Here is a 115,343-nt window from a genome sequence, read left to right as displayed (position 1 = left end):
CCAGCCGGGCGTCTCGTCGCCCGGACCGAACGCCGCGACGAAGGCCTGCGCGCCGAGGACGAGGCAGCCCGGTCCCACGAGGAGCGTGATGACGCGCTCGATGCGCGTCTGGGTGAACGAGCCGGGCTCCTCCGTCGTCTCGCGCGTGTGGGGGATGCGGCCCCAGGCCTCATCGAGGACGGAACGCCCGGTGTCAGACATCGGGTTCGGTCTCGGCATCTTCGTGGAGGATGCCGTCTTCCATCGCCCGACGCAGCAGGTCGACCTTGGTCGGCGCGGGACGCCCGACCTCGACGTACTTCACGCGCACACGGGTGATGTTCTCTTTCGCCGTCGAGTAGGCCACGCCGAGGCGGTCGGCGACGGCCTTCAGCGGCAGCCCCGCCGCGTACAGCCGCAGCACCTCGCGCTCGCGGGCCGACAGCTGCGCGTCCGCGAAGTCGCGGTCCGCCTCGACGGCGCTGGCCCACTCCACGTTGTCGAGCAGCTCGCCGCGGGCGACCGTGCCGATCGCGCCGAGCACCTCGTGCGTCGGCGAGGACTTGCTGACGATGCCGGCCGCCCCCGCGGCGAGCGCCTCGCGCACGGCGGCGGGACGGTCGGCGACGCTGTGGATGATGACGCTGGACCCGTCGCGCACGACGCGGTCGACGTTCTCGGACACCGTGGTGCCGTCGCCGAGCGTCAGGTCGAGCACGACGACGTCGGCGGGGTTCTGCACCGCGCCGCGGCGCCAGTCGAGGTAGGCGGCGACATTCGCTCCGGAGAAGACGACCTCGGTCGCGTCGACGCGGGCCAGTGCGGCCTCGAGCCCCAGTCGGACCGACTCGTGGTCATCGATGAGGGCGACGCGCGTCATGTCCACATCGTATCTGCGCGCTCACCGCCGAGGAGGGTGCGACTTTCCGCGGATGTCCGTCATCGGCGCAGAACGGCCACGGCCTCCACGTGGTGCGAGTTCGGGAACAGGTCGACCCCGCGGATGCCGCTGTCGGCGCGGTAGCCGTGATCGGCGAAGGTCGCCAGGTCCCGGGCCAGGGCGACCGGGTCGCACGCCACGTAGACGACCGAGGACGGGCCGAGCCCGGCGACGGCCTCGACGACCTCGCGTCCGGCTCCCGCCCGCGGCGGGTCCAGGAGCACGACCCCGCGGGCGAGGCGCTCGCGCTCGCGTGCCGAGGCGTCCGCCGCCAGGCGCGCGACGTACCGGTCGACCCGGGCGGTCTCGGCGCGGGCGCCGACCCACTCGGCGAGGTTCTCGCCCGCGTGCTCGGTGGCGCGAGCGTCCGACTCGACGCTCGTCACGCGCGTGCCGCTGCCGCCGAGGTCGGCGAGGGCGGCGGCGAAGAGGCCCACGCCGCCGTAGAGGTCGAGGTGGGATGCCTCCGGATCCAGACCCCCGGTGGCATCCCGGAGCTCCGTGGTGACGAGGTCGGTGAGGGTGCGCGCGGCGAGGCGGTGCACCTGCCAGAACCCGCCGGCGTCGACTCGGAAGACGCGATCGCCGACGCGTTCCTCGACGACCTCCGGCGCGGGGGCGCGGCGTGCGCCGTCGGGGCGCGGCAGCACGCGCACCCGACCGTCGGCGGGCTGCACGAGATCGATGCGGCCGGGCTCGGCGCCCCCGAGGTCGGCGGCGGCCCGCGCGACGGCGGGTGTGGCCAGCGGCAGGTCCGGCGTGGGGACGACGTTGTGGGAGCGGGCGGCGAACGGCCCGACGCGGCCCGCGTCGTCGACGTGGAGGCTGACGCGCGTGCGCCATCCCGTGCCGTCCGGGGTCTCGTCGGCACCGGCGGCCCGGACCTCGACGGGGAGGTCGAGGCGCCCCACGCGCTCGATGGCCTCCCGGATGACGCGCTCCTTGAGCGCCCGCTGGTGGGACAGCTCGATGTGGCCGAACTCCGCGCCGCCGGCGCGTTCCTCGGGCGCACGGTCGATCGAGGCGGCCGCCCAGACGTGCGGACGCCGTTCCGGCGCGGCCTCGAGCACCTCGAGCGCCTCGGCGCGCCAGAAGCTCTTCTTCCGCGTGTCGGTCAGGCGCGCGCGGAGGCGTTCGCCCGGGAGGGTGTCGGGGACGAAGACGACCCGGCCCTCGTGGCGCCCGACGAACACGCCCCCGTGGGCGATGCCGGTGATGTCGAGATCGATGGTGTCGCCGTCATGCATGCGTCGAGCCTGTCACACGCTCCCTCCTCCGGACCGCCGCGAGAAACGCCGTCTGCACCCGGGAACGCCGGGTGCGCGCGTTTCTCGGTGCAGGGGGCGTTTCTCGGCGCGGAGGCTCGACGCCGCGGCGGGGTGGGAGCACGGGCTCGGTAGCGTGGACGCATGCGCGTGTGCTTGGCATCCACCTCCCCCGCCCGACTCATGCTGATGCGTCAGGCGGGCATCGAGCCCGAGGCCCGGGCGCCCCAGGTGGACGAGGAGGCGGTGATCGCCGAGGTGGAGGCCGCGGAGGGACGCCGGCTCCCGGCGGAGGAGCACGTGCTGCTGCTCGCCCGGCGGAAGGCGGAGGACGTCGCCCTCCGCCTGCGCGACGAAGACCCGGACTTCGAGGGGTTCGTCGTGGGCGGCGACTCGATGTTCGCGCTCGGGGAGGAGATCCTCGGCAAGCCGTACACCCCCGAGAACGCCACCGCCCGCTGGCGCGACATGCGCGGGCGGACGGGCGTGCTGCACTCGGGGCACAGCGTCTTCCGGCTGACGCCCGGTGCGGAGCCGCGGGAGGCGTACGCCGTGGCGGAGGCGTCCGTCACCTTCGCCGCGGACGTCGACGAGGACGAGATCGCGGCGTACGTCGCGACGGGCGAGCCGCTGCAGGTGGCGGGCGCGTTCACGGTCGACAGCCTGGGCGGCGCGTTCATCGAGCGGGTCGAGGGCGATCCCTCGACGGTCGTCGGGATGTCGCTGTCGACGGTGCGTCGTCTCGTCCGCGAGCTCGGCGGGTCCTGGCCCGCGCTGTGGAACCGTTCGTAGACTTCGCCACACGTTCCCCGGACTTTCTTGTCGAGAAGGGTCAAAAAGAGGTCCCTTCGCGTCGCTAGGCTGGATGAATGCCGAAGATCGCCAAGGTACTCGTCGCCAACCGTGGCGAGATCGCCGTCCGTGTCATCCGCGCCGCACGCGATTCGGGCAAGGCCTCGGTCGCCGTGTACGCGGATCAGGATCGCGACGCCCTGCACTCCCGCCTCGCCGACGAGGCCTACGCCCTCGAGGGCGCCACCAGCGCCGAGACGTACCTCTCCATCGAGAAGATCCTCTCGATCGCCCGCCGCTCGGGTGCCGACGCCGTCCACCCCGGCTACGGATTCCTCGCCGAGAACGCGGACTTCGCCCGCGCCGTCATCGGCGCCGGCCTGGTCTGGATCGGCCCGTCGCCCGACGCCATCGAGGCCCTCGGCGACAAGGTCACCGCCCGCCACGTGGCCGAGAAGGTCGGCGCCCCGCTGGCCCCCGGGACCCCCGGCCCCGTCTCGGGTGCCGACGAGGTCGTCGCGTTCGCCGAGCAGGTGGGCCTGCCCATCGCCATCAAGGCCGCCTACGGCGGCGGCGGCCGCGGCCTCAAGGTCGCGCGCGAGCTCGACGAGGTCGCCGAGATGTTCGAGTCCGCGACCCGCGAGGCTGTGGCCGCCTTCGGCCGCGGCGAGTGCTTCGTCGAGAAGTACCTCGACAAGCCGCGTCACGTCGAGACCCAGTGCCTCGCGGACGCCGCCGGCAACGTCGTGGTCGTCTCGACCCGCGACTGCTCGCTGCAGCGCCGCCACCAGAAGCTCGTCGAGGAGGCGCCCGCGCCGTTCCTGACCGACGAGCAGAACGAGATCCTGTACTCCGCGTCGAAGGCCATCCTCCGCGAGGTGGGGTACGTCGGCGCCGGCACGTGCGAATTCCTCGTCGGCGCGGACGGGACGATCTCGTTCCTCGAGGTCAACACGCGTCTTCAGGTGGAGCACCCGGTGTCCGAGGAGGTCACCGGCATCGACCTGGTGCGCGAGCAGTTCCGCATCGCCGAGGGCGAGGAGATCGGGTACGACGACCCCCGCCCGGTCGGCCACTCCATCGAGTTCCGCATCAACGGCGAGGATCCCGGCCGCGGCTTCCTCCCCCAGCCCGGTCCCATCCACGTCTTCAAGACGTTCGGCGGTCCCGGCATCCGTCTCGACTCGGGCGTCACCGCCGGCGACAGCGTCTCGGGCGCGTTCGACTCGCTGCTGGCGAAGATCATCGTCACCGGTCGCGACCGCGCCGAGGCGCTCGAGCGTTCGCGCCGGGCGCTGGACGAGTTCGAGGTCGCCGGGATGCCGACCGTCCTGCCGTTCCACCGCAAGGTCGTCCGCGACCCGGCGTTCGTCGCCGAGGACGGCGACTTCGGCGTCTACACGCGCTGGATCGAGACCGAGTTCGTCAACGACATCCCCGCGTGGGACGGCGAGCTCGAGGCCCCCGCCGCCGCGCCCGGCCGTCACACGGTCGTCGTCGAGGTCGCCGGCAAGCGCCTCGAGGTGAGCCTGCCCGACCGCATCGTCGCCGCAGCCCCGCAGGTCGGGCGTCCGGCCGCCGTGCCCCCGTCGCGCCGCACGCACGCCGCCTCGCCCGCGGCGGGCGCCACGGGCGACGCCGTCAAGTCGCCGATGCAGGCCACCGTCGTCAAGATCGCCGTCGAGGAGGGGCAGCAGGTCGTCAAGGGCGACCTCGTCGTCGTCCTCGAGGCGATGAAGATGGAGCAGCCCATCCAGGCGCACAAGGACGGCACGATCGCCGGCATCGACGCCGCGCCCGGCACCACCGTCTCCGCGGGCCACCAGCTGCTGCTCATCAGCTGACGTCCGCCGTCGTCGCGGCGCCGCACTCCCCGGGGGTGCGGCGCCGTTGCGCGTGTCCGGGGCTGCGCGCGGGGCGCCGGGGCGCCGGGGGCGGGCGCGCAGCGCCGGGGCGCCGGGGGCGGGTCAGTCCTCGCCGGGATCGTCGCGGTCGACGATGTGCATGGCGCGGGCGGCATCCGTGATGCTCGACGTCAACGACGGGTAGACGGCGAACACGCGCGCCACCTGGTCGACGGTCAGGCGCCGCTCGACGGCGATCGCGATCGGGTAGATCAGCTCGGACGCGCGCGGCCCGACGATGACGCCGCCCATGACGGTGCCGCTGCCCTTGCGCGCGATGAGCTTCACGAAGCCGTCCGTGATGCCCTGCATCTTCGCCCGCGGGTTCGCCGACAGCGGCAGCTTGCGGACGACGCCCGCGATGCGGCCCTCGGTGACGTCCTGCTCCGAGAAGCCGACCGTCGCGATCTCGGGCGCGGTGAAGATGTTGGCCGTGATCCGGCGCGTCTCGAGCGGGATGACGATGTCGCCGAGCGCGTGGAAGATCGCCTGACGGCCCTGCATGGATGCCACCGAGGCGAGCGGGAAGAAGTTCGTGCAGTCCCCCGCGGCGTAGATGTTCGGCACCGACGTGCGGGCGACCCGGTTGACGCGGATGTGGCCGGAGGAGGTCATCTGGACGCCCGCCGCCTCGAGGCCGATGCCCGCGGTGTTCGGGATGGACCCGACCGCCATGAGGCAGTGGCTGCCCTCGATGGTGCGACCGTCGGCGAGGGTCACGACGACGCCGTCGCCGGTGTTCACGACGGACTCGGCACGGGCCTTGGCGAGCAGCGTCATGCCGCCGCGCTGGAAGACGCGCTCGAGGACGGCCGCGGCATCCTGATCCTCTCCGGGGAGCACCTGGTCGCGGCTGGACACCAGCGTCACCTTCGCGCCGAGGTTCATGTAGGCGGAGGCGAACTCCGCGCCCGTCACGCCGGAGCCGACCACGATGAGGTGCGACGGCACCGACTTCATGTTGTAGAGCTGCGTCCAGGTCAGGATGCGCTCGCCGTCGGGCTGGGCCGACGGCAGCTCGCGCGGCGACGCGCCGACCGAGACCACCAGGGTCTCGGCCTCGATGCGGTCGAAGTCCGTGCCGCCCGCCTCGGTCGAGACCACGACGGCGCCGTTGCCGTCCAGGCGGCCGTGACCGGCGATGATGCGCACGCCCGCGTCGAGCAGCGACGCGCGCATGTCGTCGGACTGCTGGCGGGCGAGCGACAGCAGCCGCTGATTCACGGCGGCGAGGTTGATGGCCACCTCGGGCGTCAGCGGCTTGCCGCGGTCGTCCTTGGCGAACAGCTGCACGCCGAGGTCGCTGGCACCGCGGATGGCGACCGCGGCGTCGGCGGTGGCGATGAGGGTCTTCGACGGGACCACATCGGTGATGACGGCCGACCCGCCCACGCCCGCGCGCTCCACGAGCGTGACGTCGGCACCGAGCTGGGCCGCCGACAGCGCCGCCTCGTAGCCCCCGGGGCCTCCGCCCACGATCGCGACGGACTGCTTGCGCTCGAAGCTCTGCACCATGGCATCCATTCTCCCCCAGCGCGACGCGCTGTCCGATCGTCTGGCCCGGCGACCCCCGCTGTTCCTAGAGTGGGGGGATGTCCAACAGCACCCCCCACCCGCTCGACGACCCCGCGGTCGACCCGTTCGAGGTCGCCGCCGCCGCGGCGGCCGACATCGCCCGCCTCTCCGGCGTCGAGCGCCACGACATCGCCGTCACCCTCGGCAGCGGCTGGGGCCGCGCCGCCGAGCTCATCGGCGAGGAGACCGCGTCGTTCCCCGCGACCGAGGTCGTCGGCTTCAGCAAGCCCGCGCTCGAGGGGCACGTCGGCACGTTGCGCAGCGTCCGGACGCCCGGCGGGAAGAACGTCCTCGTCATCGGCGCCCGCACTCACTACTACGAGGGTCACGGCGTCCGCCGGGTCGTCCACAGCGTCCGCACCGCCGCGGCCACCGGGGCGTCGACGATGATCCTGACGAACGGCGCCGGCGGCATCCGCGAGACGTGGAAGCCCGGGCAGCCCGTGCTCATCAGCGACCACATCAACCTCACCGCCGACTCGCCCCTCGAGGGCGCGACGTTCATCGACCTCACCGACCTGTACTCGGCGCGGCTCCGCGACGTCGCGCGCAGCGTCGACCCGACGCTCGACGAGGGCGTCTACACGCAGTTCCGCGGGCCGCACTACGAGACCCCCGCCGAGGTGCAGATGGCCAAGGCCATCGGCGGCCACATCGTCGGCATGTCGACCGCGCTCGAGGCGATCGCCGCGCGGCAGGCCGGCATGGAGATCCTCGGCTTCTCCCTCATCACGAACCTGGCCGCCGGCATCCAGCAGACCCCCCTCAGCCACGAGGAGGTCCTTGAGGCCGGTCGCGAGGCGGAGCCGGTCATCTCGGCGCTGCTCGCGCGCGTGATCGGCGAATTGTGAGCGCGTACGTCGACGCCGCGCGCGGCTGGCTCGCGCAGGACCCGGACGCCGTCACCCGCGACGAGCTGACCGCCCTCCTCGAGCGGGTCGAAGCCGGCGACGCCGCAGCCGCCGACGACCTCGCGGACCGCTTCTCCACCCGCCTCGCCTTCGGGACCGCCGGTCTGCGCGGAACGCTCGGCGCCGGCTCCAACCGTATGAACCGCGTCCTCGTCGCCCAGGCCGCGGCCGGGTTCGCGGCATACCTCCTCGAGCGGGGCACCTCGCGTCCCCCGGCCTCGGAGGCGGGCGCCCTCGGGGCCGGCGACGGCGAGGGCCGGGATGCCGCGGGCTCCGAGGACCGGGATGCCGCGGGCCTCGGCCACGACGACCGTCCGGTGGTGCCGGGATCCGACCGCGACGACCGTCCGGTGGTCGTCGTCGGGTACGACGGGCGCCGCAACTCCGACGTGTTCGCACGGGACTCCGTGGAGATCTTCACCGGCGCCGGGCTGCGCGCGATCCTGCTGCCCCGCATGCTGCCCACGCCCGTCCTCGCCTTCGCCGTGCGCCACCTCGGCGCCGACGCGGGCGTCATGGTGACCGCCAGCCACAACCCGCCCGACGACAACGGCTACAAGGTCTACCTCGGCGGCCCCGACGACGGCGCGCAGATCGTGTCGCCGGCCGACGCCGAGATCGCCGCGCACATCCAGCGGGTCGCCGACGCCGGCGACGTCACGACGCTGCCGCGCTCCGTCGGGTACGAGAACGCCCCCGAGTCGCTCGTCGAGGCGTACATCGCCGCCACCGCCGCGGTGGCCCCGGCCCCCGCGGGCGCCGAGGGTCTGCGCTGGGTCTACACCGCGATGCACGGCGTGGGCTGGGAGACGGTCCGGCGCGTCCTCGCCGAGGCGGGCTACCCCGCCCCGGTCCTCGTGACGGAGCAGATCGAGCCGGACGGCCGGTTCCCCACCGTCGCGTTCCCGAACCCGGAGGAGCCCGGCGCCATGGACTTGGCGTTCCGGACCGCCCGCGACGCCGGCGCCGAGCTGGTCATCGCGAACGACCCGGATGCCGACCGTCTCGCGGTCGCCATCCCCGACGCCGACGCGGCGGACGGCTGGCGCCGGCTGACCGGCAACGAGATCGGCCTGCTGCTCGGATGGCGCACCGCCCGCGCCGTCGCCGCCACGAGCGCCGGAGCCTCGGCATCCCTCGCCTGTTCGCTCGTCTCGTCACCGGGCCTGCAGGCCGTCGCCGAGTACTACGGACTCGGGTTCCACGCGACGCTCACCGGGTTCAAGTGGATCTCGCGGGCGCCCGGGATCGCCTTCGGGTTCGAGGAGGCCCTCGGGTACCTCGTGAACCCCGACGTCGTCCGGGACAAGGACGGCATCTCCGCCGCCGTCGCGCTGCTCGGCATGGCGTCGGAGGCCCGCGGCCAGGGCCGCACGGTGGCCGACCTGCTGCAGGAGTTCCGCGAGACGTTCGGCGCGTTCGCGAGCGACCAGATCTCGGTGCGCGTGAGCGACGTCGGTGAGATCGCGGGGATCATGGCGGCGCTGCGCGCGCAGCCGCCCGCGGCGATCGGCGAGGTCGCCGTCTCCCGCATCGACGACCTGCTCGACGGGGTCGACGGCCTGCCGCCCGGCGACGTCCTGCGCATCTGGCTCGAGGACGGCTCGCGCCTCATCGTGCGTCCGAGCGGCACCGAGCCGAAGCTCAAGCTGTACCTCGACGTGCGCGGCTCGTCGGCGAAGAAGGCCGTGCGGCGTCTGGCAGCGCTGCACGCCGGCGCGGAGGCGCTGCTGGCGTCGCTGCGCTGAGCCTGCCCCCGCCGGCGCGGGGCTTCGGGGCGGCGTTCGTCGTTCGGGGCCTCTGCCGATCGTTGCGGGAGCGATGGAAGTGGCCCCGGGGCACCGTAGGTGGCCCCGGGGCCACTTCCATTGCGGGTCGGTGCCGTTCGTCCCCGGCCCGGCGGTCTTCGGCTCCTCCACAACGGACGATCTCGGTCTCCTCTCCCCCGACGACGCCGGGAGCGACGCGCGCCACGAGCGTCACCGCGAAGAATGACTCCCCGTGAACAACGGATTCGCTGTCTCCGTCCTGACCCGGAGCCATCTGCGGGCGGAGGGGTACGACTCTCGGCGCATCAAGCGCGCCCTCGACGCGGAGCAGCTCACGCTTCTCCGGCGGGGCGCGTACGCGCGAACGTCGGAGTTGCAGAACCTGACGGCCGAGGAGCACGCCGCCGTCCGTGCCAGGGCCTACAAAGCGGTCGCCGTCCAGGAGCCGGTGTTCGGCTACCAGACCGCTGCAGCCCTGCACGGCCTTCCGCTTCTGCAGGACGACGGGCTCACCCACGTGATCTCGGCGGACGCTCGTCCGGGCTCGGGGTCTCGTGTCGTCCGTCACCGTGGTCCCGTCGAGTACGACGACATCGTCGCCGTCGACGGACTGCTCTGCACATCACTCGTGAGAACCGTCGCCGATGTCGCGCGGACGGCTTCGACCGAGGCCGCACTCTCGGCAGCCGACGCGGCTCTGCGCTCCGTCGCCTTCCGCCCGCCGGGAAGCTACGACCGGGATGCCGCGGAGTCGCTGCGGACATCGGCCCTCACCGCGATCGGAGTCAACTCGCCTGGTCGCGTGCGTGCCCGGAATGTCCTCGACTTCGCGGACGGCCGCGCCCAGCTGCCGGGTGAAAGCATCAGCCGACTTCGCCTGCGCCAGCTCGGATTCGCACCTCCGTCCCTCCAGGTACCGATCAGGGGACCCGGCGGGAAGATCTACTGGGTCGATTTCGGACTCGACGACGTCGACGCCTGGGGGGAGTTCGACGGGATGACGAAGTACCGGCAGCTGGCACGCGCCGAAGGTCACTCCGCGTCGGCGGTGGTCGAGAGCGAGAAACGTCGTGAGGACTGGATCCGCGGCGTGACCAATCGACCCCTGGTCCGCTGGGGGTGGTCTGACGTCCGCGATGCGGCGACACTCGGGCGGCGCCTCAACGCTTTCGGCATCCGTCCTCCACGGTAAGGTCCTGCCCCCAATCCGAGTCTTCGCGTTGCCCCGGGGCGCACAAAGTGGCCCCGGGGCCACTTCGGTGCGCGGAGCTCGAGCGGGCGGGCGGGCAGGGCGGCAGGGCGGGCGGGCGGGCGGCCGGGCGGGCAGGGCGGCAGGGCGGCAGGGCGGGCGGGCGGCCGGGCGGCCGGCGGGGCGGCGGGTCAGCCGTCGATCACGGCCACGAGCTCGTCGAGGAACGCCGCGAACGACGTCGCCCGGCGGACGATGCGCTGCACGCTGTCGCGCTCGCTGAACACCTCGACGAACTGCTCGAACACCGTCTGGAACGCCTCGCGGTCCGCCTCCGAGAACGCCACGAGCGCCACCACCTGCACGCGCCCCTCGCCCCAGGCGATGGACGGGTCGGCGATGCCGATCGCGATGCGGGTCTGCGTCGCGGTCATGCCCATCGCGTGCGGCACGGCGAGGGCGTCGGTGAACGCCGTCGACGAGATCGCCTCGCGCTCCACGGCCCGCAGCACGTAGTCGTCGTCGATGACGTCCTGGGCCACGAGCATCCCGCCGAGACGGCGGATGACCTCGGCCTCACCGCCGGCGGCATCCAGTCCCCGGACGAACGCGCCCGCCGAGAAGTACCGCTCCAGCTCCGCCCGCAGGCGCGCGAGCCGCCGCCCGCGCCGCACCCGGCTCGCCGCGGACTGCACGCGCTCCACGTCGGCCTCGGTGAGGAACGGCTGGATGCGGACGAACCGCTCCCCCGGACGGGGCGGGTCGATCGTGGTGAGGACGAGGTCGGTGTCGATGGAGTCCCAGGCGGGGTCGATGCGCGTCTCGACGCCGACGACCTCGATCGCCTGTCCGAGCGAGCGGTCCACGGACGAACGCAGCAGCTCGTGCAGCTCGTAGTAGCCGGGGCACACGATCGTCGCCGTGAGCAGCTGATCGGCGCGACGGCTGCGCTCCAGGCGCCCGCCGACGTGCATCGCGATGTACGCGATCTCGTCGTCGAGAATCGGGATGCCGAGACCGTCCTGCAGTCCCTTCGCGATGAACACCGCGACCTCGAAGATCATCGGGTAGGTCGACTTCAACGACCGCGTCAGCGGGTTGCGCGACCATGCCTGCTCCCGCGACCGGTGCAGCAGGTTCTGCACGTGCAGCGCCAGGCGGAGGATGAAGTCGTCGTGGTCGATGTCGACGAGGAACTGGGATGCCGCCCCCTCGACGACTCCGCGCACGGCGGACTCGACCGCGGGGTCGAGCCGGGCCCGCACCTCGTCGGCGGCCGGGGCACCGGGGGCGACCACGCGGGTGAGGACAAGGGTGGCCAGGTGCCGACGGTCCCCGGCCCCGAGCTGGACGCCGATGTGCTTGAGGGTCAACCGGTCCAGCAGGTCCGCGACGGTCTCCGCCGCCTCGGACGCCTCGCCGCTGGCCTGCCCGAGGCCGCGGTCACGGGCGACGCGGTCCGCCGCGATGGCGATGTGCATCACCACGTCGCCGATGCCGATCTCGTTCACGAAGTAGCCGAGGGCGCCCAGCTCGGCGACGAGCTCCGCCTTGAACGGACCGAAGGCCCGCGCGCCGACCGAGCGCTCGCCGAGCGTGCGCCGAAGGGCATCGAGGTCGAACATGCCGGCATCCATCTCGTCGTGCGCGAGCTTGGACAACAGCCGCCGCTGAGCGACCTCGGTGCCCCGCAGTCGCGCGGTCGACGCCGAACGTTCGAGGGTGAGCTCGGTGCCGCCGAGGAGCCCCCGCACACGGGCGAGGTCGGCCTCGAGGGTGGCCGCGCTGACGAACAGGTCCTCGGCGGTCGCGAACACGTCGATGCCGTCGGGCGCGTCGAGCAGTCGCCGCACCAACGTGTGCAGACGGTCGCGCGGGGTGCCCGTGTCGGTCGCCGAGGTGGAGCGCAGCGCGGCCGCGGCGGCGGACCCGGCGCGGTAGCCGAGCGGCCCCGACTCGATGGCCGCGCCCGCGGGCACGCGCGCGTTGACGGCGGTGACGTAGGACCGCACGCTCCGAGGGGTCACTCCGAGGGCGTCGGCCAGGGAGGCGGCGGTGGACCACTCCCCGTCCCGCAGCAGCAGGGCCAGCAGGCGGTCTTGGCGAGCTTTCGTCGTCACGATCCGTCCTCCGCGCCGCCATGGGTGGATGCGGCGCTGAGAACCATCCAACCATGTGCGTCGCACGCGGGCGCCGGGGGCGGCATCCATGTTCCGGGGGGTGGGAAACGAACCTGGTTGTCCGCTGGGAGTCCGCTCATGACAATCGGAGGGAAGGAGGCGGGTCGATGAGGATCCTCGTGGTGTGCGGCGCTGGTGCGTCGAGCACATTCGTCGCACAGCGTGTTCGTCACGCCGCCCACGATCGCGGCCTCCCCTACTCCGCGACAGCGGGGACCCCGAGGTCGATCCCGAACGACCTCGACGCGACCGACATCGTCCTCGTCGGCCCGCACCTGGCCCCCGACCTGGAACGGATCCAGCAGGATGCCGCGACGAGGGGGGTGCTGGTCGTGCTGCTGCCCGAGGACGTCTTCTCCGACCTGGACGGAAGCCGCACGCTGGCGCTCGTGGAAGACGCGCTCAGCACCCGGCCGACCGCGGACCGCGTCTGACCCGCCCGGAAAGGAACACCCCCATGCCCCAGCTCACCCGGACGGTCCGCATCGGCTCGTCGCACGGCCTGCACGCGCGGCCCGCGAAGCTCTTCGCGCAGGCCGCGAAAGAGGCCGGCATCCCGATCACCATCGCGAAGGACGCCGGCAAGCCGGTGAACGCCGCGAGCATCCTCGGCATCATCGCGCTCGGCCTGGACCAGGGCGACTACGTCACGCTCACGGCGGACGGCGACGGCGCCGACGCCGCCATCGAGCGGCTGTCCGAGCTGCTGACCACCGACCACGACGCCGAGTGAGGAAGAGAACAGACATGACGGAACTTCGCGGAGTCGGAATCGGCCTGGGCGTGGCCCAGGGCCCCATCGCACGCATGGCGGAGCCCCTGCCCGCCCCCCAGGACACGAAGAGCACGCTGTCGGTCGAGGACGAGACGACGCGGGTGCGCGACGCCGTCGCCGCCGTCGCGCGCGAGCTCGAGGAGCGCGGCGCGCAGGCCGGCGGCGCCGCTCGCGACGTGCTCGAGGCCCAGGCCATGATGGCCGAGGACCCCACCCTCGAGGCCGAGGTCGACACCCGCCTGCAGGCCGGCAAGACCGGCGAGTTCGCCGTCTTCGACGCCTTCGCGTCGTTCCGCGAGCAGCTCACCGCCCTCGGCGGCTACCTCGGGGAGCGCGCCGCCGACCTCGACGACGTGGCCCAGCGCGTGATCGCCCGTCTGCGCGGCGTCGCCGCCCCCGGCGTCCCCGACCCGGGCCACCCGTTCGTGCTCGTCGCGAAGGACCTCGCCCCCGCCGACACGGCGCTGCTCGACCTCGACAAGGTGCTGGCCCTGGTCACCACCGAGGGCGGCCCGACCTCGCACACCGCGATCCTCGCCCGCGAGAAGTCGATCGTCGCCATCGTCGGCGCCGCCGCCGCGAAGGACCTCGCCGACGGCCAGACGGTGATCGTGGACGCCGCCGCCGGCGTCGTCACCGTCGACCCGACCGACGAGGAGAAGGGCCGCGCGCTGACCCGCGCCGCCTCCCGCGCCGCCGCCGCCTCCGCCCCGATCACCGACGGCGCCCTGTCGGACGGGACCAAGGTGCCCCTGCTGGCGAACCTCGGCAAGCCGGGCGGCGCCGCCGAGGCGGTCGAGCTCGGCGCCGAGGGCGTCGGTCTGTTCCGCACCGAGTTCCTCTTCCTGAGCTCCAGCTCCGCGCCCACCGTCGAGGAGCAGCGCGAGGCGTACACCGAGCTGCTCAGCGCCTTCCCCGGCAAGAAGGTCGTCGTGCGCGTGCTCGACGCCGGCGCCGACAAGCCGCTGCCGTTCCTCAACGACGCGCACGAGGAGAACCCGGCCCTCGGCCTCCGCGGCCTCCGCGCCCTGCGGGCGAGCGAGGACATCCTCCGCGAGCAGCTGACGGCGCTGGCCGAGGCGGACGCCGCCACCCGCAAGACCGAGGCCGGCCCCGCCGACCTGTGGGTCATGGCGCCGATGGTCTCGACCGTCGAGGAGACCCGCTACTTCACCGAGCTCGCGAAGGACTACGGCCTGAAGACGACCGGCGTCATGGTCGAGGTCCCCTCGTCCGCGCTCCTGGCCGACCGCATCCTCCAGATCGCGGACTTCGCGTCGATCGGCACGAACGACCTGACCCAGTACACGCTCGCCGCCGACCGCCTGCTCGGCTCGGTCGCGTCGTTCCAGGACCCGTGGCATCCCGCCGTCCTCCGCCTCATCCGCGAGGTCGGCGCCGCCGGCCGTGCCCACGGCAAGCCCGTCGGCATCTGCGGCGAGGCGGCGGCCGACCCGCTGCTCGCGGTCGTGCTGGTCGGTCTCGGCGCCACCACGCTGTCGATGGCCCCCACGGCCCTCGCCGACGTGCGCGCCACCCTGCTCTCGCACTCTCTCGACGATGCACGTCGCATCGCCGAGGCAGCCCTGGCCGCGGACGACGCGGCCTCCGCCCGGGAGGCGGCCCAGTCCGCCTCCACCCCTGTCGCGGTCTGACCCGGCACATCACTGATCGCGGTACCCGCCGCGACGACGACAAGGAGACACAGCAATGACGACGACGTCTACCGCAACCGCGCCGGGAGGTGTGCGCGTCCGGATCCAGCGGTTCGGCACGTTCCTCTCCGGCATGGTCATGCCCAACATCGCGGCCTTCATCGCGTGGGGCCTCATCACGGCCCTGTTCATCCCCACCGGCTGGATCGGCTCCGAGTCGCCCGTCGAGGGCTGGCGCTGGGCCGACTCGTACATCCTCGGCGGGGGAACGGGTGCCGACGGCACCGTCTACCCCGGCCTCGTGGGCCCGATCATCACCTACCTGCTCCCGCTGCTGATCGCCTTCACCGGTGGTCGCATCGTCCACGGCCACCGCGGTGGCGTCGTCGGCGCGGTCGCGGCGATGGGTGTCATCACCGGTGCCGACGGCACCATCATGTTCCTCGGCGCGATGATCGCCGGCCCGCTCGCGGCGCTGCTGCTGAAGGTCGTCGAGAAGCCGTGGCAGGGCAAGATCAAGCCCGGCTTCGAGATGCTGGTCGACAACTTCTCGGCCGGTTTCGTGGCGTTCTTCTCGGCGCTCGCGGCGTTCTTCTTCCTCGCGCCGATCATGCGCTTCGTGACCGAGGTGCTCGGTGGCGCGGTGGGCTGGCTCGTCCAGACCGGTCTGCTCCCGCTGGCCAGCGTCATCGTCGAGCCCGCCAAGGTGCTGTTCCTGAACAACGCCATCAACCACGGCGTCTTCACCCCGCTCGGCAGCCAGCAGGTCGTCGACACCGGCCGCAGCCTGCTGTTCCTCGTCGAGGCCAACCCCGGCCCCGGCGCGGGTCTGCTGCTCGCGATCGCCGTCTTCGGTGTGGGCGCCGCGCGCGCCACGGCCCCGGGTGCGTTCATCATCCAGTTCCTCGGCGGCATCCACGAGGTGTACTTCCCGTACGTCCTCGCCAAGCCGATCCTCATCCTCGGCCTCATCGCCGGTGGTGCGACGGGCGTCCTGACGAACGTCATCTTCCAGTCGGGCCTGGTCGCCCCCGCCTCGCCGGGGTCGATCTTCGCGGTCCTCATCAACACCGCCCCGGGCAGCTACCTCGGCGTCGTCCTGTCGGTGCTCCTCTCGGCCGGTGTGACGTTCCTCGTCACCGCGCTGCTCCTGCTCGCCTCGCGCAAGCGCGACCTGCAGGCCGAGGCCGAGGGCGGCGACTCGCTGGCCGCGGCCATCGCGCAGACCGAGCTGAACAAGGGCAAGAGCTCGTCGGCCCTGTCCGGTCTGGCCGCCGGCGCCGGCGCCGCCACCGCCCCCACCGCGGGTGCGCAGGCGTCGACCGCCGCTGCCGCCGAGCAGGTCGCGGGCGTCTCGACCGCCAGCAAGCCGATCCGCAACATCGTGTTCGCGTGCGACGCGGGCATGGGGTCGTCGGCCATGGGCGCGAGCGTCCTGCGCAACAAGATCAAAAAGGCGGGCATCGAGGACGTCACGGTGGTCAACAAGGCCATCGCGAACCTCGACCCGGCCGCCTCCGACCTGGTCATCACGCAGAACCAGCTGACCGACCGCGCGAAGGCGCAGACGCCGGACGCCGTCCACGTCTCGGTCGACAACTTCATGAACTCGCCGAAGTACGACGAGGTCGTGGAGATGGTCCGCACCCAGCACGACGGACGATAAGTCCGATATCACGGAGGGGCCGGCAGCGCGAGCACCGGCCCCTCCGCTTTCCCGTCCGGCCCGCCCCTGCGAGGCTGGACAGCACGACGAGAAAGGCGAGCAACATGTCACGTGACGTCCTCAGCACCGATTCGGTGCGCATCCACCCCGGCAGCGCGACGCGCGAGGAGGCGATGAAGGAGGCGGCCGACATCCTGCAGGCCGCCGGCGCCGTCACCGGCGACTACTTCGCCGCGATGCAGCAGCGCGAGGAGACCGTCTCGACCTACATGGGCAACGAGCTGGCCATCCCCCACGGCACCAACGAGACCAAGCAGGCCATCCTCGAGTCGGGCCTGTCGGTCGTCCGCTACGACGGCGGGGTCGACTGGAACGGCGAGCCCGTCACGTTCGTCGTCGGCATCGCCGGCAAGGGCGACGAGCACCTCGAGATCCTCTCGCAGATCGCCATCCTCTTCTCGGAGGAGGACGACGTCGCGCGCCTGAAGGCCGCCGCCACGCCGGAGGAGCTCTACGACATCATCGCGGGGTCGATCAACGCATGAAGGCCGTCCACTTCGGCGCGGGCAACATCGGGCGCGGCTTCGTCGGCCTGCTCCTCCACGAGGGCGGGTACGACCTCGTCTTCTCGGACGTGGCGAAGCCCCTCGTGGATGCCATCAACGCGGTGTCCTCGTACACGGTCCACGAGGTCGGCGAGGGCGGCGTCGACAAGACGGTGACCGGGTTCCGCGCGATCGACAGCTCCACCGACGCCGACGCGCTCGTGGACGAGATCGCGACCGCGGACGTGGTGACCACGGCCGTCGGCCCGACGATCCTGAAGTTCGTCGCTCCGCACATCGTCGCCGGTCTCGCACTGCGCGACCCCGCGCTGCCGCCGCTGCAGGTCATGGCCTGCGAGAACGCGATCGGCGCCACCGACCAGCTGCGCGAGCACGTCATCGCGATCGCCGCGGAGTCGTGGGACGCGCTGGTCTCCCGCGCGGTGTTCGCCAACACCGCCGTCGACCGCATCGTCCCCGCGCAGGCCGCCGGCCAGGGCGTCGACGTCACGGTCGAGCCGTTCTACGAGTGGGCGATCGAGCGCGGCCCCTTCGGCGACACCCCGCCGAACATCCCGGGCGCGCACTTCGTCGACGACCTCGAGCCGTACATCGAGCGCAAGCTGTTCACGGTCAACACCGGCCACGCGACCACCGCGTACTTCGGCGCGCAGGCGGGGATCGACCGCATCTCCGACGCCCTCGCCGACGCCGACATCGCCGCGAAGGTCGAGGCGGCGCTCGAGGAGACGAGCGCACTGCTGGTCGAGAAGCACGAGCTGGATGCCGCGGTGCAGGGCGACTACCGGCAGACCATCCTCCGCCGGTTCCGCAACGCCGCCCTCCCCGACACGGTGTGGCGCGTGGGCCGTCAGCCCCTGCGCAAGCTGTCGCGTCACGAGCGCTTCGTCGGCCCCGCCGCCGAGGCGGTCGAGCGCGGGCTGCCCGTCGACGCGCTCGTCGCGGCGATGGCAGCGGCCTTGGAGTTCTCCGACACCGAGGACAGCCAGGCCGTGGACCTGCAGCGCCTGCTGCGCGAGCTCGACGCCGAGGCGTTCACCGCCGAGGTCACCGGGCTCGACGTCGCGCATCCGCTCTTCGCGCGCATCGTCGAGATCGTGAGCGCCCGACAGGCGGCGGTACGCTCCTGAGGTGACCGAGACCACATCCGACGCCGGCGGGGCGCGCAGTGCGCCCCGCCGGCGTCGTCGTGTTCTGCGGTGGATCCTCGGCGGTCTCGGCGCCCTCGTGGTGCTGTTGGTCGGCGGCATCCTGGTCTACAGCCAGGTCGGCGTCATGGCGGCCGAGGCCGGCCCGCTCGCGGAGGTGCGCGCCGATCCCTCGCTGAGCGCCGTGGACGAGGGGGCCGGCATCGTCCTCACCCCCGCGGACGGCGCCACCGGTGGGGGCCTGGTGTTCATCCCCGGTGCGAAGGTCGATCCCTGGGCGTACGCCGCCGTGCTCCGCGACGCCGTCGTCGACGACGGCCTCACCGTCGTCATCACCCGCCCCTGGCTGAACCTCGCGTTCTTCGATCCCCGGCCGCTGTCCACCTTCACCGATCTCGCGCCCGGCGTGGACGCCTGGGCCGTCGGCGGGCACTCCCTCGGCGGCGTCCGCGCCTGCCAGCTGGCCGCGGACGCCGACGCCCTCGTGCTCTTCGCCTCGTACTGCGCGACCGACCTGTCCGCGTCGGGCCTGCCGGTGCTGAGCCTGTCCGGATCCGAAGACCTGCTGTCCACTCCGGAGAAGATCCGGGATGCCGCTCCCCTCCTCCCCCCGGACGCGACGTTCGTCGAGATCGACGGCGCATCGCACGCCTCCTTCGGCGCGTACGGTCCGCAGCCCGGCGACGGCACTCCCTCCCTCGCACGCGAGGACGTCGCGCGCGTGATCGCCGGGGAGCTTCGCGAACTTCCGGTAGGGAACTAGGTAGTTCTGGTCGAACTGCGTAGGCCTTCCGGTAATGAAGGCCGTTGAGAGACAGACCACCGGCTCCATAGCATTTCAACGACCGGATTTCCTCGCGAGTGCGTACGGACGAGAGCCCGGGACGAGATCCCCCGCCCCCTCTCGATCGCTCCGTCGACTCGCCACGACGCCGCGTTCATCGACCCCTGAACGGTCCCCGCACCGTCCTCGAGGCCTATGTCTTCTTCGCGCAGTGAAACGTCCCGCCCGCTGCGGCGGCGTTCGGTGTTCACCGCGGTCACCGCCTCCCTCGCCCTCGTGGCCGGGCTCGCGGTGACGCCCGCCATGGCCGTCGCCGCGGCCGCGGACCCCACGGCGACGCCCACGCCGACGGCCACGGCCGCCCCGTCCCCTGCTCCGACGGAGACCCCGGCTCCGACGCCGTCCGCCTCGGCCTCGACGGGTGCGACGCCGACGCCCACGGCGACCGCCGCGAGCACGCCGGCACCGACGTCGACCTCGACGCCGACGCCCACGGCATCCCCGTCCTCCTCCGCGCCGACCGTCACGCCGACGGATCGCACCTCGAGCGCGCAGCGCCTTTCCGCCGCCAACGTCGGGATCCTCGCCGCCGGCGTGCCGGAGCAGCCGGCGGACGTGTGGATCGAGACCTTCGAGCAGGGTCTGAACACCACCACGCCCTCGTCGATCACCGCATATGCGGGCGGGCGATACACCTCGACCGGCTGGGCCACCGGGACGAACTGCACCGGCGTGCTCGTGAACTACACCGCCGGTTACCCGAACGCCCAGTTCTGCCCGAGCCAGGGCCTCGGCCAGACGACCATCTCGGCCCGCGAGGTCCGCCGGCTCGCCGACGTGCTCGGCCAGGTCGCCGCCGGCGTCGTCGGCTCGACGGCGGCGAACACCCCCGTGGCCGGTTCGACCACGACCACGCGCACGAATCACGCGCTCGTCGCCCTCCCCTATGCCACGGCCGGCGGCACGGTCGTCGCGCAGAGCGCCGCGGGCATCGGTGTCAGCGCCGGCGGTTCGCGCTACTACACGCTGCGCTTCGACGCCGCGGGCGCCCCCTGCGGCGCCAACCCGCCCGCTCTGTCGCTCTCGCTGTTCTCGGGCGCGACGACCCTGCTGAACGCCTTCCCCACCGCGGTGAACCCGTGCGCCGCGACCGGCCCGGTCTTCTACACCTCGACGCCGACGCTCGCCGCGACGGGCGGCATCGGCGGCATCCTGGACCCCGCCATCAGCACCTCCGCCCGCGCGGCCACCTACACCGGCACCGCCTCCGCCCTCCTGACGCCCGCGCAGATCTCCGCCGCGCAGGTGCGTCTCACCAACACGGTCACGGGCACCGGCAGCGGGTTCGGCGTCGACAACCTGCGCGTGCTCGACGTCACCCCCAGCCTCGACCTCGCCTTCAGCCCCGCGAGCGTCCCCGTCGGCACGCCCTCCACGCTGACGTACACGATCACGAACACCACCGAGCTCGCGGCCAAGAACGACTGGTCGTTCACCAACACCCTCCCGGCCGGCCTCGCCGTGGCATCCACCCCCGCCGTCGGCGGCACCTGCGCCCAGGTGACGGGCACCGCGTTCGCCGTGTCCGCGGTCGCCGGCGCCGCCACCGTCTCCGCGACCGGCGGCGACCTGGCCGCCGGGGCGACCTCGTGCACGATCACCGTCAACGTGGTCGCCGCGACCGAGGGCACGTACAGCAACGCCGCCGCCAACGTGGCCACCGTGCTCGTCGCCCCCGACGCCGCCACCCTCACCGTCGTTCCGGCCTCGCGCCTCACCGTGCGGAAGAACCTCCCCGCCCGTCTGGCGACCACCGACCAGTTCACGCTGTCGGTCCGCAGCGGCAGCACGGTCCTCGCGTCCGCGACGACCACCGGCACCGCGACCGGCGTGCAGGCGGCGCAGGTGTCGCGCCTCATCGTCGACGCCGGCGGCACGTACACGATCAACGAGACGCCGACCTCCGGACCCGGGCTCGGATACGCGAGCTCCTACGACTGCACCCGCGACGGCACCGTCATCGCCACGGGCACCTCGCGCTCGGGCACGATCACGATGCCCGCCGACGACGGCGCCGAGGTCGTCTGCACCTTCACCAACACGGTCCAGCAGACGCGTCTGTTCTGCGACAGCGGGCTGTACTACGGCGTCACCGCGAACGGCACGCTCGTCCAGGGCGACGGCATCGGCGGCTCGCAGGCGAACGTGGGCTCGTGGGCGAACGTCACGGGCGCGAACTCCCTCGGCGTGGCCGCGAACGGGTCCCTGGCCTACGCCCTGAACCGGTCGACGGATGCCGTGAACGTCCTGTCCGTTCTGAAGTGGACGTCCGCGGGCGGGTTCGAGACGCTCGCCAACACCGCGTACACGACCGCCGACCGCGCGGGGACCGCCATCGGCGGCAGCATCGTCGCCGGAGCCGTCGACCTCGCCACCGGCCGCTACCTCTTCGGCAAGTACAACGCCGGCTCGTTCTACCTCTGGAGCTTCTCGGAGTCCGCCCCCGCGGCATCCCGCTTCACCTACCTCGGCTCCTTCAGCGCCGGATCGGCGCCGAACGGCAACGGCGACATGGCGTTCGACAACCGCGGCAACCTCTACGTGCTGGGCGCCGCCACCGTCAACAACGCCAGCAGCGCGGCGATCTTCACCGTCAGCGCCGAGACCCTCGCGGCCGCGAACGGCGGCACCCTCCCCGTGAGCACGTCCACGACGCGCACCCTGAACGGGCTGGACGCCTCCCCCGCCTTCGGCAGCGTGAACGGCATCGCCTTCTCGCCCCGCGGGACGGTGTACCTCTCGAGCAACACGAGCACCTACGAGTTCGACCCCACCACCTGGACGCGCGTCGCCGGATCCCCCCGCGTCGACTTCGCCTCGACCGACCTCGCCAGCTGCAACAGCCCCGGCACCGTGTCCGTGCTGAAGAACGTCGTCGGTCGTGCAGCCGCGGCGGACCAGTTCCAGATCAGCCTCGCCGACGCCAACGGCGTCCTGGGCACGGCTACCACCTCGGGCGCGACGACCGGTCGCCAGGCCGCGCAGGTCGGACCGTTCCCCGCGCCGACCGGCTCGACGCTCACTGTCTCGGAGGCCATGGCCGCCGGGTCCACGTCGACCATCGCCGTCTACACCGTGCGGCTCGAGTGCTGGACCGACGGCATCCGGATCTCCACCGCCAGCGGGCCGACGGGCAGCCTCACGATGCCGGACCGCTTCGGCGCGAACGTCGTGTGCACGTTCTTCAACTCGCCGAGCCCGGTCGCCACGGTCACCGTGACCAAGCGCGTCCTCGACCCCGCGACGGGGCAGTCGACGCCCGCGGCGGGCTGGACCCTCGGCACGGCGGGCACGGCCACCGCCGGCACGGCGACGGTCCTGCCGGGCGAGGCGCCCCGCCAGGTCACCGACGCTTCCGGTAGCGCGACCTGGACCGTCCTGTTCGGATCCGCCGCCTCGCGCGCCACGCTGACCATCTCGGAGGTGCAGCAGACGCGCTTCACCTTCGTCAGCGGGTCGTGCACCGTCAACGGCACCGCCGTAGCGGTCAGCTTCACCACGACCGGCGGCGTGGTCAGCGGCTCCCTCCCGGGGGTGGCCCCGTCGGCCACGGTCGCGTGCACGCTGATCAACCAGCCCGTCACGTCGCTCACGCTCGTGAAGTCGGTGCCGTTCGGCTCGGCCGCCGCGACCGACTGGGTCCTCACCGCCACGGCCCCGACCTCGCCCGCGGGCGCCCTGCCCGGCCCGACGGGTCGTACCGGGACCGCCGCCGTGACGAACGTGCCGGTCAGCCCCGCCCGCGCCTACCGCCTCAGCGAGACGGGCGGGTCCGCGGCCTACGTGCAGGTCGGCGCCTGGCGCTGCGTGCAGTCCACCGGCGCCGAGGTCGCCGTGACCGCCACGAGCGATGTCACCCTTCCCACGGGGGCGGCGGTGACCTGCACGGTCACCAACGCCACCGCGACCATGACCGTGCTGAAGGACGTCGTCACCCCGAGCGCCGGGTTCCAACCCTCGACGTGGACCATCACCGCCACCCCGGCGGCGCTCACCGGCGGCACGCTGCCGACCCAGTCCCGCGTGGGCGCGGCCTACGACCCCGTGGCGGGGAACGCGGCCAGCACGTTCGAGGTGCGCCCGGGCCACGGGTACACCCTCTCCGAGGCGCCGACCCAGAGCGGCACCCGCCTCGCCTACCAGACCCTCCGGCTCGAACGGCTCGACGGGACGACATGGACGACGGTCGACAGCCGCGCCATCGTCGCCCCGTCCGCCGGTCAGAACGTCGTCTACCGGTTCGTTAACGCCCCGGTGACGGGCCCCGTCCTGCCCCTCACGGGCGGCGTCGGCGCCGACTCGTTCCTCCTCGCCGGAGCCCTCCTGCTCGCCCTCACCGTCGCGGGCGCGCTCATCCACCGCCGTCGCCGAGGAGGAAGCCCGACCAGATGACTTCCTCCGTCGCCCGACGACGCCGACCCCCGAAACACACCCTGCATCACCTCCCGAGAGGAAAATCCATGTCCATCCGAAAGAGAGCGGGCGCCATTCTGAGCGTCCTCGCGCTCGGGTCCCTCGCCGCCGTCGGTGCCGTCGCACCGGCTTCGGCCGTGACGCTCCCGGGCAACATCGACTCGGCGATCAACCGCACGCTGACCCTGCACAAGCACGCGCTCGGCCCGTCGACCCCCCTGAACCCGCAGTCGACCGGGCAGGAGCTGGCGAACCCGCCGGCCGACCCGCTCGCCGGCGCGCAGTTCACCGCCACCCTGGTCTCCGGCATCGACCTGACCACCGCCGCCGGCTGGACGCAGGCGGCCCAGCTGACGCCGGCGCAGGCCGCCCAGCGCCCGAACACCGTGAGCTTCACCTCCACGGTGTCGAACGCGGCCGGCGTCTCGACCTTCCCGGTCGACGCGGCGCAGTACCCGACCGGTCTGCCCATCGGCGTCTACCTCGTCACCGAGACCCAGCTGCCGCCCGGGGCGACCAACCCCGCCGCTCCGTTCCTCGTGACCCTGCCGACGCCGACCGGCGCCGCGGGCAGCCCGGCGAACCAGTGGATCTACGACGTGCACGTCTACCCGAAGAACGCGGTGACGCAGCTGACGAAGACCCGCGTCCCCGCCCCGGCGGGCTCGGTCGAGCAGCGCAACCCGGACCTCGTCCGGTGGGCGATCGCCTCCTCCATCCCGACGCTCGCCGCCGGTGACGCGATCGACGTCTTCACGCTCACGGACAACCTGCCCGCCGAGCTGACGTACCTCACCGCGGCCACCGTGCCGGCCGGGGTCACGCCGTCGAACGTCGTCGTCACGAACGCCGCCGGCACCGCTCAGACGTTCACCGAGGGCACCGACTACACGATCACCAACACGGGCGGCGCGCTGACGCTGACCTTCACCGCCGCCGGTCGCACGCGCCTCGCGGGCCTCCAGGGCGGAACGGTCACGTTCAACGTTCTGACGCGTGCGACCTCGATCCCCGCCAGCGGCGTCATCGTCAACACGGCGACCGCGAACGTCAACGGCGCGACCGAGACCGTCACCGGCAGCACGCCGATCGGCCAGCTCACCGTCTCCGCGTACACCACCTCGAACGGCCGCGTGCCGCTCGCCGGCGCGGTGTACCAGGTGTTCCTCAACGAGCAGGACGCCATCAACGGCGCCAACCCGATCGTCATCAACGGCGAGACCAACTGGACGACCGGTGCCAACGGCAACGTGGTCATCCCGATCATCACGCCCGGCAACTACTACGTGCGCGAGATCACCCCGCCGACCGGGTACCAGATCCCGTCGCCCGACCGCATCCTGACCGCGGTCGTGCCCGGACCCACCTCGACCACCGCGCCCGTGCGCAACTACGTCGAGTTCGCCCACAACCAGGTGCCCGCGTTCGCCCTGCCCATCACGGGTGGCGACGGCGGCCTGTGGTTCGGCGTCGGCGGCGCTGCGCTGCTGAGCATCATGGTCGGTTCCGCGCTGGTCGTCGCCCGTCGGCGCGCCCGCGCCGCTCAGGTCACGGCCTGAGGGACGATCGCACAGTGACAGAGGGGACGACGGGGCAGCTCACCCCTGCCTCGTCGTCCCCCTCTCCCGAGGGGAGGGCCGTTCCGCGGCCCTCCCCTTCGGCGTCTTCTTCCGCCGACGACGCGGCCGTCGCCGCGTCGTCCGCAGGACCCGCGGGGACCGACGCCGCACGTGACGCCGCGCCCGTGGCATCCCCCGGTCCCTCCCCCGCGCTGCGTCGCGACCGTCGCCGCGCCCGCTGGCGTCTGCCGCGCATCCCGCTGCTGCTGGCCGTCGGCGCCCTCGCCGGCGTCGCGCTCCTCATGTACCCGACGGTCGCCGCCTGGTTCTCGCAGTACGCCCAGTCGCAGATCATCGACGGCTACTCCGATCAGATCCGCGACCTCGGCGCCGGCACCCTGGCGGACCAGCTGGATGCCGCCCGGGAGTACAACACCCGGCTCGTCGACGGCGGGGCCGAGATCGCCGCGAACGAACGACTGCCGCTGGCGAACTCCCCCGACCAGACCAGCGACTACGCCGAGCAGCTCCGTTCCGACGGCGCGGGGCTGATGGCGCGGCTCAAGATCCCCTCCATCGCGGTGGACCTGCCGATCTACCACGGCACGAGCGAGGAGGTGCTCTACGAGGGAGTGGGCCACCTCGAGGGCACGGCCCTGCCCGTCGGCGGCGACACCACCCACTCGGTCCTCACGGCGCACCGCGGACTCGCGACCGCCGAGCTCTTCACCCACCTGGACCAGGTCGCGCTCGACGACACGTTCACGATCGAGGTGTTCGGCGAGGTGCTCACGTACCGCGTCGTCGAGACCCAGGTCGTCCGCCCCGAGGACACCGAGTCGCTCGCACCGGTCGTCGGCCGGGACCTCGTCACCCTCGTGACCTGCACCCCCCTCGGGGTCAACAGCCACCGCATCCTCGTCACGGGCGAGCGCGTCATCCCGACCCCGCAGGCCGACATCGACGGAGCCGGCGCCCGGCCCGAGATCCCCTCCTTCCCGTGGTGGATCCTCGTGCTCGCCGCGGCCGTGGTCGTGGCCGGCCTCTACGTGTGGTGGTCCGGCCGTCCGCCGCGCTCCCGCCGCCCCTCCCCCGCCGCGCCCTCCCCCGGCCCCGTGCCGGCCGCTCCCGGGCCCGCCGCTCCCGGGCCCGCGGCTTCCGGGTCGACCGCTTCATCCCCCGCCGCTCCCGGGCCGGCCGCTCCCTCCCCGGCCGCTTCCGGGCCCGCGGTGCCCGGGCCCGCCGCTCCCGGGCCCGCGGCTTCCGGGTCGCCGAACTCCTGAGAAACAGCGGGTCGCTGCCCGGCGGCCACCTCGCCCGACCCGCCGCCCCCTCACCCAACTCCTGAAAAGCACCCGGGCGCAGCCTGTTTCGGGCCGGCCTCGGTCGGAAACCCGAAAACTTCAGGAGTTGCGCGGGCACGAGCGCGCACGCACCGCCGGCGGAGCCCTCCACGCTTGCAGGAGTTGTGCGAGAGGCCGGCCGAGCCGACATCGCCGTGGCCCCGCCGGCTACGACTCCTCTACAGCACGCAATGCGCCGCATCCATCCCCAAACCGGCACGACCCCACCGTGTCCGCCGGCGTCGATCCCCCAAGCTGACCCCATGGCCCGCGGTCGGAAGGACACGAACACTCCACGACCCGTCGTGCGGACGGCCGCGGAGCTGCGCGCTGAGGGCCACACCCCCTGGACGCTCGCCCGCGCCGTCCGAGAGGGAACGCTCGTCCGTGTCCGGCGCGGCCGCTACACCCTCCCGGGCCATCCCGAGGAGATCCTCGCGGCGGCACGAATCGGCGGGCGCCTCGACTGCGTCAGCCTGCTGTCTCTGTGCGGGGTCTTCGTCCTGGAGCGGCAGGAACCGCACGTGCAGCTCGACCCGTCGGCAAGTCGTCGTCCGCGGCTCGCAGAAGGGGCGCGACGCCATTGGCGGCCGTCGGACGCCGCCCCGGAAGAACTCGTCGTCGGGATGGTCGAGGCGCTCGTCCAATCCGTCCGCTGCCAACCACCGCGGGCCGCGATCGCCACGCTCGACAGCGCCTGGAACCTGGACCTCGTCGACGAGCAGGACATCGACGAGGTGTTCTCGCGCCTCCCCGCCCGCTTCCGCGTGCTGCGTCCGCTCCTCGACCGCCGATCCGAGGCCGGGACGGAGACCCTGGTCCGCCTCATGGTCCGCGCGCTCGGATGCGACGTCCGCCTGCAGGTCCGCATCCGCGGGGTCGGCCGGGTCGATCTCCTCGTCGATGGCTGGCTCATCATCGAGTGCGACAGCCGACAGTTCCACGGCGGATGGGAAGAGCACCGGAACGACCGGCGACGCGACCTCGCCGCACTCGGACTCGGCTACGCGACCCTGCGGCTTCTGGCGGAGGACGTGCTGTTCCACCCGGAGCGGGTCCAGGCGTCCCTGGCTGCGGTCATCGCCCGCGGCGCGCCCTCCCCGAACCGCTGACGTCGGCCCGCAGGTCCGTCGACGCGCCCGGACCAGGGATGCCACGGGCCCGGCGTCCGACCCCGCCCGCGGCCCCTGCCCGCCGAACTCCTGAGATCTCGCCCGAGCGCCCCGGGACCGACCCGCGGCAGCCGCCAATCCGACCGAAAGTCAGGAGTTCGGCGACGACGGCTACGTGCAGCGGTCGCGGCGAGGCAGCGACCCCGGCGCACATCCGCCGCAGCGACCCCGGCACAGACAGCGGACGCAGCGGCCCCGACGGCAGCCCTGCTCGCCGAACTCCTGAGATCTCGCCCGAGCGCCCCGGGACGGACCCGCGGCAGCCGTCATTCCGACCGAAAGTCAGGAGTTCGGCGACGACGGACCCGCGCGACGGACCCGCGCGACGGACGGGCGATAGACCGGCCGGGCCGGGTCAGCGGGCGAAGCCCTCCGAGACGATCTCGATCAGCTCCTCGCGCTCCTCCACGGGCAGGAACGCCCCCGCCGCCGCGTTCAGCTGGAACGCTTCGAGGTCGTCGAGGTCGTAGTCGAACGCCTGCACGAGCAGACCCAGCTCGCGGGTGAGCGAGGTCCGGCTCATCAGCCGGTTGTCGACGTTCACCGTGACGGAGAACCCGAGCTGGTACAGCAAGTCGAACGGGTGGGCGTCCATGGTGTCGCCCCACGCGGTGACCGCACCGCTCTGCAGGTTGGACGTCGGCGACAGCTCGAGGGTGATCTCGCGATCGCGCACCCAGCGCGCCATGTCGCCGAAGGTCACGAGGACCTCCTCGCCCTCGCGCGAGACCACGTCGAGGTCGTTCGCGATCCGCACGCCGTGCCCCAGCCGCAGCGCGCGGCCGTCGAGAAGGGCGGAGCGAATGGATGCCAGGCCTGCACCCTCGCCGGCGTGCACCGTCGTGGGGAAGAACTGCTCGGCGAGATAGTCGAACGTCCCGCGATGGTTCGATGCGGGGAAGCCCTCCTCCGGACCGGCGAGGTCGAAGCCGACGACGCCGCGGCCGCGCCACGACACCGCCAGCTCGGCGATCTCGCGCGACCGGGAACCCTGCCGCATGGCCGTGAGCAGCTGACCGACGCGGATGTCGTGGCCGCGCGCGTCGGCGGCATCCTCGCCCTCCTCGATGCCCTCCTGGACCGCGTCGACGACGTCGTCCAGGCTGAGCCCGCGGGTGAGATGCTGCTCGGGCGCCCACCGCACCTCGCCGTAGACCACGCCGTCGGCGGCGAGGTCCTCGACGAACTCCTTCGCCGCCCGGACCAGGCCCTCGCGGGTCTGCAGGACGCCGACGGTGAGCGTGAACTTCTCGAGGTAGTCCTCGAGCGAGCCCGACTCGACGTGGTCCGCGAACCAGTCCGCGAGTCCGGCCGCGTCGTCGGCGGGCACCTCGAGGTCGAGCTCGTCGGCCAGCTCGAGGACGGTCTGCGCGCGCATCCCGCCGTCCAGGTGGTCGTGCAGCGAGACCTTGGGCAGCTTCTGGATCCTCTTGCCCTCGATACGGACGTCGTCGGTGGGCATGGTGCTCCTTCGGTTCGGTGCCGTCACGCGGTGATGCGCTCGCGGACGAGCGGGGTGGCCGCGGGAGCGTCGTCGCCGATCTCCCACGCCCCGTCGACGGCCGCGAGGGCCCGCTCGAAGCGCGTCCCATCATCGGCCGAGAGGGTGAACAGCGGCTGACCGGCGGTGACCGTCTGGCCGACGGTCGCGTGCAGGTCGATGCCCGCGGCGTGCACGACGGCGTCCTCGGCACGCGCGCGTCCCGCGCCGAGACGCCAGGCCCCGATGCCGAAGGGCAGCGCCTCGATCCGGGTGACGACGCCCGAGCGGTCCGCGACGACGGTGTGCGTCTCGCGGGGCGTCGGGAGGGCGGCATCCGGATCCCCGTCCTGGGCGCGGATCATCCGCTTCCAGACGTCCATCGCGCGGCCGTCGGAGAGGGCGGCCTCGACGTCCGCGTCCGGCTGACCGGCGAGGGCGAGCATCTCGCGGGCGAGGGCGACGGTCAGCTCGACCACGTCGGCCGGTCCGCCGCCGGCGAGCACCTCGACCGACTCGCGCACCTCGTTGGCGTTGCCGATCGCGAGGCCGAGGGGGGTGTTCATGTCCGTGAGCAGGGCCGTGGTGTTCACGCCCGAGTCGGTGCCCAGGGCCACCATCGTCTCGGCGAGCTCGCGCGCGCGGTCGATGTCCTGCATGAACGCGCCGGAGCCGAACTTCACGTCGAGGACGAGGGAGTCGGTGCCCTCCGCGATCTTCTTCGACATGATGCTCGAGGCGATGAGCGGGATCGCCTCGACGGTGCCGGTGACGTCGCGCAGCGCGTACAGCTTCTTGTCGGCCGGGGCGAGACCGGTGCCGGCGGCGCAGATGACCGCGCCGACGTCTCGCAGCTGCGCCATGATCTCGTCGTTCGACAGCGCCGCGCGCCATCCGGGGATGGACTCGAGCTTGTCGAGTGTGCCGCCGGTGTGGCCGAGACCGCGGCCGGACAGCTGCGGGACCGCGACGCCGAACACCGCGACGAGCGGGGCCAGCGGCAGGGTGATCTTGTCGCCGACGCCGCCGGTCGAGTGCTTGTCCACGGTCGTCTTGCCGAGAGACGAGAAGTCCATGCGCTCGCCCGAGGCGATCATGGCGTCCGTCAGCACCCGGATCTGGTCGCGTCCCAACCCGTTCAGGAGGACCGCCATCGTGAACGCCGACATCTGCGCATCCATGACGTAGCCGCGCGTGTACGCGTCGACGAGCCAGCGAAGCTCTCCCTCCGAGACGGGGCGTCCGTCGCGCTGGGCGCGGATGACGTCGACGGCGTCGTACGCCTCGACCGAGCAGCTCATCGCGCCGCCTCCTCGAGGTCGCGAGGACCGAACGCGTCCGGCAGGACCTCGTCGATGGTCCGGATGCCGCTGACCGTCTCGAGCAGCATCCCGGGGATGGCGTGTTCGTACAGCAGCTGACGGCAGCGGCCGCAGGGCATGAGGGTCCGCCCCTGCCCGTCGACGCACACGAAGGCCACGAGCTGGCCGCCCCCGGACATGTGGAGGGCCGAGACCAGGCCGCACTCCGCGCAGAGGGTGACGCCGTAGGACGCGTTCTCGACGTTGCACCCCGAGACGATGCGTCCGTCGGCGACGAGCGCGGCGGCGCCCACCTTGAAGCGGGAATAGGGCACGTAGGCCTTCTGCATGGCCTCGGTGGCGGCCGTGCGCAGTTCGTCCCAGTCGATGTCGGTCATCGTGAAGCGGGGGATCCTCTCGGGTTCAGCGGATGGAGCAGGCGGGCGTCAGCCCTTGATATACGGTTTGCCGGCGGCCGCGGGACCGCGGACCTTCCCGACGAGTCCGGCGACGGCGAAGATCGTCACCACGTACGGCAGCATGAGCATGAACTCGCTGGGCACGGGCGAGCCGATGACGCCGAGGGTGTTCTGCAGGTTCGACGCGAAGCCGAACAGCAGGGCGGCGAGGGTCGCGCGGATGGGGTCCCACTGTCCGAAGATGACCGCCGCGAGGGCGATGTAGCCCGCGCCCGCCGTCATCTCCTTGTTGAAGGCGCCCACGGACCCGAGGGTGAAGAACGCGCCGCCCAGGCCGGCGATGGCGCCGCCGAGCGAGACGTTCCAGAAGCGGGTCTTCGCGATGTTGATGCCCACGGTGTCCGCCGCCTGCGGGTGCTCGCCCACGGCGCGCAGACGCAGACCCCAGCGCGTGTGGAACAGCCCGATGTAGACCGCGAGGACGGTGACGTACATCAGGTACACGATGACCGTCTGGTTGAACAGCATCGGACCGATCACGGGGATGTCCGCGAGGAACGGGATCGGCACGCGCGGGAAGCGCGGCGGGGAGTTGAGCGTGGCCGCGTTGGGGGCGAGCAGCTGCGAGAACAGGAAGCTCGTGAGGCCCACGACGAGGACGTTGAGCACGACGCCCACGATGACCTGGTCGACGAAGTACTTGATCGCGAACGCCGCGAGGACGAACGACACGAGCACGCCCGAGACACCCGCAGCGAGCAGACCGGCGAACGGGTTGCCGGTCGCCGTCGCCACGACGGCCGACGTGAAGGCGCCGGCCAGCAGCTGACCCTCGATCGCGATGTTGACGACGCCGACGCGCTCGCTCAGGACGCCGGCCATCGCGCCGAAGATCAGCGGGACCGACAGGCTGAGGCCACCGGCGAGCAGGCCGGTGAGCGGGATGACCGAGGTCGTCGCTCCCGCCGCGGCCCACGTGAGGAAGCCGACCATGAACACCACGGCGAAGACCACGGCGAGCCAGATCGGCGGGCGGCGGCGCGCCCGCACGAGGAAGGCGCTCACGCCCGTGATGACGGCGAGCAGGACGGTGCAGACGGCACCGGTGACGACGCCGCCGAGGGTGACCTCGGGCAGCTCGAAGAACTCCCCCGGGCTCGACAGGCGGAACACCGCGTCGCCGTCCTGACGGGCGATGACGAACAGGACCGCGGCGAGCACGGTGATGACGCCGTAGACGATCGGCGCCTTCCAGCTGACGACGACGGCCGTGTCGAGCGCGTCGGGCTGCGGGGCGGCCGCGTGGTGCTGCGCGGTGGTGCTCACTTGACCGCCTCCTTCTTCTTGAGGGCGCGGGCCCTCGGCTGACGCGCTCCCGGGGCCGGCAGGCGGAAGATCGCGCGCACCAGCGGCGGGGCCGCGATGAAGAGCACGATGAGCGACTGCACGACCAGGACGATGTCGATGGGCACGCCGTTGGCCGCCTGCATGGCGAAGCCGCCGGCCTTGAAGGCCCCGAACAGGATGCCGGCGACGAGGACGCCCACGGGGGTGGAGCGGCCCAGCAGGGCCACGGTGATGGCGTCGAAGCCGATGCCCGCGTCGATGCCGCTCGAGAAGCCGGTCGTCACGGTGCCGAGCACCTGGTCGACGCCCGCGAGACCGATGAGCGCACCGGAGATGAGCATCGCGTAGACGTACATCGACTTGACGTTGATGCCGGCCACGCGGGCCGCGTTCGGGTTGAGGCCGACCGCGCGGAAGCGGAAGCCGAGCGACGAGCGCTCGAGGATCCACCAGACCAGGACGACGGCCGCGATGGAGAGGATGAACCCGAAGTGCAGGTTGTAGCTCGGCCCGAGCAGGTCGGGGAACACCGCGGTGTCCTTCATGGCCGGCGTCGTGGGGTTGCTGGAGCCGGGGGCCTGCAGCAGGCCCGGGGTGCGCAGCATGTAGTACACGAGGTAGAACCCGACGTAGTTGAGCATGATCGTGACGATCACCTCGTGCGCCCCGGTGCGCGCCTTGAGCACGCCCGCGATGCCGGCCCAGATCGCGCCGGCCGCAACGCCGGCCACGAGGGCGAGCAGGGCGTGCAGGCCCCACGGCAGGTCGAACGCGAAGGCGACGTAGCCGCCCGCGGCCGCGGCGACGAGCATCTGCCCTCGGCCGCCGATGTTGAACATGCCCACGCGGAAGGCGAGCGCGACGCCGAGGCCCGCGGCGATGAGCGGGGTGGCGAAGGTGAGGGTCTCGGTGAGCGGACGGATGCCGGTGGCGAACTCCGGGCGCCGGAAGTTGTAGATCGCTCCCTGGAAGAAGGAGGAGTAGGCCCCCGAGACCGACTGCCAGATCGCGGCGAACGTGTCGCCGGGACGGGCGAAGAAGTAGCCGGCGGTCGCCTGCACGTTCTCATCCGTGACGGCGATCATGATGGCGCCCACGACGAGCGCGAGCACGACGGCGAGGACGGAGATGATCGCGTTGCCGGTGGCGATCTCGCGCAGGGCGCGCTGCCAGCGACCGGAGTCGTCCGGCGGGGTCGTCGGCAGCACGCGGGCTGCCGCGGAGGGGGCGACGGTCGCGGACCGCGTGGCCGCGGCGTCGGTGGTCGCGCTCGCCTCGGAGGCGCGGTCGGCCTGCGAGACGTCCGGGTCCTGCGGGCTGTGCGGATCGCTCACGCGGCGACTCCTTCGTTCTCGGGCGCTTCGCCGGCCATCATGAGGCCCAGCACGTCGCGGGAGGTGTCGCCGGGCACGATGCCGACCACGCGGCCCCGGTACATCACCATGATGCGGTCGGCGAGGGCGGTGACCTCGTCGAGCTCGGTGGACACGACGATGACGGGGACGCCGGCGTCGCGCGTCTCGACGACGCGCTTGTGGATGAACTCGATCGACCCGACATCCACACCGCGGGTGGGCTGGGCCGCGACGAAGAGGCGGAGCTCGCGGCTCAGCTCGCGCGCCAGGACGACCTTCTGCTGGTTGCCGCCGGACAGGCGGCCCACCGGCGTCTCGATCGACGGCGTGCGCACGTCGAACTCCGCCACCTTCTCGCGGGCGAAGTCGGACAGGGTCGACAGCTGCAGCGTGCCGCCCTTGACGAAGGGGGCGCCGTCCGCGCGGTCGAGCATGAGGTTCTCGGCGATGGAGAACTCGCCGACGAGCCCGTCCTCCTTGCGGTCCTCGGGCACGAATCCGACGCCCGCGTCCAGCACGCGCCGCACGGAGGAGCCCGAGAGCTCGACGCCGTCGAGCACGACGGACCCCTCGACGCGCTCCTGCAGGCCGACGAGGGCCTCCGTGAGCTCGGTCTGGCCGTTGCCCTGCACGCCGGCGATGGCGAGGACCTCGCCGCGGCGCACCTCGAAGCTGACGTCGTTGACGACCTTCTGGCCGATCGCGTCGACGACGGTGAGGCCGGTCACGGTCAGGCCGACGTCGCCGAGCGTGGGCGCGTCCTTCTGCACGGTGAGCTCGACGGCGCGTCCGACCATCAGCGAGGCCAGCTCGGCGTTGGATGCCGTCGGCTGCGCCTCGCCGACGACCTTGCCGAGGCGGATGACCGTGATGCGGTCCGCGACCTCGCGGACCTCGCGGAGCTTGTGGGTGATGAAGACGATGGACGTGCCGGCGGCCTTGAGCTGTCGCATGATCGACATCAGCTCGTCGGTCTCCTGCGGGGTCAGCACGGCGGTCGGCTCGTCGAAGACGAGGACCTTCGCGTCGCGCGAGAGCGCCTTGATGATCTCGACGCGCTGCTGCACGCCGACCGGCAGGTCGTCGACGAGGGCGTCGGGGTCGACGTCGAACCCGAAGCGGTCGGAGATCTCCTTCACCTTCGCCCGCGCGGCGGGTAGGTCGAGGCGGCCGCCGAACCGGGTCGGCTCGTGCCCGAGCATGACGTTCTCGGCGACGGTGAACACCGGGATCAGCATGAAGTGCTGGTGCACCATGCCGATGCCCGCGCGCATCGCGTCGCCGGGGCCGGAGAAGTGCTGGACGGCGTCGTCGAGCAGGATCTCTCCCCCGTCGGCCTGGTACAGGCCGTAGAGGACGTTCATCAGGGTGGACTTGCCGGCGCCGTTCTCGCCGAGCAGGCAGTGGATCTCTCCGGCCTCGACAGTGAGGTCGATGTGATCGTTCGCCACCAGGGACCCGAAGATCTTCGTGATCCCGCGGAGTTCGAGCTTCATGTTCCCGATCCTAAGTTCTGCGGGGCCGGACGCGGTGGGCGTCCGGTACCGGGATCCGCCTCGTGAGCGGATCGTGCGGGTGGAGCGTGCATAAGGGAGGGGAGGCCGGCGGACGCCGACCTCCCCTGGAGCGATGGACTCAGCCGTTGAGGTAGGACTCGACGGTGATGTCGCCGCTGATGATGGCCGCCTGGAGCTCCTCGATCTGCGAGGTCAGCTCGGCGGGGACGCGGTCGGCCCAGTCGTGGTACGGGGCCAGGCCGACGCCCTCGTTCTCGAGGGTGCCGACGAACGGCGCCGCGTCGAACTCGCCGTTGCCGGCGGCGACGACGGCGTCCTGCGTGCCCACGTCGATGCCCTTGAGGATCGAGGTGAGGAGCAGGTCGCCGATGCCGGGGTCGGTCTCGTACACGTCGGCGTCGACGCCGACGAGCGCGATCTCGCGGCCCGCGTCCTGGATGGCGACGGCGGCCGACTGGTAGATCGGACCACCGACGGGCAGCAGCACGTCGACGTTCTGGTCGATGATCGCCTGCGCGGTCTGGCGCGCGGCGTCGTTGGCCTCGAAGCCACCGGTGAAGGAGCCGTCCTGCGCGGCGCGGTCCCAGCCGACGAGGCGGACGCTGGCGCCGTTGTCCTCGTTGTAGCGCTCGATGCCCTGCGCGAAGCCGTCCATGAAGATGGTGACGGTCGGGATGTTCAGACCGCCGAAGGTGCCGACGACGCCGGTCTGCGAGGTGCCCGCGGCGAGGTAGCCGGCGAGGAACGCCGCCTGCGCGGTGTCGAAGATGATCGGCTTGATGTTCGGGGCGTCGGTCTGACCGTCGAAGTCCTGGTCGACGGTGTCGTCGATCGAGATGTACTCGATGTCGGGGTTCGCCTGAGCCGACTCGAGGGCGGCGGGGGCGAGGAGGAAGCCGACGGTGATGATGGTGTTGCAGCCCTGGTCCACGAGGCTCGAAAGGTTCGACGCGTAGTCCGTCTCGGACTGCGACTCGACCTCGATCGGCGTCTGCGAGCCGAGCTCGGCGGCGGCGGCGTCGACGCCCTCCTTGCCGAGCTGGTTGAACGACTTGTCGTCGAAGCCACCGGCGTCCGACACCATGCAGGGCAGGTAGTCGCTGGCACCGGCGGCGCCTCCGGACGCGCCGTTGCCCTCGGGTGCGGCGCCGCAACCGGCGAGCAGCGCCGCGGCGCCGATCATGGCCAGGCCGCTGACGACGGCCTTCTTCGTGGTGTTCACGAATGGTCCTCCAAGACGGATGCCCCCAACGGGTTCGGGGGACGATGGAGTCACGTTACCTACTGCGACGGCGCGCCCGCGGCCACGGGGGCGGCGCTCGGCGCAATGGTTACAAAGACGCAATATCGCGTCACGCGCCTGCCACACGAGCGGTGAGGGGGCGGTACCGGATGCCACCCGGGGTGGCATCCGGTGTCTAAAGGACGTCGCCGCGACCGGTCAGCTTCAACGCGTCGACGACGCCCTTGACCCGCTGGGCGTGCTCGCTCGTGGTGACGAGAAGGGCGTCGGGGGTGTCGACCACGACGATGTCGCGGACGCCGACGAGGCTGATGACGCGCTTGGTCTGCGTCACGACGATGCCGCTGGAGGCGTCCGCGAGCACGCGCGCCTCGTTGCCGAGAATCGCCAGCTCGTTGCGTCCGCCGGTGGAGTTGAGCTTCGCGAGGCTCGCGAAGTCCCCCACGTCGTCCCAGTCGAAGTGCCCGGGGATGACCGCGAGGCGCCCGCGCTCGGCGGCGGGCTCGGCGACCGCGTAGTCGATGGCGATCTTCTTCAGGGTGGGCCAGATGCGGTCGACCGCCGGGCCCCGGCGCGCGCGGTCGTCCCAGGCCTCGGCCAGCTCGATGAGACCGGCGTGCAGCTCGGGCTCGTTCCTCTCGAGCTCGGCCAGCAGCACGTCGGCGCGGGAGATGAACATGCCCGCGTTCCACAGGTAGGCGCGGTCGGCGAAGTACTCCCGCGCGGTGTCCAGGTCGGGCTTCTCGACGAAGCGCTCGACGAGCGCGGCCTCGGGGGCGTCGTCCACGACGAGCTCGCCGGCCTTCTTGATGTAGCCGAAGCCCACCGACGGCTCCGTCGGCTGGATGCCGATGGTGCAGATGTAGCCGGCCCGCGCCACCGCGACGGCCTGCCGCACGGCGAAGTCGAACACGCGCGCGCCGCGGATGACGTGGTCGGCGGCGAACGAGCCGATCACGACGTCGGGCTCGCGGCGCACGAGGATCGCGGCGGCCAGGCCGATGGCGGCGCTGGAGTCGCGCGGCTCCGACTCGAGGAAGACGTTGTGGTCGGCGATGCCCGGCAGCTCGCGCTCCACCGCCGCGCGGTGGGCCCGTCCGGTCACCACGGCGATGCGGTCCTCCCCGGACAGGGGGGCGAGACGGTCCCACGTGTCCCGGAGGAGCGTCTGCCCCGACCCGGTGAGGTCGTGGAGGAACTTCGGCGCATCCGCCCGCGAGAGCGGCCACAGGCGGCTGCCGATCCCTCCGGCGGGGATCACGGCGTAGAAGTCGTCGAGCGCAGGTTCGGCCATGGTCCGACCCTAGCGGCGGGGATCGCCCGCGCCGTGCCACGCCGCGGGTGAATCCGGGCGCCGTTTATCTCGATGTCGAGAGACTGTTAGGGGGGCCTAATCCCCCGCGTTCACAGCCCAGACGTAGTATTCATGAGCGCCCGTGTGACGCCTGGGGCTTCGGAGCCTCGCCATCGTGTTCGATCAGGGAGGACGACCGTGTCAGCATCACCACGCGCCACGCTGTCGGTGAAGGAGACCACCTCGAAGGTGCCGCGCGGAACGCTCTACCGCGGTCGCGAGGGCATGTGGTCGTGGGTCCTGCACCGCATCACCGGTGTCGCCATCTTCTTCTTCCTGCTCGTGCACATCCTCGACACGGCGCTCATCCGCGTCTCGCCCGAGGCGTACGACGCGGTGATCGGCACCTACAAGAACCCCATCATGGGACTCGGCGAGGTCGCCCTGGTCGGAGCGATCGCGTACCACGCCTTCAACGGCCTGCGCATCATCCTCGTCGACTTCTGGCCCTGGGCCACGCGTCACCAGCGTCAGCTGTGGTGGGGCGTGCTCGGCCTCTGGGTCGCCACGATGGCCGGCTTCACGCCGCGCCACCTCATCAACGTCTTCAGCGCCGTCACCGGGAGCCACTGATGTCCGTCGCCCAGGAAGCCGCCACGATCCCCGCCCCCCGCACGCCCAGCGTGCGCAAGAAGGGGTCCAACCTGGAGAAGTGGGGCTGGATCTACATGCGCGCCTCCGGCGTGCTGCTGATCGTCCTCATCTTCGGTCACCTCTTCGTCAACCTGATGACCGGCGACGGCATCCACCAGATCGACTTCGCGTTCGTCGCGGGCAAGCTCGCCTCGCCGTTCTGGCAGTGGTGGGACGTCCTCATGCTCTGGCTGGCCCTGATCCACGGCGCCAACGGCATGCGCACGATCGTCAACGACTACGTCCCGAACGCCACCGTGCGCCGCATCCTCGTCTGGTCGCTCTGGCTGTCGGCGGCGTTCCTCATCCTGCTCGGCACGCTCGTGGTCTTCACCTTCGACCCCTGCATCGGCGTCACCGAGAGCAGCATCCTGTGGGAGACCTGCCAGGCGGCGTGAGCCTGCGGCATCCCTCCCCCCTTCGACTGACAGCAGAGGCATTGCACACGTGAGCACTCAGACCAGCGCGGACACGATCGTCAAGGACGGCGTGCACTACCACCAGTTCGACATCGTCATCGTGGGCGCCGGCGGCGCCGGCATGCGCGCCGCGATCGAGGCCGGGCCGGGCGCGAAGACCGCCGTCATCTCCAAGCTGTACCCGACGCGCTCGCACACCGGTGCGGCGCAGGGCGGCATGGCGGCGGCCCTGGCCAACGTCGAAGAGGACTCGTGGGAGTGGCACACCTTCGACACCGTCAAGGGCGGCGACTACCTCGTCGACCAGGACGCGGCCGAGATCCTCGCCAAGGAGGCCATCGACGCGGTCATCGACCTCGAGAACATGGGCCTGCCGTTCAACCGCACGCCCGAGGGCAAGATCGACCAGCGTCGCTTCGGCGGCCACACCGCCGACCACGGCAAGACGCCCGTGCGCCGCGCCTGCTACGCCGCCGACCGCACCGGCCACATGATCCTGCAGACGCTGTTCCAGAACTGCGTCAAGCTCGGCATCAACTTCTTCAACGAGTTCTACGTCCTCGACCTCATCACGGTGAAGGACGGCAAGGGCGGGACCCAGGTCGCGGGCGTCGTCGCCTACGACCTCGCCACCGGCGAGCTGCACGTCTTCCAGTCCAAGGCCGTGGTCTTCGCGACCGGCGGCTTCGGCAAGATCTTCAAGACGACCTCGAACGCCCACACCCTCACCGGTGACGGCGTCGGCATCGTCTGGCGCAAGGGCCTGCCGCTGGAGGACATGGAGTTCTTCCAGTTCCACCCGACCGGCCTCGCGGGCTTGGGGATCCTGCTGACGGAGGGCGCCCGCGGCGAGGGCGCGATCCTCCGCAACGCCAGCGGTGAGCGCTTCATGGAGCGCTACGCGCCGACCATCAAGGACCTCGCGCCCCGCGACATCGTCGCCCGCTGCATGGTGCAGGAGGTCGCGGAGGGCCGCGGCGCCGGCCCGCACCGCGACTACGTGCTCCTCGACTGCACGCACCTGGGTGCGGAGGTCCTCGAGACCAAGCTCCCCGACATCACCGAGTTCGCCCGCACCTACCTCGGCGTCGACCCGGTCGTCGAGCCCGTGCCGGTCATGCCGACGGCGCACTACGCGATGGGCGGCATCCCGACCAACGTCAAGGCGGAGGTCCTCTCGGACAACGACACCGTCGTCCCGGGCCTGTACGCCGCGGGCGAGTGCGCGTGCGTCTCCGTGCACGGCTCGAACCGCCTCGGCACCAACTCGCTGCTGGACATCAACGTCTTCGGCAAGCGCGCCGGCCGCAACGCGGTCGAGTACGTCAAGACGGCCGACTTCGTGCCGCTGCCCGAGGACCCCGCGGCCGAGGTCCGCGGCCTCATCGAGGGCCTGCGCAACAACAGCGGCACCGAGCGCATCGCCGTCCTCCGCAAGACGCTGCAGGACGAGATGGATAAGGGCGCGCAGGTGTTCCGCACCCACGAGTCCCTCGCCCACGTCCTCGACGTCATCGCCGACCTGCGCGAGCGCTACAAGAACGTCCACGTCGACGACAAGGGCAAGCGGTTCAACACCGACCTGCTCGAGGCCGTCGAGCTGGGCTTCCTGCTCGACCTCGCCGAGGTCGTCGTCTACTCCGCGCAGAACCGCGAGGAGAGCCGCGGCGGTCACATGCGCGACGACTTCCCGACGCGCGACGACGAGAAGTACATGCAGCACACCATGGCGTACCTGTCCGGCGACCCCCACTCGTCGCACCCCGCCGATCACATCGAGCTGGGCTGGAAGCCCGTGGTGTTCACCAAGAACGAGGCCGGCGAGCTGCGCTACCCGCCCCTGGAGAGGAAGTACTGATGGCATCCACCGTCATCGACACCGTCGACACCTCCGACGAGATCGAGCAGGCTCCCGCCGACACCGGCATCCAGTCGTTCATCGTCACCTTCAACGTCCGTCGCTTCAACCCCGAGGTCGACGACGAGCCCCGCTGGGTGGACTACGACGTCGAGCTGTACTCGACGGACCGCGTCCTCGACGCGCTGCACAAGATCAAGTGGGAGGTCGACGGCTCGCTCGCGTTCCGCCGCTCCTGCGCGCACGGCATCTGCGGATCGGATGCCATGCGCATCAACGGCCGCAACCGTCTGGCGTGCAAGACCCTCATCAAGGACCTCGACATCTCGCAGCCGATCTACGTCGAGGCGATCAAGGGCCTGCCGCTCGAGAAGGACCTCATCGTCGACATGGAGCCGTTCTTCGCCTCCTACCGCGAGGTGCAGCCGTTCCTCATCTCGAGCTCCAAGCCCGAGCCGGGCAAGGAGCGCGTGCAGTCGATCGTCGACCGCGAGGTCTTCGACGACACCACCAAGTGCATCCTGTGCGCCGCGTGCACCTCGTCCTGCCCCGTCTTCTGGACCGACGGCCAGTACTTCGGCCCGGCGGCGATCGTGAACGCGCACCGGTTCATCTTCGACTCGCGCGACGACGCGGGCGACGTGCGTCTGGACATCCTCAACGACAAGGAGGGCGTGTGGCGCTGCCGCACGACCTTCAACTGCACCGAGGCGTGCCCCCGTGGCATCGAGGTCACCAAGGCCATCGCCGAGGTCAAGCAGGCGGTCCTCCGCGGCGGTCGCTGAGCATCCCTCTCCCGAAGCGGGGGCGGTCCTTCGGGATCGCCCCCGCTTCGTCGTCCCCGGGAGAGGGATGCCACCGGCCGGCGGCCGCGGAAGGGGCGGCATCCATTGATTAGGCTCGTGGCGTGACCGAGACGCGCGACGATCCCCGGCCGCTGCCGGCGACCTCGCGGGACGAGTCGTCGCTGCGCGATCGGCTCGAGTCGGCGCAGGCCTCGCTGCGCGAACGCCTCGACGAGCCGATCGAGAAGGTGTCGCGGATCGCGGGCTGGTTCCCCATCCGCGTCTGGCGGCACTACTTGCAGCACAACGGCTTCCTGCTCGCGGCGGGCATGAGCTTCCAGGCGCTGTTCGCCGTCTTCGGCGCGATCTATCTCGCATTCGCGGGCGTGGGCGTGTGGCTGGGCGGGTCGCGCGCGGCGATCACGACGCTCATCGACATCATCAACAGCTACATCCCCGGCATCATCAGCGAGCAGGGACTCGTGAAGCCGGATGACGTGGAGAGCATCGCGCACGACAGCGGGCGGCTGCTCAGCATCACGGGCGCCTTCGCCATCGTGGTCGTCGTGTGGACCGCGACCGGCTTCGTCACGTTCGCCCGCCGTGCGGTGCGCGACACCTTCGGCCTGCCCTTCGACCTCCGCAGCTTCGTCATGCTCAAGGCGCGGGACTTCGTCGCCGCCCTCCTCTTCGGCATCTCGCTGCTGATCGGCGCCCTGCTCGGCTCCGTCGCCACGGGCGCGATCGACCTCGTCTTCTCGCTGCTGTCGTGGGACCGCGAGTCCGTGTGGTGGTCGATCGGCGCCCGGGCGATCTCGCTCGCCGTCGCCTTCGCCCTGAACACGGTGGCCCTGGCCTGTCTGTTCCGCTTCCTGACGGGGACGTCGCTCCGATGGCGCCGGATCTGGCCCGGCGCGCTCGTCGGTGCGACGGGGATGGTCCTCCTGCAGGTCGCTGCGGGCTTCCTCTTCGTCTACACGCCGTCCAACCCGCTGCTGGCCACCTTCGCGATCTTTATCGGCTTCCTCCTGTGGTTCCGGCTGATCGGCATCGTCATCCTCCTCGCCGCCGCGTGGATCGCCGTGGCGGCCGGCGACCGCGACGTGCCCCTGCGCTCCGCCGAGGACCGGCGGGCCATGGAGCAGGCCGCCATCGTCATCGCCGCGCAGGTGCGCGTGCGCGACGCGGAGCGCGAGCTGGCACTGGCGCGGTGGCCGCGGCGCGGGGGTGCGCGCCGGCGGCTGGCGGCGGCGGAGAAGGCGCTCGCGCGCGCGGAGGCCGACTCGCCGGGTCCGCGGCGCGCGTCCCTCCTCCCCGACTGAGCCCGCGACCGTCCCGGCTGTTGCGGCTGGCGTCGCTCGACATGAGGCGGGCAGCCGTCCCGGGCCCGATGTCGGAGGCCCGCGTTACGCTCGTCGGGTGTCTCGCACTCTTCGCATCGTGTCCGTGAACGTCAACGGCATCCGTGCCGCCGTCCGCAAGGGCATGACCGAATGGGTGGAGGCCTCCGGCGCCGACATCCTCGCGCTGCAGGAGGTGCGCGCGACGGCCGACCAGCTCGCCGAGGCACTCCCCGGATGGCACATCGTCAACGACGAGGCCCTGCAGAAGGGACGCGCCGGTGTCGCGGTCGTGAGTCGCATGCCCGCGACGGCCACGCGCGCGGTGCTGGGACCCGAGCCCCTGGATGCCACCGGCCGCTGGATCGAGACGGACTTCGACGTCGATGGCCATACCCTCACGGTGGTCAGCGCCTACGTCCACAGCGGGGAGGTCGACACGCCCAAGCAGGAGGCGAAGTGGCTGTTCCTCGACGCGATGGAGCGGCGTCTGAGCGAGCTCTCCGCCGAGCGCGAGCTGGCGGTCGTGATGGGCGACCTGAACGTCGGCCACCGCGAGCTCGACATCAAGAACTGGAAGGGCAACCGCAAGAACTCCGGATTCCTCCCCCGCGAGCGCGCGTACTTCGACCGGTTCTTCGGCCCCGCGGGCGAGACCGTCACGGGCGTCGACGGGTCCGAGGGCCCGGGTCTCGGCTGGGTCGACGTCGGTCGGCGTCACGCGGGCGAGGTGGACGGCCCGTACACCTGGTGGTCGATGCGCGGAAAGGCGTTCGACACGGACACCGGCTGGCGCATCGACTATCACGTCGCCACCCCGGCCCTCGCGGACCGCGCGTCCGGCTACCGCGTCGACCGGGCGGCATCCTGGGACACCCGCTGGAGCGACCACGCGCCCGTCATCGTCGACTACGAGATCGGGTGACGCGCCGAGGTCGAGGCGCGACGATCGCCGGGGGCATCGCGGGCGAGGACGCGACGGCTGCGTGAAGAGGGCTGCGCGGGCGAGGGCTGCGCAGGCGAGAGCTGAGCGGGCAGGGACGGGCGACCCGACGCCTAGGATTGTCCGGTGACCACGCAGCGCCTCTACTCCGGAATGCAGCCCTCCGCCGACAGCCTCCAGATCGGCAACTACATCGGGGCCCTCCTCCAGTGGCGCACGCTGCAGGACGAGTACGACGCCTTCTTCTCCGTCGTCGACCTGCACGCCCTCACCCAGCCGGGCGACCCGGCCGAACGCCGCGAGAAGACCCGCCGCACCGCGGCGCAGTACATCGCCGCGGGGATCGAGCCGTCGCGGTCGACGCTGTACGTGCAGTCGCACGTGCCCGCCCACGCCGAGCTGCAGTGGATCCTCTCCACCCTCACCGGTTTCGGTGAAGCCGGCCGCATGACCCAGTTCAAGGACAAGTCCGCCCGTTACGGGACGGATGCCACCAACGTGGGCCTCTTCACCTACCCGGTCCTCATGGCCGCCGACATCCTGCTTTACCAGACCGACGTCGTCCCCGTCGGCGACGACCAGAAGCAGCACATCGAGCTGACGCGCGACCTCGCGGAGCGGTTCAATCAGCGCTTCGGCGAGACGTTCGCCATGCCGAAGCCGATGATCCAGCGCGAGACCGCCCGCATCTACGACCTGCAGAACCCGACGGCGAAGATGTCCAAGTCCGCCGAGAGCGACGCCGGCGTGCTGTGGATGCTCGACGAGCCGAAGGTCAGCGCGAAGAAGATCATGCGCGCCGTGACCGACTCCGAGGGTGCGGTGCGGTTCGACCGCGAGGCCAAGCCCGGGGTGTCGAACCTGCTGGTGATCTACTCGGCGCTGACCGGCCGGGAGATCTCGGCCATCGAGGACGAGTACGCCGGGCGCGGGTACGGCGACTTCAAGAAGGGCCTCGCCGAGGTCGTCGTCGCCGAGTTCGAGCCCGTCCGCGAGCGGGCCCTCGAACTGCTGGCCGACCCCGCCGAGCTGGACCGCGTGCTCGCGCACAACGCCGAGCGGGCGGCATCCGTCGCCGAGAGGACCCTGGCGGACGTCTACGACCGCATCGGGCTGCTGCGCCGCGGCTGACCGCGCCCGCTCCCCTGCCGAGAAACGCTCTCTGCCCCGAGAAACGCCCGCATCCGGCGTTTCCCGCGCACGGAGCGTTTGTCGCGCGACGACGTGGGAGCGGGGCCGCTCCGCAGAACGGCCCCGCCCTCGACCTGTCAGACCGTGCGGCGTCGGCGCAGGACCATCAGCAGCACGCCGAGCGAGACGGCCGCGGCGGCGACGATCCCGGCCGGCAGCAGCGCGTCGGCCGACGAGCCGGTCGCGGCGAGCGCGGTCGGCTTCGACGCCACCGATGCGGCGGCGGTCGGCGCGGCCGACGGCACGACGACCGCCGGCGTCGGGGTGGCCGTGACCTCGGGCGAGGCCGACGGCGTGGGCGTCGGCTCCATGGTCGGCGTCGGGCTCGGCGTCGGCTCGGGATCGACGTCGCACCCGATGACGGTCACGCGCGGGTCCGGCGCGGCCAGCACGCCGGAGGTCCAGTCCGGCGCGGTGCCGAGCTCCTCGAAGCCGAACGTCGCCGCAGCCGTCTCCGCGACGTCGTCGCAGCCGTACCCCACGAGCACCTTCGACCAGACCCATTCCTCGCCCGGCTGGAACAGGCGGGGACCGTAGTCCTCGAGCGTCCCGTCGGGCGCCGAGATGACCGCGGCACCGTAGGCCGGGACCGCCGAGGTGTTCCGCGCCCAGACGCGCACCTCCACCTGTCCCGCCGTCGTGACGTCCACCGTGACGGTGGTCTCCCCGGTGATGTCGGCCGCCCAGGCCGCAGAGCTCGCACCGAACGCAGCCGTGAGGGCGAGCGCCGCGACGCCCACTCCCCCGGTGATCGCCTTCTTCTTCATATGGCTCTTCCCCCATTTCCCCTCCCACGACACGTGGGCGGGGACGCCCTGATCACGCCCCCACGCCGCACGTTAGCGATATCGGCATCCCGTTCTGTGTCGGACTGTGCAACACCTCGTTTCGTTTTGTGTCATGACGCGATGGTCCGTCGCGGACGCACTGCGCCGGATAGCGTGAGCGGATGGAACGCGACGTCCTGCACACGCCCCGGCTCGAGCTGTCCGCTCCTCGGGACAGGGATGCCGCGAGCATCCACGCCGCGTGCCAGGACGCCGAGCTGCAGCGGCTGACGACCGTGCCGTCGCCCTACCTGCCCGGCGACGCCGAGAAGTTCATCGCTCTCTCCGACCGCTGGTGGGACGAGGGGTCCGAGGCGACCTGGGCCATCCGCCTCGACGATCGGCTGGTCGGCATGATCGGGCTCGCCCGGCTCGGCGGCGGGGCGCCGGAGATCGGCTACTGGATGGCGCGCGAGGCGCGCGGGCAGGGCGTCGTCGGCGAAGCGGCCGAGGCCGTCGTGGACTGGGCCTTCGCCGCCGAGCGGCCGGCGATCGCCCGGATCGAGTGGCGGGCCGTCGTCGGGAACGTGGCCTCGGCGCGCACCGCCCGTCGACTCGGCTTCCGCTACGAGGGGCTCCTGCGTCAGGCCGCCTCGAACAGCTTCGGGCGGGCCGACCTCTGGGTGGCGGGGCTGCTGCGCGACGACGAGCGGTCCCCGCAGCCGTGGCCGCTCCCCCTCGGGTGAACGTGGCCGTGGCATCCCTCCCCCTGTTCCGGTGATGCTCTGGCTTCTCCGGTAAACGCTCCGGCGCGGTGGAAACGCCGTGCCACGGCGTTTCCACCCGCGCAGAGCGTTTACTGGGCAGGAGGACCCGCGGAACGGCGACCCCGGAGGGAGCGCCCGGGGCAGCGACGGGCGGAACGGCGGGCGGGGCGAGGCGCAAGGGGCGGCGCGATGTCGGACCCGGATGCCAGGATGTGGCGCATGCCGGAGATGCCCGAGGTCGAGGGACTCGTCGAATACCTGCGCGGCCGCGTGACGGGACTGCACGTGACGAAGGCGACCGTGTCGGCCATCTCCGCCCTCAAGACGTACGACCCGCCGCTCACGGCGCTCGTCGGGACCGCGGTGACCGGGGTGGAGCGCCACGGCAAGTTCCTCGACGTGGCGACGGACGGCGGCATCCATCTCGTCTTCCATCTGGCCAAGGCCGGGTGGCTGCGCTGGTACGACCTGCTGCCGCAGACGCTCATCAAGCCGGGCAAGACGCCCATCGCGCTGCGCATCGGGTTCGACGACGACTCCGGTTTCGACCTCACCGAGGCGGGGACCAAGAAGTCGCTGGCCGTCTCCATCGTCCGCGACCCGCAGGAGGTGCCGGGGATCGCCCGGCTGGGGCCGGATCCCCTCGGCGGCGAGATCGACCGCGACGTGTTCGGCGCGTTGCTCGCGGGACGGCGCACCCAGATCAAGGGCGTCCTCCGCGACCAGTCGATCATCGGCGGCGTCGGCAACGCGTACTCCGACGAGATCCTGCACGCCGCGAAGATGTCGCCGTACGCGCTCGCGGCGAAGCTCACCGACGACGAGGTCGACCGCCTGTTCGACGCGATGGTGTCGACGCTCACCGACGCGGTCGCGGCCGCGCGGGGCAAGCCGCCGGCCGACCTGAAGGACGCGAAGCGCCGCGGCATGCGGGTGCACGGCCGGCGCGGCGAGGCGTGTCCGGTCTGCGGCGACGAGGTGCGCAGCGTCTTCTTCGCCGACAACTCCCTCGAGTACTGCCCCACGTGTCAGACCGGCGGCAAGCTGCTGGCCGATCGGCGGCTGTCGCGGCTGCTGAAGTGACGGCCCCCGCGGAGCGCCGGAGAACGGTGATCACCGACGCGCGGACGGCCCGGATGTCACACAGCGACCGGGAATGAAACCGGGAGAACCACGTTGACTAGACTCCGAAGTGCAACAACGTGCTCCGGGGTCGGTGGGAATCCGAACCGGCGGTGACAGTCCGCGAACTCCGACGCTTCGGCTGACGGGTTGATCCGGTGGAACTCCGGAACCGACGGTGATGCGACGAGCGATCGTCGCTAGTCCGGATGGGAGGCAGCACGGACGGCGCGGCGCGCCTTCCTGCCCCCTCGAGCACCGCGGGAAGGACAGGGAATGGCATCCGCCACCGAGATCGACGCCATGCGGCGAGCGCTGCAGCTCGCCCGCGGAGGTCCGCGCGGGCTGAACCCGCAGGTCGGCGCGGTCATCCTCTCCCCCACCGGGGACGTCCTGGCCGAGGGGTTCCATCGCGGTGCGGGCACGCCGCACGCCGAGGTCGACGCCTTGTCGCAGCTGCCGCCGGGCGCGGCCGCCGGGGCGACCGCCGTCGTCACCCTGGAGCCCTGCAATCACACCGGCCGCACCGGGCCGTGCGCCGTCGCACTCCTCGAGGCCGGGGTGTCCCGCGTCGTCTACGCGCTCGACGACCCCACGGATGCCGCGTCGGGCGGCGCAGCGCGCCTCCGGTCCGCGGGCGTCGACGTGGAGTCCGGCGTCGAGCGGGACGCCGCCGCCGCCCTCGTCCACGATTGGACGCACCTCCAGCGCACCGGCCGCCCCGTCGTCACCGTCAAGTGGGCGCAGAGCCTGGACGGCCGGGCCGCCGCCGACGACGGCACGAGTCAGTGGATCACCGGGCCCGACGCCCGCCGGGACGTCCATCTCCGCCGCGCCGCGGCCGACGCGATCATCGCCGGCACGGGGACCGTCCGCGCGGACGACCCCGCCCTCACCGCACGCGCGGAGGACGGGTCCCTCCTCGAGAACCAGCCCGTCCCCGTCGTCATCGGCGAGAGCGAGGTGGCTCCGGATGCCGCCGTCCACCGGCATCCGCACCCGGTGATCCTCGCCCGTACCCGCGACCTGTTCGTCGTGCTCGCGGACCTCGGCGCCCGTGGCATCCAGCGCGTCTTCGTCGAGGGCGGCCCGACGCTCGCCAGCTCCTTCCTGCGCGCGGGCCTGGCGGATGAGGTGCTCGTCTACGTCGCGCCCGTCCTGCTCGGCGGGTCCCGGCTCGCCCTGGGCGACATCGGGGTGTCGACGATCGCCGACGCCCGCCGACTGCGCGTGACGCGGATCGAGACCCTGGGCGACGACCTCCTCGTCGTCGCCCACCCGCACGAGACCACCCCCGACCCCCACGGAGACGCCTGATGTTCACCGGAATCGTCGAAGAGATCGGCGCGATCACCGCCGTCGAGCCGTCGGGCGACGGCGTCCGCCTCACCGTGCGCGCGCCGCTGTCGGTGTCGGACGCGGGCCACGGCGACTCCATCTCCGTCAGCGGGGTCTGCCTCACCGTCGTCGACCAGGGCGAGGACTGGTTCACCGCCGACGTCATGCAGCAGACGCTCGACATGTCGACGCTCGACGGCATCGCGCCGGGCCGCGCCGTCAACCTCGAGCGCGCGACCGCCGCCCACGGGCGCCTCGGCGGCCACATCGTGCAGGGGCACATCGACGGCACCGGCCTCGTGCGCGAGGTGCGACCGGGCGCGCAGTGGAGCGTCGTGCGGGTCGGCATCCCGTCCGCCCTCGCCCCGCTCGTCGTCGACAAGGGCTCCATCGCGATCGACGGGGTGTCGCTCACCGTCAGCGCTGTCAGTCCCGCGTCCGAGCCGGAGCCGTGGCTCGAGGTCTCGCTCATCCCCGAGACCCTCGCCGCGACGACCCTCGGCCGGGCCGAGCCCGGCGCTCCCGTCAACCTCGAGACCGACATCCTGGCGCGGCACGTGCAGCGCCTCCTCGCCTTCCGAGACACCGAGAACACCGCGGCCGAGGCCGCACCGACCGAGAGGGGCTCCGCATGAGCCTGTCCACCATCCCCGAGGCCCTGGAGGCCCTGCGTCAGGGCCGTCCCATCCTCGTCGCCGACGACGAGAACCGCGAGAACGAGGGCGACGTCATCCTGTCGGCCCAGCTGGCGACCGCCGAGTGGCTCGCCTGGACCGTGCGTTACTCCAGCGGCTACGTCTGCGCCCCCATGCCCGCCGAGTGGGCGGACGCCCTCGACCTGCCGCCGATGGTCGCGGTCAACGAGGACGCCCGCGGCACGGCCTACACGGTCAGCGTCGACGCCGCCGACGGCGTCACCACCGGCATCAGCGCCGCCGACCGCGCCCGCACCCTGAACGTCCTCGCGGACCAGGAGTCGACCCCGGCGAGCCTCATCCGCCCGGGCCACGTGCTGCCGCTGCGCGCCGTCGAGGGCGGCGTGCGCGAGCGCGCGGGCCACACCGAGGCCGCCGTCGACCTCATGCGCCTCGCGGGGCTGCAGCCGGTGGGCGCGATCGCCGAGGTCGTCGCCGAGGACGGCAGCATGATGCGCCTGCCCGGACTCTTCGAGCTCGGCGAGCGCGACGGCATCCCGGTCATCACCATCGAGCAGCTCATCGCGTACCTCGACGAGACCGACCCGCTGCCCTCCGCCGCGCCGGTCCGCCGCCGCGTCAGCCTGCGCGCCGAGTCGAACGTGCCCACCTCGCACGGAACGTTCCGCTTCCTCGCGTACAAGGACCGCATCACCGGAACCGACCACCTCGCCGTGGTCTCCGGCGATCTGCACGAGGAGGCGCCGCTCGTGCGGGTGCACTCGGAGTGCCTGACCGGCGAGGCCTTCGGGTCGCTCAAGTGCGAGTGCGGTCCCCAGCTGGATGCCGCCTTGGACACGATCGACCGCGACGGCGGCATCGTCATCTACATGCGGGGCCACGAGGGGCGCGGCATCGGCCTCATCAACAAGCTGCGCGCGTACAGCCTGCAGGAGCGCGGCATGGACACCGTGGATGCCAACCTCGCCCTCGGTCTGCCCGCCGACGCCCGCGACTACGCCGCCGCGGCCGGCATCCTCGCCGACCTCGGTGTCGAGAAGGTCCGCCTGCTGACCAACAACACCGACAAGGTGGCGCAGCTGCGCTCCTTCGGGCTCGACGTGGTCGAGCAGGTGCCGCTCCTGGTCGGCGTCGGCCCCAACAACCACCAGTACCTCGAGACCAAGCGCGACCGGATGGGTCACGTCATCGCCGAGGACGACCTGCGCGACGCGCTCGCGCACATGAAGGAAGGAACCGCCTGATGGCCGGCAGTGGAGCACCCGAGACGGGGAATGTCGACGCGACGGGACTGAACGTGGTCGTCATCGCGGGCACGTGGCACGACGTCATCACCGACGGCCTCATCGCGGGCTCGACGAAGGTCCTGGACGCCTCCGGCGCGACGTACCGCGTCGTCCGCGTCCCGGGCTCGTTCGAGCTGCCGGTCGCGGCCGTCGCCGCCTTCGAGGGCGGCGCGGACGCCGTCGTCGCCCTGGGCGTCATCATCCGCGGCGGGACGCCGCACTTCGAGTACGTGTCGTCCGCTGCGACGGACGGTCTCACGCGCGTCGCGATCGAGGCGGGACGCCCGGTCGGCTTCGGCGTGCTCACCCTCGACGACGAGCAGCAGGGGCTGGACCGCGCGGGCCTCGAGGGCTCGAAAGAGGACAAGGGCGCCGAGGCGGCCGACGCCGCCATCCGCACCGCGCTGCTGCTGCGCGAGCTGCGCGGCTGACCCCGTCGGTCCCGGCGTCCGCCGCCCGTGTCCCGGGCCGGCGGGCGCCTGCTCAGCCGACGCATAGACTTGACGGGTAGACGGCCCCCACCCGGGACCGCCCGCTCACGGTGACCTTGCCGCGCAGCGGACGCAGACCACGCGCCCGTTCCGCGCCACCGCTGCGCCCCACCCCGGACGCACACGCTCGTCTTCATCGTCAGGCTGTCATGACCACCACCTCGTCCCCCTCCCCCCGCTCCACCACGGCTCCCGCGAACCCGCGTTCGCGCGTCATCACCGCGAGCCTCGTGGGCACCACCATCGAGTTCTACGACTTCTACGCGTACGCCACGGCGGCCGTGCTCGTGTTCCCGATCCTCTTCTTCCCGACCGGCAACGAGACCACCTCGCTGCTGCTGTCGTTCAGCGTCTTCGGCGCCGCCATGGTCGCGCGCCCCCTCGGCGCCGTCGTCTTCGGCCACTTCGGTGACCGGTTCGGACGCAAGGCCACCCTGGTGGCATCCCTCCTCACGATGGGTGTCGCGACGTTCCTCATCGGGTGCCTGCCGACCTTCGACCAGATCGGCGTGTGGGCGGCGATCCTGCTGCTCATCATGCGTCTGGCGCAGGGCTTCGCCCTGGGCGGCGAGTGGTCCGGCGCTGCGCTGGTGGCCACCGAGAACGCCCCGAAGGGCAAGCGCGCCCTGTTCGGCACGTTCCCGCAGCTGGGCGCCCCGATCGGCTTCATCATCGCCAACACGGTGTTCCTCGTCATCAACTTCGCGCTGCCGCACCCCGACGGCACCGCGCAGCGGTCGGCCGAATTCCTCTCGTGGGGCTGGCGCGTGCCGTTCCTGTTCTCGGCTCTCATGGTCATCGTCGGCCTCTACGTGCGCCTCAAGCTCGTCGAGAGCGAGTCGTTCAGCAAGGCCGAGAAGACGGGCGTCATCAAGAAGTTCCCGCTGGGCGCCGCGCTCCGCAACAACTGGAAGCAGCTCATCCTCGGCACGTTCATCATGCTGGCGACCTACGTGCTCTTCTACCTGATGACGAGCTTCACGCTCTCGTACGGCACCAAGGCCACGCTCGAGGGCGCGGAGGCCGCCGCCACCGCGGCCGGCACGCCGTTCGACGCCATCCAGTACGTCCCCGGCCTCGGCTTCGGCTACACCGACTTCGTCATCATGCAGATCATCGGCGTGGTGTTCTTCGGCGTCTTCACGATGCTCTCCGGCCCCGTGGCCGACGCGATCGGCCGCAAGCGCCTCCTCATCGGGGTGACGATCGGCATCATCGTCTTCGGTCTGCTCTTCTCGGTGTTCCTGCTCCCGCAGGCCGACGCGAAGTTCACCGGTGCCCTGGTGCAGGCGTTCCTCATCTTCGGATTCGTCCTCATGGGCACGACCTTCGGACCGATGGGCGCCGTCCTGCCCGAGCTGTTCCCGACGAACGTCCGGTACACCGGTTCGGCCATCTCGTACAACGTCTCGTCCATCCTGGGCGCGGCCCTGGCCCCGCTCGTCGCGGTGGCGCTGTGGGCGGCCGGCGACGGCAACCCCTGGCTCGTCGGGGTCTACCTGTCCGTGATGGGCGTGCTGACGCTCGTGGCCCTCGTGCTCTCGCCCGAGACGAAGGACGTCGACTACGACGACAACCTCGCCGCCGGGGCGACCGCGCCGTAACGGCGACTCCCGGACGAAGGGATGCCACGGGTCTCAGGGCCCGTGGCATCCCTTCGTCGTCCACCGGGCACGTGCACGGTCCCCCTCGACGCCGGAGCCGCGTGCGAAGCGGGGTACGGTCGAAGGACCCGTTTCCTTTCCCCGAGGTGAGCATGTCCGTCCCCGCTCCCGCCCGTGGCCGTCGCGGCCGTCGCCAGCCCGAGGGCCCCCGCGCGTCGTTCCGTCAGCTGCTTCCGTTCCTCCTCGAGCACAAGCGCACGCTCGCCGTCGTCGCCGTGCTCAGCGTCTTCGGCGCCGCCACGACCCTTGTGCAGCCGCTCCTCGTCGGCGAGGTCATCACGCGCGTGCAGGGCTCGGTGCCGCTCGGCGCGCTCGTCTGGCTGCTCGTCGGCTTCGTCGTCGTGTCGTCCCTCATCTCCGGCTACCAGCACTACCTGCTGCAGCGCACCGGCACCGCGGTCGTCTACTCCAGCCGTCGCCGCCTCATCTCGCGGATCCTCCGCCTGCCGATCGCCGAGTTCGACGCCCGACGCACCGGCGACCTCGTCTCGCGCGTGGGCACGGACACGACCCTGCTCTACGCCGTGCTCACGCAGGGACTGGCGGATGCCGTCGGCAACGCGCTCATCCTCGTCGGCGCCGTCGTCGCGATGGCCTTCATCGACCCGCTCCTGCTCGGCCTCATCGTCGTGGTCGTCGGCGCCTCCCTCGCGACCGTCGTGGTGCTGAGCGGGCGCATCCGCGCCGCCTCCACCGAGCAGCAGGTCAAGGTGGGCGAGCTGTCCTCGGGCGTCGAGCGCGCCGTCGGCTCGATCCGTACGATCCGCGCGGCCGGGGCGACCGCGCGCGAGACCGCCGCCGTCGAGAGCACCGCCACCGAGGCGTACGCCGCGGGGGTCCGGATCGCCAAGGTGTCCGCCCTCATCGTGCCCGTCGCGGGGATCGCCCTGCAGGTCTCACTGCTCGTCGTGCTCGGCGTGGGCGGGTTCCGGGTGGCATCCGGAGCCATCGACGTCGCCGCACTCGTGACCTTCGTCATCTTCCTCTTCCTGCTCGTTCAGCCCCTCGCCTCGGCGATCGGCGCGATCACGTCCGTCAACCAGGCGCTGGGCGCGCTGGGCCGCATCCAGGAGGTGCTCGACCTCCCCGAGGAGACCGCGTCCGACAACGTCCCGGCGGCGTCCGCGTCGGTCTCGACCGGGGATCGGGATGCCGCGGCGATCGAGTTCCGCGACGTGCGCTTCCGCTACCCCGACCACGTCGTCGAGGCGCGCGCGGCCGCGGCGAAGGAGGCGCGTTCGGTGCTCGCGCAGGCGCACCTCGACCGGGCGGCCGACGAGACCGCTGCAGAGGCCGGTGAAGCGGACCGCGAGGTGCTGCGCGGGGTGTCGTTCACGGTGCCGCGCGGGGCCCGCGTCGCGCTGGTCGGACCGTCCGGCGCCGGCAAGAGCACGATCCTCTCGCTCGTCGAGCGGTTCTACGACCCCACCGACGGGGCGATCCTCGCGGACGGCGTCGACGCCCGCGACCTGGCTCGGGACGACCTCCGCGCCCGCTTCGGGTACGTCGAGCAGGACGCGCCCACCCTGGCCGGAACGATCGCCGACAACCTGCGCCTGGCCTCGCCGGGGGCGTCCGCGGCGGACTGCGAGCGCGTGCTGCGCGCGGTCAACCTCGGCGACGTGCTCGAACGCAACCCGCTCGGGATCGACGCCCCCGTCGGCGAGGACGGCGTGATGCTGTCCGGCGGCGAGCGCCAGCGCCTGGCGATCGCGCGGGCCCTGCTGGCCGCTCCCCCGGTGCTGCTGCTCGATGAATCCACGTCGTCGCTCGACGGCGTGAACGAGCAGCGGATGCGCGAGGCCATCGACGCGGTCGCCACCGGCCGGACGCTGCTGGTGATCGCGCACCGCCTGTCGACGGTCGTCGACAGCGACCTCATCGTCGTGCTCGAGCACGGCCGGGTCGTCGGGCAGGGCACGCACAGCGAGCTCGTGGCATCCACGCCCCTCTACCGCGACCTCGCGAAGCACCAGCTGCTGGTCTGACGGCCGCCCTCCCCCGCCCTCCTCTCGCCCTTCCCCCTCTCGCGCTGACTTGCCGCAGATGTACGCAGAAGCAGCCCCACGGCGTACATTCGCGCCACCTCACGGCCGGCGGCAGCGACCACGCGGCAGGGCTGGATGGGGGCACGGGTGCGCGCGGACAGGACGACGCCCCTCCCGCGCGCCAAGAACGGGAGGGGCGTCGAGTCGACGGCGTCAGTGCTGACGCAGGCGGTACCGCAGCGATGCCAGTTCCGCACGGAGCGCGGCGGGCAGGTGCGAGCCGAAGCTGTCGTAGAACTCCTCGGTCAGGTCGGCCTCGCGCAGCCACGACGCGGCGTCGACGGAGAACAGCTCGTCGAGGTCCGCGGCGGGGAGGTCCAGACCGTCGAGGTTGAGGTCCTCGATCTCGGGCAGACGTCCGATGGGGCTGTCGACCGCGCCGACCTGACCGTCGACGCGGCGGATGATCCAGTCGATGACGCGGGCGTTGTCGCCGAAGCCCGGCCACAGGAAGCGTCCGTCGTCGCCCTTGCGGAACCAGTTGACCTGGAAGATCCGCGGTGCCCGGTCGAAGCGGAGCTTCTGACCGACGGACAGCCAGTGGCCGAAGTAGTCGCCCATGTTGTAGCCGCAGAACGGGAGCATCGCGAACGGGTCGCGGCGAAGCTCGCCGACGGTGCCCTCCTGCGCAGCGGTCTTCTCGCTCGAGATCGTCGAGCCGAGGAAGACGCCGTGCGCCCAGTCGGTGGCCTCGAGCACGAGCGGGACGTTCGTCGCCCGGCGCCCGCCGAAGAGGATGGCATCCAGCGGAACGCCCTCGGGCGCCTCCCAGTCCTCGGCGATCTGCGGGCACTGGGCCGCGCCGACCGTGAAGCGCGAGTTGGGGTGCGCGGCCGGACGACCGGACGCGGGGGTCCAGGGGTTGCCCTCCCAGTCGATGAGGTGGGGCGGCGCCTCGTCGGTCAGGCCCTCCCACCACACGTCGCCGTCGGGGCGCAGCGCGACGTTGGTGAAGATCGTGTTGCCCCACAGCGTCTCGACCGCGGTGACGTTCGTCGACTCCCCGGTGCCCGGCGCGACGCCGAAGAAGCCGGCCTCGGGGTTGATCGCCCACAGGCGGCCGTCCTCGCCGGGACGGATCCAGGTGATGTCGTCGCCGAGGGTCTCGACGCGCCAGCCGGGGATGGTCGGGCGGAGCATCGCGAGGTTGGTCTTGCCGCAGGCCGACGGGAACGCCGCGGCCACGTGGTACGCCTTGCCGGCCGGGTCGATGACGCGGATGAGCAGCATGTGCTCGGCGAGCCAGCCCTCGTCGCGCCCGATGACCGAGGCGATGCGCAGCGCGAAGCACTTCTTCGCGAGGATCGCGTTCCCGCCGTATCCCGAGCCGAACGACCACACCTCGAGGGTGTCGGGGAAGTGGACGATGTACTTCTCGTCGTTGCAGGGCCAGGCGGCATCCACCTGTCCGGGGGCGAGCGGCGCACCGACCGAGTGCACGGTCTTGACCCACGGGGCCCCCGCGGCGATCTGCTCGACGACGGCGGTGCCGACGCGCGTCATGACGCCGATGGATGCCACGGCGTAGGCACTGTCGGTCAGCTGCACGCCGATGTGGCTGAGCGGGCCGCCGACGGCGCCCATCGAGAAGGGGACGACGTACATGGTCCGACCGCGCATGGACCCCTCGAAGACGCCGTCGAGCGTCTGACGGATCTCCGCCGGGGCAATCCAGTTGTTGGTGGGACCGGCGTCCTCCTCGCGCTCGGAGGCGATGAAGGTGCGCGACTCGAGGCGGGCGACGTCGCCGGGGTGGGAGCGGGCGAGGTACGAGCCGGGACGCCACTCGGGGTTGAGCTTGATGAGCTTGCCCTCGTCCACCATCTCGCGCAGCAGCGCCTCGTTCTCGGCGGCCGAGCCGTCGATCCAGTGGACACGGTCGGGCTGGGTGAGGGCGGCGACCTGGTCGACCCAGGCGACGAGGGCGGCCAGTCCCGGTCCCTCGGCGGTCGGGCGGGCGCCGAGAGCCGCGGTGCCCGGGGCGGCGGCCGGTCGCGCCTGCGGACGGGCGGGGCGGGTGAAGATGTCGGCAAGAGCCATGTCGTTCTCCTCGGTCGTTGGGGAGGCAAATCGAAGGTCTTCCTCCACTGTGCGCCGCTGCAAGAGAAATTTCGACGCGATCCGGCGCTAAGAATCGAGGAAATTTAGATATGGTCAAGGAATGGCGACGTCGCTCGAACTGACCACGCTGGGGCACCGCATCCGGCACCACCGTCTCGCGCAGGGGTACACCCTCGACGAGCTCGGCGCCCTCGTCGGCGTCGCCGGCAGCCAGCTGAGCCTCATCGAGAACGGCAAACGCGAGCCCAAGCTCTCCCTCCTGCAGGAGATCGCCCGCGTCACCGGCACCGAGGTGACCGAGCTGCTCTCGGCCGAGCCGCCGAACCGGCGGGCGGCTCTGGAGATCGAGCTGGACCGGGCGCAGGCGAGCCCCGTGTTCCGCCAGCTGGGCATCGCCCCCGTCAAAGTGAGCAAGGGCATGAGCGACGAGACGATAGAGGCCGTGCTCGGACTGCACCGCGAGCTGCAGCGCCGCGAGCGCGAGACGATCGCGAGCCCGGAGGAGGCCCGCCGCGCCAACACGGAGCTGCGCCTGAGGATGCGCGCCATCGACAACCACCTCCCCGACATCGAGCGCCTCGCCGAGAAGCAGCTCAAGGCCGCCGGGCACGGCACGGGAGCCCTCACCCACCGGACCGTGAGCATCATGGCGGAGCAGCTCGGGTTCGAACTCATCTACGTCAACGACCTCCCCCACTCCGCCCGGTCGGTGACCGACCTGGAGAACGGGCGGATCTACCTTCCGCCGGCATCCATCCCCGGCGGGCACGGCCTGCGCTCCATGGCGCTGCAGGCCATGGCGCACCGCCTGCTCGGGCACAAGGCGCCCACCGACTACGCCGACTTCCTGCAGCAGCGCCTCGAAATCAACTACTTCGCCGGCTGCTGCCTCGTCCCGGAGACGGGGGCGGTCGCGTTCCTCGCGCAGGCGAAGAAGGATCGCAACCTGGCCGTCGAGGACTTCCGCGACGCCTTCGGCGTCACTCACGAGGCCGCGGCGATGCGCATGACGAACCTCATGACCCGCCATCTCGGCATCAAGCTGCACTTCCTCCGCGTGGACGCCGACGGGGCGATCTCGCGCGTGTACGAGAACGACGACCTGCCCCTCCCCTCGGACGTGACCGGGTCGGTCGAGGGGCAGATCATCTGCAAGAGGTTCTCCGCCCGTTCCGCCTTCTCGGAGCACAACCGGACCACCGAGCACTACCAGTACACCGACACCCCTGCGGGCACGTTCTGGTGCTCGACGCAGACCGGGACGACCTCCGACGGCGACTTCTCCATCACCGTCGGCGTGCCCTTCGACGACGCCCGGTGGTTCCGCGGACGCGAGACCCCCAAGCGCGGGGTCTCGCGCTGCCCCGACGAGTCGTGCTGCCGCCGTCCCGACGCCGAGGCGGCCGAGCGCTGGCAGGGCAAGGCCTGGCCGAGTGCGCGCGTGCACCGGCACATGTTCTCGCCGCTCCCCCGCGGCATGTTCCCCGGAGTCGACGACGCGGAGGTCTTCGCCTTCCTCGACCGCCACGCCGACGGCTGAGCCGGAACGACGGATGCCACGGCCCCGCGCCCCGTGGAGCGTGCGAGCCGTGGCATCCGGTGTCGTCAGGCGTACGGGTTCGCCGTGAGCGTGTACTTCGTCTGCAGATACTCGTGGATGCCCTCGTCGCCGCCCTCGCGGCCGAGGCCGGACTGCTTCCAGCCGCCGAAGGGCGCCGCGGCGTTGGACACCACGCCGACGTTGAGGCCCATCATCCCCGTCTCGAGCTTGTCGATCATGCGCTGGCCGCGCGCGAGCGACTCGGTGAACACGTAGGACACGAGGCCGTACTCGGTGTCGTTCGCGATGCGCACGGCGTCGTCCTCGTCGTCGAACGGGACGATCGCCAGGACCGGTCCGAAGATCTCCTCGCGCAGGATGTCGCTTCCCGGCTGCACGTCGGCCACGACGGTGGGCTCGAAGAACGTCCCGGGTCCGTCGACCGGCGAGCCGCCGGTGGTGACCGTCGCGCCGCGCTCGACGGCGTCGCCCAGGAGGGTCTTGGCCTTGTCCACGGCGCGGTCGTCGATGAGCGGGCCGATCTGCACGCCGTCCTCGGTGCCGCGGCCGATCTTCAGCCCCTGCACGCGCTCGGTGACGCGGCGGGTGAACTCCTCGACGACGGAGCGCTGCACGATGAAGCGGTTCGCCGCCGTGCACGCCTGGCCGATGTTGCGGAACTTCGCCAGCATCGCGCCCTCGACCGCCTTGTCGAGGTCCGCATCGTCGAACACGACGAAGGGCGCGTTGCCGCCGAGCTCCATCGAGGTGCGGAGCACTCCGGGCGCCGCCTGCTGCAGGAGCTTCACGCCGACCGGGGTCGACCCGGTGAACGACAGCTTGCGCAGGCGCGGGTCGGAGATGATGCGCTCCGACACGGGTCCGGTGTCGGTCGTCGTGATGACGTTGACGACGCCGGCGGGCAGACCCGCGTCCTCGAGGATCTTCGCGAAGAACAGGGTCGTGAGCGGGGTGAGCGTGGCCGGCTTGATGACGACCGTGCAGCCGGCGGCGAGCGCCGGCGCGATCTTGCGCGTGGCCATCGCGAGCGGGAAGTTCCACGGGGTGATGAGGTAGCACGGACCGACCGGGTGCTGGGTGACGATCATGCGCCCGGTGCCCTCGGGGTTCGCACCGTAGCGCCCCTGGGCGTGGGCGGTGACCTCGCTGAACCAGCGCAGGAACTCCCCGCCGTACGCGACCTCGCCGCGCGCCTCGGCGAGCGGCTTGCCCATTTCGAGCGTCATGAGGAGTGCGACGTCCTCCTTGCGCTCCTGCAGCAGGTCGAACGCGCGGCGCAGGATCTCGGCACGCTCACGCGCCGGGGTCGCCGCCCAGGACGGGAACGCCGCCGCTGCGGCATCCATCGCCGCCTCGCCGTCGGCGACCGACGCGTCGGCGATCTCGCGGATCACGTCGCCCGTGGCCGGGTCGTTCACCGCGACGGTCCGCCCGCCCTCGGCCGGACGCCACTGCCCGTCGATGAGCAGGGTGTTCGGAATGGATGCCAGCAGCTCGCTCTCGCGCGACGCAGTCATAGGTCCTCCTGGATCGGGGCGGGGTGTCCCGCCAATTCTCGTCCGGCCACCGGGCGGCGCCGATATACGTGATGTACAAGGGGATCGGCGTGATCGCCGCCGCGGCCACCGTCGCCCGTGACGCCGAAACCGCGGGTGCCGGCTGAGGCTAGGAAGAGCGGGCCGTCCCGAGCGCCGCGAGCTCGGCTCGCGTGGAGACCCCGGCTTTCCGCAGCAGGTTCGACACGTGGAACTTCGCGGTGTTCTCGCTGATCCCCAGGCGCTCGGCGATCGTGCGATTGCGCGCCCCCGCCACGACGAGGCTGAGCACCTCGCTCTCACGAGGGCTGAGGTCCACCGCCTCATCGAGGAAGTCGGGGCGCGGGGGCGGGTCGAGCGGCAGCACGACGGACAGCTCGGAACCCCACCCGGGTGTCGACGCGACGTCGAACGCGCCGTTGAGCGCGCTGACCCGCTCCACGATCGGCCCGAGCGAGTCGTCGTGGGCGGTGAGGGTGCCGGCTCCGTCGTCGCGGATGCCGATGAGCAGGTTCAGCCCGTCGCAGTCCCATTGGATGCGCACGCGCTGCGGGGTGCCGCGGTCGAGCAGGGCGAGCACGGCGCTGCGGACGATGGCCCGCGCCTCGTGGGCGACCTCGCCCGGCAGGGCGCGTCCGGTCGCGGGCGGCTCGACGAACTGCACGTCGAGGTCGCCGTGCCGGACGAGCGGACGGAGGTCGGTGCGCAGCCGGGCGAACGCACCCGTCACGGGTTCGAGCAGGGCACTCCGCTGCTGGTCGGTGGACGTGCGCAGTTCGACGAGCGCGGCGGCCGCGGTCTCCACGGCCAGGGCCCGCGCGGCCCGGTCGACGAGCTTCGTGGACCGCAGGATCGCCAGCACCGACTCGAGCGTCACGGCGTGGCGATCGGCCTGCTCGGCGACGATGCGCTCGTGCTCGATGACGGGAGCGCGAGACGCGGGCGTCGACCCGTCGGAGTGATTCACCCGCCCAACCTAGCCCACCGGCGGGTACCTACCCGATCGGGTAGGTCTCCCTATGCCGTCGACCGGCGGCGCACGCGCCTCCCCCGGCGAAGCATGGAGGGATGACCTCCCCCGACGCCGGCATCGCGGCATCCCTCACCCGCATCTCGGGCGAGCTGACCTCGGTCGTCGATCACCTCGCGGCCGGGACCGCGGACCTCGACCGGGTGCTCGAGCTGCTCGGCGGCGCCGACCGTGTCTTCGTCCTCGGCGCCGGCCGCTCGGGCCTCGCCCTGCAGATGACGGCGATGCGCCTGATGCACCTCGGCCTCGACGTGCACGTCGTAGGCGAGACCACCACTCCCGCGATCCGCGCCGGCGACGTGCTCCTCACCGCCAGCGGCTCGGGGACGACGACCGGGATCGTCCGTGCCGCCGAGACCGCGACGGAGGTCGGCGCCCGTATCGTGACGATCACCACGGCGCCCGACTCGCCGCTCGGGCGGGCGGCCGACGCGCTCGCGGTCGTCCCGGCCGCGACCAAGCTCGACCGCTCGGGAACGGCGTCCACCCAGTACGCCGGCGGTCTGTTCGAACAGGCCGTCGTCCTCGTCGGCGACGCGATCTTCGACGCGCTCTGGCAGCGCTCGGGCCTCTCGTCCGACGACCTATGGCCCCGCCACGCGAACCTCGAATGACCCTGCACCCACCGATAGGACGGACCCCCGAATGAAGCTGCAATTCGCCATGGACACCCTCACGACCGAGGCTGCCCTCGACCTCGCCGCCGCCGCGGCACCGCACGTCGACATCCTTGAGCTCGGCACCCCCCTGATCAAGAGCGAGGGCCTGTCGGCCATCCGCGCCATCAAGGACGCGCACCCCGACAAGATCGTCTTCGCCGACCTGAAGACCATGGATGCCGGCAAGCTCGAGGCCGACATCGCCTTCAGCGCCGGGGCCGACCTCGTGACCGTGCTCGGCAGCGCCGGCGACAGCACGATCGCCGGAGCGGTCACCGCCGCCAAGAAGCACGGCAAGGGCGTCGTCGTCGACCTCATCGGGGTCGCCGACAAGCCGGCCCGCGCCCGGGAGGTCATCGCCCTCGGCGTCGAGTTCGTCGAGATGCACGCCGGTCTCGACGAGCAGGCCGAGGAGGGCTTCACCTTCGGCACGCTGCTGCGCGACGGAGAGGCCTCGGGCGTTCCGTTCTCGGTCGCCGGCGGCGTGAACGCCTCGAGCATCGCCGACGTGCAGAAGTCGGGCGCGCAGGTCGCCGTCGCCGGCAGCGCGATCTACAGCGCACCGGATGTGGGCGCCGCCGCAGCGGAGCTCCGCGCCGCCATCAGCTGAGTCGCAACGCTTCCGAGAACGACGGAGGGATCGAGCCGCGTGGCTCGGTCCCTCCGTCGTCGTGTCGAGGATGCGGGCGTCTGCCGGGAGGCGGAGCCGCGGCGCCGCTCACGCCCCGGCGCCGCGCGCGCCACTCAGACCTCGGCGCCGTCGCGCAGGGCGCCCACCATCTTCCGCAGCAGCACGAGGGCCTGCTGCCGCTCCCCGTCGTCCAGCCCCGACAGCATCCGCAGCTCGACCGACCGCACGGCCGCGGTCGCCCGTCGCAGCCGCTCGCGTCCCCGATCGGTCAGCTCGGTGGGAAGCGCCCGACCGATCGTCGCCGCGGTCGCACGCGCGACCTCCCCCTGCTCCTCGAGCGACATCAGCAGCACGTTCATGCTCTGCCGCGTCACGAACGTCCCCCGCGCCAGCTCCGAGTTGGACAGCCCCGGACGCTGCGCGAGCAGCTCGAGGCACGAGTAGTGCGTGATGCTCATCCCGAGCGGGCGGAGCTCATCCTCCATCGCCTGGCGCAACGCCGTCGCGGTCACCTTCAGGAGGTACCCGAGAGAAGTGTCGAGATGGATGCCGTCCGCTTGCGCCATGTCAGTATCCTGACATACCGTGTGCATGTCAGAAAACTGACATACACGACCAAGGAGCCCTCATGCCCGTCACCGGACCCGATTTCCTCTCCCTCCAGGTTCGCGACCTCACGGCCGCCCAGGCGTTCTACGAGCGCCACCTCGGCCTCGTCCGCTCCCCCGCCGGTCCGCCGCACGCCGTGGTCTTCCAGACGAGCACGATCGCCTTCGCCCTGCGCGACATCGTCGAGGGCACCGACCTCCCGGCCCAGCCCGGGATAGGCGCGGCCCTGTGGTTCCACGCGACCGACGTCGACGGCATCCACGACTCCCTCGTCGCGGAGGGCCACCGCATCGTCACGGCGCCGTTCGACGGACCGTTCGGCCGCACCTTCACCTTCGCCGACCCGGACGGCTACCACCTGACGCTGCACGACCGCGCCTGAGGGCGGGCGCCGAAACTCCGGCGCCCGATGGCGGGCGGCGTACGCGGGACGCGGAAACCCGCGCACGCCGCCCTATACTCGGACGGTCAGGCGCCCGACGGTGTGCGTCGCTGCTCGAAAAAAGGGCACGTAGCGCGGCACGCGCGAGACACATACGGCATCCCTCCGTTCGTCTCGAAAGGCCCGTCCCGTCATGCCCACCGTCTCCTCGCACGTCGCGCACACCCTCGCCCGCCACATCGACACCGTCTTCGGGGTCATGGGCAACGGCAACGCCTACTTCCTCGACGCCCTCGGACGCGACACCTCCGCGGGGTTCGTCGCCGTCCGCCACGAGGCCGCGGGAGTGGTCGCCGCCGACGCCCACTTCCGCGCGTGCGGCCGCCCCGCCGCGGCGACGGCCACCTACGGCGCCGGCTTCACCAACACGCTCACGGCTCTGGCCGAGGCCGTGCAGGCGCGCACGCCGCTCGTGCTGATCGTGGGCGACGAGCCGACCTCGGGATCCCGCCCCTGGGGCGTCGACCAGATCGCCCTGGCCGCAGCCGTCGGCGCCCGCACCTACACGGTTGGCCATCGTGACGCCGCCGCGACCGTCGTCATCGCGATCGAGCACGCACTGACCTACCGCCTCCCGGTGGTGCTCGGCATCCCGTACGACGTGGCGACGCGCGAGGCGGGCCCGATCCCGGATGCCTCCGCCCCCGGCGCGCAGCCCGAGGTGACGCCCGAGCGGCCCCCTCTCGGGCCTCACGCCGACGCCGTCCTGGACCGGATCGCCGACGCGCTCGTCATGGCGGAGCGACCGCTGCTGCTCGGTGGTCGCGGCGCCTGGCTCGCCGGCGCCGGTGCCGCCCTCGACGACCTCACCGCCGCGACGGGCGCCCTGACCGCCACGAGCGCCCTCGGCCGGGGGCTCTTCTCGGACCCGGACCGCGACCTCGGCGTCGCGGGCGGCTTCGGCGCGCCCGGTGCCATGGAGATCGTCCGCCGGGCGGATGTCGCCGTGGTCTTCGGCGCGGGTCTCAATCAGTTCACGATGCGGTTCGGAGAGCTGTTCGCCCCCGGCACGCAGGTGTTTCAGGTGGATCTGGCGCCGACCGCGACGCACCCGAACGTCGGCGGCTACGTGCGGGGCGACGCCGCCGAGGTCGCCGCGGAGATCACGCGGCGGGTGCGCTCGCGCGGGGCGACGCCGTCGACCTGGGGCCGCGGGCTCGACATCGCCGCCGCCCGCCGCCAGCCCGTCGGGCACGCGGTGGGTCCGGACGGCCGCCTCGACCCGCGCACCGCGGCCGCCCGCATCGGCGAGCTGCTGCCGGCGGACCGCGTCATTGTCTCCGACGGCGGACACTTCCTCGGCTGGTCGAACATGTACTGGCCGGTGGCCTCACCCGATCGCATGATCATGGTCGGCACGGCCTACCAGTCGATCGGGCTCGGCTTCCCCAGCGTGCCGGGGGCCGCTGTGGCGCGCCCCGACGCGACGATCGTGCTCACCACCGGAGACGGCGGCGGCCTGATGGCCCTGTCCGACCTCGAGACGGCGATCCGCGTCGCGGGCGGTCGCGGGATCGCCGTCGTCTGGAACGACGCGCAGTACGGCGCCGAGGTCCTCAACTACGGCCTGAAGGGCCTGCATCCCGACCCGATGCTCATCCCGCAGGTCGACTTCGCCGCGGTCGCCCGGGGTCTCGGCGCCGAGGGCGTGGTCGTCGAGGAGGTGGCGGACCTGGAGGCCCTGGCATCCTGGTCCACCCGTCCGGCGGCTGAACGATCGTTCCTCCTGCTCGACCTGCGGGTCAGCGCCGCGGTGGTCGCGCCCTATTGGGAGGAGATCGCCGCCCGCTGAGGCGGGTGAGGGAGGAGATGTCGCGACGGGAGGACCCGGGACACCGGATGCCGCCTCCCCTCGCCGCATCCCTCCCGCGGCCGCGAGGGTCAGTCCTCGTCGTCGTCCTCGCTGTCGTTGACGATCTCGATGTCCTCGACCTCGAGCTCGGGCGTCAGCTGCACGTGCACGAGCGCGTCCGGGAACTGCTTCTCGGCGACGAAGACGACGATGATCGCGTCGACGAAGACGCCGACCCCCACCGGCTCGAGGTCCACGCGCGGGTCGGCGACCTTGGCGATCTCCTCGTCCTCGAGGGCGTCCTCGATCTCGGTCGCGACCTCCTCGAGGAGCGCGCGCCAGCTCTGCTCGTCGGTCGACAGCACGCGCGAGACCGCGGCGACGAGCGCGTCGAGGTCGGGCTCGTCCGTCTCGTCGATCTCCGGGTCGACGTCGATCTCGACCTCGGCGTCGGCACCCGTCAGGTAGGCCTCGCCGCGGACGACGTCATCCTCGATGACGGGGTCGTCGACCAGTCCGCTCTCGGTGACGCGGGTCAGGAGGTCGTTCAGCACGCTGTCGCTCATAACAGCCCACGATGTCACGCTTCGGGTCCGGCCGCCGACGACGCGCCCCACCGTTCATCCGTCGTTCGCGCACTCCTGGCATCCCGCGCCGTGGTCGCCGTCCCCTGGCCGTGACTTGTCGCAGATATACGCCGCGCCCCGCGCATCCCGTACATCTGCGACAAGTCAGCGCACGGGCGCCATCGCCGCACCCCTGACGTTGACTTGTCGCGAATGTACGCCGCAGCCCGCGCATCCCGTACATCTGCGACAAGTCAGCGCCCGAAGCGCGGGGAGGGTGCGCGCCCGCAGCGCGGGGAGGGTGCGCGCCCGCAGCGCGGGGAGGGCACACGCCCGCGCTGCGTCAGGCGGTCGCGCGCTCCGCGGCCTCGACGACGTTCGTCATCAGCAGGGCCACCGTCATCGGTCCGACACCACCGGGGTTCGGGGAGAGGAAGCCGGCGACCTCGGCCACGTCCGGGTGCACGTCGCCGTAGACGCGGTTCTTGCCGGTCTCGGGGTCGACCTCACGCGTCACGCCCACGTCGAGCACCGCAGCGCCGGGCTTGACGTCCTCGGCGAGCACGATGTGCTTCACGCCGGCCGCGGCGACGACGACGTCCGCCTGGCGCAGGTGCGACCCGAGGTCCGTGGTGCCCGTGTGGGTCAGCGTCACGGTCGCGTTGATCTCGCGGCGCGTGAGGAGGAGGCCGATCGACCGGCCGATGGTGACGCCGCGACCCACGACCACGACGTTCTTGCCGGCGAGGTCGTAGCCGTTGCGCAGCAGAAGCTCGATGACCCCGCGCGGGGTGCAGGGCAGCGGCGTGGTGATGGGCGCGTTGACGTTGAGCACCAGGCGTCCGAGGTTGGTGGGGTGCAGGCCGTCGGCATCCTTCGCCGGGTCGATGCGCTCGAGCACGCGGTCCGTGTCGATGTGCTTCGGCAGCGGGAGCTGCACGATGTAGCCGTGGCACGTCGGGTCGGCGTTGAGCCGGTCGATGACGGCCTCGACCTCCTCCTGCGTGGACTCGGCGGGAAGCTCGACCTGGATCGAGTTCATGCCGATCGCCTCGGACTCGCGGTGCTTCATTCCGACGTAGAGCTGCGACGCCGGGTCCGCACCGACGAGCACGGTCGCGATGCCGGGGACGACTCCGCGACCGCGCAGCACCGCCACCCGCTCGGCCAGCTCCGTCTTGATCGCCGCCGCGGCGGCCTTGCCGTCCAGTCTCGTCGCCGTCATGGCATCCCTCGTTCTGTGTCTGTGTCTGTGTGTCGGGCTCGCCTCCGACCCCCGGCGCGCGGCCGACCCGCCGCGGTCACGCCCGGCTCCGGGCGGCGAGGGATGCCGGGACGGGACGCTGCACGGGCGCCCGCCCCGGCGGGGCTCACTGCTGCAGGTCGGGGTAGAGCGGGAAGGCGTCGGTGAGAGTCGCGACGCGCGCCCGCAGCGCCTCGACGTCGGCGCCGGGGATCAGCGCGAGCGCGATGATGTCGGCCACCTCGGTGAACTCGGCGTCGCCGAAGCCGCGGGTCGCCAGCGCCGGGGTGCCGATGCGGAGACCCGACGTGACCATCGGCGGACGCGGGTCGTTCGGGACCGCGTTGCGGTTGACGGTGATGTGGATCTCGTGGAGCAGGTCCTCGGCCTGCTTGCCGTCGATCTCCGCCTCGCGCAGGTCGACGAGCACGAGGTGCACGTCGGTGCCGCCCGAGCGCACGGCGATGCCGGCGTTCTTGACGTCGTCCTGGGTGAGGCGGTCGGCGAGGATCGCCGCGCCGCGCAGGGTGCGCTCCTGGCGCTCCTTGAATTCGGGCGTCATCGCGAGCTTGAACGCCGTGGCCTTCGCCGCGATCACGTGCATGAGCGGGCCGCCCTGCTGACCGGGGAAGACCGCCGTGTTGATCTTCTTGGCCAGGTCGGCGTCGTTGGTGAGGATGAGGCCCGAGCGCGGGCCGCCGATCGTCTTGTGCACGGTGGTGGAGACGACGTGCGCGTGCGGGATGGGCGAGGGGTGCACGCCCGCGGCGACGAGACCGGCGAAGTGCGCCATGTCGACCCAGAGCAGTGCGCCCACCTCGTCCGCGATGGCACGGAAGGCGGCGAAGTCGAGCTGACGCGGGTAGGCCGACCAGCCGGCGATGATGACCTTCGGCTTGTGCTCGACGGCGAGGCGGCGGACCTCGTCCATGTCGATGACGCTGGTCTCGGGGTCGACGCCGTAGGCGACGATGTCGTACAGACGGCCCGAGAAGTTGATCTTCATGCCGTGGGTCAGGTGACCGCCCTGGTCGAGGGCGAGGCCGAGCAGCGTGTCGCCGGGGCGGGCGATGGCGTGCAGGACGGCGGCGTTCGCCGACGCGCCCGAGTGCGGCTGGACGTTGGCGAACTCGGCGCCGAACAGGGCCTTGGCCCGCTCGATCGCGAGCGACTCCGCGACGTCGACCTCTTCGCACCCGCCGTAGTAGCGACGGCCGGGGTAGCCCTCGGCGTACTTGTTCGTGAGCACCGAACCCTGCGACTGCAGGACCGACACCGGCACGAAGTTCTCGGAGGCGATCATCTCGAGGAAGCCGCGCTGGCGGTCGAGCTCGCGCTCGAGCACCTGGGCGATCTCGGGGTCGACCTCCGACAGGGGGGCGTTGAAGTACGGATCGGTCATGCGATCTCCTTGACGATGGTTCCGGATGCCACGGACTCGGCGAGTCCGCGGAGATACCGCATCGACCCAGGCGTGCGGTCGAATACCGTCAAGCGGTCGCTCCCCGGTGGTGTCCCACCTCAACGCCAGTCGCGACGCTGCCACCTTACCGGAGGGTCCCCCACCCGTGGCATCCCTTCCCCTTCTCCTTCGCTGACTGGCCGCGAATGCACACCACACGCGCCGCGCGGTGTACACCTGCGGCAAGTCAGCGCCCACCACCACCACCGCCGCCACCACCTCTCGCCATCCACACGCCTGCGGAGTGCTTCGAGGGCGGACGATCCCGGATGCCGCGGGCGAGGGGGCGCGTAAAATAGCGGGGTGACCGATACCCCGAACGTCCGCGCGCAGGCGCCTCTCGCTCCCGGCATGCGCCCGCGCCCGACCGTGGTCGAGATCGGCAGCGTGCTGTGCGGGATCGCCGCGTTCGTGACGCTCGCCATCTGGGGCTTCACCGCCTGGCCGCTGCCGTGGAACATCGTCGCCGGCATCGGTGCCCCGGTCCTCGCCATCCTCGTCTGGGCCCTGTTCGTCTCGCCCCGCGCGGTGCTCGCCGTCCACCCGTTCATCCGCGCGATCGTCGAGCTCTTCGTGTACGCGGCCGCGACCATCGCCTGGTGGAGCATGGGCCAGGCCGTCATCGGCCTCGTCTTCGCCGTCGTCGCCGTCACCTTCGGCGCCCTGAACGGACGCCGGCGCCTGGCGTGACGGAGCCGTCCGACGTCGTCGCGCGGCTGCGCGCCGATCTCGGTGATCGCGTCGACACCTCCGCCGCCGCGCTCGCGGCCGTCCGGGCGGACAAGTCGGGGCACGCGGCCGACGGGACGCCGCTCGCCGTCGTCCACGCCGCCACCGTCGCGGACGTGCAGGCGGTCCTGCGGATCGCCTCCGCGACCGGCACTCCCGTCGTCCCCCGCGGCGCGGGCACCGGCCTGGCCGGCGGCGCCAACACCGGCGGCGGCGAGATCGCGCTCTCGCTGCGCGCGATGGACCGCATCATCGAGGTGCGCCCCGACGACCTGCTGGCTGTCGTGGAGCCCGGCATCCTGAACGCCGACCTCAACACCGCGCTCGAACCGTACGGCGTGTGGTGGGCGCCCGACCCGGCCAGCCGCGCGATCTCGACCGTCGGCGGCAACATCGCCACCGGCGCGGGCGGCCTGCTCTGCGCCAAGTACGGGGTCGTGCGCGACGCGGTTCTCGGCGTCGACCTCGTCCTCGCCGACGGGCGCCTGCTGCACCTCGGGCACCGCAGCGTCAAAGGCGTCACCGGACTGGACCTGACCTCGCTCGTCATCGGCAGCGAGGGGACTCTCGGCGTCGTCGTCGGCGCGACCCTCAAGCTGCGCCGCCTCGTCGCCGGGGAGCGCGTCACCCTGACGGCGATGTTCCCGGGCGTCCGCGCCGCCGCTGTCGCCTCGTCCGCCGTCACGGCATCCGGAGTCCAGCCCGCGATCATGGAGCTGATGGATGCCACCAGCCTCGCGGCCGTGCACCGCCTGCTGTCTCTGCCGGCCCCGGCCGCGGGCGCCGCGCAGCTCACGATCCAGACCGACGGACCGGCCGCCGTCGACGAGGCGCGGGCCATCGCCGGGGTGCTCGAGGCCGCCGGCGGGGTCGTCCGGGTCGCCGCCGATGACGCCGAGGCCGAGACGCTGCTCGCGGTGCGCCGCGCGATGCACCCCGCGATGGAGACGCTCGGCACCACCCTCATCGAGGACGTGTCGGTGCCGCGCAGCGCGCTCCCCGACATGTTCGACGCGATCGCGCGGATCGAGCGGGAGTACGGCCTCGTCATCCCCGCGGTGGCCCACGCCGGCGACGGCAACCTCCACCCGAACTTCGTCTTCGAGGGTCCGGAGGTTCCGACGGTCGTCTGGGAGGCGGCCGATGCGCTCTTCCGGGCCGCGCTGGAGCTCGGCGGAACCCTGACCGGCGAGCACGGCATCGGCGTCCTCAAGCGCCGGTGGCTGGTCGACGAGCTGGGCGACGACCAATGGCAGCTGCAGCGCGACATCGTCCGCGTGTTCGACCCCCGCGGCATCCTGAATCCCGGCAAGGTCTTCGCGCCGTGACCGACCCGGAGGCGCCCGTGGGCGCGGGGGGCGGGAGGGATGCCACGGGCCGCTCGCCCGAGGTGCTGGTGAGCGCCGCGATCGAGGTGGATGCCGCGGCTCGTGCGCCCGAGGTGCACGTGAGCGCGGCGGTCGTCCTGGATGCCGCGGGCCGGGCGCTCGTCGTGCGCAAGCGCGGCACGTCGGTGTTCATGCAGCCCGGCGGCAAGCCGGAGGCCGGCGAGGACGCGGCGACGGCATGCGTACGGGAGGTCCGCGAGGAGATCGGCCTCGAGGTCGCCGTCGACGCCCTGCGCCCCCTCGGAGTCTTCCGCGCCGCCGCCGCGAACGAGCCGGGGTGGATCGTCGTCGCCCACGCCTTCGCCCTGTCGGCGGAGGCGACCGACGTCGAGGCCCGCGCGGAGATCGCGGAGACCCGGTGGATCACGCGCGACGACCTGACGGTCCTGCCGCTCGCCCCGCTGTCGCGCGACCTGCTGCTCCCCGTCGCGTTCGACCGGCACGGCTGAGCCCCGTCGCGTTCGACCGGCACGGCGGAGCCCCGCCGCTCGGCCGGCACGGCTGAGCCGTCTGCGCGAAGACCTCGGATGGAAGGCCCGCGGGCGACGGGGACGGCCGCGGGGCGCGACGAGCGTGATGAGACCGTGATGAACCTCCCCGTCCGTGACGACGACCCCCTGCGTAACATGAGAAGACTGACAATCGGGGGGCTCATCTCATGACGGACGGCGCGAACGGCACCGACGCGAACACCGCTGCTCACGGCACCGCTGCCACCTACGCGTGGGCACCCGCGGAACCGAAGAAGCGCAAGAACCGCTCGGGACTCTGGATCGGACTGCCCGCGGGAGCGACCGCCGTGGCCCTGATCGCCGCGTCCCTCGTGCTCATCGCGCCCGGCGCCTCCGTCGCCGGCGTGCAGATCGGCGGTCTCACCGCCGGCGCCGCCGCGCAGGCCATCTCGACCCGCCTCGACCAGACGGCCGTCACCGTCCAGAGCCCCGACGGCGAGATCACCGTCACCGGCGCCGAGCTGGGCGCCACGGTCGACGCCGCCGCCCTCGCCGACCAGGCGTTCTCCGAGAACCCGATGTGGAACCCCTCGTCGTGGTTCCCCGAGGGCGCGGACATCGCCGTCGACGTCGACCCCTCCGTCGCGGCCTCCGTCCTGCACGACAAGCTCCCCGGCAGCTACCAGGCGCCGGTCGACGCGAGCGTCGCGTACGACGAGGGCTCGCAGGCCTTCGTCACGACGGCCGCTCAGCCCGGCGTCGGCATCGACGCCGCTGCGGTGACCTCAGCGCTGCAGGCCGCCTTCGACGAGGGCTCCGCCGCGACCACCATCGAGGCGCAGGTCGTCCCCATCGCCGCCCCCGTCTCGACCGAGGCCGCGGACGCGGCGGTCGCGAAGCTCAACGGCATCCTGGACACCGCCGGCTTCTACGTCGGCGACGAGCGCACCGCTCCCGTCGACCGGGCCACCGCCGCCTCGTGGCTCTCCGTCGCCCCCGACGGCGACGGCGGCTTCGCCATCTCCGCGGACGCCGCGAAGATCCAGCCCGCGGTCGACGCCCTCGCCGGTGAGATCAACCGCGACGCGGTGAACGCGTCCGTGATCGTGGACAGCGCGGGCGAGACCATCCACGAGCAGGTCGCGGGACAGACCGGCCGCACCCTCGGCGACACCGCCGACATCGCCGCCGCCTACGCCACGCAGCTGACCGAGGGCAACGGCGCGTACGCGCTGCCCGTGACGGAGACGCCGTTCGAGACCACCACGACCGAGCGCCGCATCGAGGTCAACCTCACCACGCAGAAGACGATCCTCTGGCAGAACGGCGAGGTGTACCGCACGTACACGATCTCGTCCGGCGCCGGCGACCACGCCACCCACACGGGGAACTTCCGCATCGGCTGGAAGACCCAGATGCAGGACATGGGCTGCGTCCCCGGCTACGACTGGTGCACGCGCGACGTGCCCTGGGTCGCCTACTTCAACGGCGACGAGGGCTTCCACGGCACCTACTGGCACAACAACTTCGGCACGCCGATGAGCCACGGCTGCATCAACATGACCATCCCGCAGGCCAAGGAGCTCTACGAGTGGGCCTACCGCGGCACCGAGGTCTCCGTGCACTACTGAGCCGCGACCTCAGGAAGGGGGTGGATGCCATGGCATCCATCCCCTTCGTCGTTCCTGCCCCGTGACTCCGTCTCCCCAGCGCCGACCCAGCGCTTCTCCTCAGCGCTGGCCCAGCGCGAGCTCCCCCCAGCGCTGACTTGGCGCGAATGTCCGCGGCGCGGCCCCTCCCGCGTACATCTGCGCCATGTCACGGCAGAGAGCGCAGCCGCCTCACGACCACGGGTCATGGTCCACACATGGCGCTGACTTGGCGCGAATGTCCGCGGCGCGGCCCCTCCCGCGTACATCTGCGCCATGTCACGGCAGAGAGCGGGGCTGCGCGCACGGGGGCAGAGACGGGAAGAGGGGTGGATGCCGATGGCATCCACCCCTCTCGGGATCCCGCGGGGGTCAGCGCAGGGCGTCGACCACGGAGTTCAGCGTCGCGGACGGGCGCATGACCTTCTCGACCAGCGCCGTGTCGGGACGGTAGTAGCCGCCGATCTCGGCCGCGTGCCCCTGGACCGCGTTGAGCTCCTCGACGATCGTCTGCTCCTCGTTGGCGAGCTTCTCGGCGACGGGGCCGAAGACCTCCGCGAGCTCGGCGTCGGCGGACTGACCCGCCAGCTCCTGCGCCCAGTACAGGGCGAGGTAGAAGTGGCTGCCGCGGTTGTCGATCGTCCCGAGAGCGCGCCCCGGCGACTTGTCGTTCTCGAGGAACGTCCCGGTGGCGGCATCCAGGGTCTGCGCGAGGACGCGCGCCTTGTCGTTGCCGGTCGTGTCGGCGAGGTGCTCGAGGGAGGCCGCCAGCGCGAAGAACTCGCCGAGCGAGTCCCAGCGCAGGTAGTCCTCCTCGAGGAGCTGCTGCACGTGCTTGGGGGCCGAGCCGCCCGCGCCGGTCTCGAACAGGCCACCGCCCGCGAGGAGCGGGACGATCGAGAGCATCTTGGCGCTCGTGCCGACCTCGAGGATCGGGAACAGGTCCGTCAGGTAGTCGCGGAGGACGTTGCCGGTCACCGAGATGGTGTCCTCACCGCGGCGGATGCGCTCGAGCGAATACCGGGTCGCGTCGGCCGGCGCCAGGATCTCGATCGTGAGGCCGTCGGTGTCGTGGTCGCCGAGGTACTCGTTCACCTTCGCGATGAGGTTCGCGTCGTGCGCACGGCTCTCGTCGAGCCAGAACACGGCGGGCACCCCGGTCGCGCGGGCGCGGGTGACGGCGAGCTTGACCCAGTCGCGGACCGCGACGTCCTTGGTCTGCGTCGCGCGCCAGATGTCGCCCGTGCTGACCTCGTGCTCGAGCAGCACGTCGCCGTTCGAGGCGACGACCCGCACCCGGCCGGGGGTCGCGATCTCGAAGGTCTTGTCGTGGCTGCCGTACTCCTCGGCCGCCTGGGCCATGAGGCCGACGTTCGGAACCGAGCCGATGGTGGCGGGGTCGAGCGGGCCGTTCGCGATGACGTCCTCGATGGTCGCCTGGTAGACGCCGGCGTACGACGAGTCCGGGATGACGGCCAGCGTGTCGGCCTCTCCCCCGTCGGCGCCCCACAGCTTGCCGCCGTTGCGGATGAGCGCGGGCATGGACGCGTCGACGATGACATCCGAGGGGACGTGCAGGTTGGTGATGCCCTTATCGCTGTTGACGTACGAGAGGCGGGGGCCGTTCTCGATGGCCGAGCGGATCTCGGCGGCGATCTCGTCGCCGCCCTCGACGTTCGACAGACCCGCGAGGATCGAGCCGAGACCGTCGTTCGGGGTGAGGCCCGCGGCGGCCAGGGCCTCGCCGTGGCGGTCGAAGACGTCCGCGAAGTACGCCTTCACGACGTGGCCGAAGATGATCGGGTCGCTGACCTTCATCATCGTGGCCTTGAGGTGCACCGAGTAGAGCACGTCGTCGGCCTTGGCCTGCTCCAGGGTGTCGGCCAGGAACGCGTCGAGCGCGGCGGCCGAGAGGAAGGTGGCATCCACGATCTCGCCGGCGAGGACCTTCAGGCCCTCCTTCAGCGTGGTCGTCGTGCCGTCGGCGGCGACGAGCTCGATCGAGAGGACGTCGTCGTCCGCGATGACGGTGGACTTCTCGTTCGAGCGGAAGTCGTCGTGGCCGAGCGTCGCGACGCGGGTCTGCGAGCCCTCGGCGAACGCCTTGTTGCGGTGCGGGTGCTTCTTCGCGTAGTTCTTCACCGCGAGCGGGGCGCGGCGGTCGCTGTTGCCCTCGCGCAGGACGGGGTTCACGGCCGAGCCCTTGATGCGGTCGTAGCGGGCGCGGACGTCCTTCTCCTCGACGCTCGACGCCTCGTCCGGGTAGTCCGGGATGTCGTAGCCCTGCGACTGCAGCTCGGCGATCGCCGCCTTGAGCTGGGGGATGGATGCCGAGATGTTCGGCAGCTTGATGATATTCGCCTCCGGCAGCGTGGCCAGGCCGCCGAGCTCGGCGAGCGCGTCGCCCACCTGCTGTTCGGGCGTCAGGCGCTGCGGGAAGGCCGCGAGGATGCGGCCGGCGAGCGAGATGTCGCGGGTCTCGACGTCGACGCCCGCCTGCTTCGTGACGGCCTGCACGATGGGCAGGAACGACGCGGTCGCGAGGGCCGGCGCTTCGTCGGTGTACGTGTAGATGATGGTGGAATCGGGCACGTCAGATCTCTCCGTAGAGGCGGCCAGGGGTTCGCGCCCAGCCTATCGCACGGGGGCAAAGTCTCTCGACGTCAAGATATCTTCCCCGGACCGCTGTTCCGCGGGCGGGAACGGGTGCGCACCCGGCGGCATCCCGGCACTTGGGGACGGGAGCGGCGGGCCGTTACCCTGGGCGCATGGCTGACTTCCGTCTCGTCGAACTGTCCGCCGCCACGATCGTGGCCGTCAACACGCTCTCGCTGAAGCCCGGGCAGGAGCAGTTCCTGGCGCCCGTCAGCTACGGCATCGCCGCGACGGTGATGAACCCGCAGACCTCCTGGCAGCGGGTTGTGCTCGACGGCGAGGAGGTCGTCGGCTTCATCAGCGCGAACTTCGACCCGGACGCCCCGGAGGAGCACTTCCGCTCCGTGCTGTGGCGGATCAACGTGGATGCCGACGAGCAGGGCCGCGGCGTCGGAAGCTTCGCCCTGTCGGCTCTGCTGGACGAGGCGCGCGGCCGCGGCATGGACCACGTCGACGTGATCTACGAGCCCGGGGTCGGCGGTCCCGAGCTGTTCTTCCAGCGCGTGGGCTTCTCGCCCGTCGGCGAGACGGAGTACGGCGAGGTCATCGCCCGCATCAGCGTCTGACTCTCCCGCGCGCGGCGGCGGCGGCGTCGTGGAATCGGATGGATGCGCCGGATTCGGACCGAATGGGCTTCTCCGTCCGAATCTGCGGCCACGATCCGATTCTGGTGACGGGCAACCTCTCCTCCCCACCCGTCCAATCCGCGATCGCGTCCCCCATCGCCGACCTTCGGTGAGCGGCATCCACGGTGCGCGGCTCACAGTGGCGCCATGGAAATCGCCAGATGGGTCACCGAACGGGGCGGAATTGTCCATCGGCAGCAGATTCTCGACGCCGGCGTCAGCGTCGGGAGGCTGCGCGCGGCGCTCGCGCGGGGAGAGGTGGAACGGGTCCGGCGCTACTGGGTGCGGACAGAGGGCGCTCCCCCCGACCTCGTCATCGCCGCCCGGGCGACGGCTCGGCTCGCCTGCACGAGCGCGGCACGGCATCGGGGATGGTGGATGCCGCCGGGTCTCGACCCCGCCATCCACCTCAGCGTCGCGCCGGGCGCGCAGGCCCCGCTGTCGCCGGCGGTCGCGCATTGGTCCCGGGCGCTGGTCCCGCGGTCGCCGTTCGACCTGATCGAGTCGGTCGAGGACACGCTGGAGCACGTCGCGGAATGCCTGACCCGTGAGCAGGCCGAGGTCGTCTGGGAGTCGGCGGCGCGCATCGAGCGCCTGCACCCGCGCGTCCTCCGCGCCGTCGACTGGCGGACGCGTGCGGCCCGCGAGATCGCGGAGAAGCTCGTGGGGTTGTCGGACTCCGGGCTCGAGACGCTGTTCGTCGTGCGGTTCCGCGCGTGGGGCGTGCTGGTCCGTCAGCAGGTGCGGATCGCCGGACACGCAGTCGACGTCCTCATCGGCGAGTGGCTCGTCGTTCAGCTGGACGGGTGGGCCTATCACTCGTCCCCGGCCGAGCGGCAACGCGACCTCGCGCACGATCGGGAGCTCCGCGCACGGGGGTACACCGTGCTGCGTTTCACCTACGCCGATGTCGTGACGGACTGGGCGCGCGTCGAGCGAGCCGTCGGCCGGGCCATCGCGCAGGGCCGTCACCTGCGACCGCAGTGACGGTCAGGCCGTCCGGAATCGGATCGCGGCGCCGGATTCGGACCAGAACGGGGAACTGATCCGAATCCGGCGCGCAGATCCGAATCCACGAGCACGCAAAGGGAGGGAGGGATGCCGCGAGGCGGCATCCCTCCTAGACGAGCGACTGCCGCCAGGCGCTGTGCAGCTGCGCGAACTTGCCCGTGCCGGCGATGAGGGCGTCGGGGGTGTCGTCCTCGATGATGCGCCCGTGCTCCATGACCAGCACGCGATCGGCGATCGCCACCGTCGAGAGGCGGTGCGCGATGATGATCGCCGTACGGTCGGCGAGGAGCGTCTGCAGCGCGTCCTGGATGAGACGCTCGCTCGGGATGTCGAGCGACGCGGTCGCCTCGTCGAGGATGAGCACCGCGGGGTCGGCCAGGAACGCCCGCGCGAACGAGATCAGCTGCCGCTGCCCCGCCGACACGCGACCGCCGCGCTTGTTCACGTCGGTGTCGTACCCGTCCGGGAGGCGTTCGATGAAGCCGTCCGCCCCCACGGCCCGGGCGGCCGCGCGGATCTCGTCCATCGTGGCGTCCGGCTTGCCGAGCGCGATGTTGTCGGCCACGGTCCCGCTGAACAGGTACGCCTCCTGCGTGACCATGACGATGGCCCGCCGCAGGTCCTTCGGGTGCAGGCGACGGAGGTCGACGTCGTCGAGCGTGACGACGCCGGCGGTCGGGTCGTAGAAGCGCGACACCAGCTTCGCGAGCGTCGACTTGCCGGCGCCGGTCGTGCCGACAAGCGCGATCGTCTGGCCGGCGGGGATGTCGAGGGAGAAGTCCGGGAGGATGACGCGGTCGTCCGAGTAGCCGAACGTGACGTCGTCGAACCGGACGTGTCCGCGGGCTGTCCAGAGGTCGACGGGGTCGCGCGGGTCCGGCACCGACGGCTCCTCCTCCAGGACGCCCGACACCTTCTCGAGGGCCGCGGTGGCGGACTGGTACGAGTTGAGGAACATCGCGACCTCCTGCAGCGGCGCGAAGAAGTTCCGCGTGTACAGCACGGCCGCCGCCAGCACACCGATCTCCAGTGCGCCGCCGAGCACGCGCCCGCCGCCCCACAGCACCACGAGGGCGACCGAGAACGCGGCCACGATCATGATGCCGGGTTCGAACGTGCCGAACAGGCGGATGGAGCGCATGCTCACGTCGCGGTATTGGCGGGCGAGCTGCCCGAACTCCTCGTCGTTGCGCGGCTCCTTGCGGAACGCCTTCACCGCCCGGATGCCGGTCATGGACTCGACGAACTTGACGATGACCTGCGCGCTGACGACGCGGGATTCGCGGTAGACGACCTGCGACCGGATGTAGAACCAGCGCATGAGGAGGAACAGCGGGATGCCCATCAGCGCGAGGATGACGCCCGACTGCCAGTCCAGCAGGAGCAGCGCGGCGAGGGTGAACAGGCCGTACAGCACGCCGGACACGAGCTCGTTCAACCCGCCGTCGAGCAGCTCCTTGATGGTGTCGAGGTCGCTCGTCTGGCGGGAGATGATCCGGCCGGAGGTGTACGACTCGTGGAACTCCAGGCTGAGCCGCTGCGTGTGCAGGAAGATGCGCTTGCGGAGGGCCAGCAGCACCGCCTGGGTCAGCCGCGCGGCGACGACCACGTACCAGCCGATGAGGGCGGCGCCGCCGATACCCGCGACGAGGTAGACGGCCACGACGCCGACCGTCGGCATCCAGTCGTTCCGGTCCAGCACCGCGGGGAGCGCGCTGTCGATGCCGTAGGCGATCAGCGCCGGGCCGGCGACGCGCAGCGCCGTCGAGACGACGAGCACGACGGCGGCGAGCACGAGCTGCCACCGCAGCGGCGAGACGAGCGAGCCGAGCAGCCGCAGCGACCGGCGCCGGATCGCCCTGCTCTCCTCGCGGGTGTAGTCGGAGCGGTCCTCACCGCTGGTCCCGGAGACGGTCGAGGTGCTCACAGGGTCGCCTCCCTCTGGCGCAGACGTGCCTCTTCGTCCTCGAGGCTCGAGATGACGTGACGGTAGTGCTCGCTGTCGCGGAGCAGCTCGGAATGCGTGCCGACGGCGGTGATGCGCCCGTCCTGCAGGAGGGCGACGCGGTCGGCGAGCGTCACCGTCGACGGACGGTGCGCGACGATCAGCGCCGTGGTGTCGCTGAGCACCTCGCGCAGCGCGTCCTCGACGAGGGCCTCCGTGTCGACGTCGAGCGCCGACAGCGGGTCGTCGAGAACGAGCACGGCGGGGCGGGCGGCCACGGCGCGCGCCAGCGCGAGACGCTGCCGCTGCCCGCCGGACAGGCTCAGCCCCTCCTCGCCGATGACGGTGTCCACGCCCTGCGGCAGGTCGTGGACGAACTGCGCCTGCGCCACCTGCAGTGCCTCGCGGAGCACCTCGTCGGCCGCCGGCGACCCGGGGACGAGGTCCTCGCGGCCGAGCAGGACGTTGTCGCGCACGGTCTGCGAGAACAGCGTCGCGTCCTCGAACGCCATGCCCACGTGCCGGCGCAGCTCGGCGAGCGACAGCTCCCGCACGTCGACGCCGTCGAGCAGCACGCGCCCGCCCGTGACGTCGTACAGACGGCCGGGCAGCGTGGTCAGCGTGGTCTTGCCCGAGCCGGTCAGGCCCACGAGCGCCATCGTCTCGCCCGGACGCAGGGTCAGCTGGGCGCCGTCGATGAGATCGGGCTCGGAGGCCGCGGCATCCTGATACCGGAAATGCACGTCGTCGAAGGTGAGCTCGCCCCGGGGGACGGCGATCGTCCGCGGGGTCTCGGGGTCGACGATCGTGTTCTGCTCGTCGAAGACCTCGAAGATGCGGTCCGTGCCGGTCCGCGCGTCGAGCGTGAACGAGAACAGGAAGCCGATCGACTCCATCGGCCAGCGCAGCACCGTCGCCATCGCGAAGAACGCGACGAGCTCGGCGACCTGGAGCTGCCCGCCCTGGATGAGGAAGATCCCCGCACCGAGGCACACGGCGAAGGCGAGGTCCGGCAGCAGCACGAGCCAGAACCAGATCCCCCCGATGGCGCGGGCCTTGCCCAGCTCGGTCTCGCGCAGCGACTCCGCCTGCCGGGTGAACTTCTTGAGCGCGTGCGAGCCGCGCCCGAAGGCCTTGAGGACCCGGATGCCGTGGACGCTCTCCTCCACCGCGGTGGCCAGGTCGCCCGCCTGGTCCTGGCTCTGGCGGGCCAGGGCGCCGTACCGCTTCTCGAAGAGGAAGCCCGCCACGATGACCGGCGCCGAGAAGACGAGGAACAGCGTGCCGAGCAGCCAGTGCCAGCGGAACAGCAGCGCCGCGCCGATGAGGATGGTGAGCAGGTTGACGATCAGCAGGATGAGACCGAACGCCATCCAGCGCCGGAGCATGCTCATGTCCTGCATCATTCGCGAGAGCAGCTGTCCCGACTGCCAGCGGTCGTGGAACGCGACGGGCAGTCGCTGCAGCCGCGCGTAGAACGACTGGCGCAGGTCGTACTCGACCTTGGTCGCGGGCGCGAGGACGAACCAGCGGCGCAGCCACACCATCAGCGCCTCGGCCAGCCCGAGGGCGAGCACGACGACGGCGCCCCAGACGAGCTGCCCGGGGTCCCCGGAGGTGATGGGGCCGGCGATGACCTCCTCGAGGACGAGCGGGATGCCGAGGGCGAGCAGGCTCGCGAGGAGCGCGCTGACCGCGCCGAGTCCGAGGCGGGGCAGGACGGGTCTGGCGATGGGGAGCAGCCGCGCGAGGGAGCGCAGCGTGGACAGGGGCGGGCGGGGCGTGGCGGTGGTCATGATCCTCGTGGGGTCGGATGCGGGCGCCGGGATCGGGCGCGGACAGGAAGCCGTGACGGCGCCGGCGGAGACGCCGGACGATCAGAGGGGAGAAGCCGGAGCGCGGTGCGACTATTCCGCGGAGCGCGGGGTCGCGGGCACTGCGCCGGCGGAGAGGACGGCACGCCCGACGATCGCGTCGATCTCGTCCATGGCATCCTCCTCGATCGTGAGACGGCCGCCGCGCGGCCGAAGAGCCCTCCAGCATATCCCTGGGAATTCGCTGGGGGCAAGGGTCCGCTGCCGCACCGGACGCAGAACGGGGGTCCGCTGCCGCCCCGGACGCAGGGGGTCCGCTGCGTACCCGGACGCGGGGCGGGGGTCCGCTGGGGACCCCGACGCAGGGCGGGGCGGCGAGCCCCGACGCCTCGACGTCCGCGGCCGAGACGGCGGACCCGGGATGCCACGGGCTCAGCGCCGCGCGCCCTCCCGGGCCAGGAGCCGTTGCTTGACCTCCGGGCCCCAGGCGAAGCCGCCGAGGGTGCCGTCGCCGCGCAGGACGCGGTGGCAGGGGACGAAGAGGGCGACCGCGTTGCGCGCGCACACCGACGCCGCGGCGCGGACGGCGGATGGGGCGCCGAGGGCGGCGGCGAACCCGGTGTACGTCAGCGGCTCTCCCGGGGCGATGCACCGCAGCGCGTCCCACCCGGCGCGCTGCAGAGGAGTGCCGTGCTGGGCGACGGCGACCGTGTCGATCGCCGCGTGATCGCCGTCGTAGTAGGCGCGCACGGCGTCCGCGGCCGACGTCCGGCCCGCCGCGACGTCGGTGGGCCGGTGCGCGGGCCGCAGCCGGCCGAGCACGGCGTCCGCGTCGGCGGTCCAGCCGGACACGATGACGCGGTCCGCCTCGTCGGCGAGGATCGCGAACGGGCCGTCGGGGGTGTCGACGAACTGCAGAGTCGCGGTGGTCATCGGTGGTTCTCGCTCTCTCGTGAAGGTGCGGGTCGCGCCCCCGGCGAGGCCGCGGGGGGCGCGGGGGGCGTCGTGTCGGCGGAGACGGCGGGTGCGGTCTCGCCTGCGCGCCCGCGCCGTCGCCGCGGCGAGGCGACGACGGCCGCGGCGGACTCGGCCGAGGGCGTCCGCCACGCCTGCGTCACCGGCGCGGCGTACCAGTAGTGGGCCATGGCGTAGCTGCGCCACGGCGCCAGCCGCTCCGACCAGGCGGTGAACGCCGCCGGCTCCGACGGCAGGCCCAGGGCCGCGGCACCGGCGCGGGCGGCGACGTCGCCGGGCAGCAGCACGTCGGGATCGCCCAGCACGCGCATGCGGACGTAGTCGGCGGTCCACGGACCGATGCCTCGCATCGCCAGCAGTCGTTCGCGCTGCTCACGGCCGTCGTCGCCCGGGCCGAGCGCGAGGGAGCCGTCCGCGAGGGCGGCGGCCGCGCCCACGATGGCGCGCATGCGCGCGCCGGGCCCGCGCAGCACCTCGAGGCCCCGCTTGGCGATCGCGGCGGGGTCCGGGAAGAGGGTCATGGGCTCGGGCGCGATGTCGACCGGCTCGCCCAGCTCGGCGGTCAGCCGGCCCTGCAGGGTGCGCGCCGAGGCGACGCTGATCTGCTGGCCGATCATCGCCCGCAGGAGCATCTCGTCGGCGTCGATCGCGCCCGGTACCCGGACGCCGGGGATGGCCGCGACGGCGGACGCCAGCTCGGGATGCGCGGCCAGGGCTTCGTCGATCGCGACGGGGTCGGCATCGAGGTCGAACAGCCGCCGCACGCGGGAGATGAGGGTGCCGAGGTCGGCGAGCGTCGTCAGTCGGGCGCGGAGCCGCAGCCGTCCGTCGTCGGCCTGACGGACCTCGAACCAGGCCGGTCCCCCGGGCATCCGCACCACGCGGGCGAACGACCGGTCGTCCCCGACCTCCACGCCGGGGATGGCGTGCGCCCGCATCCAGCCGAACAGACCGACGGTGTCGATCGGCCCGCGCAGAGGCAGCGCCAGGTCGATCTCACCCGGTGCGGCGTCTCCCCCGTGCCCGCTCGTGCGACGGGCGCGGAGCTCGCGGGGCGGCATCCCGAACACCTCCCCGATGGTCTCGGTGAACTGACGGACGCTCGCGAAGCCGGCCGAGAACGCCACGTCCGCGGAGGAGAGGTCGGTGCCGACGAGCAGCGCCCGCGCCGTGTGGGCGCGGTGGGCGCGGGCGAGGGCGAGCGGACCGGCCCCCAGCTCCGCGCCGAGCAGCCGGGTGAGGTGGCGCGGCGAGTAGCCCAGTCGCGCGGCGAGTCCGGGGACGCCCTCGCGGTCGACGACGCCGTCGGCGATGAGCCGCATGGCGCGGGCGGCGACGTCGCCGCGGAGGTCCCACGCCGGCGACCCGGGAGCGGCCTCGGGCAGGCACCGCTTGCACGCACGGAAACCGGCCTCGTGGGCGGCGGCCGACGTCGGGTAGAAGGTGACGTTCGACTCCTTCGGCGTCCGCGCCGGACAGCTCGGGCGGCAGTAGATCCCCGTCGAGCGCACCGCCGTCACGAATTGGCCGTCGAACCGGCGGTCGCGCGACTGGATCACGCGGTACCGCTCGGCGAAGCCGGGCGCGTCGGTGGGGGGCATGGCATCCATCCTGCCCCGCCCCGGCGACATCGGCTGGCGGAAATCGGACACGACGATTCGCCGATGAACGCCGTCTGCACGCGGAAACGCCGGGTGCGGGCGTTCCTCGGTGCAGGGAGCGCTCTTCGGCGGGGGAACAGGAGGGGAGGGATGCCGCGGCCCCCTCCCCTCCGACGAGCCCGCTCAGTCCGCGGCGATCGCCAGCCCGCCCGCCGGCACGACGACCGACGTGATTCCCTGCGCCGCCGCCGTCCGAACGAGTGCGCCGGATGCGTCGTACACCCGCACGGTCGTGGGGCGCCCGTCCGTTCCGACGTCCGTGCGCTGCGCGGCGAGGGCGCTCGAGTGCACCAGCTCGGTGCGGGCCGTGTCGCCGCCGAGCACGAGACGCGAGATCCACGGGCGCACGATGATCCCGTCCAGGACGAGCTCGCCGCGCTGCGCGGTCACCGAGACCTCGCGGCGGTCGGCCGAGACCGGGGCCGTGAGACCGTACGGCAGGAGCGCGCCCGGCGTCGGCGAGATGCCCTGCTCCGGGCCGGTGACCCGCAGCAGACCCGCGGACCGCCAGGCGGAGGTCGTGCTCTGCCCCGGCGCGATCCACACCACCGGCTCGATCCACCGTCGCGACTCCGCCGTGCCGATGTCCCACGTCGCGCTCTGCCGCGGCGACAGCGTCAGACGATCGCCCGACCAGCTCGCCTCGCCCGTCCACGACGACTCCGGCGTCGAGACGGTGCCGTCCGTACGGGTCGCGTCCTCCGCCTCGACGTACGAGAGCCCGACGCGGTCCTCGACGTCCGTCAGCTGCGTCGCGCGCGCGGCCACGTCCGGGTGCGCGTCGAGCGCGAGGGCGGTGAGCAGACCGTGGATCGTCGACTCGGCGCCGCTGTTGCGGTTGATGCTGCCGTCGGCCTGCAGGCCGTCGAACGTCACACCGGTGGCCGGGTCGTACATCGGCTCGCCCGCACGGTTGGCGCCGAAGAACCAGGCGGCCTGGATGCCGGCGAGCTCGGCGAACGCTGTCGACCCGGTGACGTCGGCGAGCGCCAGCAGCGACTGCACGCGGGAGTCGGCCCCGTAGGCGATCTGCACGCGGTCGGTCGGGCTCGGGAACCAGCCGTTGTCCGGTCCGCCGGCCGTCAGCAGCGTCGTGGTGAAGCTCGTCGCGTCCGTGACCGCCGGGGCGAGCAAGGCGTCGTCGCCGAACAGGTCGCCGGCCGCGGCGAGCGCGGCGGGCATCTGCGAGCCCCACGAGTGCCAGGCCGCGGGCGACTGCGCCCAGGGCAGCACCGCCCCGTAGGGCCACTGGCGGGTGTCGCCGGATGCCATCGCCGCCACGCCCTCGGCCAGCCGGCGGGCCGCGGTGGCCGAGTCCTCGTCGCCGGCGCGAACGGCCGCCGTCAGCCCGAGGACCGCCTCGGCCGTGGCATCCGCCCCGTCCACGATGAGCCACGCGGGGACGCGCATGCCGTCGGCCGTCGTGAACTGCCCGTACTTCGACAGCACATCGCGCTCGATCGCGCCGCGCGACAGCGCGAGCCGCTCCTTCAGGAAGGCGGCGAAGGCGGGGTCGTCGTCGGCGAAGGCGGCGTAGCCCTCGCCGAGCGCCCAGACGGTGCGGGCGAGCCAGTAGCTCGGGCCCGAGTCGGACGGGTCCGGCAGCTCGACGGGCTCGGCGGACGCGTTGAGCTCGCCGTCGGGCTGCATCCAGAGGACGACGTTCCCGGCGTCCGGGCCCTCGGTCGTCTGGTGGTAGGCGACGGTCCGCAGCAGCTCGTACGCCTTCTGGCGGCTGTCGGTGTCGCCGGTCTGCTGCCAGTGGCGCACGTAGACGACGGCGGCCCGGGTGTTGTCATCGGCGTTGTAGGCGCCCTGGCCCCACTCACCGGTGACCGGGTCGAGCGGGCCGCCGCCGACGCGCTGGAAGGTGCCGCCGTCGCGTGCGTCCGCGTACGTCCACGGCGCGAGCAGCGTCGGCTCCTGCTCCAGGCGGTAGGTCGTGTGGCCCGGGACGTCGGCCGGCGGGGTGGCCTCGTCGAGGAGGAAGTCGAGGTGGTCGAGGGTCGTCAACGGCCCGGCGGCCGTCTGCGCCGGCCGGGTCGCGAGGGCGGCCGAGGCGGCAGCCGGGGCGGCGACCGACAGGGGCATCGCGAGGGCGACCGCGCCGACGACGGCGAGGCCGCGCGCACTCCATCGTGCGTTCATGGGGGATCCTTTCGCAGGGGGTCAGTACACAACGCGGGGGCCGGGTTCGTCCAGAGGGGAAACCCGACTCCCCCGCGTCGGTCCGCGCCGCACCGGTCATCGTCGGCCGGCGGGGCGGACGTCTCAGTCGGTGCGCTCGAGCAGGGCGACGCCGATCTTGGAGTCCGCCATCCCGTAGAAGACGAAGTGGCGTCCTTCGATCTCCTCGATGGCGGTGGGGAACACGACGTTCGGCACGATGCCGCTGCGCTCGTCGTCGGTCTCGGGGGCCAGGAGCGGCTCGGGCGTCCGCGCGATCACGCGGCTCGGGTCCGTGGCATCCAGGATCAACGCTCCCGCCGCGTAGTTGACCTTCTGCTGCTGCGAGAACGCGCTGTCGATCACGCCGGTCACGCCGTGGTGCAGCACGAGCCACCCCTCGGGGATGCGCAGCGGCGGCGGACCGCCCCCGATCTTGACCTCCTCGAACGGGAACTGCGGCCCCGCAACGAAACGGTGCTGCTCCCAGAGGACGAGGTTCGCGAGGTCCTCCCGGACGGATGCCACCGGCACGTAGCTGATCCAGATCGACTGCCGCTCGTCCTCGATGCCCGCCGGCACCCGGACGCCCTGCCCGGGCTTCGTCTCGCCGACGTCCCACATCGGACGGTGGAGGACCGCGAAGGCCTCGGTCCCGTCGGGGGCGGTCACCGGCTCGGGGAAGAAGACCGTGTCCTTGTTGTGGAACAGGTTGAGGTCCATGTCGAGGTCCTCCTGGTACCGGAAGAGCACCGGGCCCAGGCGCCGCCACTCGCGGAGGTCCTCCGACACGGCGAGCGCCGTGCGCGGGCCGAGGGGACCGTACGCGACGTACGTCATCACGTGCAGTCCGAGCGCGGCGATCCACGTCGTGCGCGGGTCCTCGGTGCCGGCGTTGCCGACCCCGCGCTCCCACCCCCGGTCCGGGGCGAGCACGACGCCCTCCCGTTCGACGCCGACGGGGATGCCGTCCTCGACGACGACGCGGGCCAGGCCGACACGAGAGACGTTGCCCTCCGCGACCAGGCGCGGCAGCAGGTAGAGCTGACCGTCGGGGCCACGGCCGGACGCGGGGTTGAGCACGCCCTCCGCCTCGTCGGGGTCGCCGGGCTGAGGGGTCATCACCACCCCGACGCGCGTGAGGCGGTAGGGGACGGGGGATTCGGGGGTCATTGTCATCCTTTCACTCCGGATCCGAGGTCGTTCGAGGTGAAGTAGCGCTGGAAGATCAGGAACAGCGCCACCGCGGGGGCGGCCAGTACGACGGCGCCGGCCATCATCGCTCCGAACGGGTTGGTCGTCGACGCGGCGATGGTGGAGATGAAGTTGGCGAGCGAGACCGCGAGGGGCTGCATCGACGCCTCCTTCGTGATGAGGAACGGCCAGAGGAACTCGTTCCACGGACCGATGAACGTCAGCAGCACCGCCGTCAGCAGCGCCGGCCGCACGAGGGGAAGGGCGACGCTCCACAGGAGGCGGAACTCCCCCGCCCCGTCGATGCGGGCGGCGTCGAACAGCTCCTTGGGCAGCTGCAGGAAGTACTGCCGGAAGATCACCACCGCCGTGGAGTTGATGAAGAACGGCAGGATCATCCCGAGGTAGCTGTCACTCAGCCCGTAGTCCCGGGCGATGAGCACGTAGAGCGGGATCATCAGCAGCTGGAACGGCACGACCTGCACGAGCAGGACGAGCGCGAAGGTGGCCGACCGGCCGCGCCACCGGAGCACCGCGAGCGCGTAGCCGGCGAGGACGCCGAACACGATCGTGCCGAGGATCACGCCGCCGGTGAAGATGCCCGAGTTCGCCAGCCCCTGCAGCAGGTCGATGCGGCCGTCGATCGCCGTGTAGTTCGCGGTCGTGAGGTTGGACGGGTGCGGGAACGCCCCCGAGATCGACGGGTCCGGGCTGGTCTGCAGCGACCCGACGACCATGTAGTAGAAGGGGAACAGGAACGCCAGGGCCCCGACGCTGAGGACGGCGTAGGTCGCGATCTTGCTCTTCACGACTCCTCCCTTCCCACGAACCGGCGCTGCAGCAGCGCGATGACGAGCACGAAGACGATCAGCACCACGCCGATGGCCGCGGCCACGTCGGGGTTCTGCTGCTCGATGCCCTTCTGGTAGATCAGCAGCACGGGCGAGGTGGAGGCGCCGTTGGGCCCCCCGCCGTTCGTGAGCAGATAGGGCTCGGTGAAGAGGTTGGCGCCGGTGATGGTCGCCAGCAGCACCACGAGGAACGTCGCGGGACGCACCCCCGGCACGGTGACGGCGAAGAACTGGCGGATGCGGCCGCCGCCGTCCACCGCGACGGACTCGTACAGCTCGCGCTGCACGTTCTGCAGGGCCGCGAGGTAGAGCAGGATGTAGAACCCCAGCCCCTTCCACGTGACGAAGAGGGCGATCGTCGGCATCGCCAGCGACGAGTTGACCAGCCACGACGGGTCGGGCGCCAGCGGGCCGAGCGCGTTGTTGACCAGACCCGTGTTCGAGAACAGGAAGAGCCAGACCGCGACCACCGCCACCGACGCGGTCACGTACGGCACGTAGAACGCCACGCGGAAGAACGTCCGTGCGCGCACCACGCGGTCCAGCGCCGTGGCCAGCAGGATCGACAGCACCACGGTGAGCGGCACGTTGATGAGCAGGAAGATGCCGACGTTGCCGAACGACCGCCAGACGGCGGGGTCGCTCAGCGCGGTCACGTAGTTGTCGAGGCCCACGAACGGGCGGTCGACCTGGGCACCCGGCGCGGTGAAGAAGTAGTCGTGGAACGACATCCACACCGCGAACACCACCGGGTACGCGAAGACGATCCCGACGAACACCAGGTAGGGGGCCGAGAACAGGATGCCGAGAGGCTGGGCCCCGAACGGGCGGCGCCGCCGGCGTCGGTCCGTGTCGGCCTCCGCACCCGGGGCGCGGTCCGGCCGCCCGGGGTTTCCCCCGGTGCGACCGGCCGTGCCTGCGACGCTGGCCGACATGTCAGCTCCCCGCCAGCTGGTCGATCTGGGTCTTGGCATCCGACAGGAAGGTCGACACGTCGCCCTCGCCGAAGATGACCGCCTGCGAATAGGCGTCGCGGAAGGCCTGCCAGATCTCGACCGAGTTCTGCACGTTGGGCACCTCGACGGTGCGCGCGGCCTGGTCGCCGAACTGCTCGTAGGCGGGGTTCTCGGCGAAGTACTCCGCGTAGGTGTCGGTGAGGTCCTGCCGCAGCGGCATCTGCCCGGTCTCGTCGAGCCAGATCCCGTCCTGCTCCTCGCTCGTGGCGAACTTCAGGACGTCCCACGCGGTCGCCTTGTTCTCGCACGCGGTGAAGAGGCCGACGTTCTTCGCGTCGCTGAAGGTCCACGTCTCGTCGGCCGGGGTGCCCTGCTCCGTCGGCACGGGCACGGCGCCCCAGTTGACGCTGTCGCCGTAGACCGAGACGGCCCACGGGCCGACGATGGCCATCGCGGCCTGCCCGTCGGCGAACGCGTCGCCCTGGTACTGCTCGTTGCCGGCCAGCTGCTCGCTGTAGATCGTGCGCCAGAAGTCGGCCACGGCCTCGCCGTTCTCGTCGTCGAAGGTGGCCTGGCCGTCCTCGACGAGCTGCGTGCCGCCGGTCTGCGCCGCGTACAGCGGGTAGAAGTCGAACCAGGACTGGAAGAACTCGCTCGTCGGGGCCGGATTGATGGCGTAGGGCGAGACGCCGGCGCTCGTGAGCGTGCGCGCCGTCTGCAGGAACTCGTCGTACGTCGACAGCGCGGGGTTCTCGGGGTCGAGTCCGGCCTGTGCGAAGAGGTCCTTGTTGTAGAAGATCATGACCGGGTTGCTCTTCCACGGCAGCTGATAGAAGCCGCCGTCGTCGGAGCGGTACTGGTCGGCGAGATCGCCGCTGCGCTCGGTGATGTAGTCCTCGCCGTCGGGGAAGTCCGACAGATTCACGAGGCCGCCCTGGCGCTGGAAGCCCGGGACGGCGGCGGGCGAGGTGTTGAAGATGAGGCACGGGGCGTTGCCGGCGGTGATGGCCGCGCCGATCACCTCCTCGCTCGAGGAGCCGGCGGGGATCTCCTGCGCGGTGATCTGCTCGTCCGGGTGGTCGGCGTTCCACGCCTCGACCATCTGCTCTCCCCAGGCGATCTCCGCGTCGTTGTTGGAGTACCAGATGGTGATGTCGCCGCGGGAGTCCATGCCTCCCCCGGCTCCGCCGCCGCCTCCGCTGCATGCGGAGAGGGCGAGGATGCCGGTGGCGGCTGCTGCTGTGGCGAGAATGCGTCGTCGCATGTCTTCCTCCTTGGTGGGTGCGGGGCGAGACCCGCGGTACGTCAGGTCGAGGGCGCCTCGTCGGGCGCGGAGGCCCGCCGCGGGCGCGCGGGGCTGTGGCCGTCGCGCGGAGCGCCGGTGGAGGCGCGCACGATGAGACCGGGGTCGGGCAGCATCAGCTGCTCGGGCTCGGCGCCGCCGATCGCGGCGAGCAGCGCCCGGGCCGCGGCAGCGCCCCAGCCGCGGGCGTCGGTGGAGACGCTGGTCAGGGCCGGGTACAGGTGCCGGCCGAGCTCGACGTCGTCGAAGCCGGTGATCGACAGGTCGCCCGGCACGTCCAGGCCGCGGCGCTGGGCGACCCCGAGACCGGCGATGGCCATGTTGTCGTTGGAGTAGACGATGGCGGTCGGTGCGTCCGCGGCATCCAGGAGCCCGTTCGTGGCGCGGGCGCCGTCGGCGGCGCTGAAGTCGGTATGCACGACACGGGCGCGGATGCCACGGGCCGCAGCGGCGTGGGTAAAGGCGGCCGTGCGGTGCCGTCCGTGCAGCATGTCGGTGGGTCCGGCGACGTGGGCGATGTCGTGATGCCCGAGATCGGCCAGGTGGTCGACCGCCAGGCGGATGCCGGCACCGTCGTCGACGGACACGGAGGTGAAGGGGCTGGTGACGTCGGGCACGCCGAGGGTGACGGCGGCGGTGCCGAGGCTCGCGACGAGGTCGATCCGCGGGTCGTCGGCGCGCAGGTCGGACAGGATCACGCCGTCGACCCGGCGGTCCGCGACCAGGCCGCGGTAGGTCTCGGCCTCCTGCCGGCCGGGGGTGGCGGCGGCGAGCACGAGCACCTGTCCCGAGACGGAGAACTCGTCCTCGACGCCCGCGATGAACGTGGGGAAGAACGGGTCGGCGGCGATGACGTCGGGGCTGCGGCCGATGACGAGGCCGCAGGCGAACGCGCGGCCGACACTCAGCGAGCGCGCGCGGAGGCTGGGGCTCCAGCCCATCTCCGCCGCGACGGAGAGGATGCGTTCGCGGGTGTCGGCGGCGACGCCGGCGCGGCCGTTGAGGGCGAAGGACACCAGACCCTTGCTCACGCCGGCGCGGCGGGCGACGTCGGCGATGGTCGGTCGCGTCTCATTCGTCATCGGTCACTCCGTCGTGTCGATTCCGGCCCTAAACCGGTTCAGTTGCTTCAGACTAAACCGGTTCAGGCGTCGCGTCAACGGCCCGTTTCGCACGGCCCCGTCGTCCTCCGGAGTGCGTGGGGCGGGTTCTCCGAACGGGGCGGATGACACGCGCCCCGACCGCCGGAACGCGCCCCGAACGGGGCGACGGGATCGGGGACCGCATGCCGCGACACGCAAGCCCCGAGGCGCAACCCCCGGCGCGCGCGGATCGCCATCGGTACCGTGGCCGACATGAGCGAACGCGAATACGACCTCATCGTCATCGGCGCCGGCCCCGTCGGCGAGAACGTCGCCGACCGCGCCGTGCAGGCGGGACTGACCGCCGTCATCGTCGAGTCCGAGCTCGTCGGCGGCGAGTGCTCGTACTGGGCATGCATGCCGTCGAAGGCGCTCCTGCGCAGCGGCGCGGCCCTGCGCGCGGCGCGCGACGTCGACGGTGCGAAGCAGGCGGTCACCGGCGACCTCGACGTCGCCGCCGTCCTCCGCCGCCGCGACACGATGACCAGCGACTACAACGACTCCGGACAGGTCGAGTGGCTGCAGGGCGCCGGCATCGACCTCGTCCGCGGACACGGGCGCCTCACCGGCGAGAAGACCGTGCAGGTCACCGCCGAGGACGGGACCACCACCGACCTCGTCGCGCGCCACGCCGTGGCCGTCTGCACGGGATCGGCGGCGCTGCTTCCCGGCATCCCGGGCCTGTCCGACATCGAGCCGTGGACGAGCCGGGAGGCCACGGCCGTCCAGCAGGTCCCCCGCTCGGTCGCGATCCTCGGCGGCGGAGTCGTCGGCGCCGAGATGGCGACCGCGTTCCAGACCCTCGGCTCCGAGGTGACGATCATCGCCCGCTCCGGCCTCCTCGGCGGGAACGAGCCGTTCGCCGGCGAGCTCGTCGCGGCGTCGTTGCGCGACCGCGGTGTCACGGTGAAGACCGGGGTGGATGCCACCGGTGCCCGCCGCGGAGACGACGGCGCCAAGGTGCTCGAGCTCTCCGACGGGTCCACCGTCACGGCCGACGAGGTCCTCGTCGCGACGGGCCGCACCCCGCGGACCGAGGACCTCGGCCTCGACGCCGTCGGCCTCGCCGCCGGCGAGTGGCTCGACGTGGACGACACGCTGCGCGTCCACGGCTTCGACTGGCTGTACGCCGTTGGCGACGTCAACCACCGCGCACTGCTGACGCACCAGGGCAAGTACCAGGCCCGTGCCGCCGGCGACGTCATCGCCGCCCGCGCGCAGGGCGGCGAGGTGGACGACGCCCCGTGGGGCGCGCACGTCGCGACCGCCGACCACGACGCGGTGCCGCAGGTGACGTTCACCGACCCGGAGGTGGCGTCCGTCGGCCTCACCGCCGCGAAGGCCGAGGAGAAGGGCCTGAACGTGAAGGTCCTCGACTACGACCTGGCGAGCGTCGCGGGATCGAGCGAGCAGTCCGACGCGTACGTCGGCCAGGCGCGCGCGATCGTCGACCTCGACCGCGGCGTGCTCGTCGGCGCGACCTTCGTCGGGCCCGACATCGCCGAGCTGCTGCACTCCGCCACGATCGCGATCGTCGGTGAGGTCCCGGTGAAGCGGCTGTGGCACGCGGTGCCGTCGTACCCGACGGTCAGCGAGGTGTGGCTGCGGCTGCTGGAGACGCTGGGTCGCGACTCCGCCTGACCGCGGGCGCTGCCCCGCTGTTCTCTCCCGCGTCACGGCAGTGGCCCCGCGGCCACTTACGGCGCCCCGGGGCCACTTCCGGCGCCCCGAGGCGGCACACAACCGCGCCGGGGCACCGGCCGAGCGTCAAATGGCCGAACGCCGAGTGGTCCCGGGGCCACTTACGGCGCCCCGGGGGCACTTCGGGCGCCCCGAGGCCGCACACAACCGCGCCGGCGCACCGAGCAGTCGAGCGCCGAGCGCTGAGTGGCAGAACCTGAGTGGCCCAGCGCCGAGTGGCCCCAGCGCCGAGTGGCACAGCGCCGAATGGCCGCACGCCTCGTGGCACAGCGCCGAGTGGCCCCGGGGTTACTTACGGCGCCCCGGGGCCACTTCCGGCGCCCCAAGGCCGCACACAACCGCGCCGGCGCAAACCGAGCAGTCGAGCGCCGAGCGCGAACACGAGTGGCACCAAGTGGCCCCAGCGCCGAGTGGCACAGCGCCTCGTGGCACAGCGCCGAGTGGCCCCGGGGCCACTTACGGCGCCCCGGGGCCACTTCGGGCGCCCCACCCCGCCGCCGGCCGGACAAACGGCGACCCGCGGCTCAGTGGAAGAAGTGGCGCTCCCCCGTGAAGAACATCGTCACGCCGGCCGCGCGCGCGGCGTCGACGACCTCCGCGTCGCGGACCGAGCCGCCGGGCTGGATGATCGCGGAGATGCCCGCGTCGATCAGCACCTGGGGCCCGTCGGCGAAGGGGAAGAAGGCGTCGGATGCCGCGATCGACCCGGCCGCCCGGTCCCCGGCACGCTCCACCGCGAGGCGGCACGAGTCGACGCGGTTGACCTGCCCCATGCCGATGCCGACGGTCGCCGAGCCTTTGGCGAGCACGATCGCGTTCGACTTGACCGCGCGGCACGCCTTCCAGGCAAAGATGAGGTTCGTCATGTCCTCCGGCGCGGGACGCTCGCCCGAGACGAGCTCCCAGTCCTTCGCGACGGACTCGATGTCGGCGGGGAACCGGTCGGCATCCTGGAGGAGGAGACCGCCCGACAGCAGCCGCACGTCCATCCGCTCCTGCTGCCAGTCGGCGGGAAGGCGCAGCACGCGCAGGTTCTTCTTCAGCGCGAACACCTCGAGGGCCTCGGGCTCGAAGTCGGGCGCGACGATGACCTCGGTGAAGATGTCGCGGAGGTTCTCGGCCATCTTCAGCGTGACGGTGCGGTTGGCGGCGATGACGCCGCCGAACGCCGACACCGGGTCGCACTCGTGCGCGCGCAGGTGGGCCGACGCGATCGGGTCGAGCGCGTTCGGCGCCGCGACGGCGATGCCGCACGGGTTGGCGTGCTTGATGATGGCGACGGCCGGCTTGACCATGTCGAACGCGGCGCGCAGGGCGGCGTCGGCGTCGACGTAGTTGTTGTACGACATCTCCTTGCCCTGCAGCTGGGTCGCCTGGGCGATGCCGTGACCGCCGACGCGGGAGTAGATGGCCGCGCGCTGGTGCGAGTTCTCGCCGTAGCGCAGCGTGTTCAGGCGCTCGGCCTGGATGGTGAGGTGCGCGGGCAGGTCGATGTCGTCGCCGAGCGTCCCCTCCGCGAACCACGTGGACACGGCCGTGTCGTACGCGGCGGTGTGCGAGAAGGCGCGGGCGGCGAGCTCGCGGCGCTGCACGAGCGAGGTCCCGCCGTCGGTGCGCAGGGCCTCGATGATCGCGGGGTACGACTCGGGCGAGACGACGATCGCGACGTTCGCGTGGTTCTTCGCCGAGGCGCGCACCATGGCGGGGCCGCCGATGTCGATCTGCTCGACGACGTCGTCGCCCTGGGCACCGGATGCCACGGTCTCGACGAACGGGTACAGGTTGACCACCACGAGCTCGAAGGCCCGGATGCCGAGCTCCTCGAGCTGCGCTTCGTGCGAGGCGAGCCGCAGATCGGCGAGCAGGCCCGCGTGCACGTTCGGGTGCAGCGTCTTCACGCGACCGTCGAGCGACTCGGGGAAACCGGTGACGGCGGAGACGTCGGTGACCTCGTATCCGGCCTCGCGCAGAAGAGTGGCCGAGCCGCCGGTCGACACGATCTCGACGCCGGCGCCGGCGAGCGCCTCGGCGAGCACGAGCAGGTCGGTCTTGTCGCTGACCGACACCAGCGCGCGGCGGATCGGGACGACGTCACGGGGACGGTAGTCGGCGGGGTCGTGGCGGGGTCCGGCCATGCTGCGGCTCCTGTGTCTCGTGTCGGGTTCTCGGGGCGCGACGGACGGATGCCGTCCCGCGGGTCAGACGGTTCGGGGGGCGGATGCCTCGGCGGCGAGGTCGAGGTCGCCCTCGGCGATCCGCCGGACGACGTCGATGAGCAGACGGCGCTCGACGGGCTTGATGCGCTCGTGCAGCGCGTCCTCGTCGTCGCCGGGGAGGACGGGGATCCGCTCCTGCGCGAGGATCGGCCCGGTGTCCACGCCGCTGTCGACGACGATGACGCTCGCCCCGGTCTGCGTGACGCCGGCCGCGAGTGCGTCGCGCACGCCGTGCGCGCCGGGGAACTCGGGCAGGTACGCCGGGTGCGTGTTGATGATGCGCGGCTCCCACTGCGCGACGAGGTCGGCGGGGAGCAGACGCATGAGGCCGCTCAGCACGACGAGGTCGGGCTGCCACACGGCGAGCTGCTCGCCGAGCTCCGCCCCCCACTCGTCACGCGAGGCGAACGACGAGTACGGGACGAGGAAGGTGGGGATGCCGAACTCCTCCGCGTGCGCGAAGCCGGCGGCCTCGCGATCGGCACCGACCGCGATCACGCGCGCCGGGAAGTCGGGGGCGGAGGCCGCCTCGAGCAGGGCGCGGAGGTTCGAGCCGGTGCCGGAGATGAGGACGGCGACCGTGAGCACGCCGACAGTCTACGGGGATGCCTCCGCCCGCACCGGACCACCGCGGAGACGGCGGGCGGACACCGCGACGGCGAGACGGGCCGCGGCCGCCCGCCGGGTCAGCGGTCGCGCGGCTCGTCGCCGGAGCGGCCCCACTCCGGGGAGGCCCAGGCGTCGCGGATGCGCGCCCGCACCTCGTCGTCGCTGAGGTCGGCGGTGTCCGCGGCCGGCCCCGCGTCCGCGCGGGGCACCGGCGCCGTGGGCCAGGCGTGGTCGACGTCGGACCCGATGCCGCTCGAACCCGGTGACGGCGCCGGGTCGGCGGCATCCCGCGTCCTGTCGTCGCCGGGCCGGGCGGGGACGACGGGGTGCTCGCCGGTGTGCGGGTCGAAGAGGGAGCGCGGGATCACGGGGGTGCGGGTCGCGGCGGGGCGGGCCGGCGCGATCTCCGCGACGGGCGCGCCGACGCGCGGCGACAGCAGCAGGATGGCGAGGCCGACGAACACCTCGAGACCCAGCGTGAGGGCGAGGGGACCGGGTTCGGGACCGGTGTCGGCGAGACGACCGGGGCCCATGGACCCGCGCGCGAGGACCGCGAGCAGCGCCCCCGCCCCGCCGGTCAGCGCGGCCACGGCGACCGCGACGGTGAGCCGCGGGCCGACGGGCTCGGGGTCGCGTGTCGCGGGCAGGTGCGCTCGCAGGATCCACCCGGTGAGCGCGCCCACGCCCACGGGCAGCAGCACGAGCAGCAGCAGCCAGGGCGTGGTCGTCTCGGGGACGGCGCCGAGGACCGGGATGCCGGGGAGCACGCCGACCTGCGTCCCCGCCGGGGTGACCGCGGTGTCGGTGCCCACCGCGAACCCCGGACCGGCCGCGAAGGACAGGCCCCACACGACGAGCGTGGGGAGGTAGGTCAGCTGCGCCAGCGCGATCACGGTGGCGCCGACGGCGTCGACGTTCATCGCCTGGAAGAGCGCGATGATCTGCGTGCTCCCGGCGACGAGCCCCACGACGACGATGAGCGCCCCCACCGAGACGACGCCGAGCACGCTCACGCCGAGCCCCCGCGCGATCAGCGCGGGCACACGCCCCCACGGTTCCGGCAGGTCGTCGAGGCGGACGCGGAGGGCGTCGATCGGGCCCTCGTCGCCGACCCGCCACGACCCGACGATCGCCCCGAGCAGCGCGGGCACGGCGAAGAGGAGGGCGGGGAACAGGATCGCCTGCCAGGTCTCGGATGCCACGAGCGGCGCCCCCGACGACACGGCGATGAGCGCGGCCAGACCGGCGAACACCGCGGAACCCGAGAGCCAGCCGGTGACGGCGGCGCCCGCCTCGGCCGCGCGGACGCCGGAGCGGGCCGCGAACAGGCCCGTGAAGACGGCGAAGGCGAGGGGTGCGAGCGACAGGGTGAAGGTCGCGAGCGCCGGGTCGATGCCGGTCGCGGCCAGGTACGCGTCGGGCAGGGTGACCGTGATCGGCACCAGGTGCCCGAGGTGCCAGACGGCGGCGGCGGCGGGCCAGAGCGCCGTCCAGTCGGGGTCGCCCAGACCGACGACCCACAGGAGGGCGAGCGGTGCGAGGACGACGGCGATGCCGCCGGCGGCCGCCAGGGCGGCGTCGAAGGCGGCGAGGAGGGCGACGATGAGACGGTGCATGGGCGAGAGCGACCCTACCCGCGGCGCGTGTGCGGCCCGTCCAGGCGCGGCGGGCGGGCCCGGCTTCGCCGCTCGTCGCGGGGCCGGAGCCCGCGGGGCACGGAGGGGAGCGCGCCCGGGCGCGGACGGTCCCGGCGCGACGGTGCGGGATGCGGCGTCCCGCGTCCGCCCGGCCTCAGCGAACGGCGGCGACCGGTCGTCGCGCGGCCGCCCACCGCTCCCACACCACGGTCGCCAGCCGCGGGTCGGCCCCGATGGGAGCGGTCGTCGCGTCCGCGCCGGCCGCCTCGATCACGCGCGAGAAATGGCCGGGGGCGAGCACGTAGCTGGCGGCGACGGTGCGGTGCCCGGCGGCGCGGGCCGTCTCCACGGCCGCGGCGATGCGGGGATCGGATGCCGCCGCGTAGGCCGCGATCACCGGCCCCTCGACCCCGGCGGACCCGAGCAGGTCGGCCATCCGCTCGACGTCCACGACGGCGCCGGGACGCGTCGATCCCGCCGCCGCGAGGACGACGGCGTCGCCCGGCTCGGTCCCGACGGCCCGGACGCGGTCGGCGAGGATCTCGGCCAGCACGGGATGCGGTCCGAGCGCCGGGGCGACGGGGATGCCGTCGGCCGCCTCCACCAGGTCGACCTCGGTGTGGTAGCCGGTCGAGAGCAGCAGCGGCACGATGACGATGTCGTCGGTGCGCTCCCGCGCCGCCGCGACGACGTCGGTCACGTACGGCCCGTGCACGTCGACGTAGGCCTCGTGCACCTCGACGCCCGCGGGGGCGGTGTCGCGGAGCACCTCGAGCAGCGCGCGGACGACGACGCGCCCCTCCTCGAACCGCGTCCCGTGGGCGCAGGCGATGAGCACAGCGGTCATGAGTCCTCCTCGTCGATCACATCGAGCCGGTAGCCGCGCTTGTACACGGTGCGCACGAGGTCGAGCCCGCCGAGGGCCTCCCGCGTGCGGGCGACGGCGACCTCGACCGCGTGCCCGCTCGCCCCGGCGTTCGAGAGCGCGGCGATGAGGTCCGTGCGCGAGACCACCGTCCCGGGTTCGCGCGCGAGCGCGCGCAGGATCTCCACGCCCGTCCGCGGCAGCGGCGTGAAGGCGCCGTCCAGGACGATGCCGGACGACCGGATGCCGAGACGTCCCGCGGTCGTGAGGATGAGCGGCGCGTCGACGCCGCCGTAATGCGTCACCACGGCCCGTACGAGCGCCCCGAGGCGTCCGCGGTCGGGCACGAGCGGGTCGATCCCCGCCTCCACGAGCGGACCCGCCGTGATCGGTCCGACAGCGGCCACGAGCAGCCGACCGTCCGCCGCCCGCGCGGCGATGCCGGGCAGCGCGTCGGCGCGCTCCGCGGCGAGGATCCACTCCCGCGCGGCGGGGGCGGAGGTGAACAGCACGGCGTCGATCTCGCCGCGGGCGACCTGACGCGTGGATGCCGCGACGATCTCGGGGTCGGGCGGCGGCCCCCAGCGGTAGATGGTGAGGCTCGTGACGCGCGCGCCGGCGTCGGCGAACGCCTCGTCGAGGCCGTCGGCGCCGGAGCCGTGGTGCTGCACGGCGACGTGCAGCCCCTCGATGCCCTCGGCCACGAGGAAGTCGCGCAGCTCCGCCGAGGTCTCGCTCTCGGCGACCCAGTCGGCCTCGAACCCGGCCTGCTGAATCGCCCCGCGGGCCTTGGGGCCGCGCGCCACGATCCGCGCCCCGCGCATCACCGCGCCGAGGTCGTCGTGCAGCCCCGCCTCGTCGGCGGTCTCCATCCATCCGCGGAAACCGACGCCCGTGGTCGCGACGACGATGTCGGGCGGGTCGTCCACGAGGGCCCGCGTGTGCGCGATGAGCTCGTCGTCGTCGACGTGCGGGACGATCGTCAGCGCAGGCGCCACGCGGACGCGGGCGCCGTGACGCTCGAGCGCGGCCGACAGCTCCCCCGACCGGCGATCGACGGGGAGCAGCACGGTGCACCCGAGGAGCACCGTGCTGATCGTCCGCGCGGGCGTCGTCACCCCACGCCCTCGCCCTGGGCGACGACCGCGGGCAGCAGCAGCTCGGCGCGGGCGACCTCGCCGAACACCAGGACGGCGGGGTTGCGGAGGCCGTGAGCCGCGGCATCCGGGACCGCCCGCTCCATCGTGGAACGGATGGTGCGCTGCTGCGGCGTGTGCCCGTTCTCGATGAAGGCGACGGGCCGACCCGCCGGCGCACCCGCCGCCCGCGCCGCGTCGACGAAGCGGGCCAGGCCGCTCACGCCCATCAGGGCCACCACCGTGGCCGTGTCGTCCCGCAAGGCCGCGAGCGTCGCGGGGCTCGGGCTCTCCTGACCGTTCACAACGTGCAGAGTACCGGCGACACCGCGATGCGTGACCGGGATGCCGGCGCTCTCGGGCACCGCGATGGCGCTGCTGATCCCGGGGACGACCTCGACCGGCACACCGGCCGCCCGGCAGGCGATGACCTCCTCGCCGCCGCGGCCGTAGACGAAGGGGTCGCCGCCCTTCAGGCGCACGACGCGGAGGCCGCGAGACGCGCGGTCGACGAGGATCGCGTTGATCTCGTCCTGCGGGACCGGGTGGTGGTGGGGGCGCTTGCCCACGTCGACGAGCTCCACGTCGTCGCCGAGCTCCGCCAGGACGCCGGTAGGACCGAGGCGGTCGTGCACGACCACGTCGGCCGCGGCGAGGAGCGCGCGACCGCGGACGGTCAGCAGGTCCACCGGGCCGGGGCCGCCGCCGACGAGGGCGACGCTCCCGACGAGCGGGCGGCGACGACGACGCAGCGGCAGCCGTCCGGCCGCCAGACCGTCGGCGATGGCGTCGCGGACGGCGACGCTCCGGCGCGGGTCCGCCCCCGCGGTGGAGACGACGCCGACCAGCACGTCGTCGCTCGTCGTCTCGGCCGCGAGCCGCGCGGTGCCCTTGCCGCCGTGACCGGCGTTCACGCACCACACCCGGCGCGCCTCGGCCGCGTCGACGACGAGGGCGTCCACCGTGGCCGATCCCGTGGCCGTGTGGCAGAACCAGGCGTCGTCCAGATCGGAGGCGTCGAACGGGCGCGCCGCCCAGTCGATCGTCCCGGCGGCGGCGAGCGCCGCGAGCCCGTCGGTCACCTCCGGGGCGACGACGCGGATGCGCGCCCCGGAGGCCCGCAGCCGGGCGATGCGCCGCTCGGCGACGCGTCCGCCGCCCACGCACACGACGAGGCGGTCGGTGAGGTCCAGTCCGGCCAGAGCGATCATCGGGCGTCTCCTTCGATCTTGACGAACACGTCGCCGTCGGTCACGGCCACCGGGTGCGTGCGCACCGCGAGCGGCTCCTTGCCCTGCGTGTCGAGGCAGGCGCCGGTGCGCAGGTCGAACACCTGCTTGTACATGGGCGAGGCGACCGTGGGCACACCGTCGCGGTCGCCGACGATGCCGCGCGAGAGTACTGCCGCGCCGCTGAACGGGTCGACCTGGTCGGTGGCGAACAGGCGCCCGTCGTAGGTGCGGAACAGCGCGATCTGGCGGCCTCCGATGAGGGCGGCGGCCCCGCGCTCGACGAGGAGGTCGTCGACGCGGCAGACACGGACCCACGCGGATGCCACGGGGGACGCCGACCGGGAGGGGGCGGCATCCGGGATCCCGCCCTCCTGCGGCAGGGCGGAGGGGGTGGCGTCGGTCATCGTCATGAGCGCACCGCCAGGGTCGTGCCGCCGATGAGGACGGCGCCGGAGGAGCGCTCCTCCGCCGTCGCGGGACGGGGCTGCCCGCGCTCGGCGACATAGGCGAGGGAGGGGTCGGCGACGTCGGGGGCGTTGACGAAGCTCTCGAAGCGTCGGAGCTTGTCGGGGTCGGCGAGGGTGGCCGCCCACTCGTCCTCGTAGGCGTCGACGTGCGAGGCCATCGCGCGGTCGAGGTCCTCCGCGATGCCGAGGCTGTCGTCGAAGACCACGGCCTTGAGCGCCTCGAGGCCGCCCTCGTAGTCCTGCGCCCAGGGCGCGGTGCGCTGCAGCCGGTCGGCGGTCCGGATGTAGAACATGAGGAACCGGTCGATGGCCCGCAGGAGGCCCTCGTCGTCCAGGCCCTCCGCGAACAGCTCCGCGTGACGCGGCGTGAAGCCGCCGTTGCCGCCGACGTAGAGGTTCCAGCCGGCCTCGGTCGCGATCACGCCGATGTCCTTGCCGCGGGCCTCCGCGCACTCGCGCGCGCAGCCCGAGACGCCGAACTTGAGCTTGTGCGGGGAGCGCAGGCCGCGGTACCGCAGCTCGAGCTGCACGGCCATGCCGACGGAGTCCTGCACGCCGTAACGGCACCACGTCTGCCCGACGCACGACTTCACGGTGCGCAGCGACTTGCCGTACGCGTGCCCGGACTCGAAGCCGGCGTCGACGAGCCGGCGCCAGATGTCCGGCAGCTGCTCGAGCCGCGCGCCGAACATGTCGATGCGCTGGCCGCCGGTGATCTTCGTGTAGAGCCCGAAGTCCCGCGCCACCTCGCCGATGACGACGAGCCCCTCGGGCGTGATCTCCCCGCCCGGGATGCGCGGCACGACGCTGTAGCTGCCGTCGCGCTGGATGTTGGCCATGACGTGGTCGTTCGTGTCCTGCATCGTCGCGAGCTCGCCGTCGAGGACGTGCCCCGAGTAGAGGCTGGCGAGGATGCTGGCGAGCGCGGGCTTGCAGATGTCGCAGCCGCGGCCCTTGCCGAACCGCTGCACGATCGACGTGAACGTGCGCAGCTCCGAGACCCGGACCATGTCGAACAGCTGCGCGCGGGTGAAGGAGAAGTGCTCGCACAGCCCCGAGGAGACCTCCCGACCGGATGCCGCCAGCTCGGTGGCGACGAGCTTCTTCACGAGCGTGAAGCACGAGCCGCAGGCCGCACCGGCCTTGGTGCACGCCTTCACCTCGGCGGCGTCCGCGCACTGGTGCTCGGTGACGGCGTCGCGGACGGTGCCGGCGGTGACGCCGTTGCAGGAGCAGACGATGGCGTCCGCCGGGAGCTCCCCCTGGGCGGCGGGCGCCAGATCGGCCGGCAGGAGGTAGGCGGCCGGGTCGCCGCCGAGCGCGCGCCCGACGAGCGGTCGGAGCGCTCCGTACGCCGACGCGTCGCCGACGAGGATGCCGCCGAGCAGCGTCTGCGCGTCGTCGCTGAGCACGAGCTTCTTGTAGACGCCGGACACCGGGTCGGCGTACGTGACGTCGAGGGCGTTCGGCGTCTCGGCGAACGCGTCGCCGAAGCTCGCCACCTCGACACCCGACAGCTTGAGCTTCGCGGACGTGTCGAAGCCGTCGAACGCGGCCTCTCCGCCGAGGAGGCGGGTCGCGGCGATCTCGGCCATGGCGTAGCCGGGGGCGACGAGACCGACGCACTGGCCGTCGTAGCTGGCGACCTCGCCGATGGCCAGGACGGCCGGGTCGGACGTCTCGCAGCCGGCGTCGATGACGACACCGCCGCGGGGGTCGACGCGCAGCTCCGCGGCGCGGGCGAGCTCGTCGCGCGGCCGCACGCCGACGGTGAAGACGACGACGTCGACCGGCTCCCAGCTCCCGTCGCGCAGCTCGAGCCCGCACACGGCGCCGGTCTTGTCGGCATCCACCCGGGTCGTCACCGACGAGGTGCGCACGTCGATGCCGCGCTCCTCGATGAGCCGCTGCAGTGCCTTGGCCCCGCCGAGGTCGAGCTGCGCCGACATGAGGCGCTCGTTCGACTGCAGCACGAACGGCGCGACGCCCTCGGCCTGCAGCGCCCCGGCCGCCTCCAGTCCCAGCAGACCGCCACCGACGACGGCGCCGCGCAGGGGGCGTCCGAGCTCCGCCGAACGACGCGCGACCCAGTCGCGGAGGGCGATGACGTCGTCGAGCGTGCGGTAGACGAAGCACCCCCGGCTGTCGAAGCCGTCGAGGGCGAGCCGGGCGGCGTACGAGCCGGTCGCGAGGACCAGCCGATCGTACGCGTGCACGTCGCCGGAGGCGGTGGTGACGGTCCGGTTCGCGCGGTCGATCGACACGACGCGGGCGTCGGTCTCGACGCGCACCCGCTCGTGGGCGAGCGAGGCCGGGTCGAGCGCGAGGTCGTCGGCGCTCCGGCCGCCGAAGTAGCCGGTCAGTCCGACGCGGTCGTAGGGGGCGCGGCGCTCGTCGCCGAGCACCGTGACGCGCCAGCGACCGTCGACGTCGCGGGCGAGGAGGCTCTCCACGAAGCGGTGGGCCACCATGCCGGCGCCGACGACGACGACCGACGCTGGCGGGAGCATGTCGCCACCGTAGGAGGCGGACTTTGCGCTGTCGTCAGCAGCGTGTTTCGTTCCGGTTGCGGAGTTCGAGCGGGCCATGCCCCGACGCTAGGCAGACGACGTTTCTCCGGCCCGCTCCCCCGCGTTACCCCTCGCGAACGTTTCCCTCACCGGGGGCGCGCGGTGGTGTGAGTTTTGCCGGCGAGATGCCGCCGGTGTGGCCCCGGGGCGACATACGGCGCCCCGGGGCCACCTCGGTGCACGCCGCACCGCCACTGCGCGCGCGTCACCCGGGCCACGTCGCCTGCGCAGGTTCACGAAAGTGGCCCCGGGGCCACACACGGCGCCCCGGGGCCACCTCGGCGCACACCGCACCGCCACGGCGCGCGCGTCACCAGGGCCACGTCGCCTGCGCAGGTTCACGAAAGTGGCCCCGGGGCCACACACGGCGCCCCGGGGCCACCTCGGCGCACGCCGCACCGCCACGGCGCGCGCGTCACCAGGGCAACGCCACCTGCGCGGGTTCACGAAAGTGGCCCCGGGGCCACACACGGCGCCCCGGGGCCACTTCGGCGCGTCAGGAGACGGGCTCGAGGACGAACAGCTCGATGCGACGGTCGGTCTTGCGCTGGTACTCGGCGTAGTCGGGCCACGCCGCGACGGCGCGCTCCCACCACTCCTCGCGCTCGGCGCCCTCGGCCTGGTGGGCGTCGTACTCGCGCTTGTCGTCGCCGTCCTGCAGCGCGACGCGCGGGTTCTTCACGAGGTTGAAGTACCAGGCCGGGTGTTCGGGGGCTCCTCCCTTGGATGCCACCACGGCATAGCGACCGTCGTGCTCGACGCGCATGAGCGCCGTCTTGCGCAGGCCGCCGGTTTTGGCTCCGACGGTGGTGAGGACGATGATGGGCTTGCCTCGCAGTTCGGCGGCCTCCTGGCCACCCGAGGCCTCGAAGGCCTCGGCCTGCGAGCGGGCCCATTCGCTGGTGCTGGGCAAATACTCTCCTGAGAGCGGCATATCCCCACGATACGACCGCGCGCCTCGACTCGGCCCGTCCTTTCCCTTCCCCCCTTCTGGAGCCATCATGAGCACCCCTGCTCCCGAGCGCCCGGCCGCCCCCGCGGCCGAGCCGAAGAACGCCCTCGACCGGTTCTTCGAGATCACCGCACGCGGTTCCAGCGTCGGTGCCGAGGTGCGCGGCGGAGTCGTCACCTTCGTGACGATGGCCTACATCGTCATCCTGAACCCGATCATCCTGTCGGGCACCCCCGACGTCGAGGGCAACGTCCTCGGCTTCGGCCAGGTCGCCGCCACCACCGCGCTGACCGCCGGCGTGATGACCATGCTGTTCGGCCTCGTCACCCGCCTGCCCTTCGCCTTCGCGGCCGGGCTCGGCATCAACTCGTTCCTCGCGGTCGGCATCGTCGGCGGCGTCACGTGGCCCGAGGCCATGGGTCTCGTCGTCATCAACGGGCTCATCATCGTGCTGCTGGCCGTCACGGGTCTGCGCCGCATGATCTTCGAGGCGGTGCCGCTGGCGCTGAAGACCGCGATCACCGTCGGCATCGGCCTGTTCATCGCGTTCATCGGCTTCGTCGACAGCGGACTGGTGACCTCGACCGGACTCGCCTCTCCCCCGGTCGGCCTCGGTGTCCAGGGCTCGATCGCGACGGTGCCGACGGCGTTGTTCGTCCTGACGCTCGTCATCACCGCGGTTCTGCTCGCCCGCAGGGTCAAGGCCGCCCTGCTCATCGGCCTGCTGAGCGGCACCGTCATCGCCGTGATCGTCGAGGCGGTCGCGAACCTCGACGCCCGCGCCGACGGCAACCCCGGCGGCTGGAGTCTGAGCGTCCCCGAGCTGCCGTCGCAGTGGATCAGCCTCCCCGACCTCTCGCTCGTCGGCCAGGTCGACCTGGCCGGCTCGTTCGGCCGCATCGGCGTGCTCGCAGCGCTCATGCTCGTCTTCACCCTGGTGTTCACGAACTTCTTCGACGCGATGGGCACCATGACGGGCCTCTCTCGCGAGGCCGGGCTCGCCGCCCCCGACGGCACGTTCCCGCGCCTGCGCTCGGCGCTGGTGATCGAGGGCATCGGCGCGGTCGCCGGCGGGGCGACCTCGTCGTCGTCCAACACGGTGTTCATCGAGTCGGGCTCGGGCATCGGGGAGGGCGCCCGCACCGGACTGGCGAACGTCGTCACGGGCGCCCTGTTCCTGCTGGCGATGTTCTTCACCCCGCTGACGAGCATCGTCCCGACCGAGATCGCCGCCGCCGCCCTGGTCATCGTCGGTGCGCTGATGATGGCGCAGATCCGCCACGTCGACCTCAGCGACGTGTCGGTGCTCATCCCGGTGTTCCTCACGGTCACGGTCATGCCGCTGACGTACTCGATCGCCAACGGCATCGGCGCCGGCTTCGTCAGCTGGGTGCTGATCCAGGCGCTGTCCGGTCGCGCCCGGCGGGTCAGCCCGCTGCTGTGGATCGTCGCCGCCGGATTCGTGGTGTTCTTCGTCCGCGGCCCGGTCGAGGCGCTCCTGTCCTGAGCCCGGTGCTCTTCCGGGGCCGGGATGCCATGGCATCCCGGCCCCGTCTTCGTCCCGCCCCCACCGGCGGCCCTCCGCGCCGACTGCACACGATCCCGTCGAGAGCACCCGCTCGCGGCCGCGACAACGTGTGCTCTCGGCGCGATCACGTGATCTCGCGCCCCCGCAGGTCCGCCCCCGGCCGCGCCGACCGCCCCGGCGTGCGCCGAGCGGTGCGGCCGGGACGACGAAGGGCCCGGATGCCATGGCATCCGGGCCCCAGGAGAGTGCTGCTTTACAGGCTCTCGATGATCTCGCGCATCAGGGCGGCGGTCTCGGACGGCGTCTTGCCGACCTTCACGCCGGCGGCCTCGAGGGCCTCCTTCTTGGCCTGAGCGGTACCGGCCGAGCCGGAGACGATCGCGCCGGCGTGACCCATGGTCTTGCCCTCGGGAGCGGTGAAGCCCGCGACATAGCCGACGACCGGCTTGGTGACGTTCGCCTTGATGAAGTCGGCCGCACGCTCCTCGGCGTCGCCGCCGATCTCGCCGATCATGACGATCGCCTTGGTGTCGGGGTCGGCCTCGAACGCGGCGAGCGCGTCGATGTGCGTGGTGCCGATGACCGGGTCGCCGCCGATGCCGATGGCGGTCGAGAAGCCGAGGTCGCGCAGCTCGAACATCATCTGGTAGGTCAGGGTGCCCGACTTCGACACGAGGCCGATGGGTCCCTTGCCGGTGATGTTCGCGGGGGTGATGCCCACGAGCGCCTCGCCGGGCGTGATGATGCCGGGGCAGTTCGGGCCGATGATGCGGGTCTTCTCGCCCTTCGACTTCGCGTACGCCCACGCCTCGGCGGTGTCGCCGACGGGCACGCCCTCGGTGATCACGACGAGCAGCGGAATCTCGGCGTCGATGGCCTCGACCATGGCGTCCTTCGTGAAGGCCGGGGGCACGAACGCGATCGACACGTCGGCGCCGGTCTCGCGGATGGCCTCCTCGACCGAGGCGAAGACGGGGAGCTCGACGTCGTTGCCCGACGCGTCCTTGTGCGCCACGGTGGTGCCGGCCTTGCGGGCGTTCACGCCGCCGACGACCTGGGTGCCGGCCTTCAGCATGAGGGCGGTGTGCTTGGTGCCCTCACCGCCGGTGATGCCCTGGACGATGACCTTGGAGTCCTTGTTGAGGTAGATGGACATGTCTGTGTATCCCTATCCCTTACGCGTTGGCCAGCTCGGCGGCCTTGTCGGCGCCCTCGTCCATACCGGCGGCGAGGGTCACCAGCGGGTGGTTGGCGCCGGCGAGGATCTCGCGGCCCTCCTCGACCTGGTTGCCGTCGAGACGCACGACGAGGGGCTTGGTGGCGGTGTCGCCGAGGATCTCGAGGGCCTTCACGATGCCCTCGGCCACGGCGACGCACGAGGTGATGCCGCCGAAGACGTTGACGAAGACGCTCTTGACCTGCTCGTCGCCGAGGATGACGTCGAGACCGGCGGCCATGACGGTCGCCGAGGCGCCGCCGCCGATGTCGAGGAAGTTGGCGGGCTTGACGCCGCCGTGCTTCTCGCCGGCGTAGGCGACGACGTCGAGGGTCGACATGACCAGGCCCGCGCCGTTGCCGATGATGCCGACCTGGCCGTCGAGCTTGACGTAGTTCAGGTCGTGCTGCTTGGCCTTGGCCTCGAGCGGGTCGGCCGCGTCCTTGTCCTCGAGCGCCTCGTGCTCGGGGTGGCGGAAGCCGGCGTTCTCGTCGAGCGAGACCTTGCCGTCGAGAGCGATGATGTCGCCGTCCTCGCTCTGGATGAGGGGGTTCACCTCGACGAGCGTGGCGTCCTCGCCCTTGTAGACGTTGAAGAGCTTGACGAAGACGTCGGCCACCTTGGGGGCCAGCTCGTCGTCGAACTTCGCGGCCTTGGCGATCTCCAGGGCCTTCTCGTGGCTGATGCCCTCGAGCGGGTCGACCTCGATGCGCGCGAGCGCCTCGGGACGCTCGACGGCGAGCTCCTCGATCTCCATGCCGCCCTCGACGCTGGAGAGCGACAGGTAGGAGCGGTTGGCGCGGTCGAGCAGCACCGAGAAGTAGAACTCCTTGGCGATGCGGGCACCGGCGGCGACCATGACGCGCTTGACGACGTGGCCCTTGATGTCGAGGCCGAGGATGGCCTGCGCCGCCTCGAACGCCTCGTCGGGGGTCTTGGCGACCTTCACGCCGCCGGCCTTGCCGCGGCCTCCGGTCTTGACCTGAGCCTTGACGACGACGACACCGCCGAGCTTCTCCGCGGCCGCCTTCGCCTCCTCAGGGGTGTCGGCGATGATGCCGGCGAGCACCGGCACCTCGTACTTTTCGAACAGATCACGTGCCTGGTACTCGTAGAGATCCACGGACAATCCTTCGCTGGGCGATCGGTGGTGGGAGGAGGCGAAATCTCTCGATATCAAGAGATCTGCACCAATCGTCCACCCTACCGGACAGGGCTGAATGGCCCCGCCCCGCCCCCTCCGATGGGAGGCATCCGCTTCGCCGGCCCGGGCTCGGCGGCATCCCGTCCTCAGTTCTGCGGTCCGGGGCCGTCCTGCCGCGGCGGCACCGCTCCGCCCTCGCGCCAGCGCCGGACCGTCTCCGCGAGACCCGCCCAGCCGTGCCCCCAGGGCGACGCGCACGTCCTGTCGTGCGTCGTGCGATGCGCCCCCCAGATGAGCGCCTTCGCCTCGTCCAGGGTCGCGAGGTCGCCGAGCGGCTGGGACTCGTCGTCGAACGCGCTCCACCGGCCGTCCGGCGCGAGCGCCGCGAAGCCCACGATGCGCCGCGCGCACGCCCCCAGGACGAAGTCGTCCTCGATGGTCTTCCACGTCGGCCCCGCGGCCGACCGCCCCACGTCGATCACCGTCAGCCCCTTCGCTCGTCCGACACCCGGTGCGAGCGAAGATAACGGCGAGCCACCCCGGGATGCGTGGATGGACCGCGTCGCGCAGCCCCCGGCACGGATCGCGAAGCCCTCCCCGGACCATGGATGCCGCAGTGCCCCACCCCCGCCCCGCCCGACCCCTCCGACGCTGACTTGCCCCGCATGTACGCCGCGACGCCGTCAGCGCGTGCATCTGCGCCAACTCATCGCTAGGGAGGGGGCCGGGATGCCACCGGGGGCCTCTCACGCCCTGCCCGACCCCTCCGACGTTGACTTGCCCCACATGTACGCCGCGACGCCGTCAGCGCGTGCATCTGCGCCACCTCATCGCTAGGGAGGTGGCGGGGATGCCACCGGGGCCCGCCACGCCCTGCCCGACCCGTCCGACGTTGACTTGCCCCATATGTACGCCGCGCGGCGGTCAGCGCGTGCATCTGCGCCAGGTCATCGCAACGCAGGTGGCGGATGCCGCGGGCGCACCGCCCCGGCGGGAGCGACGGGGGCGCGTCAGATCCAGCCGCGCTCGCGCGCGTGGATCGTCGCCTGCTGCCGGCTCGCGAGGCCGAGCTTGCCGAGCACCGACGACACGTGGTTGCGCACCGTCCCGGCCGACAGATGCAGCGCCGCGGCGATCTCGGCGACCGTCTCGCCGCGCGCGCCGGCCCGCAGCACGTCGAGCTCCCTGTCCGTGAGCGGACTCCGCTCGTCGCTCAGGGCGTCGGCGGCGATCTCGGGGTCGACGTAGCGCCGACCGGCGGCGACCTCGCGGATCACCGCGGCGACGTCGTCGGCGGGGCGCGACTTCGGCAGGAACCCGTCGACGCCCGCTCCCAGGGCTCGGCGCAGCACTCCCGGCCGGGCGTGGCGCGTGACGATGACGCAGCGCGACGGCACCGTGCGGAGAATGCGGGCGGCGGTGTCCACGCCGTCGAGGCCGGGCATCTCCAGGTCGAGCAGGCACACGTCCGGCCGCAGCCGCGCGGCCTCGGCGATCGCGGTCTCGCCGTCGCGGCACTCCCCCACGACGTCGAGGTCGTCCTCGAGCCGCAGCAGCGCGGCGAGCGCCGTGCGGATCATGTCCTCGTCGTCGGCGATGAGCACCCGGATGACCCGGTCGCCGCTCACGACACGACCCCGGCCGGCACGGCGACCGTGACGACGAAACGGTCGCCGGAGGCGGCGGCATCCATGGTCCCGCCGATGGCGCCGACGCGCGCCGCGATCCCGGCCAGGCCTGCGCCGTCGCCGACGGGCGAGGTCTCCCCGCGCACGTCGTTGCCGATCGAGAGGACCCAGGCGCCGTCGCGTCGGAGGAGGGACAGGGATGCCTCGGCGCCGCCGCCGTGCTTGAGGACATTGGTCGTGCATTCGCGGACGACCGGTCCGAGGACGTCCGCCGGCGCCTCCGCCGCATCCTCGGCGACGTCCAGACGCACCCGCAGTCCCGCCGCGCGCAGCAGGTCGACGGCGTTGGCGAGCTCGTCGGGCAGCGGCACCCCGCGGAACCGCGCGGCCAGATCCCGGGTCCCGCGGCGCGCCTCGTCGACGCTCTCGCGGGCCGCGCGGACCTGATCGGCAGCGGCATCCGGGTCCCGCGCGAGCATCTTCTCGGCGAGCTCCAGCTGCAGCGCGATGACCTGCAGGTGGTGGCCCTGCAGGTCGTGCAGGTCGCTCGCGAGGCGCAGGCGCTCCTGCGCCGCGGCGAGACGCCCCTCCGCGCGACGCGCCCGGTCGAGCTCGCGGACGACGTCCCACCACCACAGCGATGTCGCCGTGATCGGCACGAGCAGTGCGCCGAAGACCGCGGCGCTCGTGACCGGCCCGGCGTACGCGTCGGGGTTCAGGCGTGTGCCCTCGACGAACCAGACCGCGAGGATCACGACGGTGAGCAGGAGGACGAGACGGAACCGGATGCCACCTTGCCAGCGCACCAGGCAGAGGGCGTACGCGGCCGTGGTCACGGCCAGCAGCGGCGAGCCGAGACCGGCCCCGAGAGCGAGCGCGGCTGCGGCGGAGGCTCCGAGGAGCACCCACGGGACGCCCGCGCGGTGGTCCTCCGCGTCGTCGACCGGCTCGACCCGGTAACGCACGAGCAGGAGGACGCCGGCGGCGACGGACACGGCCGCACCCGCGACGAAAAGCGTGAGAGCCGCGGGGTACGGGAGGAGCGGCTCGCGGTACAGGAGCGCGAGCAGCCACATGAACAGGGTGGTGAGCTGGAAGACGACGAGGGAGCCGGCCGTGTACCACCAGGTCACGCGCACGTCGCGGGCGTAGCTCGTCGCGGCGGGCATCCGAACGGACGCGGTCTCGTCGTTCCGCGGGACGGTCGAAGACGCGGCGATCGGCGAGGCGGCGGGACGGGGGCTCACACCCGCCACAGTACGGGCATGACATTCGTCACGGGTGGGCCGTCGCATCCTCCCGTGACCGGGTGACACCGTGACACTGCCGCCGCGAGCCGCCCGCCGATGAGATGGGATCACCGCGGAACACCCCGCGATCCAGACCCCCGGAGGCATCCATGTCCAACCCCGTTTCCGACCTCGTCCTCGGCTTCCAGGACCTCGTCGCCGGTGTGCCCGATCTCGTCCAGCCGCTCGTCGTGGCCCTGGCCGGGGCGGTGCCGTTCATCGAGGGCGAGGGGGCGGCCGCGATCGGGATCATCGGTGGCATCCATCCCGTCCTCGCCGCCGTCGCCGGCGCCCTCGGGAATCTGCTGTGCGTGGCGGTGGTGGTGCTCGTGGCATCCCGGGTGCGCACCGCCGTGACGACCCGCCGCGGGGCGCCCGAGAAGCCGACGACGGCGCGGCGCGAGAAGTTCGAGCGGGCCTATTACCGCTACGGGACGCCCGGTGTGAGCCTGCTCGGCCCGCTGCTGCTGCCGACGCAGTTCACCGCCGCCGCCTTGACGTCGACCGGGGTCTCACCGGTCCGTGTCATCGCGTGGCAGGCCGCGGCGATCGCGCTGTGGACGACTGCCGTGACGCTGATCATCACGGGCGTGATCCGCACCGTGGCGTGATCCGCCGCGCGGCGGGTTCCGGGGCGCGGGGTGTGGGGCGCGGGATGTGCGCTGGGGCGCGGGATGTGCGCTGGGGCGCGAGATGTCCCGCCCCAGTGCACGGATGGCGCCCCGATCCCGCGAGCCGGCGACAGGCTCGATCGTGCCGACGTCGCCGTCCCACGTCACTCGGTGCGAGCGGGCCGATCAGGTCCTTGGCCGCGAGGAATCGACAGCCCCACAGCGAGACCGCCGATGACGAGCCCGATGGCGAGCACGCCGATCACCGCCGACATGATGAGTGTCGGTTGTGCGGCCTGGTCCGCGATGTCGAGGGACGGCCCGATCTCGTCGACCCAGATGCCGTACTGGATGCCGTCGATGCCGAGCAGCACGATGATGGCCAGTCCGATCGCGGCCGTGATCAATCCCCAGATCTGTCCTCGCATCTCATCAGCCTCTCAGGTCCGGTGCGCGCCGTGGGGTTCGGGGCGCGGGATGTGCGTCGGGGCGCGAGATATCCCGCCCCGATGCACGGATGGCGCCCCGAACGACGCCCACGCGCGAATCCGCCTCGCATAGGACTCGCATAGGTCCTCTCAGCAGCGGGCAGGGTCCGGTGAGGCTCCGGTGAGGGCGCGGCACCTTTCCTAGGGGCATGCGAACGCCAGACCCCGCCCCCGAGTCCGACGCCCCGCGCCGCACCCCCGACACCGGGACTGCGCCCGACGCCGTGACCGCCCCCGTCGCCCCGCGCCGCCGCACCGACGCCGCGACGACTGCGCCCGGCGCCCCCACCCCGGCCGCCCCGCGCCGCACCCCCACGACCCGGCGCCGCACCACCCGCCGCGCCTTCCTCGCCGGCGGCATGGCGGTCGTCCTCACGGTCGGCGGGTCCGCCTGGTGGGCGGCCGATCGCTTCCTCGTCCCGCACGTCGAGGTCGCCGATGTCGCGGCCTACGAGGCGGAGAACTCCACCGTCGCCGCTCCGTCCGAGGCGTCCACCACGACGACGACCTCGCTCACCGACACGAGCTGGAGCGACGGCTCCACCTCGGTGTCCCTCTCGACGGTGACGACCGACACCCTCACCTACTACGTCGCCGACGTCGTGCTCGGCGACGCGACAGATCTGCGCTCGGCCTTCGCCAACAACCAGTTCGGCGAGAACATCACGCAGACGACGAGCGAGATCGCCGCAGCCAATGACGCGATCTTCGCCATCAACGGCGACTACTACGGCTTCCGGTCGACCGGCATCGAGATCCGCAACGGCGTCGTCTATCGCGACGAGGGCGCCCGCGAGGGCCTGGCCTTCTACACCGACGGCCACGTCGAGGTGTACGACGAGACCCAGACGACGGCCGATGACCTCCTGGCATCCGGAGTCTGGAACACCCTCAGCTTCGGCCCGGCCATCGTCGAGGACGGGCAGGTCGTCGACGGCATCGACAGCGTCGAGGTGGACACCAACGTCGGCAACCACTCGATCCAGGGCGACCAGCCGCGCACCGCGGTCGGCGTGATCGACGAGAACCATCTCGTGTTCGTCGTCGTCGACGGCCGGCAGGAGGGGTACAGCGAGGGCGTCACGCTGCCCGAGCTGGCCGACATCATGCTCTCGCTCGGCGCCACGACCGCCTACAACCTCGACGGCGGCGGCTCGTCGACGATGTACTTCAACGGCGAGGTGGTCAACTCGCCGTCGAACGGCGGCGAGCGCGGCACCAGCGACATCCTCTACGTGGCGGGCTGAGCGGTGTTCGTCCTCATCCCCGCGTTCGAGCCGGGCCCGCGCCTGCCGATCCTCATCGGCGAGCTGCGCCGCGCGGATCCCGACCTGGAGGTGCTCGTCGTCGACGACGGCAGCGGCCCCGCCTTCGCGCCCGTCTTCGCCGCCGCCCGCGACGAGGGCGCCCAGGTCCTCGCCCACCCCGCCAACCGCGGCAAGGGCGCGGCGCTCAAGACCGGGTTCGCCCGCATCGCCGCCGAGCGACCGGATGCCGACGTCGTCACGGCCGACGCTGACGGACAGCACACGCCGACCGACGTGTGCCGCGTGGCGGAGGCGTTGCGCACCGACGCGGCGGACGGACGGAGCGCGCTGGTGCTCGGCGTCCGCGGGTTCCGCGGCGACGTCCCCCTGCGCAGCCGCGTCGGCAACGCGGCCGCACGGGGACTGTTCCGGCTCGCCACCGGACGGCAGGTCACCGACACGCAGACCGGACTCCGCGGCATCCCGTCCGACCGTCTCGCCTGGGCGCTCGGCGTCCCGGGCGACGGCTTCGAGTACGAGCAGCGGATGCTGCTGCGCCTGAGCCCCGACGGGATCGCCGCCCACGAGGTGCCCATCGACACGGTCTACCTCGACCGCAACGCGTCGAGCCATTTCCGTCCGGTGCGCGACTCGCTGCGGGTGCTGCTGCCGGTGCTGCTGTTCGCGTCGTCGTCGCTCGCGGCGTTCGTCGTGGACACCGTGGCGCTGCTCCTCCTGCAGGCGCTGACGGGCTGGCTGGTCCCGTCCATCGTCGCGGCGCGTCTGCTGTCGGCGAGCGCAAACTTCCTCGTCAACCGGCGCGTGGTCTTCCGCGCCCAGGGCGGCCCGCTCGTCGGGCAGGCGGTGCGGTACGGGGTGCTGGCCCTGGCCCTGCTGGCATCCAACATCGCCTGGATGTCCTTCCTCACCGAGCACGGGCTGGCCCTGCTGCCCGCGAAGGTCGTCACCGAGGGGGTGCTGTCCGTCCTCAGCTACGGCGTCCAGCGATCGCTGGTCTTCCCGCGGATGGATGCCGCCGGCCCGCCGCCCCGCCCGATCTCGCGGCCCGGCACGCCCGCTGCCGCCCCGCAGGCCCCGGCCACAGCCCCGGCCCCCGCCCCGCACGCCTCCTCCACAGCCGGCGTCTCGGGCCCGTCGTCCACAGCGGACCCCGCGGACGCCTCCGCCCCGACCCCCACCACGTCCGATCCCCTCACCGCAAGGAGCACCCCATGACCACCACCGCCCTCCTCCTGGCCGCGGCCGACCTCGTCGCCGCCGTCCTGCTCAGCGCCGTCTACTTCCAGCGGCATCGCCGCCGCGACCTCGTCGTCGCCTTCCTGGGGGTGAACGTCGGCGTCCTCGCCGTGGCCACCGTGCTCGGCACCGCGGAGGTCGCGCTGGGCCTCGGGCTCGGCCTGTTCGGCGTGCTGTCGATCATCCGGCTGCGATCGAGCGAGATCACTCAGCGCGAGGTCGCCTACTACTTCGCCGCTCTCGCGATCGGTCTCATCTGCGGCCTGCCCCACACCGACCTCCTTACTCCCCTGCTGCTCGTCGGACTGATCGTCGCCGTCCTCGTCGTCGCCGACCACCCGCGGGTGCTCTCGCGGTCCCGGCACCAGGTCGTGCACCTCGACCGCGCCATCCCGGACGAGACCGCTCTCCGCACGGAGCTCGAGCGCCTGCTCGGCGGGGAGGTGACCGGGCTCACGGTCCAGCAGCTCGAC

The 115,343-nt window shown here is 72.3% G+C and carries 95 protein-coding genes and 2 riboswitches (2 of these 97 running past the window's edge); of the genes, 48 read left to right on the top strand and 47 right to left on the bottom strand.

From position 1 onward, the window contains the following. The 3 genes in view from MRBLMI1_RS08260 to MRBLMI1_RS08250 are tightly spaced (at most 59 nt apart) and all read right to left on the bottom strand, a layout consistent with a single transcriptional unit that may run on beyond the window. Positions 1-201 carry the 5' portion of a sensor histidine kinase gene (locus MRBLMI1_RS08260; protein ID WP_367729729.1) on the bottom strand. 1,056 nt of this gene lie to the left of the window's left edge, so the window shows 201 of its 1,257 coding nt (coding positions 1-201); the start codon lies at positions 199-201; the stop codon falls past the left edge of the window. Next, positions 194-859 (bottom strand): response regulator, encoded by a 666-nt coding sequence (locus tag MRBLMI1_RS08255; protein ID WP_367729728.1) that lies wholly within the window; start codon positions 857-859, stop codon positions 194-196. The genes MRBLMI1_RS08260 and MRBLMI1_RS08255 overlap by 8 nt, the downstream gene beginning before the upstream one ends. 59 nt (positions 860-918) lie before the next feature. Beyond that, positions 919-2,166, bottom strand: a complete 1,248-nt coding sequence (locus MRBLMI1_RS08250) for a class I SAM-dependent RNA methyltransferase (protein ID WP_367729706.1) — start codon at positions 2,164-2,166, stop codon at positions 919-921. Positions 2,167-2,328: 162 nt separating this feature from the next. On the opposite strand from MRBLMI1_RS08250, the gene MRBLMI1_RS08245 reads away from it, so the two are divergent. Together MRBLMI1_RS08245 and MRBLMI1_RS08240 are read left to right on the top strand one after the other, a co-directional pair. Then, positions 2,329-2,976 carry a Maf family protein gene (locus MRBLMI1_RS08245; RefSeq protein WP_367729652.1) on the top strand — a complete coding sequence of 216 codons (648 nt, stop codon included), beginning with the start codon at positions 2,329-2,331 and terminating at the stop codon, positions 2,974-2,976. A gap of 77 nt (positions 2,977-3,053) precedes the next feature. After that, positions 3,054-4,820: a biotin carboxylase N-terminal domain-containing protein gene (locus MRBLMI1_RS08240; RefSeq protein ID WP_367729651.1), complete on the top strand. Its 1,767-nt coding sequence runs from the start codon at positions 3,054-3,056 to the stop codon at positions 4,818-4,820. A gap of 123 nt (positions 4,821-4,943) precedes the next feature. Here the strand turns inward: MRBLMI1_RS08240 and MRBLMI1_RS08235 are convergent, their stop codons facing one another. Continuing rightward, positions 4,944-6,404 (bottom strand): NAD(P)H-quinone dehydrogenase, encoded by a 1,461-nt coding sequence (locus tag MRBLMI1_RS08235; RefSeq protein ID WP_367729649.1) that lies wholly within the window; start codon positions 6,402-6,404, stop codon positions 4,944-4,946. 68 nt (positions 6,405-6,472) lie between these two features. On the opposite strand from MRBLMI1_RS08235, the gene MRBLMI1_RS08230 reads away from it, so the two are divergent. The 3 genes from MRBLMI1_RS08230 to MRBLMI1_RS08220 all read left to right on the top strand — a co-directional run bounded on the left by MRBLMI1_RS08230 (position 6,473) and on the right by MRBLMI1_RS08220 (position 10,327). Continuing rightward, positions 6,473-7,306, top strand: coding sequence for a purine-nucleoside phosphorylase (locus tag MRBLMI1_RS08230; RefSeq protein ID WP_367729647.1), 834 nt, complete (start codon positions 6,473-6,475; stop codon positions 7,304-7,306). After that, positions 7,300-9,114, top strand: coding sequence for a phospho-sugar mutase (locus MRBLMI1_RS08225; protein WP_367730920.1), 1,815 nt, complete (start codon positions 7,300-7,302; stop codon positions 9,112-9,114). Before MRBLMI1_RS08230 ends, MRBLMI1_RS08225 begins: the two co-directional genes overlap by 7 nt. A 253-nt stretch (positions 9,115-9,367) precedes the next feature. Continuing rightward, on the top strand, positions 9,368-10,327 hold the full coding sequence (locus MRBLMI1_RS08220) for a hypothetical protein (protein WP_367729646.1): 960 nt from the start codon (positions 9,368-9,370) through the stop codon (positions 10,325-10,327). 188 nt (positions 10,328-10,515) lie between these two features. On the opposite strand, the gene MRBLMI1_RS08215 is transcribed toward MRBLMI1_RS08220, so the two are convergent. Then, positions 10,516-12,444: a BglG family transcription antiterminator gene (locus MRBLMI1_RS08215; protein WP_367729645.1), complete on the bottom strand. Its 1,929-nt coding sequence runs from the start codon at positions 12,442-12,444 to the stop codon at positions 10,516-10,518. 167 nt (positions 12,445-12,611) lie between these two features. Here MRBLMI1_RS08215 and MRBLMI1_RS08210 point away from each other — a divergent pair, with 167 nt between their 5' ends. The 11 genes from MRBLMI1_RS08210 (at position 12,612) to MRBLMI1_RS08160 (ending at position 27,585) form a co-directional block, all read left to right on the top strand. After that, complete coding sequence (locus MRBLMI1_RS08210; RefSeq protein WP_367729643.1) at positions 12,612-12,938, top strand: PTS sugar transporter subunit IIB; 327 nt, start codon at positions 12,612-12,614, stop codon at positions 12,936-12,938. Positions 12,939-12,961: 23 nt separating this feature from the next. Further along, positions 12,962-13,237 (top strand): HPr family phosphocarrier protein, encoded by a 276-nt coding sequence (locus tag MRBLMI1_RS08205; RefSeq protein WP_367729642.1) that lies wholly within the window; start codon positions 12,962-12,964, stop codon positions 13,235-13,237. A 14-nt stretch (positions 13,238-13,251) separates the two neighbouring features. Further along, the gene (ptsP, locus tag MRBLMI1_RS08200; RefSeq protein WP_367729641.1) at positions 13,252-14,934 is read left to right on the top strand and encodes a phosphoenolpyruvate--protein phosphotransferase; all 1,683 of its coding nucleotides are present in this window, start codon (positions 13,252-13,254) and stop codon (positions 14,932-14,934) included. A 55-nt stretch (positions 14,935-14,989) separates the two neighbouring features. Continuing rightward, positions 14,990-16,600, top strand: a complete 1,611-nt coding sequence (locus MRBLMI1_RS08195) for a PTS mannitol transporter subunit IICB (RefSeq protein WP_367729639.1) — start codon at positions 14,990-14,992, stop codon at positions 16,598-16,600. 104 nt (positions 16,601-16,704) lie between these two features. Further along, positions 16,705-17,145 carry a PTS sugar transporter subunit IIA gene (locus MRBLMI1_RS08190; protein ID WP_367729637.1) on the top strand — a complete coding sequence of 147 codons (441 nt, stop codon included), beginning with the start codon at positions 16,705-16,707 and terminating at the stop codon, positions 17,143-17,145. Then, positions 17,142-18,296 carry a mannitol-1-phosphate 5-dehydrogenase gene (locus MRBLMI1_RS08185; protein ID WP_367729564.1) on the top strand — a complete coding sequence of 385 codons (1,155 nt, stop codon included), beginning with the start codon at positions 17,142-17,144 and terminating at the stop codon, positions 18,294-18,296. Before MRBLMI1_RS08190 ends, MRBLMI1_RS08185 begins: the two co-directional genes overlap by 4 nt. Before the next feature lies 1 nt (position 18,297). Next, a complete protein-coding gene (locus MRBLMI1_RS08180) occupies positions 18,298-19,077 on the top strand; it encodes an alpha/beta hydrolase (RefSeq protein ID WP_367729537.1) in 780 nt (259 codons plus the stop codon). A gap of 216 nt (positions 19,078-19,293) precedes the next feature. Continuing rightward, positions 19,294-23,550 (top strand): beta strand repeat-containing protein, encoded by a 4,257-nt coding sequence (locus tag MRBLMI1_RS08175; protein ID WP_367729536.1) that lies wholly within the window; start codon positions 19,294-19,296, stop codon positions 23,548-23,550. A gap of 68 nt (positions 23,551-23,618) precedes the next feature. Continuing rightward, on the top strand, positions 23,619-25,130 hold the full coding sequence (locus MRBLMI1_RS08170; protein ID WP_367729534.1) for a SpaH/EbpB family LPXTG-anchored major pilin: 1,512 nt from the start codon (positions 23,619-23,621) through the stop codon (positions 25,128-25,130). 185 nt (positions 25,131-25,315) lie between these two features. Then, entirely contained in the window at positions 25,316-26,413 is a 1,098-nt protein-coding gene (locus tag MRBLMI1_RS08165) for a class C sortase (RefSeq protein WP_367729532.1), read from the top strand. Between the two features lie 323 nt (positions 26,414-26,736). Next, entirely contained in the window at positions 26,737-27,585 is an 849-nt protein-coding gene (locus MRBLMI1_RS08160) for a hypothetical protein (protein ID WP_367729530.1), read from the top strand. Positions 27,586-28,000: 415 nt separating this feature from the next. Here MRBLMI1_RS08160 and MRBLMI1_RS08155 read toward each other — a convergent pair whose 3' ends face one another. The 8 genes from MRBLMI1_RS08155 to MRBLMI1_RS08120 all read right to left on the bottom strand — a co-directional run bounded on the left by MRBLMI1_RS08155 (position 28,001) and on the right by MRBLMI1_RS08120 (position 37,601). After that, positions 28,001-29,107, bottom strand: a complete 1,107-nt coding sequence (locus tag MRBLMI1_RS08155; protein WP_367729528.1) for an adenosine deaminase — start codon at positions 29,105-29,107, stop codon at positions 28,001-28,003. A gap of 23 nt (positions 29,108-29,130) precedes the next feature. Then, entirely contained in the window at positions 29,131-30,426 is a 1,296-nt protein-coding gene (locus tag MRBLMI1_RS08150) for a thymidine phosphorylase (RefSeq protein WP_367729526.1), read from the bottom strand. After that, a complete protein-coding gene (locus MRBLMI1_RS08145; RefSeq protein WP_367729509.1) occupies positions 30,423-30,824 on the bottom strand; it encodes a cytidine deaminase in 402 nt (133 codons plus the stop codon). The genes MRBLMI1_RS08150 and MRBLMI1_RS08145 overlap by 4 nt, the downstream gene beginning before the upstream one ends. Before the next feature lie 48 nt (positions 30,825-30,872). After that, the gene (locus MRBLMI1_RS08140) at positions 30,873-32,171 is read right to left on the bottom strand and encodes an ABC transporter permease (RefSeq protein ID WP_367729507.1); all 1,299 of its coding nucleotides are present in this window, start codon (positions 32,169-32,171) and stop codon (positions 30,873-30,875) included. Then, on the bottom strand, positions 32,168-33,526 hold the full coding sequence (locus MRBLMI1_RS08135; protein WP_414685833.1) for an ABC transporter permease: 1,359 nt from the start codon (positions 33,524-33,526) through the stop codon (positions 32,168-32,170). Before MRBLMI1_RS08135 ends, MRBLMI1_RS08140 begins: the two co-directional genes overlap by 4 nt. Then, positions 33,523-35,043 (bottom strand): ABC transporter ATP-binding protein, encoded by a 1,521-nt coding sequence (locus MRBLMI1_RS08130; protein WP_367729505.1) that lies wholly within the window; start codon positions 35,041-35,043, stop codon positions 33,523-33,525. The genes MRBLMI1_RS08135 and MRBLMI1_RS08130 overlap by 4 nt, the downstream gene beginning before the upstream one ends. A gap of 139 nt (positions 35,044-35,182) precedes the next feature. Then, entirely contained in the window at positions 35,183-36,247 is a 1,065-nt protein-coding gene (locus MRBLMI1_RS08125; protein WP_367730835.1) for a BMP family lipoprotein, read from the bottom strand. A 235-nt stretch (positions 36,248-36,482) separates the two neighbouring features. Beyond that, the gene (locus MRBLMI1_RS08120) at positions 36,483-37,601 is read right to left on the bottom strand and encodes a mannose-1-phosphate guanylyltransferase (RefSeq protein WP_367729484.1); all 1,119 of its coding nucleotides are present in this window, start codon (positions 37,599-37,601) and stop codon (positions 36,483-36,485) included. Between the two features lie 198 nt (positions 37,602-37,799). On the opposite strand from MRBLMI1_RS08120, the gene sdhC reads away from it, so the two are divergent. The 7 genes from sdhC (at position 37,800) to trpS (ending at position 44,770) form a co-directional block, all read left to right on the top strand. Next, positions 37,800-38,234: a succinate dehydrogenase, cytochrome b556 subunit gene (gene sdhC, locus MRBLMI1_RS08115; RefSeq protein WP_367729483.1), complete on the top strand. Its 435-nt coding sequence runs from the start codon at positions 37,800-37,802 to the stop codon at positions 38,232-38,234. Then, the gene (locus MRBLMI1_RS08110) at positions 38,234-38,692 is read left to right on the top strand and encodes a succinate dehydrogenase hydrophobic membrane anchor subunit (protein ID WP_367729481.1); all 459 of its coding nucleotides are present in this window, start codon (positions 38,234-38,236) and stop codon (positions 38,690-38,692) included. Before sdhC ends, MRBLMI1_RS08110 begins: the two co-directional genes overlap by 1 nt. Before the next feature lie 49 nt (positions 38,693-38,741). Continuing rightward, positions 38,742-40,571 (top strand): succinate dehydrogenase flavoprotein subunit, encoded by a 1,830-nt coding sequence (sdhA, locus tag MRBLMI1_RS08105; protein WP_367729479.1) that lies wholly within the window; start codon positions 38,742-38,744, stop codon positions 40,569-40,571. After that, complete coding sequence (locus MRBLMI1_RS08100) at positions 40,571-41,356, top strand: succinate dehydrogenase iron-sulfur subunit (protein ID WP_367729477.1); 786 nt, start codon at positions 40,571-40,573, stop codon at positions 41,354-41,356. Before sdhA ends, MRBLMI1_RS08100 begins: the two co-directional genes overlap by 1 nt. Positions 41,357-41,478: 122 nt before the next feature. Continuing rightward, a complete protein-coding gene (locus MRBLMI1_RS08095) occupies positions 41,479-42,678 on the top strand; it encodes a YihY/virulence factor BrkB family protein (protein ID WP_367729475.1) in 1,200 nt (399 codons plus the stop codon). A gap of 97 nt (positions 42,679-42,775) precedes the next feature. Then, positions 42,776-43,621 (top strand): exodeoxyribonuclease III, encoded by an 846-nt coding sequence (locus MRBLMI1_RS08090; RefSeq protein ID WP_367729473.1) that lies wholly within the window; start codon positions 42,776-42,778, stop codon positions 43,619-43,621. A gap of 144 nt (positions 43,622-43,765) precedes the next feature. Next, a complete protein-coding gene (gene trpS, locus MRBLMI1_RS08085) occupies positions 43,766-44,770 on the top strand; it encodes a tryptophan--tRNA ligase (protein ID WP_367729467.1) in 1,005 nt (334 codons plus the stop codon). A 137-nt stretch (positions 44,771-44,907) separates the two neighbouring features. On the opposite strand, the gene MRBLMI1_RS08080 is transcribed toward trpS, so the two are convergent. Beyond that, the gene (locus MRBLMI1_RS08080; RefSeq protein ID WP_367729466.1) at positions 44,908-45,597 is read right to left on the bottom strand and encodes a hypothetical protein; all 690 of its coding nucleotides are present in this window, start codon (positions 45,595-45,597) and stop codon (positions 44,908-44,910) included. Between the two features lie 182 nt (positions 45,598-45,779). Between MRBLMI1_RS08080 and MRBLMI1_RS08075 the strand changes: the two genes are divergently transcribed. The 8 genes from MRBLMI1_RS08075 to MRBLMI1_RS08040 all read left to right on the top strand — a co-directional run bounded on the left by MRBLMI1_RS08075 (position 45,780) and on the right by MRBLMI1_RS08040 (position 54,909). Continuing rightward, on the top strand, positions 45,780-46,343 hold the full coding sequence (locus tag MRBLMI1_RS08075; protein ID WP_367729464.1) for a GNAT family N-acetyltransferase: 564 nt from the start codon (positions 45,780-45,782) through the stop codon (positions 46,341-46,343). 240 nt (positions 46,344-46,583) lie between these two features. After that, positions 46,584-47,447, top strand: coding sequence for an Fpg/Nei family DNA glycosylase (locus MRBLMI1_RS08070; RefSeq protein WP_367729462.1), 864 nt, complete (start codon positions 46,584-46,586; stop codon positions 47,445-47,447). Positions 47,448-47,563: 116 nt separating this feature from the next. Beyond that, a riboswitch (FMN riboswitch) is annotated at positions 47,564-47,712 on the top strand. 50 nt (positions 47,713-47,762) lie between these two features. Further along, on the top strand, positions 47,763-48,803 hold the full coding sequence (gene ribD, locus MRBLMI1_RS08065; RefSeq protein WP_367729460.1) for a bifunctional diaminohydroxyphosphoribosylaminopyrimidine deaminase/5-amino-6-(5-phosphoribosylamino)uracil reductase RibD: 1,041 nt from the start codon (positions 47,763-47,765) through the stop codon (positions 48,801-48,803). Continuing rightward, the gene (locus tag MRBLMI1_RS08060; RefSeq protein WP_367729459.1) at positions 48,803-49,459 is read left to right on the top strand and encodes a riboflavin synthase; all 657 of its coding nucleotides are present in this window, start codon (positions 48,803-48,805) and stop codon (positions 49,457-49,459) included. The genes ribD and MRBLMI1_RS08060 overlap by 1 nt, the downstream gene beginning before the upstream one ends. Then, positions 49,456-50,724, top strand: coding sequence for a GTP cyclohydrolase II (gene ribA, locus MRBLMI1_RS08055; protein ID WP_367729457.1), 1,269 nt, complete (start codon positions 49,456-49,458; stop codon positions 50,722-50,724). The genes MRBLMI1_RS08060 and ribA overlap by 4 nt, the downstream gene beginning before the upstream one ends. Next, positions 50,724-51,197, top strand: coding sequence for a 6,7-dimethyl-8-ribityllumazine synthase (ribH, locus tag MRBLMI1_RS08050; RefSeq protein WP_367729456.1), 474 nt, complete (start codon positions 50,724-50,726; stop codon positions 51,195-51,197). The genes ribA and ribH overlap by 1 nt, the downstream gene beginning before the upstream one ends. A gap of 209 nt (positions 51,198-51,406) precedes the next feature. After that, positions 51,407-52,861: an MFS transporter gene (locus MRBLMI1_RS08045; RefSeq protein ID WP_367729455.1), complete on the top strand. Its 1,455-nt coding sequence runs from the start codon at positions 51,407-51,409 to the stop codon at positions 52,859-52,861. Positions 52,862-53,013: 152 nt separating this feature from the next. After that, positions 53,014-54,909 (top strand): ABC transporter ATP-binding protein, encoded by a 1,896-nt coding sequence (locus MRBLMI1_RS08040; protein ID WP_367729451.1) that lies wholly within the window; start codon positions 53,014-53,016, stop codon positions 54,907-54,909. Between the two features lie 213 nt (positions 54,910-55,122). Here the strand turns inward: MRBLMI1_RS08040 and MRBLMI1_RS08035 are convergent, their stop codons facing one another. Then, positions 55,123-57,009, bottom strand: a complete 1,887-nt coding sequence (locus MRBLMI1_RS08035; protein ID WP_367729448.1) for a phosphoenolpyruvate carboxykinase (GTP) — start codon at positions 57,007-57,009, stop codon at positions 55,123-55,125. 121 nt (positions 57,010-57,130) lie between these two features. On the opposite strand from MRBLMI1_RS08035, the gene MRBLMI1_RS08030 reads away from it, so the two are divergent. Then, complete coding sequence (locus tag MRBLMI1_RS08030) at positions 57,131-58,570, top strand: helix-turn-helix domain-containing protein (protein WP_367729446.1); 1,440 nt, start codon at positions 57,131-57,133, stop codon at positions 58,568-58,570. A 65-nt stretch (positions 58,571-58,635) separates the two neighbouring features. On the opposite strand, the gene MRBLMI1_RS08025 is transcribed toward MRBLMI1_RS08030, so the two are convergent. Together MRBLMI1_RS08025 and MRBLMI1_RS08020 are read right to left on the bottom strand one after the other, a co-directional pair. Then, positions 58,636-60,108, bottom strand: a complete 1,473-nt coding sequence (locus MRBLMI1_RS08025; protein WP_367729444.1) for an NAD-dependent succinate-semialdehyde dehydrogenase — start codon at positions 60,106-60,108, stop codon at positions 58,636-58,638. 148 nt (positions 60,109-60,256) lie between these two features. Further along, positions 60,257-61,093: a helix-turn-helix transcriptional regulator gene (locus tag MRBLMI1_RS08020; protein ID WP_367729442.1), complete on the bottom strand. Its 837-nt coding sequence runs from the start codon at positions 61,091-61,093 to the stop codon at positions 60,257-60,259. A 101-nt stretch (positions 61,094-61,194) separates the two neighbouring features. On the opposite strand from MRBLMI1_RS08020, the gene hxlB reads away from it, so the two are divergent. Together hxlB and hxlA are read left to right on the top strand one after the other, a co-directional pair. Then, entirely contained in the window at positions 61,195-61,770 is a 576-nt protein-coding gene (gene hxlB, locus MRBLMI1_RS08015) for a 6-phospho-3-hexuloisomerase (protein WP_367729380.1), read from the top strand. A gap of 31 nt (positions 61,771-61,801) precedes the next feature. After that, positions 61,802-62,425 (top strand): 3-hexulose-6-phosphate synthase, encoded by a 624-nt coding sequence (hxlA, locus tag MRBLMI1_RS08010; RefSeq protein WP_367729378.1) that lies wholly within the window; start codon positions 61,802-61,804, stop codon positions 62,423-62,425. Positions 62,426-62,559: 134 nt separating this feature from the next. Here hxlA and MRBLMI1_RS08005 read toward each other — a convergent pair whose 3' ends face one another. Then, positions 62,560-63,012: a MarR family winged helix-turn-helix transcriptional regulator gene (locus MRBLMI1_RS08005; RefSeq protein WP_367729317.1), complete on the bottom strand. Its 453-nt coding sequence runs from the start codon at positions 63,010-63,012 to the stop codon at positions 62,560-62,562. Positions 63,013-63,074: 62 nt separating this feature from the next. On the opposite strand from MRBLMI1_RS08005, the gene MRBLMI1_RS08000 reads away from it, so the two are divergent. Both MRBLMI1_RS08000 and MRBLMI1_RS07995 read left to right on the top strand, forming a co-directional pair. After that, positions 63,075-63,437 carry a VOC family protein gene (locus MRBLMI1_RS08000; protein ID WP_367729312.1) on the top strand — a complete coding sequence of 121 codons (363 nt, stop codon included), beginning with the start codon at positions 63,075-63,077 and terminating at the stop codon, positions 63,435-63,437. Between the two features lie 193 nt (positions 63,438-63,630). After that, positions 63,631-65,289: a thiamine pyrophosphate-binding protein gene (locus MRBLMI1_RS07995; protein ID WP_367729311.1), complete on the top strand. Its 1,659-nt coding sequence runs from the start codon at positions 63,631-63,633 to the stop codon at positions 65,287-65,289. A gap of 89 nt (positions 65,290-65,378) precedes the next feature. Here the strand turns inward: MRBLMI1_RS07995 and MRBLMI1_RS07990 are convergent, their stop codons facing one another. From MRBLMI1_RS07990 to glyA, 3 genes are all read right to left on the bottom strand, one after another. Then, positions 65,379-65,855, bottom strand: coding sequence for a cytochrome C5 (locus MRBLMI1_RS07990; protein ID WP_367729309.1), 477 nt, complete (start codon positions 65,853-65,855; stop codon positions 65,379-65,381). Positions 65,856-66,198: 343 nt separating this feature from the next. Further along, positions 66,199-67,080 (bottom strand): bifunctional methylenetetrahydrofolate dehydrogenase/methenyltetrahydrofolate cyclohydrolase, encoded by an 882-nt coding sequence (locus MRBLMI1_RS07985; protein ID WP_367729307.1) that lies wholly within the window; start codon positions 67,078-67,080, stop codon positions 66,199-66,201. 145 nt (positions 67,081-67,225) lie between these two features. Next, a complete protein-coding gene (gene glyA / locus MRBLMI1_RS07980) occupies positions 67,226-68,500 on the bottom strand; it encodes a serine hydroxymethyltransferase (RefSeq protein ID WP_367729306.1) in 1,275 nt (424 codons plus the stop codon). 57 nt (positions 68,501-68,557) lie between these two features. Beyond that, positions 68,558-68,643, bottom strand: a riboswitch (ZMP/ZTP riboswitch). 220 nt (positions 68,644-68,863) lie between these two features. Between glyA and MRBLMI1_RS07975 the strand changes: the two genes are divergently transcribed. The 4 genes from MRBLMI1_RS07975 (at position 68,864) to MRBLMI1_RS07960 (ending at position 72,760) form a co-directional block, all read left to right on the top strand. Next, positions 68,864-69,250: a YrdB family protein gene (locus tag MRBLMI1_RS07975; protein WP_367729305.1), complete on the top strand. Its 387-nt coding sequence runs from the start codon at positions 68,864-68,866 to the stop codon at positions 69,248-69,250. Beyond that, positions 69,247-70,617 carry an FAD-binding oxidoreductase gene (locus MRBLMI1_RS07970; protein ID WP_367729302.1) on the top strand — a complete coding sequence of 457 codons (1,371 nt, stop codon included), beginning with the start codon at positions 69,247-69,249 and terminating at the stop codon, positions 70,615-70,617. The genes MRBLMI1_RS07975 and MRBLMI1_RS07970 overlap by 4 nt, the downstream gene beginning before the upstream one ends. After that, a complete protein-coding gene (locus tag MRBLMI1_RS07965) occupies positions 70,614-71,126 on the top strand; it encodes an NUDIX hydrolase (protein ID WP_367729300.1) in 513 nt (170 codons plus the stop codon). The genes MRBLMI1_RS07970 and MRBLMI1_RS07965 overlap by 4 nt, the downstream gene beginning before the upstream one ends. A 209-nt stretch (positions 71,127-71,335) precedes the next feature. Further along, positions 71,336-72,760 carry a L,D-transpeptidase family protein gene (locus tag MRBLMI1_RS07960; protein ID WP_367729298.1) on the top strand — a complete coding sequence of 475 codons (1,425 nt, stop codon included), beginning with the start codon at positions 71,336-71,338 and terminating at the stop codon, positions 72,758-72,760. A 390-nt stretch (positions 72,761-73,150) separates the two neighbouring features. On the opposite strand, the gene MRBLMI1_RS07955 is transcribed toward MRBLMI1_RS07960, so the two are convergent. Next, positions 73,151-75,370 (bottom strand): NADP-dependent isocitrate dehydrogenase, encoded by a 2,220-nt coding sequence (locus MRBLMI1_RS07955; protein WP_367729296.1) that lies wholly within the window; start codon positions 75,368-75,370, stop codon positions 73,151-73,153. A 176-nt stretch (positions 75,371-75,546) separates the two neighbouring features. Here MRBLMI1_RS07955 and MRBLMI1_RS07950 point away from each other — a divergent pair, with 176 nt between their 5' ends. Both MRBLMI1_RS07950 and MRBLMI1_RS07945 read left to right on the top strand, forming a co-directional pair. Continuing rightward, complete coding sequence (locus MRBLMI1_RS07950; RefSeq protein ID WP_367729287.1) at positions 75,547-75,999, top strand: GNAT family N-acetyltransferase; 453 nt, start codon at positions 75,547-75,549, stop codon at positions 75,997-75,999. A gap of 207 nt (positions 76,000-76,206) precedes the next feature. Further along, positions 76,207-77,046, top strand: a complete 840-nt coding sequence (locus tag MRBLMI1_RS07945) for an endonuclease domain-containing protein (protein WP_367729285.1) — start codon at positions 76,207-76,209, stop codon at positions 77,044-77,046. Between the two features lie 133 nt (positions 77,047-77,179). On the opposite strand, the gene MRBLMI1_RS07940 is transcribed toward MRBLMI1_RS07945, so the two are convergent. From MRBLMI1_RS07940 to MRBLMI1_RS07895, 10 genes are all read right to left on the bottom strand, one after another. Further along, the gene (locus MRBLMI1_RS07940) at positions 77,180-78,997 is read right to left on the bottom strand and encodes an ABC transporter ATP-binding protein (RefSeq protein ID WP_367729282.1); all 1,818 of its coding nucleotides are present in this window, start codon (positions 78,995-78,997) and stop codon (positions 77,180-77,182) included. Further along, positions 78,994-80,811 (bottom strand): ABC transporter ATP-binding protein, encoded by a 1,818-nt coding sequence (locus tag MRBLMI1_RS07935; RefSeq protein WP_367729272.1) that lies wholly within the window; start codon positions 80,809-80,811, stop codon positions 78,994-78,996. Before MRBLMI1_RS07935 ends, MRBLMI1_RS07940 begins: the two co-directional genes overlap by 4 nt. A gap of 450 nt (positions 80,812-81,261) precedes the next feature. Next, positions 81,262-81,762, bottom strand: a complete 501-nt coding sequence (locus MRBLMI1_RS07930) for a methylated-DNA--[protein]-cysteine S-methyltransferase (protein ID WP_367729270.1) — start codon at positions 81,760-81,762, stop codon at positions 81,262-81,264. Further along, positions 81,759-83,405, bottom strand: coding sequence for an AlkA N-terminal domain-containing protein (locus MRBLMI1_RS07925; RefSeq protein ID WP_367729268.1), 1,647 nt, complete (start codon positions 83,403-83,405; stop codon positions 81,759-81,761). The genes MRBLMI1_RS07930 and MRBLMI1_RS07925 overlap by 4 nt, the downstream gene beginning before the upstream one ends. A 183-nt stretch (positions 83,406-83,588) precedes the next feature. After that, positions 83,589-85,613 carry a hypothetical protein gene (locus MRBLMI1_RS07920; RefSeq protein WP_367729266.1) on the bottom strand — a complete coding sequence of 675 codons (2,025 nt, stop codon included), beginning with the start codon at positions 85,611-85,613 and terminating at the stop codon, positions 83,589-83,591. 123 nt (positions 85,614-85,736) lie between these two features. Then, a complete protein-coding gene (locus tag MRBLMI1_RS07915) occupies positions 85,737-86,804 on the bottom strand; it encodes a glycosidase (RefSeq protein ID WP_367729265.1) in 1,068 nt (355 codons plus the stop codon). Between the two features lie 2 nt (positions 86,805-86,806). Continuing rightward, entirely contained in the window at positions 86,807-87,634 is an 828-nt protein-coding gene (locus MRBLMI1_RS07910; RefSeq protein ID WP_367729263.1) for a carbohydrate ABC transporter permease, read from the bottom strand. Then, complete coding sequence (locus MRBLMI1_RS07905; RefSeq protein WP_367729261.1) at positions 87,631-88,611, bottom strand: carbohydrate ABC transporter permease; 981 nt, start codon at positions 88,609-88,611, stop codon at positions 87,631-87,633. The genes MRBLMI1_RS07910 and MRBLMI1_RS07905 overlap by 4 nt, the downstream gene beginning before the upstream one ends. Before the next feature lies 1 nt (position 88,612). Beyond that, positions 88,613-89,896 (bottom strand): extracellular solute-binding protein, encoded by a 1,284-nt coding sequence (locus MRBLMI1_RS07900; RefSeq protein WP_367729259.1) that lies wholly within the window; start codon positions 89,894-89,896, stop codon positions 88,613-88,615. Positions 89,897-89,937: 41 nt separating this feature from the next. Next, complete coding sequence (locus tag MRBLMI1_RS07895; protein ID WP_367729257.1) at positions 89,938-91,017, bottom strand: LacI family DNA-binding transcriptional regulator; 1,080 nt, start codon at positions 91,015-91,017, stop codon at positions 89,938-89,940. A gap of 273 nt (positions 91,018-91,290) precedes the next feature. Between MRBLMI1_RS07895 and MRBLMI1_RS07890 the strand changes: the two genes are divergently transcribed. Next, complete coding sequence (locus MRBLMI1_RS07890) at positions 91,291-92,718, top strand: dihydrolipoyl dehydrogenase family protein (protein WP_367729255.1); 1,428 nt, start codon at positions 91,291-91,293, stop codon at positions 92,716-92,718. A gap of 584 nt (positions 92,719-93,302) precedes the next feature. Here MRBLMI1_RS07890 and purH read toward each other — a convergent pair. The 9 genes from purH to MRBLMI1_RS07845 all read right to left on the bottom strand — a co-directional run bounded on the left by purH (position 93,303) and on the right by MRBLMI1_RS07845 (position 104,444). After that, positions 93,303-94,913 carry a bifunctional phosphoribosylaminoimidazolecarboxamide formyltransferase/IMP cyclohydrolase gene (gene purH / locus MRBLMI1_RS07885; RefSeq protein WP_367729253.1) on the bottom strand — a complete coding sequence of 537 codons (1,611 nt, stop codon included), beginning with the start codon at positions 94,911-94,913 and terminating at the stop codon, positions 93,303-93,305. A gap of 63 nt (positions 94,914-94,976) precedes the next feature. Continuing rightward, positions 94,977-95,582 carry a phosphoribosylglycinamide formyltransferase gene (purN, locus tag MRBLMI1_RS07880; protein WP_367729251.1) on the bottom strand — a complete coding sequence of 202 codons (606 nt, stop codon included), beginning with the start codon at positions 95,580-95,582 and terminating at the stop codon, positions 94,977-94,979. Between the two features lie 98 nt (positions 95,583-95,680). Next, on the bottom strand, positions 95,681-97,219 hold the full coding sequence (locus tag MRBLMI1_RS07875; RefSeq protein WP_367729250.1) for a DUF6350 family protein: 1,539 nt from the start codon (positions 97,217-97,219) through the stop codon (positions 95,681-95,683). 175 nt (positions 97,220-97,394) lie between these two features. Next, complete coding sequence (locus tag MRBLMI1_RS07870) at positions 97,395-98,087, bottom strand: sirohydrochlorin chelatase (protein WP_367729248.1); 693 nt, start codon at positions 98,085-98,087, stop codon at positions 97,395-97,397. Continuing rightward, positions 98,084-99,223 (bottom strand): uroporphyrinogen-III synthase, encoded by a 1,140-nt coding sequence (locus MRBLMI1_RS07865; RefSeq protein WP_367729246.1) that lies wholly within the window; start codon positions 99,221-99,223, stop codon positions 98,084-98,086. The genes MRBLMI1_RS07870 and MRBLMI1_RS07865 overlap by 4 nt, the downstream gene beginning before the upstream one ends. Then, a complete protein-coding gene (cobA, locus tag MRBLMI1_RS07860) occupies positions 99,220-100,452 on the bottom strand; it encodes a uroporphyrinogen-III C-methyltransferase (RefSeq protein WP_367729244.1) in 1,233 nt (410 codons plus the stop codon). Before cobA ends, MRBLMI1_RS07865 begins: the two co-directional genes overlap by 4 nt. Further along, positions 100,449-100,883, bottom strand: coding sequence for a nitrite reductase small subunit NirD (gene nirD, locus MRBLMI1_RS07855; RefSeq protein ID WP_367729242.1), 435 nt, complete (start codon positions 100,881-100,883; stop codon positions 100,449-100,451). Before nirD ends, cobA begins: the two co-directional genes overlap by 4 nt. Beyond that, positions 100,880-103,450 carry a nitrite reductase large subunit NirB gene (nirB, locus tag MRBLMI1_RS07850; RefSeq protein WP_367729240.1) on the bottom strand — a complete coding sequence of 857 codons (2,571 nt, stop codon included), beginning with the start codon at positions 103,448-103,450 and terminating at the stop codon, positions 100,880-100,882. Before nirB ends, nirD begins: the two co-directional genes overlap by 4 nt. A gap of 556 nt (positions 103,451-104,006) precedes the next feature. Continuing rightward, the gene (locus MRBLMI1_RS07845; RefSeq protein ID WP_367729238.1) at positions 104,007-104,444 is read right to left on the bottom strand and encodes a nitroreductase family deazaflavin-dependent oxidoreductase; all 438 of its coding nucleotides are present in this window, start codon (positions 104,442-104,444) and stop codon (positions 104,007-104,009) included. Between the two features lie 67 nt (positions 104,445-104,511). Between MRBLMI1_RS07845 and MRBLMI1_RS07840 the strand changes: the two genes are divergently transcribed. Beyond that, complete coding sequence (locus MRBLMI1_RS07840; RefSeq protein WP_367729236.1) at positions 104,512-105,969, top strand: NCS2 family permease; 1,458 nt, start codon at positions 104,512-104,514, stop codon at positions 105,967-105,969. Between the two features lie 274 nt (positions 105,970-106,243). Here MRBLMI1_RS07840 and sucD read toward each other — a convergent pair whose 3' ends face one another. The 5 genes from sucD to MRBLMI1_RS07815 all read right to left on the bottom strand — a co-directional run bounded on the left by sucD (position 106,244) and on the right by MRBLMI1_RS07815 (position 111,225). Then, positions 106,244-107,146, bottom strand: a complete 903-nt coding sequence (gene sucD / locus MRBLMI1_RS07835) for a succinate--CoA ligase subunit alpha (RefSeq protein WP_367729234.1) — start codon at positions 107,144-107,146, stop codon at positions 106,244-106,246. Between the two features lie 19 nt (positions 107,147-107,165). Continuing rightward, positions 107,166-108,329: an ADP-forming succinate--CoA ligase subunit beta gene (sucC, locus tag MRBLMI1_RS07830; protein WP_367729232.1), complete on the bottom strand. Its 1,164-nt coding sequence runs from the start codon at positions 108,327-108,329 to the stop codon at positions 107,166-107,168. A gap of 167 nt (positions 108,330-108,496) precedes the next feature. Beyond that, on the bottom strand, positions 108,497-108,832 hold the full coding sequence (locus MRBLMI1_RS07825) for a hypothetical protein (protein ID WP_367729217.1): 336 nt from the start codon (positions 108,830-108,832) through the stop codon (positions 108,497-108,499). Between the two features lie 528 nt (positions 108,833-109,360). Continuing rightward, the gene (locus tag MRBLMI1_RS07820; RefSeq protein ID WP_367729215.1) at positions 109,361-109,978 is read right to left on the bottom strand and encodes a response regulator transcription factor; all 618 of its coding nucleotides are present in this window, start codon (positions 109,976-109,978) and stop codon (positions 109,361-109,363) included. Continuing rightward, on the bottom strand, positions 109,975-111,225 hold the full coding sequence (locus MRBLMI1_RS07815) for a sensor histidine kinase (protein WP_367729213.1): 1,251 nt from the start codon (positions 111,223-111,225) through the stop codon (positions 109,975-109,977). Before MRBLMI1_RS07815 ends, MRBLMI1_RS07820 begins: the two co-directional genes overlap by 4 nt. A gap of 152 nt (positions 111,226-111,377) precedes the next feature. Between MRBLMI1_RS07815 and MRBLMI1_RS07810 the strand changes: the two genes are divergently transcribed. Beyond that, positions 111,378-111,878 (top strand): small multidrug efflux protein, encoded by a 501-nt coding sequence (locus tag MRBLMI1_RS07810; RefSeq protein WP_367729211.1) that lies wholly within the window; start codon positions 111,378-111,380, stop codon positions 111,876-111,878. A 164-nt stretch (positions 111,879-112,042) separates the two neighbouring features. On the opposite strand, the gene MRBLMI1_RS07805 is transcribed toward MRBLMI1_RS07810, so the two are convergent. Beyond that, positions 112,043-112,306, bottom strand: a complete 264-nt coding sequence (locus tag MRBLMI1_RS07805; protein ID WP_367729209.1) for a hypothetical protein — start codon at positions 112,304-112,306, stop codon at positions 112,043-112,045. 419 nt (positions 112,307-112,725) lie between these two features. On the opposite strand from MRBLMI1_RS07805, the gene MRBLMI1_RS07800 reads away from it, so the two are divergent. The 3 genes in view from MRBLMI1_RS07800 to MRBLMI1_RS07790 are tightly spaced (at most 3 nt apart) and all read left to right on the top strand, a layout consistent with a single transcriptional unit that may run on beyond the window. Continuing rightward, positions 112,726-113,613 carry a phosphodiester glycosidase family protein gene (locus MRBLMI1_RS07800; RefSeq protein ID WP_367730831.1) on the top strand — a complete coding sequence of 296 codons (888 nt, stop codon included), beginning with the start codon at positions 112,726-112,728 and terminating at the stop codon, positions 113,611-113,613. Positions 113,614-113,616: 3 nt separating this feature from the next. After that, positions 113,617-114,849: a glycosyltransferase gene (locus MRBLMI1_RS07795; protein WP_367729207.1), complete on the top strand. Its 1,233-nt coding sequence runs from the start codon at positions 113,617-113,619 to the stop codon at positions 114,847-114,849. Beyond that, positions 114,846-115,343, top strand: partial view of a DUF4956 domain-containing protein gene (locus MRBLMI1_RS07790; protein WP_367729205.1) — the 5' portion only. The gene runs 168 nt beyond the window's last position; 498 of the gene's 666 nt are visible here — the first part of the coding sequence; its start codon is at positions 114,846-114,848; its stop codon lies beyond the right edge, outside the window. Before MRBLMI1_RS07795 ends, MRBLMI1_RS07790 begins: the two co-directional genes overlap by 4 nt.

The organism is Microbacterium sp. LMI1-1-1.1, from assembly GCF_040815675.1.
Lineage (GTDB): Bacteria > Actinomycetota > Actinomycetes > Actinomycetales > Microbacteriaceae > Microbacterium.
The sequence above is the reverse complement of the archived record's forward strand: the minus strand, read 5'-3'. Positions and strand labels throughout refer to the sequence as shown.

Bases quoted from the DNA above. Each gene is read 5' to 3' on its own strand.
- MRBLMI1_RS08255 (WP_367729728.1), bottom strand. From the start codon at position 859: ATGACGCGCGTCGCCCTCATCGATGACCACGAGTCGGTCCGACTGGGG.
- MRBLMI1_RS08250 (WP_367729706.1), bottom strand. From the start codon at position 2,166: ATGCATGACGGCGACACCATCGATCTCGACATCACCGGCATCGCCCAC.
- MRBLMI1_RS08245 (WP_367729652.1), top strand. From the start codon at position 2,329: ATGCGCGTGTGCTTGGCATCCACCTCCCCCGCCCGACTCATGCTGATG.
- MRBLMI1_RS08240 (WP_367729651.1), top strand. From the start codon at position 3,054: ATGCCGAAGATCGCCAAGGTACTCGTCGCCAACCGTGGCGAGATCGCC.
- MRBLMI1_RS08235 (WP_367729649.1), bottom strand. From the start codon at position 6,404: ATGGATGCCATGGTGCAGAGCTTCGAGCGCAAGCAGTCCGTCGCGATC.
- MRBLMI1_RS08230 (WP_367729647.1), top strand. From the start codon at position 6,473: ATGTCCAACAGCACCCCCCACCCGCTCGACGACCCCGCGGTCGACCCG.
- MRBLMI1_RS08210 (WP_367729643.1), top strand. From the start codon at position 12,612: ATGAGGATCCTCGTGGTGTGCGGCGCTGGTGCGTCGAGCACATTCGTC.
- MRBLMI1_RS08205 (WP_367729642.1), top strand. From the start codon at position 12,962: ATGCCCCAGCTCACCCGGACGGTCCGCATCGGCTCGTCGCACGGCCTG.
- ptsP (WP_367729641.1), top strand. From the start codon at position 13,252: ATGACGGAACTTCGCGGAGTCGGAATCGGCCTGGGCGTGGCCCAGGGC.
- MRBLMI1_RS08195 (WP_367729639.1), top strand. From the start codon at position 14,990: ATGACGACGACGTCTACCGCAACCGCGCCGGGAGGTGTGCGCGTCCGG.
- MRBLMI1_RS08190 (WP_367729637.1), top strand. From the start codon at position 16,705: ATGTCACGTGACGTCCTCAGCACCGATTCGGTGCGCATCCACCCCGGC.
- MRBLMI1_RS08185 (WP_367729564.1), top strand. From the start codon at position 17,142: ATGAAGGCCGTCCACTTCGGCGCGGGCAACATCGGGCGCGGCTTCGTC.
- MRBLMI1_RS08175 (WP_367729536.1), top strand. From the start codon at position 19,294: ATGTCTTCTTCGCGCAGTGAAACGTCCCGCCCGCTGCGGCGGCGTTCG.
- MRBLMI1_RS08170 (WP_367729534.1), top strand. From the start codon at position 23,619: ATGTCCATCCGAAAGAGAGCGGGCGCCATTCTGAGCGTCCTCGCGCTC.
- MRBLMI1_RS08160 (WP_367729530.1), top strand. From the start codon at position 26,737: ATGGCCCGCGGTCGGAAGGACACGAACACTCCACGACCCGTCGTGCGG.
- MRBLMI1_RS08155 (WP_367729528.1), bottom strand. From the start codon at position 29,107: ATGCCCACCGACGACGTCCGTATCGAGGGCAAGAGGATCCAGAAGCTG.
- MRBLMI1_RS08150 (WP_367729526.1), bottom strand. From the start codon at position 30,426: ATGAGCTGCTCGGTCGAGGCGTACGACGCCGTCGACGTCATCCGCGCC.
- MRBLMI1_RS08145 (WP_367729509.1), bottom strand. From the start codon at position 30,824: ATGACCGACATCGACTGGGACGAACTGCGCACGGCCGCCACCGAGGCC.
- MRBLMI1_RS08130 (WP_367729505.1), bottom strand. From the start codon at position 35,043: ATGAAGCTCGAACTCCGCGGGATCACGAAGATCTTCGGGTCCCTGGTG.
- MRBLMI1_RS08125 (WP_367730835.1), bottom strand. From the start codon at position 36,247: ATGATCGGCGCCGCGGCGCTGCTCGCCGGTTGCGGCGCCGCACCCGAG.
- MRBLMI1_RS08120 (WP_367729484.1), bottom strand. From the start codon at position 37,601: ATGGCCGAACCTGCGCTCGACGACTTCTACGCCGTGATCCCCGCCGGA.
- MRBLMI1_RS08110 (WP_367729481.1), top strand. From the start codon at position 38,234: ATGTCCGTCGCCCAGGAAGCCGCCACGATCCCCGCCCCCCGCACGCCC.
- MRBLMI1_RS08100 (WP_367729477.1), top strand. From the start codon at position 40,571: ATGGCATCCACCGTCATCGACACCGTCGACACCTCCGACGAGATCGAG.
- MRBLMI1_RS08080 (WP_367729466.1), bottom strand. From the start codon at position 45,597: ATGAAGAAGAAGGCGATCACCGGGGGAGTGGGCGTCGCGGCGCTCGCC.
- MRBLMI1_RS08075 (WP_367729464.1), top strand. From the start codon at position 45,780: ATGGAACGCGACGTCCTGCACACGCCCCGGCTCGAGCTGTCCGCTCCT.
- MRBLMI1_RS08070 (WP_367729462.1), top strand. From the start codon at position 46,584: ATGCCGGAGATGCCCGAGGTCGAGGGACTCGTCGAATACCTGCGCGGC.
- ribD (WP_367729460.1), top strand. From the start codon at position 47,763: ATGGCATCCGCCACCGAGATCGACGCCATGCGGCGAGCGCTGCAGCTC.
- MRBLMI1_RS08060 (WP_367729459.1), top strand. From the start codon at position 48,803: ATGTTCACCGGAATCGTCGAAGAGATCGGCGCGATCACCGCCGTCGAG.
- ribA (WP_367729457.1), top strand. From the start codon at position 49,456: ATGAGCCTGTCCACCATCCCCGAGGCCCTGGAGGCCCTGCGTCAGGGC.
- ribH (WP_367729456.1), top strand. From the start codon at position 50,724: ATGGCCGGCAGTGGAGCACCCGAGACGGGGAATGTCGACGCGACGGGA.
- MRBLMI1_RS08045 (WP_367729455.1), top strand. From the start codon at position 51,407: ATGACCACCACCTCGTCCCCCTCCCCCCGCTCCACCACGGCTCCCGCG.
- MRBLMI1_RS08040 (WP_367729451.1), top strand. From the start codon at position 53,014: ATGTCCGTCCCCGCTCCCGCCCGTGGCCGTCGCGGCCGTCGCCAGCCC.
- MRBLMI1_RS08035 (WP_367729448.1), bottom strand. From the start codon at position 57,009: ATGGCTCTTGCCGACATCTTCACCCGCCCCGCCCGTCCGCAGGCGCGA.
- MRBLMI1_RS08030 (WP_367729446.1), top strand. From the start codon at position 57,131: ATGGCGACGTCGCTCGAACTGACCACGCTGGGGCACCGCATCCGGCAC.
- MRBLMI1_RS08025 (WP_367729444.1), bottom strand. From the start codon at position 60,108: ATGACTGCGTCGCGCGAGAGCGAGCTGCTGGCATCCATTCCGAACACC.
- hxlB (WP_367729380.1), top strand. From the start codon at position 61,195: ATGACCTCCCCCGACGCCGGCATCGCGGCATCCCTCACCCGCATCTCG.
- hxlA (WP_367729378.1), top strand. From the start codon at position 61,802: ATGAAGCTGCAATTCGCCATGGACACCCTCACGACCGAGGCTGCCCTC.
- MRBLMI1_RS08005 (WP_367729317.1), bottom strand. From the start codon at position 63,012: ATGGCGCAAGCGGACGGCATCCATCTCGACACTTCTCTCGGGTACCTC.
- MRBLMI1_RS08000 (WP_367729312.1), top strand. From the start codon at position 63,075: ATGCCCGTCACCGGACCCGATTTCCTCTCCCTCCAGGTTCGCGACCTC.
- MRBLMI1_RS07995 (WP_367729311.1), top strand. From the start codon at position 63,631: ATGCCCACCGTCTCCTCGCACGTCGCGCACACCCTCGCCCGCCACATC.
- MRBLMI1_RS07990 (WP_367729309.1), bottom strand. From the start codon at position 65,855: ATGAGCGACAGCGTGCTGAACGACCTCCTGACCCGCGTCACCGAGAGC.
- MRBLMI1_RS07985 (WP_367729307.1), bottom strand. From the start codon at position 67,080: ATGACGGCGACGAGACTGGACGGCAAGGCCGCCGCGGCGGCGATCAAG.
- glyA (WP_367729306.1), bottom strand. From the start codon at position 68,500: ATGACCGATCCGTACTTCAACGCCCCCCTGTCGGAGGTCGACCCCGAG.
- MRBLMI1_RS07960 (WP_367729298.1), top strand. From the start codon at position 71,336: ATGACGGACGGCGCGAACGGCACCGACGCGAACACCGCTGCTCACGGC.
- MRBLMI1_RS07950 (WP_367729287.1), top strand. From the start codon at position 75,547: ATGGCTGACTTCCGTCTCGTCGAACTGTCCGCCGCCACGATCGTGGCC.
- MRBLMI1_RS07945 (WP_367729285.1), top strand. From the start codon at position 76,207: ATGGAAATCGCCAGATGGGTCACCGAACGGGGCGGAATTGTCCATCGG.
- MRBLMI1_RS07935 (WP_367729272.1), bottom strand. From the start codon at position 80,811: ATGACCACCGCCACGCCCCGCCCGCCCCTGTCCACGCTGCGCTCCCTC.
- MRBLMI1_RS07930 (WP_367729270.1), bottom strand. From the start codon at position 81,762: ATGACCACCGCGACTCTGCAGTTCGTCGACACCCCCGACGGCCCGTTC.
- MRBLMI1_RS07925 (WP_367729268.1), bottom strand. From the start codon at position 83,405: ATGCCCCCCACCGACGCGCCCGGCTTCGCCGAGCGGTACCGCGTGATC.
- MRBLMI1_RS07920 (WP_367729266.1), bottom strand. From the start codon at position 85,613: ATGAACGCACGATGGAGTGCGCGCGGCCTCGCCGTCGTCGGCGCGGTC.
- MRBLMI1_RS07915 (WP_367729265.1), bottom strand. From the start codon at position 86,804: ATGACCCCCGAATCCCCCGTCCCCTACCGCCTCACGCGCGTCGGGGTG.
- MRBLMI1_RS07905 (WP_367729261.1), bottom strand. From the start codon at position 88,611: ATGTCGGCCAGCGTCGCAGGCACGGCCGGTCGCACCGGGGGAAACCCC.
- MRBLMI1_RS07900 (WP_367729259.1), bottom strand. From the start codon at position 89,896: ATGCGACGACGCATTCTCGCCACAGCAGCAGCCGCCACCGGCATCCTC.
- MRBLMI1_RS07895 (WP_367729257.1), bottom strand. From the start codon at position 91,017: ATGACGAATGAGACGCGACCGACCATCGCCGACGTCGCCCGCCGCGCC.
- MRBLMI1_RS07890 (WP_367729255.1), top strand. From the start codon at position 91,291: ATGAGCGAACGCGAATACGACCTCATCGTCATCGGCGCCGGCCCCGTC.
- purH (WP_367729253.1), bottom strand. From the start codon at position 94,913: ATGGCCGGACCCCGCCACGACCCCGCCGACTACCGTCCCCGTGACGTC.
- MRBLMI1_RS07875 (WP_367729250.1), bottom strand. From the start codon at position 97,219: ATGCACCGTCTCATCGTCGCCCTCCTCGCCGCCTTCGACGCCGCCCTG.
- MRBLMI1_RS07870 (WP_367729248.1), bottom strand. From the start codon at position 98,087: ATGACCGCTGTGCTCATCGCCTGCGCCCACGGGACGCGGTTCGAGGAG.
- cobA (WP_367729244.1), bottom strand. From the start codon at position 100,452: ATGATCGCTCTGGCCGGACTGGACCTCACCGACCGCCTCGTCGTGTGC.
- nirD (WP_367729242.1), bottom strand. From the start codon at position 100,883: ATGACGATGACCGACGCCACCCCCTCCGCCCTGCCGCAGGAGGGCGGG.
- nirB (WP_367729240.1), bottom strand. From the start codon at position 103,450: ATGCTCCCGCCAGCGTCGGTCGTCGTCGTCGGCGCCGGCATGGTGGCC.
- MRBLMI1_RS07845 (WP_367729238.1), bottom strand. From the start codon at position 104,444: ATGCCGCTCTCAGGAGAGTATTTGCCCAGCACCAGCGAATGGGCCCGC.
- MRBLMI1_RS07840 (WP_367729236.1), top strand. From the start codon at position 104,512: ATGAGCACCCCTGCTCCCGAGCGCCCGGCCGCCCCCGCGGCCGAGCCG.
- sucD (WP_367729234.1), bottom strand. From the start codon at position 107,146: ATGTCCATCTACCTCAACAAGGACTCCAAGGTCATCGTCCAGGGCATC.
- MRBLMI1_RS07810 (WP_367729211.1), top strand. From the start codon at position 111,378: ATGTCCAACCCCGTTTCCGACCTCGTCCTCGGCTTCCAGGACCTCGTC.
- MRBLMI1_RS07805 (WP_367729209.1), bottom strand. From the start codon at position 112,306: ATGCGAGGACAGATCTGGGGATTGATCACGGCCGCGATCGGACTGGCC.
- MRBLMI1_RS07800 (WP_367730831.1), top strand. From the start codon at position 112,726: ATGGCGGTCGTCCTCACGGTCGGCGGGTCCGCCTGGTGGGCGGCCGAT.